Raw genomic sequence first — 91,970 nt, forward strand, 5'->3', positions numbered from 1 at the left:
CTCCCGGGTGAGGGCTGCCAGCTCCCCGTTCAGGGTCACCCGGTCCTTGGTGATGGCCTCCTTGAGGCGCACCAGCTCGGCGAGATCGCCGGCCAGAACCTCGGCCTCCTGACGCAGCTCCGGAAGGACCGCGCCGAGCATGATCGAGGCGCGGACCGCCTCCAGCATATCCTCAGGCCGGACCAGGACGGCCGGGGGAGGGCGGCGGCCCATGCGCTGGAGGGCGGCGAAGACTTCTATGATGACGCCGCGCCGGCTCTGGAGGGAGCGGCGAATGGCCGCTTCGCTGGAGCCGAGGGTCTGGAGCCTCTGCTCCAGCTCGCGGATCCTGTCCTCGGTGCCGCGCACGCGCTCGGCCGTCTCGATCAGGGCCCCGTTGAGCTTGGCCCGGTCGGCCTTGATGGCATTGATTTCGGCATCGAGGCGCTTGCGGGCCTCCGCATTGGCCGTGATGGCCTCTTCCAGCACCTTCAGGTCCTGCTCGCGCCGCGCCTTTTCCTCGGGAGCTCCGCCAGGCCTGGCCTGTGCGGCGGGCGCGGCAGGAGTCTGCTGGGCCCAGGCGGGGCTCAGGCTGGCAGCAACCATCCATGCGGCAAAGCCGAGGGCTTTGTAAGGAAATGAGGACTTGATGCGGGTCATCCGTCAGGAATCATCGTGGCCGGCGCGATGATAAGGGTGTCCGGCTATGATTGTCAGGGCCCTATAAAGCTGTTCGGCGACGAGCGCCCGCACGATCTGGTGCGGCATCGTGAGCGCCCCGAAGGAAACGACGAGGTCGGCACGCTGGCGCAGCGCGGGATCGAGCCCGTCGGGCCCGCCGATCACACAGGCCACTCCGGAGCGGCCTTCGTCGCGCCAGTGCCTGATTTTCTCGGAGAAAACTTCGCTGGAAGGGCTTTTGCCACGCTCGTCGAAGACGATCAGCACGGACGAGCCGGCTTTGTCGAGAAGCGCGGCGGCCTCTTCCGCGCGCCGGTCGTCCTCGCGGCGCGCCCGGCTCTCGGGCAGTTCGACGATGTCGAACCCCGCAAGGCCCAAGGCACGGCCCATGCCTTCGACCCGCTGCTTGTAGCGTTCGACGAGCTCCCTCTCGGGGCCGCTCTTGAGACGGCCCACGGCCAGCAAGCTCAGTCGCACGATCCTGGCCTTATCATTTCAGTGCCGCATGATCCTGTTCGGGCAACCGGTTCCCACTTGCCCGGATCATGCTTCAGCTGACGCGGTCCTGCGGACGGTCGGCGCCCCACATCTTCTCGAGGTTGTAGAAGCCACGGACCTCGGGACGGAAAACGTGGATGAGCACGTCGCCGGCATCGATCAGCACCCAGTCGCAGGCGGGCAGGCCCTCGACGCGCGCGTTTCCGAACCCCTTGTCCTTGAGGTCCTTGACCACGCGTTCGGCGATCGCACCCACATGGCGATCGGAACGACCCGATGTCACGATCATGGTGTCGGCGAGCGAGGTCTTTCCGGCCAGGTCGATCTCGACCGTGTTCTCGGCCTTCATGTCCTCGAGGGAAGCCAGGGCAACGGCCCGGATGTCCTCATCGTGCGGAGCGTTCGCTCCGGAGAGAGGCGGAAGCGGGTTCTTGTCCGCTTCGGCGGAAGATAGTCGGTTCAGGTTCAGACCCTTTCTCAACGGCACGCGATGGTGCCGATCCATAAGATAATGTGGGAAGGCCCCATTTTTCAACGTCCTCGGAGAGAGGAAGTTCGTCTCAACTGGCGCAGCTGGGTGGACGAAAGGTGCGAGCGGGGCCCATGCAGGAAGACCCAGGCCGGCGGCGGAAGCCCTGCCAGGGCAGGGGCCTCGGTCTCGCTGATCCGGCTGGAAGACAGGGCCGTGGCGCTTCGGGAACGGGTGGCTTTCAGGGTCCAGCCCGGCCGGTCGATCACCGCCATGGGCATCATCCCGGCGATGCGCCGCCAGCCGCGCCAGCGATGGAAGCTCGCCAGATTGTCCGCCCCCATGATCCAGACGAAGCGAACGCCCGGATAGCGGCGCTTGAGATAAGCCAGGGTGTCCACCGTGTAGCGGGCCCCGATCTCTTCCTCGAATGCGGTCACGTCGATGCGGGGATCGTCGGAAACCTGCCGAGCCTCCTCCACGCGCATGGCGGTCGTCGCCAGTTCGCCGGTATCTTTCAGGGGATTGCCCGGGGTGACGATCCACCAGACCCGGTCGAGCCCGAGCCGCTTCAGGGCCATGCGGCTCACGTGGCGGTGGCCGGCATGGGCCGGGTTGAACGAACCCCCGTACAATCCGACCCGCATGCCGGGGGCGATCCGCGGCAGACGGGGCAGGCCCGAGGGCCTTATACGGAAGCGGGACAGGCTCAGTTTCACGGACGGGTCTGGCCCGTGCCGCGAATGCGGTACTTGAACGACGTCAGCTGCTCCACACCGACCGGGCCGCGGGCATGCATGCGGCCCGTGGCGATGCCGATCTCGGCGCCGAACCCGAACTCGCCGCCATCGGCGAACTGGGTCGAAGCATTGTGGAGCACGATGGCCGAATCGACCTCGGCCAGGAAGCGCTCGGCGGCTTCCTCGTCGTCCGTGACGATGGAATCCGTGTGATGGGAGCCGTAGGTCTCGATATGCGCGAGCGCGGCATCGAGATCCTCCACGACCCGGGCCGAGATGATGGCGTCGAGATATTCGGTGCGCCAATCCTCCTCGCTGGCCGGAGCGGCACGCGAATCGGCCGCCTGGACGGACTCGTCGCCGCGCACGGCGCAGCCTGCGTCGAGCAGCATGGACACGAGGGGCTCGAGATGCGTGCCCGCGCAGGCCCGGTCCACCAGCAGGGTTTCGGCGGAGCCGCAGACGCCCGTGCGGCGCATCTTGGCGTTCAGCACGATCGTCTTGGCCATGTCCAGATCGGCGGCGCCATGCACGTAAACGTGGTTGAGCCCTTCGAGATGGGCGAAGACCGGCACCCGCGCTTCTTCCTGGACCCGTGCCACGAGGCTCTTGCCGCCGCGGGGCACGATCACGTCGAGATTGCCGTCAAGGCCCGAGAGCATGGCGCCCACGGCGGCCCGGTCCCGGGTCGGCACGAGACGGATCGCATCGGCGGGCAGGCCCGCCACTTCCAGCCCTTCGCCCATGGCCTCCGCAATGGCGGAGGAGGTGCGGAAGCTCTCCGAACCGGCCCGCAAGATCGCGGCATTGCCGGCCTTGAGGCACAGCGCCCCCGCATCGGCCGTCACGTTGGGGCGGCTCTCGAAGATCACGCCGATCACCCCGAGCGGCGTCGCCACCCGCTCGATCTCCAGGCCGTTGGGCCGCTCGAACCGGGCGAGCACGCGACCCACCGGATCGGGCAGGTCCGCGATGCTCTCGACGGCCTGTGCGATCGCTTCGAGCCGCTCCGGGTCGAGGATGAGGCGATCGATGAAGGCGGAGGTCTGGCCCTTGGCCTTCGCATCCGCCAGATCCTCTGCATTAGCGGCCAGGATTGCGTCGGTGCGGGACCGGATGCGGGCCGCCATGGCCCGCAGGGCCGCGTTCTTGTCCTCGGTGCCGGCCAGCGCCACCCGCCGGGACGCCTTGCGGGCGCGGCGGCCGAGATCGCCCATGAGAACCTGGATGGCTCCGCCTTCGGTCATCGTGAGATCGTCCATGATCCGTCTGCTTCCTTACGCTCCCCCGCGCATGTCATCGGGCGTCGTCGCCGATCGCCAGAGCCATGTCGTCCCGGTGAATCATCTCGGTCCGGCCGGGATAGCCGAGGATTCCCTCGATCTCGCGGCTCGGGCGCCCAATGATGCGCGCCGCATCCTCCGCGTCGTAGGCCACGAGGCCCCGGCCGAGCACGCGGCTTTCGCTGCGGATCGTCACCGCATCGCCGCGACGGAAGGCACCCTCGATCCGGCGCACGCCCACCGGCAGCAGGCTCGCGCCGCCCTGGAGCGCGCGCTCCGCGCCCTCGTCCACGTAGAGCGTGCCGCGCGGCTCGAGCGCTCCAGCGATCCAGGTCTTGCGCGCGGTGGCGGGATTGGACGGGGTGAGGAACCACGTGCAGCGCCCGCCCTCGGCCACGCGCTTCAGAGGGTTCTTGGCGCGCCCGTCGGCGATGATCATGTGCGTGCCGCCGGCCGTGGCGATCTTGCCCGCCTCGACCTTGGTGCGCATGCCGCCCCGCGACAGCTCGGAGGCGGCCCCGCCGGCCATGGCCTCGATGGCGGGCGTGATGCGCTCGACCACCGGAATGTGCTCGGCCTTCGGGTCGGATGCGGGCGGCGCCGTGTAGAGTCCGTCGATGTCGGAGAAAAGGACCAGAAGGTCGGCGCCGATCATGGTGGCGACGCGCGCGGCCAGGCGGTCGTTGTCGCCGTAGCGGATCTCGGAGGTCGCGACCGTGTCGTTCTCGTTGATCACGGGCACGGCCCGCATCTCGAGCAGCTTCAGGGTCGTGGCCCGGGCGTTGAGGTAGCGGCGGCGCTGCTCCGTATCGGCGAGCGTCACCAGGATCTGGCCCGCCGTGATGCCGTGATGCGCCAGCACCTCCGACCAGGTGCGCGCGAGCGCGATCTGCCCCACGGCGGCGGCGGCCTGACTTTCCTCCAGCCGCAGCGGCCCGGAGGGAAGCCCCAGCACGGTCCGTCCCATGGCGATGGCGCCCGAGGAGACGACGAGAACGTCGGCGCCCTGCGCATGAAGGTCGGCGATATCCTCTGCCAGCGCCGCCAGCCAGGCGTGGTTCAGCCGTCCCCGGGCCCGGTCGACCAGCAGCGCGGAGCCGACCTTGAGGACCACACGGCGGAATTGGCGAAGATCGGGGCTCACGGATGCCACTCTTCCTGGGGGCTGGCAGGCTCGTCCTCGGTCTTGGCCTGGTCGATCACGGTGAGGAGCGCCTGAAGCACCTCCTGCACGCCCTGGCCCGACGCGGAGGAGATCACGTAAGGTGTCTGCTTGGAGGCCTTCTTGAGCTTCTTCAGCTGGTCTTTGAGCGTGTCCTCGTCGAGGGCGTCGGCCTTGGAGAGGGCGACGATCTCGGGCTTGTCGGACAGCCCATGGCCGTAGGCCTCGATCTCATGGCGGACGGTCCTGTAGGCCTCGCCCGCATCCTCGCTGGTGCCTTCCACCAGATGCAGCAGCACCCGGCAGCGCTCCACGTGGCTCAGGAACTTGTCGCCGAGGCCCACGCCCTCGGAGGCGCCTTCGATCAGGCCCGGAATGTCCGCCAGCACGAATTCGCGGCCATAGGCGCGCACGACCCCGAGACCCGGATGGAGCGTTGTGAAGGGATAATCGGCGATCTTCGGCTTCGCCGCGGTGGTCGTCGCCAGGAAGGTCGACTTGCCCGCATTGGGAAGCCCGACGAGGCCGGCATCGGCGATCAGCTTGAGCCGCAGGATGAGCGTGCGCTCCTCACCCTCCTGGCCCGGATTGGCCCGGCGCGGTGCGCGGTTGGTCGAGGTGGTGAAATAGGCGTTGCCGAAGCCGCCGTTGCCGCCCTTCGCCAGAAGCACCTTCTGCCCCACATGGGTCATATCGGCGATGACGGTCTCGCCGTCCTCCTCCAGGATTTCGGTGCCGGCCGGGACCTTGAGGACCGCATCGGCCCCCTTGGCGCCGGCCCGGTTCTTGCCCATGCCGTGGCCGCCGGTCTTGGCCTTGAAATGCTGCTGGTAGCGATAGTCGATCAGGGTGTTCAGCCCCTCGACGCATTCCGCCCACACGTCGCCGCCGCGGCCGCCGTCGCCGCCGTCCGGCCCGCCGAACTCGATGAACTTTTCTCGGCGAAACGACACGGCGCCGCCGCCGCCATTGCCGGAGCGAATATAGATCTTGGCTTGGTCGAGAAATTTCATAACCCGCATCCTTTACGGGACTGGAGCATTTTTCGCAAAAGCCGATCGGCCCTGCGGTTAAAAAATGCTCCCGTCCATAGGATGGCGCGGGAGCAGCGCAGACAAGCGGGAAGCGCTCCTCAGATGGCGGAAGCGCTTCCCTGTTTTTCAGCTCGCGAGAGACATCTCCCGGTCCACCTCGACCTCGACCGAGATGGGCTCGCGGACGAAGCCGGTGTGGCTCCAGCTCTTGAGGCTCTCCCAGGCCCGCCGGTCGAGGCGGAAATGGTCGGCCGGGTAAAGTCCGCCCCGGGCCGGCAGCTCGACGAGACCCGCGCCCTGATAGGCGAAGCCGCATTTCTCCAGAACCCGCCGGGAGGCCGGGTTGATGACCCGGGCCGATGCGGTGAGCTCGTCCCCCTCGCCATAGGCGAAGAAGGCGTCAATCAGCGCACGGGCTGCCTCGGTGGCGTAGCCCTTGCCCCAGTAGGGCGTGCCGAGCCAGTAGCCCAGCTCGGGCTTGCCCGTGTCCGGACCTGGACCGATGCCGACCATGCCGATGAGGCTGTTGGGCTTGCCCTTGGGCGTGATGGCGAGCTGCAGGCCCTGGCCGTCCGCATTGGACCGCCGGGACATGAAGATAAATCGCTCGGCATCGTCCGGGTGATACGGATGCGGAATTCGCGCCGTCATCTCCGCGACCGATTTCTCACCGGCGAGGCGTACGATGGCTTGGGCGTCCGCGAGGCGAGCCCAGCGCAGCCACAGGCCGCGGGTCTCGAGGCGGAAAACATCGTCACGGGTGAGGTCGGGAAACATCGTCTTGCTCCGATCCGTTGGGCCCTCCCTGGGCCCGAGAAATGACGAAGGGGAGGTGGACATCCCACCTCCCCTGTCGATTTCGGATCGGAGCTTGGCCTTTTAGGGCCTGTCTGGAGCTCTGAACCCGCCGGGTCGGTGTGATGCCGGCAGGAGCTCCTTCGTTTCGCTCTTGCCGTTTACTCTGCGGCCTCTTGGGCCGGTACAACCGATACGAAAGCTCGGCCTTGACGCGTAAGGAATCGGACTCGGCCATTGGCCGTGGCAAAGAGGGTGTGGTCTTTGCCCATGCCGACATTGGCGCCGGCATGCCATTTCGTGCCACGCTGACGAATAATGATGTTGCCGGCGACAACCTGCTGATCGCCGAACTTCTTGACGCCCAGACGACGGCCTGCGGAGTCGCGGCCGTTGCGAGACGAACCGCCTGCTTTTTTGTGAGCCATGGGTTACTCCCGTGTTCCTGTGTGATGCCTGCGCTTATTCAGCGGTGGCCGGCGCAGCTTCGTCAGCCGCAGCCTTGGTGGTCTTCTTGGCCGCAGCCTTCTTGGGCTTCGCGCCGCCGGCGAGGATCTCGGTGATCCGCACCACGGTGTAATCCTGGCGATGCCCGCGCTTGCGGCGCGAATTCTGGCGACGGCGCTTCTTGAAGGAGATGACCTTCTCGCCGCGGGTATGTTCCACCACCTCGCCCGCCACGGTCACGCCCTCGACGAGGGGGGCGCCCACCTGGGTCGAGCCGTCGTTCGTGACCATGAGAACCTGGTCGAAGGTGACGGCGGTGCCAGGCTCGCCTGCGAGCGTGGCGACGGTGATGACGTCGTTGGCGGCAACGCGATACTGCTTGCCGCCGGTCTTGATCACTGCGAACATCTTGATCCTCGTGTTCAAACCCAATTCTCAGCGGGGAGAGCCCCGTTGGATTGGCTTTTTGGCAGTTTCCGGCTTCGGTTCACGGCAGCCTGCGCTGCCGCATGGATATGAGCAGGCACTCGTGCCCGTTCATAGAGGACGCCTACCTACGGGCCGTCCTTGCATTTGTCAATCAAAAACCTTGCTTTTGGTGCTTGAAGACCCGCCAAGCCCGTGATATCCACCCGGCCTCAACCAGCGGGCCCGACGGCCTTCGCACCCCGGAGAGGTGGCAGAGTGGTTGAATGCACCGCACTCGAAATGCGGCATACGGGCAACCGTATCGGGAGTTCGAATCTCCCCCTCTCCGCCAACATCCCCTAGAAAGCCTTTGTTTACGCCAAGTTGAAGCCCGGCTTGGGTTTGCGGCTGCCATCCTGGTACAAAAGGGTGGTACAAAGGTCATGCGCGTGGCAAGCCCCTGGAAGCATCCCGACACTGGCATCTACTACTTCCGCCGCGGCGTTCCCGAAGCGCTGCGTCCGCTCGTCGGCAAGCGCGAGGAGAAGGTCAGCCTGGAGACCCGCGACTGGCGCGAGGCCGGTCCGCGGCACGCCGTGGTGGCCGCCGAAGTCTCAGCCCGGTGGGAGCGCCTCAGACAGGCGGCGGCGCCAAAGCCGCTCGTCAGGCTCACCCACAAGGAGGTCGTAGCCCTTGCAGGCGAGGTCTACCGCCGCCGGGTCGCGGCGCACGAGGCAGATCCCGGCGGCCCCGACCGCTGGCGGGACGAGTTGCTCATGGATGGCCTCTCTCATTCGCCCAAGGCACGGCCCGTCGATCGCTTTCTGGCCCGGCAGTTGCACCGTCCAGCGGTCGAGACCATCCTGGCCGAGCGCGGGATTGAGGTCGATGCAGCCGGTATGGCGACCCTCATCCGCTTGGCAGCCGAGGCTGTGGAGCAGGCGGACGAGCGCCTCCTGCGGGCAGCACAGGGCGACTATTCCCCTGACCCTCGCGAGGCGCGCTTCCCGCCTTTAGGCGCTCCTCAGGCCAGTCTGGTCTCATCCTGTGTGCCGTTCGAGTCGGCCTGGGAGGCTTACCTCGCCGAGAGAAAACCTGCTGCGGGGACAGCGAAGAGCTACCGCGGCGCGATGCGCAACCTGCTAGCCTTTGTTGGCACCGACGATATCGCTCGAGTGACCGAAGCCGACGTGCGACGCTGGAAGGCTCACCTGATCGAGCGCGGCCTCGATCCCAAGACGATCAAGGAGTCGAAGCTCGCCGCCGTCAAATCCTTCTACGGCTGGGCTGTGCATGAGAAGAAGGTCGAGGCGAACCCTGCGGCTGACGTCCGGATGAAGGTTCCCAAGAAGCCGAAGCTCCGCGAGCGCGAGTTCAACGAGCAGGAGCAGAAGCTGATTCTCTCAGCGACCTTTGCCCAGCCTAGCCGACTGATCTCGCCCGAGCACGCAGCCGCCCGCCGCTGGGTGCCGTGGCTGTGCGCCTATGGTGGAGCGCGCGTCAACGAGATGACCCAGCTCAGGGGTCAGGACATCTATGAGGAGGACGGCGTCTGGGTGATGCGGATCACGCCGGAGGCCGGCACCGTGAAGACGGGGGTCGCCCGCATCGTGCCGCTCCACCCGCACCTCATCGAGCAGGGCTTTCTCACGTTCGTCCGATCCCGGGGCAAGGGGCCGCTGTTCTACTCCCCGGCGCGCCAGCGGGGCGGCTCGGCCGAGAACCCAACCTATGTGCGCATGGGCCAGAAGCTGGCCGAGTGGGTGCGAGGGCTCGGCGTGGACGATCCCAACGTTGATCCGAACCATGGCTGGCGACACCTGTTCAAGACGCGCGGCCGGGCAGCCGGCATTGCGTCGGACAAGCTCGATGCGCTGCAGGGGCATGCCGCCGGCAGCGTGGGCGCCAAGTACGGCTCCTATCCCGCGAAGGTGCTGATGCAGGAGATCGCCAAGCTGCCCCGCTTCGACGTGACGCCCACCCAATCCACTGATCGGCGCCGCAGCGGAGTGAGGGGCGTCGTGCAGGCTGCATCGCAAGAGACAGCATGAACGTTGGCGTGACTTAACTCTTTGTTAACCTTGTCCGACAGTTCCCACCATCCTTCGTGGCGGTAGGGCTAGCTTGACGGACAAGGGCACCCTATCCTTACAGCATCCGGGGCACCCGCCTCGGTGGTGATCGGATGCCGCAAGCGGCTGCCAGCAGGGAATTGCAGTCCCCGCCAGCAGCCTGGCCATCCCGGTCCCCTGCTCGTGACAGGAGAATCAAGATGGTTACCTCCATCTCTAGCGGAGTCGTGCTCGCACGCAACTCCCAACCCATCCCCGCATCGCTCGTAATCGGCGACACCGTCGCCCCCGTCCTGCCCGAGCTCCGCCCGGCAGGTGACCTCGACATCGCGCCCCAGCCCGGCTTCGCGCTCGCCGCGGACCCGCAGGTCTCCCCCGCCGTTGCCGCCTTTGTGCTGGCCATCCTCGCCGAGGTCGAGCACGCCTCGCTCGATGAGCTGTGCGCCTGCCTGCCCTGGCACCCGCAGCCCGCCGCCGTCATCCTGGCGCTCGTGCGCGCCGGCCACTTGCGGCTCGACCTGACGCGGCCCCTCTCGGGCACAACCCAGGTCTGGCACGCGGCAGCGTAAAACCCTCTCCCCTCCTTGCGCCTGAACTGCCGGCGGGCTGCGCCCGTCGGTCACCCTCCGCCTTTGTCCTTGTCCTGCCCGCCGTGCGCTGTGCGCCGGCGTACCCTGGAGCTTGCCCATGCGCCTCAACCGCTTCGAGGTCACCTTCCCCGTGCCCAACGCCTGCATCGCCGTCTTCACCAGCAAGGTCTGCCGCGTCGAGGTCATCCGCGCCCGCTGGTCCGACCTGCCCCTGCTCCTGCGCCACCCCTTGCTCAAGCAGGCCGCGACCTACCTGTTGGGCGGCATCGACCCGCTCACGGGCGAGTTCCGCCTCTACAATGGCGAAGGCGGCAAGCTCCCGTGCCGCCTGCCCGACCACCGCCGCAACCCTGAGCGCGCCTTTGTCGAGACCATCTACATCCTCACCAGCGACGCCTTCGACAAAACGGATGTCGTCTACCTGCAGGAGCGCCTCAGCACTCTGATCCGCCAGGCCGGCACCGCCCGCCTCGTCCAGGGCTGCGGGCCAACCTCGCAGCCGATCAGTGCCGCCAAGGCAGAAGAACTCGACATGGTGCTCCACTTCGGCCTGCAGTTGCTCGAGCACGCCGGCTGCCGCGGCCTGGAGGCGCTGCCCTGCGTCCTGCCGCGCCTGCGGGTCGCCTGACGCCTGCCAGGGCAGCGGGAGCCCGGCTCCCCTCTGCCTGCCCTGCCCTCCAATCTTGCACGCAGTGAGATCACGCCGTGGCTAAACACCCCTATGCTAAAGTGACAGGCGCCGCACGCCCGCCAAGCCGTCTGGAGGCGCTGCGCCGGCCGCCCACGCACGACGAGGAGATTGCGCTTGAAGACCTTGCGGGCGCGGTGACGCCGTGCGGCAAGGCCCCGGCAACCCTGCCGCGCCTGCTCGAGCTCGTGCTCACCCCAGATCTCGAGCCGTATGTGATGAAGCCGGAGATCGCCAGGATGATCTCGCAGGGTGTGCCGGCACTCGCCGAGGCGGCCCAGGAGTGGGCCGGTGGCGGCGGTGACGGCGAGAGCCTGTCGCAGCTACTCTCCGAGCGGGCGGTGGAGCGGGATGCACCGGGACTGGCACGCCTATCGGACGAGGTGGCATTCCTGACGCTGGCCACGACGCGTGAGCGCGGCGCCTCCGCTTTCTCCCGCACCATGGTGAGCCGGATCGGCGAGGCCTGTGAGCGGCTCGACCCGCTCTCAGTCGATCCGCTCATGCTGGAGCGACTGCGCCGGGTGGTGCTGTGCTGGCAGGCCTGGGCCGGCGGCGCGGGCGGGCTGCATGCCGCGTTCGTGGATGCGCACCGCATCGTATGCGATCTGGCGGCGGGGCTTGAGCCCGAGCCGCAGGCGCAGAGCGAGAACCCGGACGAGGCGCCCTCGCCCGTGCCGGAGACCAGGGAGGAGCCTGCCGTCACTCCAGCTGATCCCAGGCTATCGCGCATCGTGCTGCCGGCGCTGCCGCTGGCCGGCTCGCGCGAGGCAAGGCAGGCGCTCGATGCTTTCGAGGCGATCGAGGCGCTACCCCTGCCGCTGGCGCCGGTGCCGGATCTCGCCGCCGTCAGAGCCCGCCTGCTGCGGCAGCTGCCGCACTGGGAGAGCATCATCGATGCCGTTCTGCGCCAGGTGGGCACGCGACCCTATGCCCAGCTGCGGCTGCTGCTCGTCGGCCCGCCCGGAGTGGCCAAGACCTATGGCGCGAGTGTTCTAATGGATACGCTGGGCATCCCGCATCGGGTGGTCGACTGCGGCTCGCTCTCGGATGCAATGGTCATGGGCTCGTCCAGAAAATGGTCGAACGGGGCGCCGGGCAGCCTTTGGGATCTCGTCCTGGCGCATCGGGTGGCCAACCCGGGGCTGGTGTTCGATGAGATCGAGAAGGCGGGCGGCTCGAACCGGAACGGTGACATCAGGAGGTCCCTGCTGGGCCTGCTCGAGCCTCAACGGGCAGCAGCCCTGCTCGATCCCTACCTGGAGGTGCCGGTCGACCTCTCCGGGGTGAGCGTGATCCTGACGGCGAACTCTCTCCATGGCTTGTCGCGCCCGCTGCTCGACCGGTTGCAGGTGGTCGCGGTGCAAACGCCCGGACCGGAGCACCTGGAGCCTCTGGCCTCGTCGCTGCTGCGCACGGTCTACCGGGAGTGCACGGGCGATGAGCGTTGGGCTGACCCGCTCACAGGAGGTGAGATCGACCTGCTGCGCCGCTACTGGCGTGCCGGCTCGATCCGCAGCCTGCGCTGCCTCGTCGAGCAGGTGATCAGCACGCGCGAGACGTTCATGACCCGGCACTGATGCGATCTCGGATCGCCAGACCAACACGCTCCACGGCAGCCATCACGGCTGCTGTGGTTCAAGGAGCGCCTTGAGCTTGATCTGAGCATCAGTACTCATGGCGAACGACGAACCTCGGATCTGTTGTCAATGCCGTTTGAATCGTCCCCAGAAGCGCCGAAGTAAATTTCCCCACTTGTGCCGGCTACGTCCCCAGGGGCATCGGACCACTTTTCGGAGGTCGGCCTCGCCGGCGCAGCACCGGCGCCGGATCGGGCGGCGTAATCAGCGCCTTCGAGCGTACATGCTCGGGCATCAATTCGGCGTGCTGCCGCAGGCGGTAACTTGAGCCCTCGATCTGGATCACCACCGCATGATGCAGAAGCCGATCCAGCAGGGCCGTGGCTACCACAGGATCGCCAAACACCTCGCCCCATTCCGCAAATCCGCGGTTCGAGGTCAGGATCATCGCCCCGCGCTCGTAGCGGGCATTGACCAGCTGGAAGAACAGGTTGCCGCCCCCAGACACCACCGGCAGATAGCCGATCTCGTCCACAATCAGCAGCGCGGGCCGGCAGAAGAACCGGATCCGCTCCGCCAGACGCCCCTCGCGCTCGGCACGCGCGAGCAGGCCGATCAGATCCGCCAGCGTACAGAAGTACACGCTCCGGCCGGCCTTGACCGCCTCCACTCCCAGCGCCGTGGCCAGGTGGCTGTCCCGACGCAACGGGCATGACACCATAGTCCTGCGTGCCATCCTACTACTTCGTGGCTGGCGATGGGGCATTGGTCTGCCCCCCTCGACCCTATACAATCGGTTGCGGCACGGACCCGCGGCATCTCGGGGCTAGGTGCCAACAGACGGCGGAGGGCGGACGCCCCCGCATCCGATCGGGGGCGTCCGGCGAGGAAGAGCGGCCCATGACCGACCCGCAGACCGACACTTACTTCCTGGCAGGAATCCTGCTGCGCTTTCTCGTCCGTGACCCGGCTGCCGGGTACTGCCTGGTCGAGGGGCTGGTCGCGCCAGGGGCCGGCCCGCCGCCTAACCGGCACCCCGGCGACGACGAGGCCTTCTACGTCCTCGACGGCACGTTCGAGTTCGGCATCGGCGGCGAGACCCGCGTCGCCACGGCAGGCGACTTCGTCAGGATCCCGCGGGGCGAGGTGCACACCTTCCGCAACGTCGGCCCGGCTCCGGCGCGGACGCTGATCCTCAATGCACCGGGCACCGCCCACGTCGGGTTCTTCTCGCAGGCCGGGCAGCCCATGCCGCCGGGAACCAGCGATCTGCCGTCTCCGTCAGGGCCGCCGGACGTCGCCCGCCTGCTCGAGATCGGGCGGCGGAACGGCATCGAGTTCCTGGTGCCGCAGCACTGATGCCGAAGAGATCCCGCCGCGACCGGGCGGCCTGATCCAGGGCGGAGCGCCAGTGGCCCGTTGCGTTCCCGGGAACCGCGGGTCAAGGGGACCGCCCGTCATGAGGCCTCCTGCCTCCGCCCGTCCGCACTCCGCCTCGCGCGCCGCCGGGCCGGACGGCGCGTGGCGCCGGTCCCTTGTCAAGGCAAAGGCCCGGCCATAGTTATGCGCCGGATTCGTCCATCGGGTTCCCACTGCGAATGCCATCAGTTCAGACCGTCTCCCCGCCGGACAGGGCGGACGCGACCGATTTCGAGTTCCTGGGCGACAGCGAGATGGGCCGGCGAACGCTGGGCCATGACTGGTCGCGCACGCCGCTCGGGCCGATCGCCACATGGCCCCTGAGCCTGAAGACCACGGTCGGCATCGTCCTGCGCTCGCCGGTGCCCATCGTCCTGCTCTGGGGACCTGACGGCGTCATGATCTACAACGATGCCTACTCGGGCTTCGCCGGCGGTCGTCACCCGCTCCTGTTTGGTTCGAAGGTGCGCGAGGGCTGGCCCGAGGTCGCCGACTTCAACGACAACGTGATGAAGGTGGGCTTGAGCGGCGGTACCCTGTCCTACCGCGACCAGGAACTCACACTCCACCGCAAGGGGGTTCCCGAGCAGGTCTGGATGAACCTCGACTACAGCCCGGTCCTGGATGAGAGCGGCCGGCCGGCGGGCGTGCTCGCGGTGGTGGTGGAGACCACGGAACGGGTGCTGGCCCAGCGGGCGCTGGCAAGGACCCAGGAGCGCCTGTCCCATGCGCTGAATGCTGCGGGCATGGTGGGCATCTACGACTGGCACATCCAGACCGACACCTTCTACTCGGACGCACGCTTCGCGGCGCTGTTCTCGGTCGATCCCGATAAGGGTGAGATAGGTGCCCCGATCGCCGAGTACTTCGGGGGGATCCACCCCGACGACCGGGAGAGGATCGGCGAGGCGGTCAATCAGACGATCGCAACCGGCTGCAAGTACGTGCAGGAGTACCGCCTGCTCCAACGGGACGGCACCACCCGCTGGATCGATGCGCGCGGGGAGTGCCTGTACGATGGCGACGGCAAGCCGTGGCGCTTCATCGGCACCGTGGTCGACATCACCGAGCGCAAGCGGGTCGAGGACCGGCTCGCCGAGACCTCGCGGCGGCTCGACGCGATCCTGAACAACACCAAGATGGCGGTGTTCATGATGGATGAGCGCCAGCAGTGCGTCTACATGAACAAGTCCGCCGAGGACCTGACCGGCTACACGCTCGCCGAGACCCGGGGCCGCCCCCTTCACGACGTCGTCCACCACACCCGTCCCGACGGCTCGCCCTATCCCCTGTGCGAATGCCCGATCGACCAGGCGCTCCCGGAGAACAACCAGGAGCAGGGCGAGGAGATCTTCGTCCACAAGGACGGCAGCTTCTATCCCGTGGCGTTCACCGCCAGCCCGATCCGGGACGAGGCCGGGCGGCCCATCGGCACCGTGATCGAGGCGCGCAACATCGAGGAGGAGCTGCGCGCCAGGGCCGCGCTCGAGGCGTTCAACGCGACCCTGGAGCAGCGCGTGACGGATGCCATCGCCGAACGGGAAAAGGTCGAATCCCTGCTGCGTCAGTCACAGAGGATGGAGGCGCTGGGCCAACTCACGGGCGGCGTTGCCCATGACTTCAACAACCTGCTCCAGGTGATCAGCGGCAACCTGCAACTGCTGACGAAGGACGTCGCCGGCAACGAGCGCGCCGAGGCGCGGGTGCAGAACGCGCTCGCCGGCGTCTCACGCGGCTCCAAGCTCGCCTCCCAGCTTCTGGCGTTCGGACGGCGCCAACCACTGGAGCCCAAGGTCGTCAATGTCGGTCGCTTCATCAAGGGCATGGACGACATGCTCCGGCGTGCGCTCGGCGAGGAGATCGAGGTCGAGACCGTGGTCTCGGGGGGTTGTGGAACACGCAGATCGATCCGGGCCAGATCGAGAACGCCATCCTGAATCTGGCCATCAATGCCCGGGACGCCATGGACGGCCGCGGCCGCCTGACCATCGAGGCGGGCAACGCCCTGCTCGACGACCGCTATGCCCTCCAGCATGATGTGGCGGCGGGCCAGTACGTCATGCTAGCCGTGACCGACACCGGCAGCGGCATCCCGCCCGAGATCCTGGAGCGGGTCTTCGATCCCTTCTTCAGCACCAAGCCGGAGGGCAAGGGCACGGGTCTAGGCCTGTCGATGGTCTACGGCTTCGTCAAGCAGTCCGGCGGCCACATCAAGATCTACAGCGAGGTCGGCCAGGGCACGACGGTCAAAATCTACTTGCCGCGGGTGCACGAGCAGGAGGATGTCCTGACCGACCTGCGCGCCGCGCCGGTGCGGGGCGGAACCGAGACGATCCTGGTGGTGGAGGATGACGACGAGGTCCGCGAGACCGCGGTCGCGCTCCTGTCGGACCTCGGCTACCGCGTGCTCAAGGCGCGCGATGCCACGAGCGCCTTGAGCATCATCGAGAGCGGGCTGGAGATCGACCTTCTGTTCACCGACGTGGTCATGCCGGGCCCGTTGCGCAGCCCTGAACTGGCCCGCAAGGCGCGGCTGCGCCTGCCGCACATCGCGGTGCTGTTCACCTCCGGGTACACCGAGAACGCCATCGTGCACGGCGGCCGCCTCGATCCTGGCGTCGAGCTTCTGCCGAAGCCGTATTCGCGCGAGGACCTGGCGCGCAAGATTCGCCATGTCCTGGCCAACCAGCAGCAGCGCAACCGCGCCGCATCCGCGCCTGCCACCCATGCCGAGGCGGCAACGACGAAGGTCGCGAACATCGCGCACTGGACGGTGCTGCTGGTGGAGGACGACGACCTCATTCGGGGCAGCACGGCCGAGATGCTGGCGGAACTCGGCCATACGGTTCTGGAGGCCGGGGATGCGGCATCGGCCCTGAGGCTGCTCGAAACCAAGTCCGTCGAACTCCTGGTTGCCGATGTCGGGCTTCCCGATGTTTCGGGAACCGAACTGGCACGGCGCGCCCTAAGGATGCGGCCGGGTTTGGGCGTCGTCTTCGCCACCGGGGACGAGGCCGTATCGGCCGAGCCGGATCTGGCGACCGCGGTCGTCTTGGTCAAACCCTACGCCGGGGAGGACCTTGCGCAGGCCCTGGCTTCCGCCGTCGCAAAAGCGAAGCTGGACGCGGCGGAGTGATCCGCTGCCATCGCCAAGCAGGGTCGGCCATTCCGCAGCCGGCAGTCATGATGCCCCACGAGGCCGCATCCGGGTCGGACGGAGTTGTTGGATGTCCGTGCTGAGTGGGTTGCGCCTCCTCCTGGTGGAAGACGAGAGCCATGTGGCCATGCTGGTCGAGGACATGCTGGCCGGCACGGGCTGCCAGGTCGTGGCGGGCGCGGCCAGGGGTCTCCGAGACCTTGGAGCTGATCGAGGCGACGGACCTCGATGCAGCCGTGCTCGACGTCAACGTCGCCGGCGAGAAGGTCTTCGCCGTTGCGGAGTGGCTGCGGAATCGAAAGTTCCCTTTCGTGTTCGCGACGGGGTATGGGGCCGAGGGGGTGCGCGAGGACCTGCGTGCCCATGCGGTGATCCCCAAGCCGTTCCCGCAGCCGCAGCCCCAAAAGGCCTTGATCAGGGCGACCGGCCGTTCATGATGGGCGCCGAACGGCTCGCGCAGGCACCCTCCGGCCCCTTGCATCACGCCGGCATTCCGAGAGGACTGAGCCGATGGTGTGCCACAGGGAATGGGGTTGCTCCAGCACGGCCATGTTCTAGGTATCCGGGCGCTCTGCCATCGACGCCGGAACGGGCGTGCACTTCGGCTGACAAATGCGGGACATGACACGTGGAGACTCCGAGCATCCTCGCCTCTCGAGGTGACGACACTGCCGAAAGGAACACCCCGTAATGTACGGCAGGCCCGACCATGACGCAGCCCTGGAGTTTGTCTCGGGCGGCGGGCGCCTGGGAGCGTTGATCCGCGCCCATGACTGGGCGGCCACCCCGCTTGGCCCGCCCCAGGCCTGGTCGCAGACGCTCAGGACGCTGGTCAGCGTCATGCTCGGCTCCTCCCAGCCGATGTTCATCGCCTGGGGGCCCGAGCGCACCCTGCTCTACAATGACGCGTACGCCGAGATCCTGGCCAACAAGCATCCGGGTGCGCTCGGCCGCGATTTCCTGGAGGTCTGGTCCGAGATCCGCGACGATCTCGTCCCCATCGTCGAGCAGGCCTATGCCGGCGAGCCCGTCCACATGGACGACATCACCCTGTTCATGATGCGACGCGGCTTCCGCGAGGAGGCCCACTTCGCCTTCTCCTATACGCCCATTCGGGACGAGACCGGCGCGGTGGCCGGCATCCTCTGCCCCTGCATCGAGACCACGGCCCAGGTGATGGCCGAGCGGCGCCAGGCAGCCGAGAAGGCGCGCCAGCAGCGCCTGTTCGAGCAGGCGCCTGGCTTCATCACCGTCCTCACCGGACCCGACCACGTGTTCGAGTTCGTCAACCAGGCCTATGCGCGGCTGTTCGGGGACCGGGACTATGTCGGCAGGACCGTGCGCGAGGTGTTCCCGGAGCTCGAGGGCCAGGGCTTCTTCGAGTGGCTGGACCAAGTCTATGAGACCGGGCAGCGGTTCGTGGCCAACCATGTCCCGGCCCGCCTGAAAGCCTCGCCCGAAGCACCCGCACGGGAACTCGTTCTCGACTTCATCTATGAACCGGTGATCGACGAGACTGGCATCATCGGCATCTTCTGCGAGGGTCACGACGTCACCGAGACCCACCTTGCCCAGCAGGCGCTTGCCCGGGAGAAGGAGCGCCTGGAGATCCTCAACCGCATCGGCTCGCAGCTTGCCTCGGAACTCGACCTCGACACCCTGGTCCAGGCCGCCACCGATGCCGGCGTGGCCCTGACCGGGGCGCAGTTCGGCGCGTTCTTCTACAACGTCGTGAACCACCAGGGAGAGAGCTACATGCTCTATTCCCTCTCAGGGGTGGCGCGCGAGGCCTTCTCCCGGTTCCCGATGCCGCGCAACACGGCCGTGTTCCACCCGACCTTCGCGGGCGAAGGCATGATCCGGTCGGACGACATCCTGAAGGATCCGCGCTACGGCAGGAACGATCCTCATTACGGCATGCCCAAGGGTCACCTCCCCGTTCGCAGCTATCTCGCCGTACCGGTCATCTCCCGCTCCGGAGAGGTTCTGGGTGGCCTCTTCTTCGGCCATGAGAGGCCGGGCGTGTTCACGGACGAGCACGAGAACCTGCTGGCCGGCATTGCCGGGCAGGCGGCGATCGCCATCGACAACGCCCGACTGTTCCGGGCCTCGCAGCACGAGATCGCGGAGCGCACGCGGGCCGAGGAGGCGTTGCGGGATCTCAACCAGTCGCTGGAGGCCCGCGTGGCGGAGCGCACCGCCGAGCGTGACCGGGTCTGGAGGAACTCGCGCGACCTTCTCGTCGTCATCGGCGCCGACGGGATCTTCCGGGCCGTGAACCCCGCCTGGACCGAAATCCTCGGGCACGCTCCGGGGGAGGTGGTCGGGCGTTCGTTCCTCGACTTCATCTGGCCCGAGGATGCCGCCCGCAGCCAGGGCGCGCTCGATGACGCGGCGGCCAGCCGGGACCTGACGAACTTCGAGGATCGCTACACGCACAAGGATGGCACGCCGCGCTGGATCTCCTGGCGCACGTCAGCCGAAGGCGGTCTCGTCTACGCCTATGGCCGCGACGTCACGGCCGAGAGGCGGCAAACGGAGACGTTGCGGCAGACCGAGGAGGCGCTGCGGCAGGCGCAGAAGATGGAGGCCGTGGGCCAGCTCACCGGCGGCATCGCCCACGACTTCAACAACCTGCTCACCGGCATCGTCGGCTCGCTCGACCTGATGCAGACCCGCATTGCCCAAGGGCGCACGGAGGCGGTGGAGCGCTACGCCAAGGCGGCCATGAGCTCGGCCCAGCGGGCGGCCGCCCTCACGCACCGCCTGCTCGCCTTCGCGCGCCGGCAGCCGCTGGCGCCCAAAGCGGTCGATACGAACAAGCTCGTGGTCTCGATGGAGGACCTGCTCCGCCGCACCCTCGGCGAAGCCATCCGGATCGAGTTCGTCACGGCCGGCGGGCTCTGGCTGACGCGCTGCGACCCCCACCAGCTCGAGAGCGCCATCCTCAACCTTGCCATCAATGCGCGTGATGCCATGCCGGATGGCGGCAGGCTCACCATCGAGACCTGCAACACCCACCTCGACCGCGCCTACGCGGCTCTGCACCCGGGGGTGCGCCCCGGCCAGTACGTCTGCGTCGCGGTCACCGACACGGGCACCGGCATGCCGCCCGACGTGATCGAGCGCGCCTTCGAGCCGTTCTTCACCACCAAGCCGCTCGGCCAGGGAACCGGGCTCGGCCTGTCGATGATTTACGGCTTCGCGCAGCAGTCGGAGGGTCATGCCCGGATCTATTCGGAGGTGGGCCGGGGCACCACGGTCAAGATCTACCTGCCGCGCTTCAACGGGGCGGTGGAGGACGAGGCGGGACCGGCCGGGCTGGCGGACGCGCCGCGGTCGGAAGCGGGCGAGACGGTGCTCGTCGTCGAGGACGAGCCGGTGGTGCGCGATCTCATCGTCGACGTGCTCAAGGATCTCGGGTATCGGGCCCTGGAGGCTGTCGACGGACCGTCGGGCCTCAAGCTGCTGGAATCCTCGCGGCGGATCGACCTTCTCGTGACGGATGTCGGGCTCCCGGGGATCAACGGACGCCAGCTCGCGGATAGGGCCCGCGAGCAACGTCCCGATCTCAAGATCCTGTTCATCACCGGCTACGCGGAGAACGCGGCCGTGGCGAGCGGTTTCCTTGCCCCGGGCATGGAGATGATCACCAAGCCCTTTGCCGTGGAAGCGCTCGCGATCCGCATCCGCGAGATCATCGAGCGGTGAGGCAACCGGCCGATCCCGGTGCGTCACTGCCGGAAAGGGACCGCCAGGCTGCCGTCGGGCCGCCATGCACTCCTCCGGTAGCGCTGCGGATCACCCTCCGTCGAGCATCCGACGCACCTTGGCGGCCAAGTCGGCATAGGTGAAGGGCTTGCCGATCAGGTGCATCCCCGGATCGAGCCGGCCGTGGTGGACAATGGCATTGGCCGTGTAGCCGGTCGTGTAGAGCACCGGGAGATCCGGCTTGCGCCGTTTGACCTCGTCGGCCAGCGCCCGTCCGTTCATCCCGCCGGCCAGAACCACGTCGGTGAACAGCAATGCGATCTCGGGATGCCGCTCGGCGGCTGCCAGGGCCTCCCGCCCATTGGCCGCCTCGAGCACGCGGTAGCCAAGGTCGCGCAGCGCCTCGACCGCATAGGCCCGCAGGGCGGGTTCGTCCTCGACCACCAGGATGGTCTCGCCGGAGCCCTTCGTCATCGCCGGGCGCTTCGCGGGCACCTCGGCCGGCTCCTCGTCGGAGCCGATCAGGCGCGGCAGGTAGATCTTAATCGTCGTGCCCTCGCCCAGCTCGCTGTAGATCCTGACGTAGCCATTGGACTGGCGCACGAAGCCATAGACCTGGCTCAAACCCAGGCCCGTGCCCTTGCCCACTTCCTTGGTGGTGAAGAACGGCTCGAACACCCTCTCCATCGTGGCCTCGTCCATGCCGGTCCCGGTATCGGAGACCGACACCTGTACGTACTGCCCCGGCGGCACGGGTTCGGCCAAGGCCTCCACATACGCCTCGTCCAGGCGGGCGTTGGCCGTCTCGATGGTGAGCTTGCCGCCATCCGGCATGGCGTCGCGCGCGTTCACCGCCAGATTGAGGATGGCGTTCTCCAGCTGGTTCGGATCCGCCTGCGACCGCCAGAGGCCGCCGGCGAGAACCGTCTCCAGCATGACCGTCTCGCCCAAGGTCCGCCGCAGCAGCTCGGACATGCCGGCCACCAGCTTGTTGGCGTCGATGGGCTTGGGATCGAGCGGCTGGCGCCGCGAGAAGGCAAGGAGCCGCTGCGTGAGGGTTGCGGCCCGTCGTGTCGCTTCCATGGCGTGATCGGCCGCTCTCTCGAGCCGCTCATTCCCCTCGGGCAGACGACGCTGGATCAACTCGATGTTGCCGACGATGATCGTCAGCAGGTTGTTGAAGTCGTGGGCGATGCCGCCGGTGAGCTGGCCCACGGCTTCCATCTTCTGCGCCTGCCGCAGCGCCTCCTCGGCCTTCAGGCGCTCGGCCACCTCCTCGACGACCCGCTGTTCGAGGGTCTCGTTCAACCGCTTGACCTGCTCGGTCGCTTCCTCGGCCTTACGGCGGGCGAGCAGCAATTCCCGCTCGTAGGTTCGCCTGTCGGTGGCATTGAACAGGGTGATGCGATGCACCATCGGGCGCCCGGCCGCGTCCAGCTTCTGGACCGTGTTTGCCAGGACGGGCAGGTGCCGGCCGTCCGCGCAGGCGAGATCGAAGGCGATCTCGTTCACGTATCCCTGCATCCGCAGCAGCGGGCCGAAGTGCGTATCGTAGAAGATCCTGCCGCCGATGCTCAGGAGGTCTTGGAAGCACTTGTGACCGACGAGGTCCTGCCGGTCCATTCTGATCCAGGTGAGGAAGGTCTGGTTGGCCCGAATGATCGTGCCGTCGGGCAGGGTCGAGAGATAGCCGCAGGGGGCGCTCTCATAAAGTTCCTCGGCCGTCTCGATCAGCGAGCCCGGATCCATGGTCACGAAGCAGCCACCTGTTCGGGGGCTGGGGCGCGCAGGAAGGCTTCCATAGCCTCAATCGTCTCCTCGGGCGCACTCAGGTTCGGGCAGTGCCCGGTCGCCTGCATCAAGATGAATTCGCTGTCCGGAAGGTTCTGCTGGATGTAGCGCCCGACGGCCTCGGGAGCGATTACGTCCTGGGAGCACTGAAGGATGAGCGCCTTGGTCCTGACCTTCGGCAGGTCAGCCCGGTTGTCCGACAGGAAGGTCACGCGGGCGAAGTGCTTGGCGATCTCCGGGTTGGTGCGGCAGAAGCTATTGGTGAGCTCTTCGCCAAGCTCGGGCCGATCCGGATTGCCCATGATGACGGGTGCCATGGTGCTCGACCAGCCGAGATGGTTGCTGTCGAGGAAGTCGAGCAGGCCCTCGATGTCCTCTCGCTTGAACCCGCCGACATAGTCGTCGTCGTCGATGTAGCGCGGCGAGGGGCCGATCAGGACCAGACGCTCGAACCGCTCCGGCTCCTGGATAGCGGCGAGAACCCCGATCATGGCGCTGACGGAATGGCCGACGAAGATCACGTCCTCCAAGCCCAACTCGCGGCAGATCGCCAGCACGTCGTCGGCGTAGCCCTGGAGGGAGCCATATCGGGACTGATCGAAGGCGGCCGCGTCCGACTGGCCATGGCCGACATGGTCGAAGAGGACGATCCTGTAACGGTCCTCGAAGGCGGGAGTGATGAAACGCCACATGTTCTGGTCGCAACCGTAGCCATGGGCAAACAGCATGGGCTGCTCGCCGCGGCCGAAAACCTTGACGTTATGGCGTGCGAGAACGGCAGACATGGGCGCTCCGTGCAATCCAAGGACTGATGAGGGCGCTTGCTTCAGGCGATGAATGCAAGCTGTGCAGTTCAGGAGGCCGATGTAGGTCTCCCTATCCTTGTTTCAACACCGCTGGAGCTTGTCAAATATCCGGTGACGTCACAAGCGGAGCATCGACCGTACAGATGACCCCTTCCGGAGTGAAGCTGATGTCGGCCTGGCCGTTCAGGTCGCTCGCCAGGCTGCGCTCGATCAGACGCGTACCGAAGCCACGGCGACGGGGTGCCTGAACCGGCGGCCCGCCCTCCTCCGACCACACCAGATGCAGGCGTGGAGTGTCCGTCCCGATAACCTGCCACCGGATGCCTAATGTCCCGGTGGGGTTGGAGAGGGCTCCGTACTTGACCGCATTGGTTGCCAGTTCCTGCAATGCCATGGCAGTGGCCAGCGCCATGCGCGGGGCAAGCCTCACAGGCGGCCCCTGCACATTCACCCGGTTCTCCCGCTCGTGGCGGTAGGGCGCCATCGCCTCACGGACGATGTCCCGCAGGTTCGCGCTCTCCCAGTTCTCACGGGTGAGCACGTCATGAGCCCGGGACAAGGCGAAGAGGCGCGACTCCATGGCGAAACGGGCCTCGTCCATCGTGCTCGCATTGCGCAGCGTCTGGGAAGCAATCGACTGCACGGTGGCGAGCGTGTTCTTCACCCGGTGGTTCAGCTCGTTGATCAGGAGCACCTGATGCTCCTCCCAACGCTTGCGATCCGTAATGTCCTGATGAATGCCGACCACCCGTTGCGGAGTGCCGGATCTGTCACGATGCACGATCGCCTGCGAGCTGACCCAGCGCTCCCTGTCGTCCTTTGCCCGAACTCGGAATTCGGTCCGGTAAGGCTCCTTGCCCTGCAAGGCGGCATCAAAGGCGGTATTGAGCCGCGCCCGGTCATCGGGATGGATCACGGCCTGCCATGCCTCGCGCTCGAGGAGTTCGTCGGCCGGAACTCCGAAGATCTCCGCTGACCGGGGCGACAGCAGGCGGCGCTTGGAGGCGATGTCCAACTCCCAGGTGCCGAGCTTGCCGGCCTCCAGGGCCAGGCGCAGTCTTTCCTCGCTCTCCCGCAGCCCCTCCTCCGCCCGGTGCCGCTCCTCCAGTTCACGCTGAGCTTCTCGGCTCTTCTCGTCAGCAGCCGAGCGCGCCGTGATCTGGGCCCAGAGCACGCCGGAGACCAGGACCGTGGCCATTAGGCCTCCGCCGAAGAAAAGGGAGATGAGCGACCGGGGTGACCTCTGTTTGCGTATTCCAGGGATGGTGATCGGTGGTTCCACACGATCATGATCACTCGTTCTGGTGATCGTGATCACCGTCAGCGTTCACTTGGTGGTTCGCTGAGCGGGGATGAAGCGGCCAGTACCGCTGGCAGTTGTAAGGTGGTCTGGAAACAGCCTTCAGGTCAAGCCCGCCGCCGCAGGCTGTCGCCCTTGAGTTCAATCCGATGTGCATTGTGAATGACGCGATCCAGGATCGCATCGCCGAGAGTGGGATCGGCAATCACATCGTGCCAGTGTGATACGGGAACCTGGCTGGTGATCAGCAGCGAGCCCTTGTCGTAGCGGTCGTCAACGATCTCCAGAAGATCCCGGCGCTGCTCGGCGGTGAGCGGCTCCGGGCCCCAGTCGTCGATGATGATCAAATCCGTGCGCTCCAGGGCACTCATCAGACGCGCCAGACGGCCTTCGCCGCGAGCCTGGACCAGATCGGCAAACAGGCGCGGCGCCCGGCGATACAGAACCGAGAAGCCGTCGCGACAGGCCTTGTGGCCGAGCGCACAGGCCAGCCAGCTCTTCCCCGTCCCGGTCGGGCCGACAATCGCCAGGTGATTGTGATCGCGCACCCACTGGCTGGTGGCCAGCGACTGGAACAAGGCCCGGTCGAGACCGCGCGAGCTGCGGTAGTCAACATTCTCTATGGTGGCGCTCTGGCGCAGTTTGGCCGCGCTGAGGCGGCGCGCCAGACGACGGTTGTCGCGGAACGTCACTTCCCGATCGACCAGAAGACCAAGCCAGTCGGCATGGGGCATCGCCGCGGCATCGGGGTTGGTCTGCAACTCGATCAGCGTGTCGGCCATGGCGCTCAAGCCAAGAGCCCGCAGGCGTTCGACAGTGGGGTGAAGCAGCATGAGGATCTCCTGTTCAGTGGTAGTAGCCGGGGCCACGGATGTTGGCATGGACGAGCACCGGCGCGTCCTGCGCCGGCTGGGAGGCCTTGGGCATGCCGCTCTTCAGAATGGCGGCAACCGAGGTGTAGGACCGGGTGTTGATCGCCAGAGCCTGCGCGCAGGCGGCATCGACCCCCTCCGCCCCATAGCGCTTGACCAGTCCGAGAATGCCGATTGCCGAGCGGAAGCCCTGCTCAGGATGCGGCCGGGAGCGCAGGATGACGTCGATCAAGGTGGCGGCGTCTGGTCCGACCTTGCCCGCCTCGCGGCGGATGCGCTCATGCGTCCAGTCGCGGTAGCGCCGATGCGAACTCGGCATGTGCTCGGACACCGTGGTTGGCCGATGCGGACGATGGGACCGCATATGCGAGGCCACGCGCTTGCCGCGCCAGAAGACTTCGACGGTTGCGGCCGTGATCCGCGCCTCGACCTCCTGACGCACCAGGCTGTGCGGCACGCTGTAGTAATGCTTGGCGATCTCGATGTGGTAATCGAGACCGACCCGGCAGCGCTTCCACTCGGCATACTCGTACGGTTCGGCCGGCAGCGGCAGGAGCGCCGGGCGGTCGAGCGCCTCGAACAGCTCGCGCCGGCTGCGGCCCCAGCCACGCAGGGGCCGGTCATTCAAGTCATGCAGCAGATCCTGGATGGCCGCGTTGAGCGCCGACAGCGAGAAGAAACGGCGGTTGCGCAGGCGGGCCAGGATCCAGCGCCCGACCACCTGAACGCCCACCTCGACCTTCGCCTTGTCGCGCGGCTTGTAGGGCCGGGCCGGCACGATGGCGGTGCCGTAGTGACGCGCCGCGTCGGCATAGGTGCGGTTAACCATCGGCTCGTGGAAGCAGGCCTTGGTGATCCCGGCCTTGAGATTGTCGCTGACCGTCTGGCGGGTGGCGCCGCCCAGGAAGGCGAAGGTGCGCACATGCGATCCAATCCAATCCGGCAGACTCTGGGTGAAGGTGGCCTCGGCATAGGTGTAGTTCGAGGCCCCGAGCACGGCGACGAAGATCTGGACCGGGCGGACCTCGCCGGTGAGCCCGTCGATCACCTCCATGGTGTGGCCGGAATAGTCGACGAAGAGCCTCTCGCCGGCAACATGGACCTGGCGCAGCGTGGGCTTGAGCCGGCCCGCCCAGTCCTTGTAGTGCTCGCAGAACCAGGAATAGCTGAAGGCCTCGGGCGTGCTGTCGCAGTATTCCTCCCACAGGAGCATCAGAGTCACGCCCGGCCGGCGCAGTTCGCGATGGACCAGCGTCCAATCGGGCTGGCTGCGTTGCTCGGTGGGCAGATCGGAGGGCGGTGGATAGAGCCGGCTCTCCAGCAGGACATCATCATCAAGCTCGGGCGGCAGGGGCCAGGTCAGGCCGGCGCGCCGGGCACGATTGATGTATTTGCTGACGGTGCCCTGGGCCAGGCCCAGGCTGGTTGCGGTGGCGCGCTGGGAAAGCCCGACAGCGTGGTGCAGGCGTAAGACTTCACGGATGTGGCGCATCGACAGTCTCTCGGTGGGCATCTTGGTCCTCGGCTGGAAAGCAAAAGCCAAGATTACCGTAGGTTGCGGACTGCCCGCGGACAGCACCTCTTCCCGGTCTCGGAGACTGATCACGATCGCTGGAACGAGTGATCACGGCCCTCTGGAAACCATGATCACGATGCCCTGGAACGGATGATCACGATCATCTGGAATCCGTGATCACGATCGTCTGGAACGCGCACTCTGTTCCAGTTGCGGGCTGCTGAGATAGGCAATCGTCCACTGGCGACCGGCGACGTCGAGCGTGCGAGTGTCGGTGTGACGGGCCGCCCTTTCGCCTGAACCGTCAGGCTGAAGGCCGGATCGGTGCAGGAGGTTCTGGGGGGAAGGCGGGCCGTCATAGACCCGCAATTCCAGTCCCGGGTTGCGCATGCCCAGGAAGATGGCGGTGAAAAGATCATCCGCTCGGAAGGGGCTGTAGACGAACCCGGCCAGCCCGTCCTGCCGCTCCGAAGTCGTCTTGGGCGTGGCGCCACCGCGGTACACCGGCACATAGATCAGGAACCCGGCCTGCTTGGCCTCATCGATCTCCTGGACCAGCTCGACCCTGCCGCTTGCCGCCGGCTGCCCCGTGTCCCGAGCCTGCTCCATGGCTGCCCTGCGGATCGGCTCCGAGAACATGTCAAAGCCGATGGCGGCCTCGTTGCGCCGATCCTGCGGCTCAAGATAGATGATGGAGTGGAACTCCGGACCAGGATGATCGGGCCAGGTCCTGAACGACGGACGGCCCTGCTGTCGCTGAACCGTGACGAAGGCCTCGCGTTCATCGGGCTGCACGCGGGCGGTGTACCCAATGCCCTGAATGCCCGGGTAATCCTTGTTCAAGCGCAGTCCGGCCGCGAAGGCCCGAAATGCCTCCCTGTCGATGTCGAGATGGTTGGCGTTGAACAGGCCGACACCGGCCCGCAGCAGGGTGACGTACGTGTCGAGACGGTCCCGGATCGCGTCCTGGGCCTGGTCCACCCGGCGCTCGAAGCTGAGGCGGTCACGTGCGTCGACGACGTCCAATAGGCTCACCGCCACGAGCACCGACGCCGTCAGCCCACCCAGCAGGGTCGCAAGAGGAATGAACATACGCCAGCGGCGTGGCTGTTGGAGCATTAGCGGTCCGAGGTGATCGCAGGCGGCACAGGAGGAGGAATGATCCGCTCCGGTGTCCGGCAAGAGCACAAGGATTAGGAGAGCCGTCAATATAGGTGGCGGTGCCGGCCGTGAACAGGGCGGCGCCTCGGTTCAGAGGACGCACGTTTGTGAAACGGCACTGCCGTCATGGATCGGAGATCATCCTTCGTGCCGCGGTCCCCGCCCCTGAACTGAGGCTGGGGCCTGTCGCTCGCGGCCCCTGTTGTCGAGGGCAGCGCGCACCCGATCCGCCAACTCCGATCGCCGGTACGGCTTTCCGATAACGTCGGCTCCGGCCGAGGCCTTTCCCTTCGTCAGAAGATCGTCGTTGTAGCCGGTCGTCAGGAGGATCCCGGTGCCCGGCGCCCGCTCCCGCACGACATCGGCCAGCGCCAGCCCGTTCATGCTGCCCGGCATCACCAGATCGGTGAACAGCAGGTCGATCCCGACTTTGGCCTTGTCGAACACGACGAGGGCCTCGTCGGCATCGCGGGCAGTGAGTACGGTGTACCCGAGAGAGGTCAGGTGCTCGCACGCGAGGGCGAGGACATCGCTGCTGTCCTCGACTACGAGGATCGTCTCGGACTTGCCTCGCGGTTCAGTTTGCGCCGGATTCCGGCTCGGCTGACGGGGCACCGCAGCCTGTGCGTCGGCGGCTGGAAAGAGCATTCGCAGCGTCGTTCCCTTGCCCTGCTCACTGTCGATCTCCAGCCGCCCGAGGGACTGCTGCACGAAGCCGTGCACCATCGCCAGGCCGAGTCCGGTTCCCTTGCCCTGGCCCTTGGTGGTGAAGAACGGCTCAGTCGCCCGCTCCAGCACGTGCGGCGGCATGCCCTCGCCCTCATCGCTGATCGTCAGCGCCACATAGTCGCCCGGCGGCAGGTGATGGGCGGCTGCATCCCCGTTCAGATGCACCTTGGAGGTGCCGATGGTGACGATTCCACCCTTCGGCATCGCATCGCGGGCATTGATCAGCACGTTGAGCACCGCCATCTCCAGGTGCACCGGATCAACCAGAGCCGAGGGCACCCGGGGGCGCAGGTTGAGCTGGACCTCGATCTGCGGACCGACCGAGTTCTCCAGCATCTCGCCGAACTCAATAATCAGGTTGTTCAGGTTTGTGGGCTTGGCCTCGAGGCGCGTCTTGCGGGCAAAGGCCAGGAGCTGCTTGGTCAGCCTGGCACCGCGCTCGGCGGCCCGGCTGGCGTTCTCCAGCGGACGGCGCAGGGACTCGTCGTCTGTGCGCGAGAGCGCCAGCTCCAGGTTGCCCGAGACCACCTGGAGAAGATTGTTGAAGTCGTGCGCCAGTCCGGCCGTGAGCTGACCTATGCTTTCCATCTTCTGCGCCTGGCGGAAGGCCTGCTCCGAGGTGCGCCGCCGCGTCACGTCGAGCTGGGAGGCGAAGAAGTAGAGGAGCCTGTCTGTGATTCAGCATCGAATATGTCCCCTTGAGCCGACTGCCGTTACGTACATGACATTGATGGAGAATTTGTCGCGTCAGCGGGGTCATCATCGGCGCCAATTGTGACCCCACCAAATTCCCATTTTGCGTCGCTGAACCCAGGCGTTGCGCTCCGCTCGAGAGGGGTTAGTTCTTCGGTGCCGATTCACAACCTGCTCGCCGATGAGGCCGAAAGGCACGGAGTAGAAGAAGCCTTCCACCTCGATGTGATAGTCCAGCCCGACGCGGGCGAACTGCCATTGCGCGAACTCGTAGTCTTCCGCCGGCAGGGCCGCGAGGGTGGGTCTCTCGATGCTCTCGAAGAGCTCACGCCGGCTGGTTCCAAGACGGCGCATAAGCGAGGCGTTCATGCGCTCCACCGCTTGTGCGATGGCGGCATTGGCCTCGGCGAGCGAGAAGAAGGTGCGGTTGCGCAGACGGCCGAGAATGTAGAACTGGGCAAAGCGCACGCCCACCTCCACCTTGCTCTTGTCCCGAGGCTTGCGGCTGCGGGTGGGCAGGACGCCGACGTCGTAATGGGCCGCGAGCTTGCCATAGCTGCGATTGAGCTCGGGATCGTAGAAGGACGCCTTGTGCACGCCGCTCTTGAGGTTGTCCGGCACGATGAGCTTTGGCACGCCGCCAAAGAAGCGGAACATCCGCACATGGGCCTCGATCCAGTCCGGCAATTGCTGCGTCCAGGTCGCCTCGGCGTAGGTGAAGTTGGAGGCGCCGAGCACCGCTACGAAGATCTCGGCATGGCGCACCTCGCCGGTGGCAGGATCGACGATGGGCAGCTTCTTGCCCGAGTAATCAACAAACACCTTGTCGCCGGCCACGTGGTTCTGGCGCATGGTCGGCGACAGGCGGCGCTCGAACTCGCGCATCAGGTCGCAGAAGCGCGAGTAGCCGTAGCCATCGGGGTAGGCTGCCCTGTACTCCTCATGCAGGATGGTCATCGTGACGCCCGGGCGCTTCATCTCCCTGGCAAGAGCAGCCCAGTCCGGTTCGGGTCGCCGGCGCAAGCCTGTCTTGACGCCGCTCCTGGCGAACAGACGCTGCTCGAGGAGGGTGTCGGTGAGATCGGCGGGCAAGGGCCAGGTCAGCCCGGCGGCCTTGGCCCGTTTGAGGGTGTCTTGCACGGTAGAACGGGCGGCTCCGACGGATCGTCCGATCGACCGGTCGCTCGCGCCGCTGGCGTGCAGGCGCAGGATATGACGTATGGCTCTCATGGTCAGCCTTCTCTTTGCCGGCATGGCCGCTCCTTGTTTGCAACAATGGAGCCTTCATGCCTGATCGGCGGACCCTGGGAATACCTCTTGACGCTGTCTCAGCCCCTGGCCGGACAATGATCGGAATGGTGGCCGGATTGATCTCGGAACGGCGGCCGGAGATTGATCGGAATCGTGGCCGACTTCATCTCGGAATCTCTGGCCGGATGAAATCGGAATCTGCACCAGATGACGCTGCCGCGCGGGCGGGCTCATCCCAACGGCAAGCACGGTCATGTGGTCGATTACCGGCACGTGATCCACTCGCTGCGGCGCAAGCCCATGGCCCTGATGGGGCTGGTTTACCGTGACCAGCTCTTCCCCCGGCAAGCCTATGCCCGGGCCTTCGAGGCGATGATCAGGAAACTGCCGGCCCGAACCGCCTGCCGTACCATGGTCGATCTGCTCGCCTTAGCGCACGAGCGCGCCTGCGAGGCCGAACTCGCCGCGCGCCTCGACGAGGATCTCGCGTCCGGGCGGCTGCCGGATCTCAAGAGCTTGCGCGTGCTCTTCAGTCCGGATGCCGGTGCCGTGCCTGATATTGTGGTCTCTCATGTGCCGCTCAGTGCCTACGAGGAGCTTGCCCGCGTGCATCAGGGAGAGGTCGCATGACGAGCCCCGATGCCATCGATGTCGGTCGCCTGACCCTGGCTTTGAGTGATCTGCGGCTGCCCGCCATCAAGACGATCTGGCCGGACTTCGCCGCCCGTGCCGACAAGGAGGGCTGGCCGGCGGCCCGCTTCCTGGCGGCCCTGGCCGAGCACGAGATGGCCGAGCGTGCCAGCCGGCGCATCCAGCGCCATCTCGACGAGGCGCGGCTGCCACCCGGCAAGACCCTCGACAGCTTTGACTTCGAGGCGGTGCCAATGGTCAGCAAGGCGCAGGTGATGGCGCTGGCGGCCGGCGACAGCTGGCTGGAGAAAGGGGCCAATTTGCTGATGTTCGGCCCACCCGGCGGCGGCAAGTCGCACCTGGCGGCCGCTCTGGGCCTGGCCCTGGTGGAGAACGGCTGGCGGGTGCTGTTCACCCGCACGACCGATCTGGTGCAGAAGCTGCAGAGCGCGCGGCGGGATCTGCAGTTGGAGGCGGCGATTGCCAAACTCGACAAGTACCACCTGCTGATCCTCGATGACCTTGCCTATGTCAGCAAGGATCAGGCAGAGACCAGCGTCATCTTTGAACTCATCGGCGCCCGGTACGAGCGTCGCTCGCTCTTGATCACGGCCAATCAGCCCTTCGGCGAATGGGGGAAGATCTTTCCGGACCAAGCGATGACGCTCGCCGCGGTGGATCGTTTGGTGCACCACGCCACCATCTTCGAGATGAATGTCGAGAGCTATCGCCGCAGAGCCGCCATTGAGCGTAAACGCGGTCCAGGCCGTCCGCCGACCCGCGCGACAATCAAAACCTCATCCTGATTGACGCTCGCAACGACAATCAAGAAAGCGCTTGCATCTCTGTCGCGGCGCGACAATCATCGTCCTGCCGCGACAGCCAATCACCCGATCCTGATCGTCGCGCTCTCCATCCAGATTGTCGCGCTATACCTATAACCTGAAGCGGATCATCAACATCCTGGGTGTCGGGCCTCTGCTAAGGGCGCTGGCAGCCTGAACCCTCTTGCCGCCGCCGACCACGCCCAACCAGCGGCCATCGCACGTCGCTCGAAATCGCGTTTCCACACAACCTCGGTCGAGCTGGTTTGGAAACCCTGAGCAACGCACGACCAAGCTCCAACGTCAGAAATGCCATCGGTCATCCAAGTCGCCTGTGTAATCAATACTCTGGCACTAGGCGGTCCTCGATGAGGGGGATTTCCATGTGGCAGGATAGGCCCTCAGGATCATAGGCGATGCTGATCGTTGCATGGCATTGATGGGTCAGTACCCGATGCAGCAGGGTTGATCCAAAGCCCTTGCGCCGTGGCTGTTCCACCGGCGGACCGCCCCGCTCTATCCATTCGATGGCAAGGCTGCGCCCTGCGGCCCCGTCGTGCATCGTCCAAGCCACAGTGATCTGCCCGCCCGGAACCGAGAGAGCCCCGTGCTTGGCCGCATTCGTGGTCAGCTCATGCACGGCCATCCCGACTGGCACGGCCAGATCAGCCGACAGCTCCACGGGCGGCCCGTCAAGGGTGATCCGCCGCGCCCCGCCGTCGTCGTAATGGGCCAGCTCGTTCCTGAGCATCTCGATTAACGGCGCCGTCTGCCAATAGTCCTCGGTCAGGAGGTTATGGGTGTTGGCCAGCGAGACGATCCGATCCGCAAACGAGCGGTAAAACTCGTCAACGGAATGCGTCGAGCGGGCGGTGGCCCCGAGGAGCCCCTGGACCGTCGCAAGGGTATTCTTCACCCGGTGATGCAGCTCGCGGATGAGCAGGGCCTGGCGCTCATGCGTCTGTTGTCGTTCCTGGAGGTGCGCCGCCACCTCCCGTTGCCGCAGCCTTGCGCGAAGAGCGGAGCGTACGCCGTTCACGAGAACGGAGGGGTGGAACGGTCGCTCCAATACTGTGACATTGCCGAGTAGTTCGGTCAGGTGCTCGACAGGCTCGCCACCACGGTGGGTCAGCAGAATGAAGGGAAGGTCGGACCAGGGCGGCTGCACCTTGATCCACTCGGCAAGCTCCCGCCGGTCGGCGCTGAGAAGCGCCTCCTCTGTGATCACCGCGCAGGCCGACCCATCCAACCCTGTGACAAGGGCCTCAAGGCTGAGACATATCGTGGCTTTGATCCCAACCTCGCCAAGAATAGCCGCTGCCACCGTGCCATCCCGCCCGTGGGGGGCGAGGATCAGTACGGACACCTCATCGGCCTGCGTCATTGTCGGTCTCACGCTCCTCGAGAAGCGAGGCGCGCTGGCCCTCGAACGTTGGTACGCCTGTCAACACGCCCCTGAACTGCTCCAGCGGCGGACCAACGCGCAAACCCTGGCTGTCGATCCGGAACTCCCGGATCGTGTCCTCGTGCGAGCCCGTGCGCCGCTTCACCACCGACAGCGCCCGCCGGATGCGGCCGTTCGCCTCGAAGAAACGCAGCAGCACAACCGCGTCGCTGAGGTAGGTCAGATCAATGGGGGAGACCATCTGGCCGACCATTCCGTGCTGAGCCAGGATCAGGATCGTGACCACGCCCTGCTGGTTCAGGTAGGTCAGGAGTTCGTGCATCTGGAGCACGATGAACGGCTGCTCCGGCATGGCGTTCAGGTACCCGGTCAGGCTGTCGATGACGACGACCTTCGCACCGCCTTTCTCGACGGCTTCCCGCACGCGGCCGGCGAACTCGCCGGGCGAGACGTTGGCTGGGTCGATCTGTTCGACGCGAAGCCGCCCGGCTTCGACGTGAGGCGCCAGGTCGAAGCCGACCCCTTTGGCTCGTTGCAGCAGAATACCGATGGTCTCGTCGAAGCTGATCATCAGGGCAGGCTCCCCGCGCTCCAGGGCGGCCCAGAGATAGCCCAACGCCAACGTGGACTTGCCCGCCCCCGACGGGCCAACCACAAGGGTGCTCGTGCCGCGGCTCAGGCCGCCGCCAAGGATGGTGTCGAGTTCACCGATGCCGCTGGGGATCGCATCAAAGGCAAACTCTCTGTGATGATCGGCAGCCGTGAGGCGCGGAAAGATCCGCAACCCGCCACGCTCGATGATGAGATCGTGGTAGCCGCCCCGGAAGGCCGTGCCGCGCATCTTCGTCACCGTGATCCGGCGCCGTTCCGAGCCGTATGCCGGTACGATCTGGTCGAGGCGGATCACCGCATGGCTGATGGAGTGCAGGTTGAGGTCGTCCTGCTCGGACGTGAGGTCGTCGAGCATGAGGACAGTCGCATCGTTGAGCAGGAAGTAGCTCTTGAGAGCCAGAACCTGCCGCCGGTAGCGCAGGGAGCCTTGCGACAGAAGCCGGATCTCGGACAGCGAGTCGAACACAACTCGCTTGGGCTTCACCCGTTCGATCTCCGCGAGGGCCATCTGCACGGTCTCGCCGAGCTCCAGATCGGAGGAGTAGACCAGGCTCTGCTGCTGCTTGGGATCGAGGCTCAGCTCCGGCGGGACAAGCTCGAAGATCTCGATGCCTTCAAGCGACCAGCCATGGCGGGAGGCGACGGACAGCAGCTCGCGCTTGCTCTCGGATAGGGTGATGTAGAGGCAGGTCTCCCCCAGCCTGGCACCGGCCATGAGGAATTGCATACCCAGCGTTGTCTTGCCGGAGCCGGGCCGTCCCTCGATCAGGTGGGCGCGGTTGGCGGCATAGCCACCCGCCAGGATGTCATCAAGGCCTGGAACCCCCGTCGGAATTGGAGCGGCATCGGAAGGCGACGAAAGCGTCATGGACAGTCTCAACAGGTAAGCGATTTCGATTGGGCCGGCGGTCGAACCGCGATGCTGCGCATCAGGTCCGAGTCCGTCGCACAGGCCGGTAGATCGTCGTTTGAAGCGCACTTGCGTGTCCTTGTAGACAGGAACTTGTGATCTGTCTGTCCACATGTGCACACTTGGTCAACGTTATGTTCACAATTGAACGTAAGTTGCCTTAGGACGTTGGACGTACCGAAGTGGTGGAGAAATGACGCCTAATGCATCTTCCAATGATCCCGTCACGGCTGAGGGAGAGGATTGCCAGCAACAACTTGCTGAGCGCTCTCAAACCGGAAGACCTCGCCATCGTGGCGCCGTCGCTTCAGGAATGGGAGGGCGAGGCTGGAGCCAGGCTGTACCAACCAGGGGACGAGGTCAGATTCGTCTACTTCCCTTGCGGCCCAAGCCTGGTGTCCTTCGTGGTTGAGCTTGAGGATGGACTGACCGTTGAGACGGCCCTGATCGGACGTGAGGGGGCAGTTGGCGGGATCGTGAGCCAAGGGCGTCTGCCAGCTTTTGCCCGCTCCGAGATCCAGTTCCCGGGTCCCTTCCTGCGCCTGTCCACAGCCGACCTGGAGGAGTTCGAGACCCGATCCACGAGCCTGCGCCATCTCTTCGCGCGCTACGCGGACTGCATGCTGGCGCAGGTGTTTCAGTCAGTGGCATGCAACGCGGTCCATACGATCGAGCAGCGAACGGTGAAGTGGCTGCTGGCTGCCATCGATCGGACGGGCGATCACGACATCCCGCTGACGCAGGAGCAGTTGGCCAGCATGATGGGTGTTGGCAGAAGCTATGTCAGCCGGGTCATCCAGTCCCTGAAGCGCCGACACCTGCTGGAGACCCGCAGGGGTGGGGTTCGGGTCCGCGATCTGGACGCTCTGGATACCCTGTCATGCGGCTGCAACACCGCGCTACGCCGGCATTTCGACCAGGTGCTTGCGGGCGTGTATCCAACGGTCGAAGCGAGTTCGGCTCAGAAGGCGGAGGCGGGCGGCAAGCGCCCTGGATCCAGGATGAAAGACTGACAACGGCGTTGCACCGAAAAGCTGCACGCTCCTCATAAGGCCGTCGTCGACCAAAAAGCGAGGCGTGGCCTTCTGTAGGACATCCGGCCCAATCGCGTTTGAGCACTCCAGGAGGAGAGGTCGGCGACGCCACACTCCGACCCCTCTCCGCCCGGTCCCGAACACCAAGGGATTTGCCGCATCTCCAAGGCATGCAAACCATAGCCGCCTTCGAGCATCTTGGCATCAGGACGATTCCCCTAATCCGAGGATGTCAGCCGTTGCGCCACTGCCTTTCCTGCTCGGCCTGTCATGAGATCAAGTCCGGCAACGGATTTGTCTCCTCTACCCCAGATGGAGCAGGAACCTGGAGAGCTAGGCTACGTTGCTCCTCATCAAGGGAGGCGGGAATGTCAAAGCCCCGAAGCCAGTTCGTGTTATCAGCGAGATCATGCAGCGTGCTGGCCGCGGCCCTGATTCTCCCGTTCGCGATCGGCGCCGTTCCTGCCCAGGCGCAGGGTATCTTCGGGCTGTTCAGGGCCTTTTCCCAGCCGGCAGCCCCGGCCCCACCACCCCCATCATTCGGGTATCAACCCGATCCGGAAGTCGAGAGGCCCCGGCGCAAGGCCCGGCCTCGGCCGAAGCCCGTGGCCGTCGAGCAGCCGGAGGTCAGGAAGCCGATCGAGCCGAAACCCATGGGCGAGATCGACAACCCCGTTCCGGCGCTTCTGGCCGACAGCACGTTGCGCCGGGGCGACATGGTGATGTTTCCCGATGGGTTGCGGGTCTTTGCAGGACGCACTGGCGGGCCACACAAGCTTACCGACTTCAAGCCCGTGGCGCAGGCCGGCAAGCTCCTCTCGCGCGAGACACGAAAGCTGGTCAAGCATCTGCTCCCGGCAGAAAACATTGCGTGGAGCACGGATGCGGTCAGGTCCGGCGGTAAGCTTGCCGTCAACGATGATGTCGCGACGACCGGAAGCGTCAATCCTCCCAAGACCCGAAAGGTGTCACGGTCCCGCTGATTGCCGCGGGGCATGTCGGACAGGAGCGGATCGCCACTGGCTTCGCCGAGGATGTCAGGCTGCGAGTGAGTTCAACGGCTTGATCAGCGATTGTGGGACGGCACTGCCGTCATGGATGGGTGATCACCCTTCATGGCGCGGTCCTGGCGCTTGGATGGAGGCCGGGACCTGTCGCTCCCGGCCCCTGTTGTCGAGGGCAGCGCGCACCCGATCCGCCAACTCCAATCGCCGGTACGGCTTTCCGATGACGTCGGCTCCGGCCGAGGCCTTTCCCTTCGTCAGCAGGTCGTCGTTGTAGCCGGTCGTCAGGAGGATGCCGATACAAGGCTCCCGCTCCCGAACGACATCCGCCAGCGCCAGCCCGTTCATGCTGCCAGGCATGACCAGATCGGTGAACAGCAGGTCTATCTTGCCTTCAGCCCTGTCGAACACAATAAGGGCCTCATCGGCGTCCCGGGCGGTGAGCACCGTATAGCCAAGCGCGGTCAGGTGCTCGCGCGCGAGGGCGAGGACGTCACTGCTGTCCTCGACCACGAGGATCGTCTCGGATTTTCCTCGTGGTTCAGTGTGCGCCGGATCCCGGCTCGGCTGACGAGGTGCCTCTGCCCGCTGGGAAACAGCCGCCGGAAAGAGCATACGGATGGTCGTACCCTTGCCCTGTTCGCTGTCGATCTCCAGCCGGCCCAGCGACTGCTGGACGAAGCCATGCACCATGGCCAGCCCAAGTCCGGTGCCCTTGCCCTGGCTCTTGGTGGTGAAGAACGGCTCGGTCGCCCGCTCCAGCACGTGCGGCGGCATCCCCTCGCCCTCGTCACTGATGGAGAGCGCCACATAGTCGCCTGGCGGCAGGTGGTGAGCCGCCGCATTCCCATTAAGGTGCACCTTGGAGGTGCTGATCGTGACGGTGCCTCCCTTAGGCATCGCGTCGCGGGCGTTGATGAGCACGTTGAGCACTGCCATTTCCAAGTGCACCGGATCGACCAAAGCCGAGGGCACCCGCGGCCGCAGGTTGAGCTGAACTTCGATCTGGGGACCGACTGAGTTCTCCAGCATCTCGCCGAACTCGGCGATCAGGGTATTCAGGTTCGTCGGCTTGGACTCAAGCCGGGTCTTGCGGGCAAAGGCCAGGAGCTGCTTGGTCAGCTTGGCACCGCGCTCGGCCGCCCGGCTGGCGTTCTCGAGCGGCCGCCGCATGGCCTCGTCGTCCGTGCGCGAGAGCGCCAGCTCCAGGTTGCCCGAGACCACTTGGAGCAGGTTGTTGAAGTCGTGCGCCAGCCCGGCCGTGAGCTGGCCGATGCTCTCCATCTTCTGCGCCTGGCGGAAGGCCTGCTCCGAGGTCCGCCGCCGGGTGACGTCGAGTTGGGAAGCGAAGAAGTAGAGAAGCCTGTCCTCCTTGTCGAACACGGGTGCGATGAAGCATGCATTCCAGAACGGGGTTCCGTCGCGCTTGTAGTTCAGAAGCTCGACCGAGACGGCCCGCTGCTCGTGGACTGCTTCGCGAAGCTCGGCCACAGACTCGCGATCTGTATTGGCTCCCTGGAGGAAGCGGCAGTTGCGTCCAAGCACCTCCTCCTCGGTGTAGCCGGTGAGGTCCTGGAAGGCGCGGTTGGCGAAGACGATCGGGTTGTCCGGCAGATTGGGATCCGTGAGGATCATCGGCATCCGGGTCATCTCGATAGCGGCAAAGAACACGCTGCCCCGTTCATCGAGACCCGGCCTGGAGATCGTCGCCTCCTGCCAGTGGTGGATGCCCGGACCGCCCGTGGGGTTGTAGGAGACGTGCTCGTGCTCGCCCGCTGCTGGCACACCAGCGCTCTGCCCGTCGCCCTGCACATCGAGAGGCGGATGACTGGCTTCATGCCTCGGGTCTTCGTTACGTTTCATGGAAAGCCTATTGCGCCGCAAGGCAGCGATACCGGGTGAGCCGTCAGTGATGCGGCGTACGAAGGGCGGTAGCTATCGCAGGCCGCCAAGGTGTCAATTCCGACGTGGGGCATCTCGGACGAGGCGACCACGGCGGCGGGATGCGGGGTTCCCAACGGGCGCATCCGACGATGGTTTCGCCGGAGGGATCCCGCCCCCCGCTTCGACTAACGCGGCGGGAGCGCTGCGCTGATCCGGACCCGAAGGCCGTCTGGCGCAAACGTCGTCTCGACCTCGCCGCCCAATTGCCATCCGAGCGCCCGCTGCAACAGCACCGAGCCAAAGCCCTGTCGGGTCGGCACCTCGACGGCCGGCCCACCCTGCTCCTGCCAGTTCAACGTCAGCTTGCGCCCATCAGCTCGCGCCTCGAGGTTCCAGGCCACCTCGATGCGGCCACTGGGCAGGGAGAACGCGCCGTACTTGGCAGCGTTGGTGGTCAGCTCATGCACCGCCATGCCGAATGCCACCGCGATCTCGGACGGCAGCGGAACATCGGGACCAGCGAGCCTTACCCTGCGGCCCGTGCCGTCGTCGTACGGCGCCAGTTCGGAGGCCAGGATGTCCTGGATCGAGGCCCCGTCCTGCTCCTTCTCGATCAGCAGCGTGTGGGTTTTCGCCAGCGAGGTAATGCGCTCGGTCACGGCCTGCTGGAACTCAGCAGTGGTATGGGCGCGCCGCCCCGTCGAGGCCACCACCGCCTGGACCGTCGCCAAGGTGTTCTTGACCCGGTGATGGAGCTCGCGGTTGACCAGCAGAAGTTGCTCCTCCAGGCGCTTTCGCTCGGTGATGTCGCGGGCGATCTTCGAGGCGCCGATGATCCGGCCGTGGCTGTCCTTGACCGGAGACACCGTCAGCGAGATTTCGACCGGAGTGCCGTCCTTGCGGCGGCGGACGGTCTCGTAATGATTGACGCGCTCCCCGCGGCGGATCCGTTCGAGGATCTTGGGCTCCTCGTTCTGGCGGTCCTCCGGGATGAGGATCAGGATGGGCTTACCAATCACCTCATCGGCGCGGTAGCCGAACAGCCGTTCCGCCCCACCATTCCAGCTTGTGATGATGCCGTCGAGGTTCTTGCTGATGATGGCGTCGTCGGACGACTCGATGATCGCGGCAAGCCGCTGCTCGGCCTCTTCGGCGTTCTTGCGGGCGCTGGTGTCGATGGCGAACTCGACGATGGTCCCGTCGCCCAGGTCCCGGCCGGCGAACAGCATCCAGGAGCGGGTGCCATCCTTGCGCAGGTCCTCCTTCTCGTACGGGCCGAGATGACCCGTCCGCCGCAGCGCGGCCATCTGGGCCTCGCTGGCGGCAACCCACTCGGGCGGGGTCATCCGGCGCCAGTCGAGAGTGCCGCTGCCGATGTCCTCGCGCGACCAGCCGGTCTTCCTCAGGAAGACCTCGTTGGCGTCGATGAGCGTGCCCTCGTGGTTGAACAGCAGGATGCCCACCGCGTCGGTCTCGAGCACCCGCCGCAGCCGCTCCTCGCTTGCTTGCAGCGCTCCTGCTGCCTCATCGCGCTGGCGCTGGGCCACGTGCCGGGCCGTGGTCTCGAAGAGAGTGACGAGCACGCCGGCGATGACGCCGTCCTCGTCCCGCAGCGGGCTGTAGGACAAGGTGAGCCAGACGTCCTCGAGAACACCGTTGCGGGCCAGCGGATAAAGGGCATCGTCGAACGTGACGGTCTCGCCGGCCCGGACGCGCTCGTAGATCGGCTCGTTGATGTGCCACACCTCGGGCCAGCACTCGCGGGTGGGCTGGCCCAGTCCGGCCGGATGCTTGAGACCCATGATGCGGGCATAGCCCTCGTTGTAGACCTGGATGAGCTGCGGTCCCCAGAGGATGATCATGGGAAAGCCGTTGGGAAGGATCAGGTCTACGGCGCTCCTCAGGCTCTGCGGCCACGTTTCCAGCGCCCCGAGCGGCGTGGCCTCCCAGTCATGGGTGCGGATGCGCCCAGCCATTTCGTCGTTGCCGGAGGGCCATTCTCTTGCTCTTGCGTCCATGGCAGCCAAGGTTTTCGTGGGGGTTTCGTTCAAGGGGTGGCACCATGTCCTGCAATACACAGTCCATCGTCAGGATTGCAAGGAAGGAGGCATCCGCCGACCGTCCCCGACCCGCCGGACCGGCGCAACCTCCCAAGACGGCAGATAAAGCTCCCCCTCCGGATTGATCGATGGCGCTGGGCGGGTCGCTCGAAGGCTCTCCGGTTGCCCGTCAAGCGGACTACGTACTGACGAAGGCCCGCCTGAAAGCGGGTCTTCGGATCTTCTTGCCGCAGGGACGGGTCAGGGACAGAGATAGCCGCGGTTTCCATCCGAGACGCACCGTGCCCCATTCGGGAGGATGATCCCGCCCGTGCCGTCAGGCGGCACGACCACCCCGTTCGACAGCGTGAACCCTCCACCCGGCTGCGCAGCCACGGCCGTGCCGTCGGGCAGGGTGTACCTGCCGTCGCCGTAGGTCACCCGCCTCGTGTACCTGGGCGCGGATGTCGGCGCCGGGGCGGCGGATGGCATCGATTGCGTCGCCCCCAGGTTTGCAGGCGGCACGGGCTGCCCTGCCTGCTGGCCTGACGAGACGCACGCTGACACTGCAAGAGATATCAAAACCACGGACGGCAGGCGCATGAAAGGTCTCCAGGTTGGAACAGGACCGCGGTATGTCCGTTCGGTGGTGCCGCGGCCAGGAAAGAAGAGACATTTGGAAGCTCAGCCTGTCCCCGCAGCGGAGCCCGGGCCGCCGAACATCGACAGCATCCCGAAATGCTCGGCCAACAGATAGTAGAGGGTGACACTGTTCTTCGTCCGGTCGCCCTTCATCCTCTCGCCGACAGCCATGATCGACTTGTCGAGATCAGCATCGGGATCGGTCAGACCAAGCTTCTTTTTCAGGAAACTCTCCCGCACCCGGGTGACCTCCTCCCTGTCACTCAGCGAAACCAGGGACGAATCCCGCTTTTGCAACGAGATGCCGCAGTAGCGGACTATCCCATTGATCGCATTCCGATCCGCGTTTGGGGAGTATTTCTGAACGTCCAGGCCCCAGTCTTCAGTCATTATTCTATCCCGCACCTCTCAAGTGGACCTGTATGGTCCCATGACACCATCCTCGCATGCCCGATCAGGAACGCGGCAGGTCCGTCGTGTCGGGAAGGCGCCCGTCTGGGGTGACCTTGTCCACGGTTTCCGGCAGCATCGTCGTGAGCCGCGACAGGAGTTCCTCCCGCGACAGCCCGGTCTGCTGGGTGAGGGTCGCGAGCACCTCAGGACCGATGGCCTGTTCGAGCTGATCGGGAGCGATGGGCTTGTTCGGTCCGGTGCCGACCCAGGACTCGGCGACGTCGCCTTGACCCTGCTGCCTGAAGCTCTCCATCAACTCACCCAGGCCGCCGCCGAGCAGGCCTCCGAGCCCGCCGCTCCCCAGGCTTCCGAGAAGGCCGCCAAGGCCAGCCTGGCCCGGAGTTCCGGCACCGCCGCCCAGGTTGCCGAGGAGACCGCCCAGGCCACCCTGCTGATCATCCTGGTCCGGAATGCCATGGGCGCTCGAACCGGCTCCCCTCAGCATCTCGGCGATCTTGTCCCGGTTCTGGAAGCCTGCCACGGCCAGCAGGCCCAGCAGGGCCGTCATCGATGGAAATCCGCGGCTCATGTCGATGCTCCTTGGGTTGGTTGGCGCGGGAGGATCTTCAACAGGGTTCAGGCCACTCCCGCTTTCGAGCCCGAACCGCCCCAGATGGCACCATGCCTCACGTTGCCGGTCGGATCGGCGGACGGCCGCCTGTGGGTTCAATTCCCGTAACCTGGGCCGAGGGCTCCTCGCTGAGCCAGCGGTACAGGATGCCGCCGAGCACTCCACCGATCAGCGGCGCGACCCAGAACATCCAGAGTTGGGCCAGGGCCCAGCCGCCGACGAACAGCGCCGGACCGGTGCTGCGGGCGGGATTGACCGACGTGTTGGTGATCGGGATGCCGACAAGGTGAATCAGCGTCAGCCCGAGGCCGATGGCAATGGGGGCAAAGCCGACCGGTGCCTTGCCGTGGGTCGATCCCATGATGATGAACAGGAACATCATGGTGAGCACGATCTCGGCCAGTAGTCCCGAGAACAGGGTGTACTTGCCCGGCGAGTGATCGCCGTAGCCATTGGCGGCAAAGCCCTTGGCGAGGTCGAAGCCGGGTGCCCCGCTGGCGATGGCGTAGAGGACCGCGGCAGCAATCACCGCGCCGATGACCTGCGCCACCACGTAGGGAACGACGTCCTTCGCCGGGAAGCGCCCGCCTGCCGCGAGTCCGACCGTCACCGCCGGGTTGAGATGGCAGCCGGAAACATGACCGATGGCGTAGGCCATGGTGAGCACGCTCAGGCCGAAGGCAAGCGAGACGCCGAGCAGGCCGATGCCGACCTCCGGGAAGGCGGCGGCGATCACGGCGCTGCCGCAGCCGCCGAAGGTGAGCCAGAAGGTGCCGATCGCCTCGGCGACGCACTTGCGAAGGTCCATGCTTGTTCTCCCCTCAGAGGAATTCCGGAATGTCTTGCGCACGGTCGGCCCCTCATCTGCGGGACCGGCGCTCTCACGGGCCCCTCACCGGCTTGATGCCGGCACCGCCTGCGGCCTGACCCGTCGCGAGGAGGTCCCTGATCTCCGACAGCAGCTTCACGTCGGCCGGGATTTCCGGAGCCTGGGGCACGTCGGTCTTCGCGTCCTCCTGACGCTTCAGCTTGTTCATCCCCCGGATCACGAAGAACAGCACCCAGGCGACGAGCAGGAAGTTCAGGGCCACCGTGATGAACTGGCCGTAGCCGACCACCGCCCCCTGCTTCTTGGCGTCGGCGTAGGAGGCCCCGTCCTGCACGGCCGAGGACAGCGGCAGGTAGTAGTTCGAGAAGTCCAGACCGCCCGTGGCCGCTCCGATGATCGGCATGATGATGTCCTCGACCAGCGAGGTCACGATGGCGCCGAACGCCACGCCGATGATCACGCCGACCGCAAGGTCGACGACATTGCCCCGCAAGGCGAACTTCTTGAACTCCTCAAGCATAAGTCAGACTCCGTTGGTCGTGGTTCACGATCGGCTTCGGGATTTGGTTTCCGGCGGACGCGAAATGCCCTTTCGACGGTGTTCGCGTTGCGCCTCCTGCGTCGTTCGCGTGAGCGGCTCCCATCAGGAGCACCCCGAGGCAGGTGGCGATCAGCAGGACGAGAAGCGCGCGTGGGTCTAGTGTCATGAACGTGTCCTTGCCCTTCGCCTGTGGGGATCGGGGAACGTTCAGGCGTCTTCCCGTCGGGGTACCTTGCCCTTGGCCGAATGCGGCCTCGCCGGGCGGCGCGGGCGACGTGTCTTTCGGGCGGGCGGCGTCCCGTGTCCGGAGGATGGCCGTGGCCCGGTCCACGGCGTCATCGACGCGCTTGGCGAAGCCGTGAACGGGTACCCTCAGCACCTTCCCGGTCTTGGCTGGCATCGCGTCCCTCCTCTAGGGCGCCAGGGAATCTCCTGCGCCGCATGGATGCCCTAGTGCAGATTATGTACCCGTTGCCATGCGCGGGCTATGAGCGTCACTGCCCGCGCCAGCTCGGCCGCGTCGAGTTCGGCACATTCGCAACTGTCGACGACGGCGTGCCTGGCGTGGGAATAGAGATCGAGCCGCACCCCTGGGGGATCGGGAAGCCGATGCGTCTCCTGAATTCCGGTCAGCCACGCCTCCAGCATGCCGAACCGGAGAACGGTGAAGGTGCGGGAGCCGGCCGTCTCCGGCGACCAGGCGAGATGGATATAGGCCCGTATGATGCGCCGTTCGATCTCGTCAGGGCTCATGCCGGTCCTGGCAAGGCTCAAGGCCGTTCCTGTCATCCCAAGCATTGCGTGTCCTCAACCGTCGCGCCGCGATGGCCGCGCGTCCTACGCCCCGGCTTTCGGCTCCGGTCGCGGATGCGATGATCGCCTCGTCGATCCTTGCTCCTGCCGTCCGCCACACGGAAACGAGACGCCTCCAAACCCTCACCACGATACCTCGGCCTCATTCCCATGGGCGGGACGTCGCCTCCCGTCCCGAAGCGCCATCTCCATTCATAAAGGCGCATCAGGGCCGGGATTGGAATCAGGTCAGGACCGGAGGAGAAGGTCAGGATTACCCTACCATCCGGCTCACCCCAGCCTCTCGACGGTCAGGACAATGCTCAGGTTCAGCCGGGACCGGCCCTGTTCATCGCGGACTCTGACCCGAACCAACCGCGCGGATGACAGCCAGGCCTGTCCGAGCTCAATCGCCGTCTGCGTCGCCTGCCGCTCGGCAGCCTCCAGGCTGTCGGTCTCGAAGCCGTCTGGATCCGGGATGAGTTCCGGTCCCTTATGGATGTCGAAATAGAAGCGCGGCATGTCCGTCCCCACCCGGTTCATGACTCGGCGGGGAGACCTTGGGCCATGCAGACCCCGCCGAGCACCGCCACCCAGGGGAAACCGGCAGCACCTGGATTGGGATCGGGGCACGACCGGAGGAGCGGCTCGGGATTGCCCTGATGCCGGAAACGGCAGGGTCAGGGCTCGACCAGCTTGTTGCGGACGGCATAGAGGGCGAGCTCCACGCCCGATCGCAGGTTCAGCTTCTTCATCGCCGCGGTACGGTGGCTCTCGACGGTCTTGATGCTCACCTGCCAGCGCTCGGCGATGTCGCGGTTGTTCCGCCCCTCCGCCACGAGCTGGATCACCTCCCGCTCGCGCGAGGTCAGGGTCTGCGACGCCACCACCTTGTCGCTGGTCAGGAAGGTGTCGAGCAGGGTCTCGGACACCTTCGGCGAGAAGTAGGGTTGCTTGCGCAGCAGGGCGTGCACCGCCCTGACGACCTCGGCATCGTCCTCCGTCTTGAGCAGGTAGCCGCGGGCCCCGGCTCGCAGCACGTCGCGGATCACGTCCTCGTTGTTGTGCATGGTGTAGATCAGCACCTCGGTGCCCGGGCTGGCGAGGCGGATGTGGCGGGTGGCCTCAAGGCCGTTCATCCCTGGCAGGGAATAGTCGAGGATGGCCACGTCCGGCCGGTGCTGGGTCGCCAGATCGACCGCCACCTGCCCGTTCTCGGCAGTGGCACAGACCTGCCAATCCGGCTCGGCCTCCAGCAGGGCTTGCAAGCCGCGGCGAACGATGGCGTGGTCGTCGGCGACGAGGAGCTTTCTATTCATGGCACCCCTTTGGACTCCGGCAATCCTTATCCCCGATGCCGCTTCGGTCCTATCGGGTCTGGACCCGAACCATGGCTCGGGATTTCCCTGAGAGCAGCTTCAGGCTGAGTGTGCAATTCACCGGATCGAGCCGTCTCGGACCCGGAACGTCCGTCGACCTGTTCGTCAGGCATCATGACAGGGAACAGGAGGCGTACTATCGTGCCGCGACCCTCGCGACTCTCCAGCTCCACGTCCCCGGCACTCTGCTGGACGAAGCCCAGAACCTGACTGAGACCCAGGCCGTTGCCCTGGCCCTTGGTCGTGAAGAAGGGATCGAACGCGCGCTCCAGCACCGCCGGGGGCATTCCGATGCCCGTATCCGTCACCGTGATCTGAACCCACCGCCGGTCGGCGTTGTAGGCGCGACGTCCTCCCGGATCGGACGGGCGGTCGATGCCTGTCGTCTCCACGGTGATGGTGCCGCCGTCCGGCATGGCATCGCGGGCGTTCAGGACCAGGTTGAGCAGCGTCGCCTCGAGTTGAACAGGATCGAGCCGAGCGGCGTGACCCATGGCGGAGAGCCTGAGATCGAGGGCGATCCTGGGGCCCGCCGCCTGCCTCAGGATGGAAGCAAAGCCCTCGATCCGCCCGTCGATGACCGTGATCTCCGGCCGGAGTTCCTGCCGTCGCGCGAAGGCGAGCAGGCGTTCGATCATCGCCGTTGCGCCCTTGAGGGTTTGGTCGGCATCCTTGACCAGGGACAGTGCGTCCGGGCGGTCAGCCAGGGAGGGACGCAGGAGCCGGAACGTGGAATGCATGATCCGGATGGTGTTGCCGAGATCGTGCGCGATGCCGCCGGCGATCCGCCCCAGTCCTTCGAGCCGCTGCGCCCGGCTGAGCCGGGCCTGCTCCGCTTGCTCGCGCCGGCGGCTTTTCTGGACGAGGGCGATCAGGGCGCCCGTCAGGCCCAGCAGGATGGCCGCGGAGATGGACACCACGATCGCATGCTCCCGCCAGGGCCGGAGGACCGTCTGCCGCGCCAGCCCCACGTTGACGACGGCCGGCACGGTATCAAGGGCACGATACCCGATGACACGGGTCATGCCGTCGATCGGGCTGGCGCCCCAGAAGATGCCTTGAGGGCTTCGTGACAGGTGGGTGTTGAGCGGCTCCACGGCGGCGAAGGACTTGCCGATCGCCTCCTCCGACGCCGGGCTGCGGGCCAGGAGGGTACCGTTGCGCAGCAGGAGTGCGATGAAGCCGTCCTCCCCGACCGAGAGCCCGCCATAGAACCGCTCGAAGTAGCGCGGCTCGACGGCTGCGACGACAATCCCGCCGAAGCTGCCGTCGGGGCGGTTGATCCTGCGGCTGAAGCTGACGAACCAGACCCCCACCGATCGGCTGCGCAGCGGCTGCTCGACGTGCATGCCAAGGGCGGGATCCTGCTGGTGAGCCTTGAAGTAGGGCCGGTCGGCCAGGCTGACCCGCGGTGTCGAGGGATAATCGGTATCATGCGCGATGAACCCGTCCGGACCGATGACGTAGAGGGCGCGAACATACGGCAGGGCCTTGAGCCGCTCCTTTAGCGTCTCGCGGAAGCGGTCATCGTTCTCGGGCATGCTAGTGGCAGCCGTCAGAGCATCCCGAATGCCCAGGAGGGTAAAGTCGACTGCCTGAAAGGTCCGCTCCGTCTGCTCAGCCAGCACGTCAGCGAGGTTCCTGGCGTTCTCCTCGCCGCGACCCGCCGCCTCCTTGTAGCTTTGCAGAAGTTCCAGCGTTCCCAGCAGCAGGATGCCAAGTGCGAGAACCACGGCCGTAGCAAGCGGCAGCGCGAATCTCGTGGGCCTGGGCCTCATGCAATGGATCCCTCAAGGCAGGGCGGAAGTGAAGCAAAGGTTACTCTAGCAGGCCTGACGCAGCCAGCCATCAGGAACGCATCGGCCCTTTCGGGTGGGGCAGGTCTCCGAGGCTGCCTGGCGACGGCTCCATCGGGGACAAGCCGCTGAGGTCCCGTTCGTTGGGCGGTGTGCCGCCGGCGATCCCTCAGGGTGCCGCGGAGCCAACCGTCAACTCGAAGGAGACATGCGGAACGGGAATTCGCTTGGGCCAGGACTTGATGAAATGGGCGTCACGCTCAAGGATGCCAGAGGGACCGGGATCGGCACCGCAGTGCATCTCTGCCTCAGAGGTGCCGCTGGAACGCGGCACTGAGCGAGCCTGAGCGCCGAGCGTCCTCAAGAGCAATACCGCAGAGGGAAGCCTTCGCGCTCGCAGCGCCACTGCGGGTCCAAGGGTGCATATGCTGCCTCTGCTCGGTGACGAGGGCCTGTTCCGGCAGCATACGCTGGCTGGGGTGAAACCGCTGCGCTCCTAGCTTCGAAGGTCGTCGGGAACCTTGCCGCCGCTCGCCGCGAGCTTGGCCATGACCTGCTTGTGCAGCCAGATGTTCATGGAGGCGGAGTCGGAGGTGTCTCCGGTGTAGTTCAGCTCCTTGGCGAGTTCCTTGCGCGCATCGAGGCTGCTGTCGAGGTCGAGCAGCTTCATCAGGTCGACGATCGACTTGCGCCAGTCGAGTTTCTGACCCTTCTTCGCGGCGAGGCCGGTCAGCACGGCCTCGACGTCGACCTGGGACATCGGCGCGCTGCCCGATGCCGGCGTGCTCGCTGTCCCTTGCGTGGTCGAAGCGGTCGTTCCGGCAGGGGCTGCGCCAGCTCCCTGAGTGGGCTGTGCCGGGGCGGATGGCGCCTGAGGCGCTTCCTGCGCCGTCGCGGATCCGAAGATGGCGTCCTTGATCCTGCTGAAGATGCTCATCGTATCCTTCCGTTGAACTGCGTTCCCACAGGCTGCCCTGTGGCCAAGGAAGTAGAGCCGATCTCGGCCAGGGCAACGGCCGCCGTCCAGGCGCGGTTTCGACAGACCTTCCGATCAGCCAATGCTGCCGGACAGCGCAGGCGGACCCCGTCACCGCCGTGGCTGGCGATTGAGCCAGACCGTGGCCTGCATGCTCGTCCAGGCCGACAGGACCAGGAACTCGTACCACTGGCCGTCGGGCGCCAGGAGCCGTCGCACGTCATAGTCAGCGGATGCTTCCCTTGACGGGGTCGAAGCCCTGTCCGCCGGAGACATGGCAACGGCGTCCTTCGGCGCGGACAGGCGAATTCGCCTCTCGTCGATCGTGGTGTGGAGCATGCCGTCGCATGGGCCTCCCACGCATCGGTAGGTTCGCTCCCGCGTCGCCATCGCGAACCGCACTCACTCGGCCGGGGTGGCAGGCGCGATGCCGGTGACCTGCGCGGAGGGTTCCTCACTGAGCCAGCGGTAGAGGATGCCGCCCAAGGCCCCGCCGATCAGCGGCGCGATCCAGAACATCCAGAGTTGCGCCAGTGCCCATCCGCCGACGAACAGCGCCGGGCCGGTGCTGCGGGCCGGGTTCACGGAGGTGTTGGTGATCGGAATGCCGACGAGGTGGATCAGCGTCAGGCCCAGGCCGATGGCGATAGGGGCGAAGCCGACCGGCGCCTTGCCGTGTGTGGACCCCATGATGATGAACAGGAACATCATGGTCAGCACCACCTCGGCGACGAAGCCCGAGATCAGGCTGTACTGGCCCGGCGAGTGCGCGCCGTAGCCGTTGGCGGCAAAGCCCTTGGCAAGGTCGAACATGGGCGAGCCGACGGCGATGGCAAAGAGTGTCGCCGCGGCGATGACGGCGCCCACCACCTGCGAGGCCACGTAGGGTCCGATGCAGTTGGCCGGGAAGCGGCCGCCGGCCCAGAGACCCACCGTGACGGCGGGGTTGAGGTGGCACCCCGAGATGTGGCCGATGGCGTAGGCCATGGTCAGCACCGTCAGGCCGAAGGCGAGCGACACGCCGAGCAGGCCGATGCCGACGTCGGGGAATCCCGCCGCGATGACCGCGCTGCCGCAGCCGGCAAAGGTGAGCCAGAATGTGCCGATGGTCTCGGCGGCGCATTTGTGCATGGTGCTGCTGTGCATGGGCTCCTCCCGTGGGTCACGCAAACCAACTCGGGGACTGGAGCGACGTCGACAGAGGTGCCGATCAAAGCAGGCTCATCGCGAGCCTAGGTCCAACGCAGGAACGCTTCTTCGTTTGGACGCGAGGATACCTCGCCTCGGTTGCGGTCGTCGAGAAGGATTTCCGGCCGATGCCGCAGGCGGGTCGGGACGCCTCGCGCGCCGCCCCCTGACACACCTGCGGCGCCCACCGGCTCACAACGGGCTTGAGCTTGCTCACCGACGTTGAGATGATGGAAGCTGGTTCATGCCAGAGATGTGGTTTCCGATCATCGGCTTCATTAGAGCCAGAACCAGACCGAGACCGGTCGCGGCGGCTGGTTCGCTCGAAAGCTGCCCTATCGATTTTCCAGCCTTGAAGCTGAGGTGTACACTGGGCCAATCAACTTCTTGGGAATGGAGGCGGCGATGGCCCGCTTCACCGCAAAGGTTCTCGGACTGCTCGCGTGGCTGCCGGTGTTCCTTTGCGCTGCTCCTGTCCATGCGGACCCGTTCTTCGTCCGGGTCTATGGCAGGACGTACAAGATTGACCCTCGATATCCGACCAGCGAGCCCAAAGGTCCAAAGCCGCAGGAGGCCATGAAAGCCCTTCCTTCTGACCTCGCGAAAGGTCCTGGCTTCAAGCCGTCGCACGAGCAGGTGCTCGCTGAAGTCGAGGAACGGGTCTGGATCGCGCGCACCCAACTCGATGAAGCATCAGAGAAGACCACCCCCTCACGAGGCGCAGGGACGAACGCCACGGAGGTGACACGATCCCTTGCGGCCAGAGTAGAGCAGAGTCGTTCACCGGAGGTGCAGAAGCTCTCCGATCGCCACAGGGCTCTGAACCTCCTCGTGCAGGAGTTGCGCAGGTCTATGGATCTGCCGGTGAGGACACCAGAGGCTGGGTTCTCCCGGCCAAAGCTGTCACCTGAGATTGAGGCCGATTTCCGCAGCCTGAACTTTGATCCCCTGGAGGCCTACTACAGCTTCAGGCGCGTCAAGGCGGCTTTTCGATCCAACGACATCCAACTTCTCGCCAGGGTGATCCACTATCCTCTATTGGTGACGGGAAAGATTAGACGAAGCATTCGCAATCGTGATCAGCTCATGGCGGCGAAGGAAACTGTTCTGAACCCGCGCATTCGAGAGGTCGCTGCGAAATCCACCTTTGAGACAGTCTTCGTTCGGGACAAGGGGATGATGCTTGGCGAGGGAGAGGTCTGGATTACTCACGATAAGGCGGGCTTCGGTTTAGGAGCGATCAACGTGGAATAGCACTTAACGCACCTGCGCCTTGGTCCTGCTGGCAGCTTCCCCACCGCCGGAAAGGGCACAATGTGACGGGCGCGAAAGCCAGTCGTCGCACCTCATCTCAGTGTGAAAGGATGTACGAATGTTCGTGGCCCGGCAATCTAAGATCATCGCGTTCGTAGCCTTGGCGTCACTCGTGGAAATAGCCAACACGGCAGACGCAGCGCAGTGCGGCAGTACGGCGACTGGCTTTGAGGCTTGGAAGCAGCAGTTTGCCACTGAAGCAAGAGGAAGAGGCGCCAGCACCACGGCTATCGCAGCTCTCATGGGCGCTACCTATGCGACAGCGACCATCGCGGCTGATCGAGGCCAGAGGAGCTTCCGTCTGTCGCTTGATCAGTTTCTTGCAAAGCGGGGCGGCGTGATGATCACCGCTCGAGGGCGTGCACTCAAGCAGTCTCAGGCGGCGCTCTTTGCCTCTCTTGAACAGCGCTATGGCGTCCCGCCAGGGCCGCTCTTGGCGATCTGGGGCATGGAGACGGCATTCGGGACCCAACGTGGCAACCAGAACACTCTGTCGGCTGTGGCAACGCTCGCCTACGACTGTCGACGGTCAGCCTTCTTCACCGACCAGCTCTACGCCACCCTGACCCTGATCGACCGTGGCATTCTCTCGGCGGGCACGCGCGGCTCCATGCACGGCGAGATCGGCCAGACCCAGTTCCTGCCCAAGAGCATCCTGAACTACGGCACTGGCGGCGATCTCAACAATGCTGCTGACGCACTCGCCTCGACGGCCAATTTCCTCAAGGCCCATGGCTGGCGTGCCGGTGCGGGCTACCAGCCCGGGGAGCCCAATTTCCGTGCGATCCAAGCTTGGAATGCCGCTTCCGTCTACCAGCGCGCCATCGCACTGATTGGCCAAGAGATTGATGAGCGAGAGCGCCCGTCGGCCAGGCGCTAGCGGTTCTACGAGTGACCTTCGGCTGGCTGCGCATCCATGTGTCAGAACCAAGCACGATCAACCAATCACCCTATCTGAATTCCATGCCGGTGCCGAAGCCGATATAGATCCAGGCTCTGTGTCGTTGATTTCTTTGTAACCTCCGGGCTTCTGATCAGTCCCAACCTGAAGGGCAGCTTCGGGTCAGGCAAGGTCCTCAAGGGTGGCCGTGTGACGGTCCGCTCACCCTGCAACGGCGGCTTTCGCTCATGGCAGCACCTGACAGTAAGGGAGATCCGAGCAGTCATGGTAGCTTCTGCTACCCGCCTTTCGCAGCCATCATTGGCAGTCGTGCAATAACTCTGGCGCAACGAAGGCATTCTTTCCGCACGGTCGAGTACATGCTGCCTATTGCCAAGCTTAAGAACCGACACATTTCGTGATTGGTTCGCTTCCGTTCATCTCAGGTACGCTACAAGACATGCGATTCAGTGCTTTGAGCGACCAACCCACGAGGATGGATTCCGCTTTGACGTTCCGACCACGCTGCATGCGCCGGATCCACGGCTGAGTCGCGGGCCCGAGAGGACAGCATGGCACACTGGTGGCGACACACCCTCATCGCAATAGCAGGCCTTGCGGCTGCCTTCCCCCTGCGCATCCAGATCGATCTCGGCCACGGATCCAGCATGCCCCTCTTCGACGGATCAGCACTCGCCAAAGGCGGCGATGGTGGTGGCAATGGCGGGGGGAACGGAAACGGTGGTGGAAACGGGAATGGTGGCGGCAATGGAGGTGGCAGAGGCGACGGTGGCGGGAACGGCAACGGGAACGGCGGCAATGGTGGAGGCAACGCTGGCGGTGGGAACAGCGGTGGCTCGGCCGGAGGAGGCGCAGGAAACGGCAACGGCGGGGATAACGGCAAATCTGACGGTGGCGGGAACGGAAACAGTGGTGGCAAAGGCGGCGGCGGTGGCAATCAGGGGAATGCTGGCGGCAACGGCAACAACGGAGGTAAGGGCGGCAACGGAAACGCTGGTGGGAAGAGCAATGGTGCGGCCGGCGGTGGAGCAGGAAACGGGAAGGGCAATGGCGGCGGCAAAGGCAATTCCAACGCCGGCGGCATAGGCGGCGGGGCTGGCAGCGCCGGTGTGGGGAAGGGTAACAACAATGCCGCTGGCAACAGCGGCAAGGCCAGCCCTGGCAATAGTGGGAAAGTCAATTCCAGCAAGGCCGCGAGTGCAGGTGCAGGTCAACGCAGCAGCAAGGGCAGTTTGAAAGCCGGCACACCGGGTGCCGTGGCCGCATCGAGCGGCAAAAGCCAACGAGCTAATGACAAGGCCCAAGCGAGCAGCGGCAAGACTTCAACGAGCCGGAGCAAGGCTGCGGCATCTACCCCTCAGCCAGCCAGCCGAGCCAAAGCGGCCGCCCAGGTGCAGGCGGCGAAGCCTGCACCTGCGGTCACGGCTCAACCGACCCGTGCCGTGCCTGTCGTCGAAGAGATCGACCGCCGCCCCAAGCCGCGGCGATCCACGCGCTCCATTGTGGCCTCTGGCTTGTCTCCGGCGGACCTGGCCCGACTGACGGCGCAAGGGTTCAGGATCGAGACCCGGACCCAGGGTAGCATCGCGACCGAGGTGATCAGGCTTCAGGTCCCACGTGGCGTCTCGGTGGCGCAGGCCCGGCAGCGGGTCCGCCTCGTCGATGCGCGGGCCTCGGTCGACTTCGACCAGTTCTACTACCTTGATGAGAGCACCCCCGCCTGCATGGGCGCCGAGTGCCTGTCCAACTCACTTGTGGACTGGGCCTCTCTCGTGCAGTGGTCAGGGTCGAACGCTTCGCAATGCGGCCCCGCTCCCCTCATCGGGGTGATCGACACCGGCATCAACGTCGAGCATGACGCTCTGAAGGACCAAGCCATCCAGATCATGGCTCAGCCCGCCCGCCGCGCCACGCCCTCGTTGCAGGATCACGGCACAGCCATTGCGGCTCTCCTCGTCGGTCGGCCAGGAAGTCAAAACCCCGGGCTTCTGCCGGACGCGAAGCTCGTTGCCGTGGATGCCTTCTATCGCGACGGCGGCACGGCTGATCGCACGGACGTGACGTCCCTGGTCTCGGCGATCGAGGCCTTGGCCGAGCGCGGGGTGCGGGTGATCAACATGAGCTTGTCCGGCCCTGCGAACGAGGTCCTCCAGAAGGCTATTGCCGCGGCTCAGGCCAAGGGCATCGTGATCATCGCGGCGGCCGGCAACAATGGGGCCGGTGCCGAGCCATCCTATCCGGCCGCCTATCCGGACGTCTTCGCCGTCACGGCTGTTGATCATGAGCTGAAGGTGTACCGGCGCGCTACCCAGGGCTCCTATGTCGACCTGTCCGCCCCTGGGGTGAATGTCTGGACGGCCTCGGCCCAGGGGACCGGCTCTCTCAAGTCAGGCACATCCTATGCAGTTCCCTTCGTCTCGGCCGCCGCAGGGATGCTACTCGCCTCCAATCCGGCATTGGACGCCAAAGCCCTTCAGACCCGCCTGGAAGCGTACACCCGTGACCTTGGCAGGCCTGGGCGGGATCCCACGTTCGGGTTCGGCCTGATCCAGATGGCAGGCCTGTGTGAGCCGCCGGCAGACGCTCCGGCGATCGCAACGGTTTCTGATCAACCGAATGCGCTGGCTGGCAAGGGGCAGACCGTGGACATCCCCTGATCCGTGAGAAGCACCGAAGCAGAATAGGCTGGATTGGTGGCACACCGCCAGAGGACGCTAGACCGCAAAGCTTTCCCCAGCCACCAAGGTAATTCGGGCGTCCTCACTGAATAATCAACTATGTGCCTCGACCATCCCAGCGTCGTGGACCGCAGACCCACTGCAAAGTCACGGCTCGAGCAAGCAGGCGATGCCAGAGGCGCCAGAGGAGCTACAGGCAGCCGAGGACTAGGCCCGCTCGGCCCGACCCGGAGTGTGGAGGCGCGGACATAGAGTCCGCACTCTTATCCAGGTCCCGCTGCTTTGACGGCGGCTCATTTTCGCCGCGAATCGCCGATAGCACGATCAAGTAATGAGAGAAGTTCTTCCAAAGATAACCAATGCATCTGGGAGGAGACGGTATGCCTAAGTATTCCAATAATGCATACGACTCTTATAATCCCGCGCTGTTTGATGTCATCAGGGAAGTTCTTCACAGAATTGGCGACATCGACTCTCAGCATGATGCTGAACTCGGCAAGGTGGACGCCGCCTCAACCGACGGAGAGCTGAAGGGTTACATCAAGCAAAGGATTCGGGCAGCCCACCAGAAAAGGCGCCAGCCCTATGTTGATCTGCTGACCATCCTCCGGTCGAAGCAGCAGGGCTGACGAAATCGCTTCCGGTGCGATGTGGCTACGCTCTATGGGAAACCGTGTCCCAGGACGGGCCAGAAGCGCTCGGCCGGGCCGAGTGCCCCGCCCACTTCCTGGGCAAAGGCCGTCACAGCGCCGCGGAAGTCCTGGGTGAAGCGGAAGATCACCGGCACCTGACTGGCATAGCAGGCAATCGCCTCCAGCCGCTGCTCCAGCGTCTCGGCAATTGGCACCAGCACCGGCTTGCCTACCTTGCCCTCCAAGGCGGCCAAGCGGACGCGTTGGCCTTCAGGCGTATGGATGGCATACGGGCAGTCCTCGTAGGCATAGACCTCCACTCCTTGTGCAGCGAGGCAGCGGCCGGCCTCGAACACGAGCTGGTGGTCCACATGTGAGCCGATCCCTAACGGCACGAACACGCGGTTGCCCTCCCGCCACTCCGGCAGGTGGCGGATCTCCTCGGCCAGGTGAGAGGCCAGCTCTCGTTCCTCGGCAGGCAAAGGACCGAACAGCTCCTGGTCCGAGGTGTAGCGGTCGCGGTAGATCGCATCCGGCAGCCCGAGCCAGCGCACGCTGCATCCCAGCGCGTGCGCTGCGGCAGCGTCCTCAGCTCGCCTAGCCTCCAGCACTTGGTCAGGATCGGTGAGCTTCCAGCGCTCGTGTTTCCAGGCCGCGAACTCGCCGACCATCTGCGGCAGCAGCTCGCTGGCAAAAACCGTCACCATGTGCGGCTCGTGTCTGTTCCTTGCGAGCAAGGCCACCGTGCCGCCGCAGGAGAGCGGGACGTCATCGTAGTGCGGCTGGATGAAAAGGGCGGAGCCGGAGGTGAGTTTAGGCATAGAGCCGTTCTAGGGCACTACCTCGGAAGAGGCAAAGCTGACCTACATATGTGGAGCCATAGCCGAAGGAGAGCTTCGATGCGACTACGTGCCGAGGTAACCTAACCTCAAGGGCCTCTCATGGCCTGGTCTGATGGGCCGAGTTGATCGCGAGGCCCCGACACCGGCCGATCAGAGGACGCTTGAGCCCGTTCGTGCCGGCGTCGCCCCTTGGCTGTGAGGAATTACTTCAAACTTCGTTGGAGGCGGCAAGCTGTGCATCCCCTGGGTCAGGACCAAGCGGCCGAGTACCGCCGGCAGGCACAGGAGATCCGGCTGATCGCCCAGAGGATCTCGATCAACGAGGCTCGCGAGCAACTCCTTGAGTCGGCCGAACGCCTCGAACGGCTCGCCGAAGCGGAGGAGCGCAAAGACAATCCCAAGGGTTTCATGCCAGAGCTTAACTCACAGGAGCGATGACCGCGTTCCCCGCCAAGCCACAGCTCAGTGACGCTCCTGGCCCCGCAAACTGCCTCTCATCTCCTTGGTTCCCAAGACACGGCGGCAGGGAAGCGGTTCCTAACTCCACGATAGTGAACGTCGTTGCGGCACGATGATCCGGATCGTAGAATTAAGGGTGCCTGACGGGCGGGGTTGCTGCGATCATGGAGGATGCCATGGGACGCAAATTCATCGACTGCCGTGCCTTTCCGAGCGAGATGAACTGCTCGATCACCATCATCGCCGACACCGAAGCCGAACTGCTGGACGCGGCTGCTCAGCATGCGGTGGCCGTGCACGGGCACCAGGATACGCCCGAGCTGCGCGACCAGCTCCGGGGCGCCATCCATGACGGCATGCCGTCCGAGGCAGCGCCGTCCCGCGCCGCCTGACGGGCCTCGCGCCGCCGATCGCGTCACTACCACCTTCGGACAGGTTGCGTCGGGCTGCGCCTGATCCCACGTCGCGGCCAGAGCCGGCTGCCGTCGGAGGAAGACCGTGTCCATCGCACCTGGACAATCTTCTCGTTCGGCCATGGGGAGCATTCCCCACGTGTACCCGCCCGAGATCCAGCCCCTGCTGCAATCGATCCTCGCCGCCTTGGCCGACATCGATCTCGTGCATGAGAGCGAGGTCGCCATCATCAGGGACAGCGATGCGGACGAGTGACTCAAGCAGAGCGTGATCCGCCGGCTGGAGGAGCGCCACCGCGAGCGACGGGCGCAGCATGTCCGGCAGCTCGAGGCCGTGCAGGAGCGCATCCGGGCGCTCGCGGCCTGACTGAACCAGACGGCATCCGCAGAGGCCATCGCGGCGCAGGTCTCACCCGGTTCAAGCCGCCTGCTGTCCTGCCGATCCGAGCGGAATAGCAATGGTGCAGCACACGCCCTCACGCTCGTACCGGATGTCGAGCTGTCCGGCGAGTTCGCGGGTGATCGTCTGTCGCAGCAGGCGCGAGCCGAAGCCTGAGTTGGGTTCGGTTTCGAGCACAGGCCCACCCAATTCGCACCAGTCAATGGTCAGGATGGTATCTCGGCCCGTTTCATTGATCGTCCAGTCCACCTGCACCCGACCCGAGGGTGCTGACAGGGCGCCGTACTTGGCTGCATTCGTGGTGAGCTTATGGATAGCTGATCGAAACGCCGTTGAGCCTTCGGGCTTCTGTACGGGTGCGGGGCTGGTCACAAGCAATCTTTGCCTTCGTGCGGGCCCCAGGCCGCACCTGAGCGCACAAGTCGGTAGCAATCGATGCGAGCTTGCGCACCCGCGCGGAGCGCCAGCCTTTGCGCCCTGAAGCATAGTGGGATCCATTTGTGTCGGCGCTGGCGTGGCCCATGCGCACAGCGATCTCCTCGCGGCGGACCCCAGCGGCCGCGAGGTTGGCCCGGTATTGATGACGGCTTGTATAGAGGCAAATCCGATTGCGCTTACCCTTCCCGCGGACCTTGCGGAGCACGGCTTGCATGCGACGAAGCGCAAGCTCCGGACTCCCTGCCTTCTTGACTACCTGCCCTACCGTCTCAAGCAGATCAATCAGGAGGCGGATGTCTCCCTCATCGTAGTCGTCGAGGGGGACATCCCGAGTGGCGGCCAGTGCCCGACCGTTTTCGGGTGAAAATTTTGCACTCCGACAGCGCAGCACGTTTCCGATGATCTTAGCCTCTGGCCATTCTGACGGCCTCAGACCAAGGTAGCAGCCGTGCTTCAGGATTCCAGCGGCCGCCCGAGCTTCGTCGGATCCTTCGCTATACAAAGCATGGACGATGCTCTCTAGGCGTCTTTCAGGCAGGTGACGTGCTCGCCCCGCCGACGTGCGCCAGCGCCTCCTACCTTTCGAGCCTATCGCGGCCTCGTCAGGTCGCTCGATCCTGCGCAGCTTCGCCTCGAGTTCCTCGATCCGCTCTCTCGGGATCGAGCCCCCGTCCCACATGTCGCGCAGCTCCTGCAGGATGGCTGCGCGGTACTGGCGGAAGCTCGCGGGTTTCAGGTCGTGCGCACGAGCGACGACATCGTCGATGACGTCATCGATTGACACGGTTGGGCAACCCAGCTCTCGGCTCAGACGCCGGACCATGCCTGCATAGCGGATGCGATACTGGTCCTCAGTCTTCGACGAGCGGGCCTGCACCCTGCCGCCAGCATCCGGGCGGGACAGGCAATCAGGATAGGGAGAAGGTTTCAGCATTCTCAAGTCCTGGGCTACGTTACAGTCCCAAGAGACTACGCCTTTGCGATGAAAGTATCCCGCTCGGCTGGAATGGTGGCTCTGCCCCGCAAGGGAGCAGGTGAATCAGGAGGTTACACGGCTCAGCCGTCGGTGAGTCTGCGTGAAATTCGGCGCATCCGTCACCCGAAATCATCCTGCGCCAGGGGCCCTGAAAAGAGGATTCGGTGATGAAGTGCGCCTGATCTGAGGGCTCAGAGAGGTAGTCTGGTGGAGCCAAACTGATTTCCATTTCGCTCCCCGCTGCCAAGAGCAAGGATCTGGTCAGGCATATCGCTCGGGTATCAGACTGCCGACCCTATTCGCGAGGTCCACTGAAATTGGCGTGAGTTGCGGTGGACCTATTGTAACTCGGGGCGATGCGTTTGGCTTCGCCGAACTTACGTTCGTATTCGTCGGACTAGTGTTAGTGTTCACCGTTGGTGCGTTTGTATTGACCAGAAGCGCGTTTGGAATCACCGGAAAAGCGTTACATACGGTACATCTCGGGATCTAAAGTGGGTCATTCAGAATGGACTGAGCTTCTTCTCCCCCTCAAGAGGATCCTGTGAACTTTTCCGCGAAGTGCAGGCGCTACGCGAGCGCATGTAAGAACCTCTCTAATCCCCCCTTGCGAGCCAATTGGCAGGTGATCGGGGGAGGCGCATCTATTGGCGGTGAATATAGGCACAGATAATTCCATCAATGTTTATCGACAAAGTTATATTCGAGCAGATGCACCTCTACACAATGGCCAAATTACGCTAAGGCACTTTCGGACAACTTCTTGCCCCTTGCTTGTTTTGGCAGCTTTCTTTTACGTTCTGTAACAGTAATGAGCATTTCTTTGGCTCCCGATGAATTCCATTACAAACGCCTGTCTTCGGGGATCCCACGCAGCCGCCGCTCTAAAGCAGACCCAGATTGATCTCGGGGACTTTGGACGCGGGAAAAAGTTGTGATATCCGGCGGGTCTCCATTGCGGGTCGGCCGCTGCCGTCCTTCACTGGACCTTACCTGCCCCCTCATGGATCAGACTATTCCCCCATGGCCTCTTGGATGCCCCCTCACCAGCGCTGGTACTGGCAGGCCCTACTGGAGCGACCCTGCGGCGGCTGCACGGCGACGCCTTCCAAGGCTTCTTCTCCGACGTCATGTCCGAGCTGCACGGCGACGACTTCGTGCCGGTGGGCGCGTTCGGACGCCGCGGAGACAAGGGGTGCGACGGGTATCTCTTCCAGTCGGGACAGCTCTTCCAGTGCTACGACAAGCTGCACGATGCGGGGCTGGACGTCGACGGGATGGTCGGCAAGATGGAGAAGGACTACGGCAAGGCCGCCGCTGGCCTCTCCGTGATCATGAAGGAGTGGCACTTCGTCCACGACCTGTTCGACGGCTTTCCGGTGGAGGCCATCCTCAAGCTGAAGGAGCTCGAGGCCGCAAACAGCCAGCACAAATTCGGGTTCATCGGACCACAGGGGTTCGAGGACCGGGTGCTCCGGCTAGACGAGGAACACGTGGTCGCCCTGCTCGGCCCGGCGGCGACCGCCGCGGACACCCAGAACATGCGCATGGAGGAGGTCAGTGATCTGATCAAGGCGGTCATGGCGAGCGTCGACGCCGACCAGCCGGACACAGGCCCCATCACCGTTGTGCCCTACGACAAGCTTGAGACCAACAAGATCACCGGATGCTGGCATCACCTGCTGGTGGCCGGGTTCAGCAACGCCCCGCATGTCCGCCACTACATCGACCGTCACCCCGACCCGGAACTCGGAACGCACCTGGCCAGGGTGTTCAAGGCCCGCTACGAGAACCTGAAGCTGCAAGGACTGAAGCCGAACGCGATCCTTGCCTCGCTCTACGAAGGCATCACCGGCGTCGGAAGCGTGTCGCCGGAGCGCCAGGTCGCCGCACATGCCCTGCTCGCCTACCTGTTTGAGGCTTGCGACATCTTCGAGGATCATCCCTCCAAGGTGAACGCATGATTCTTCCCGGCAAACATCTCTCTCCCCACCGCGCCCTTATCGGCGTCGGCGCGGAGATCCTTGCCCAGTTGGACCGCCCCCGCGCGGTGTCCGACCTGTGGGATCGCGTGCGTGCGGCACGGGGTGGCCGCCAGGCCGCGGCACCCCTCTCCTTTGACTGGTTCGTGCTTGCCCTGACGTTCCTGTACACGATCTATGCGGTGGAGGACGCGGACGGACTGGTGCGGCCCGGGCAGGGTGCGCCATGATCGTCTCCATCAGCAGCAGCCTGCTGACATTCAAGACCGTGAGGTTCCACGGGGGCCTCAACGTCGTCCTGTCGACGAAAGCTCCGGGCTCCAACGACAGGCAGACCCGCAACAGCGCTGGCAAGACCAGCCTGATCGAGATCATCCACTTCCTGCTGGGAGGGAAGGCCGATCCCGACAGCCTCCCCCGCCACAAGGCTCTGGCCGCCCATACCTTCAACGGCCGGTTCGTCATCGGCGGTCGGGAGGTGGACGTCGCACGCAGCGGCGCCAAGGCGTCGCGGGTGTTCATCGACGAGGGCAGCGCGAAGCATTTCGGGCTGGCCACGAAGAAGGACAAGGAGACCGGCGCAGAGTTCGTGTCGAACGAGGCCTGGAAGGACTTCCTGGCCCACCGGTTCTTCGACTTCCCCGCGGTGGTGGAGGGCTCGCCCTTCGAGGAGAGCTACACCCCGTCGTTCCGCGCCCTGTTCGCGTACTTCGCGCGGCGCTACGGATCGGGCGCGTTCCTGCACCCGAAGAAGCAGGCCGAGGCGCAGCAGCGCTGGGACTGGCAAGTGAACCTTTCGTACCTGCTCGGGCTCGACTGGCGCATCCCCCGCGATCTGCACATGGTGCGGCAGCGGGAGGGCCAGCTGGAGGAGCTCAAGAGGGCGGCAAAGGGCGGAGCGCTCGGCCACCTAATCGGAACCGTGGCGGAGCTCCGCCCAGCCCTGGTCCTCGCCGAGGCCAGGGCGACCAAGCTGCGCGAGCAGCTCGGCCGGTTCCAGGTCCATGAGTCCTACCGGGAGATGATGGACCGGGCCGCCCGCGCCAAGACGGAGATGCAGGCTCTCACCCGCCGGGCCGTCTCGCTTCGCGAGACCCTTGCCCATCTTCAGGAGGCACTGAAGCGCGAGCGCCAGCCTGAACGGGATGACGTCAATCGTCTCTATCAGGCGGTCGGAATCGAGCTGCCCGAGAGTGCGAAGCGGCGGTTCGAGGATGTCGAGCGTTTTCATCAGTCTGTGGTGGAGAACCGCAGGCTGCGCCTCCAAGAGGAGATCGAGGGCATCGAACGTGAGCTCGCTACTGGCGAGATCAGGTCGGCGGATCTGGATGTCGAGCGCAGCGAGATCCTCCGGATGCTGGAGGGACGAGGTGCCCTGGAGGATTTTACCGCACTGCAGAAGCGGCTTGCCGACGCCGACGCGGAAGCCGCCTCCCTGCGCGAGCGGTTCAAGGCGGCAGAGGCCCTTGAGAGCGAGACCACACAGCTCGGCATTGACCGGAAGAGCATCAAGCGTCGGCTGCAGGAAGACCATCAGCTGCGACGGGACAGGCTGGACGAGGCGATCCTGCTGATCGGCGAAGCCATCGGTCATCTCTACGAGGAACGGCAGGGCAAGTTCGAGGTGGAGGCCACCGAGAACGGGCCGGAGTTCCGCATCTCGATCCAGGGTGACCGGGGCGGCGGGATCTCCAACATGGAGATCTTCTGCCTGGATCATGCCCTGTTCGCAATCTGGTCAGGTCGCAAGAAGGGGCCAGGCCTCCTCATCCACGACAGCCATCTCTTCGACGGAGTCGACGCACGCCAGGTCGCGAACGCGCTCGACCTCGGAGCTGTCACCGCCACGCGGTTCGGCGCCCAATACATAGTGGCTCTCAACTCGGACATCTTCGACAACCTGCCCCTGCCGGACACCATCGACCGCGACGCCATCGTGGTGCCGACCCGTCTCTGGGACGAGAGCGAGACGGGCGGCCTGTTCGGTTTCCAGTTCGACTGACGAGCACAAGCGCTTGGTCCGAATGAGGTTCGGTCATATTCCATATGCGGTGCCACGACAGCGCCATCGGCTTGAGGGTCACCGTTGTAGACGATGGTTTCAAATCTGACCTACTAACATCCAGCCCGAACGTTGCATCAAGGGCTAACCACCTTCTGGATCGGCGCTGGAGATCCGAATCCCATTGTATTCTACATCACCCCTTGAGCAGGTAGTCATCCTACTCGAAGCAGTCCACCATGCGGCGTTGATGAGGATGTAACGCGGCGTACACTGCACCATAGTAGCAGCCTATTGGCCTCCTCCAGCTTCGACTGGGGGCATTGACTACGATAATCGGCTGTATTCTGACATATTATGAGGTCATGGGGAGTTCAGCGCGTGTTCACGGTGCAAGTGTCAACCCCTGAAACACATAGAACGCAAAGTGCACTCACTTTGTCACCAGTATCGGCAGCCATCACGGATTGTTAGAAGCAGGGAGTGCGTATACGGGCTTTCTCCTGAACTACGAGTTATGTCTGCGAAACAAACAATTCGCGGACTGCCCTCCAGTTGAAATCCTATCCGACAAGATTTATACTACCAGCCGTACATATATGTATGAGGCCTCGTTATGCGGCTTACGCCGCGCCCTGGCACAGGAAGCCAATTGGTCGCGGCGCACCACAGAGGTAGGAGTGCTCGATGCTGCGGATCGTGAAGCCTGCCCTGTCTAGGAGCTTTTGAACGGGTGGGTCAGATTGCATCGCACGGCCAGCCTGCACCAGATCGGTTGAGTTGCTGCTGCCAAGTGACCACGCCAGCTTCGCATGACTTGCCGTGCTCCAGGAACAGGACGCGTCCACCCAGCCGCAGCACGCGCAAGACCTTAACCGGATCCTCCACCAAGCACGGAGTGTAGGTGGTGACCGCCGTGTCGACGGAGGCATCCGCCACAGACAGCGCCGTGACCGACACCTGTGATCTTCAGCGGGACCGGCGAGCGGCCCCGCTTCATTAAGTCCGCTCGGGATCGACACTGATCACGAGTGTGACGCGGAAGGATCGTACAGCGGCTGGTTCAGCCCCAGCCCAATCCCGATCTCAAGCACCATGCCAGAGACCCTCGGGCAACTTTCGGACGTTTATTGGCGCTTGCCTCCATTGAGCAGATACAGTTGACGAGCCGCGGATGGATAAAATGCGTATAGAAGCCGATGACGGAACTCTCCCGGGCTGCGACAGAGAATGGATACGCTGTTGGCCACATGCTTGCGAGATCGCGGTACGCCGTGACCCAGCACACGTTGCGCAGTCAGTTGTTTAGTTCCCAAGCATGGGCAGGCTGGGCAAGATGAACTCAAGCGGTCTTTGTCCATGAGGGTGGACGAAGGTACAAAGGGCTGGTACAAAGGCTATACATCACGGCAGCCAAAAAACCTTGTTCAGCAACGGTTTTCGCGAAGCCGGCGGAGAATCTCCCCCTCTCCGCCATTTAACTTCCTGAAATAGCAGCTTTTCACAGGGTTACCGGTCGGGGTATCGAACCTTCGAGCGATTATTGCCCTGCGCACAGGATCGAAGCCGTCCGCGTTGCGGCGGGTCTCAGATTTTGCGGATGTGCGATTGCGATCAGGATGGGTTGGCAACCGTGTCGATTCCCGCAGCCGCGGTCTTGCCGGAAGGCTCAGGAGGGAAGTGTTCCAGGCCTTCTCGTCATCGGACATGGGGTAGGGCCGCAGGACCGGCAGAGGGGCGGGTGTCCCGCCCTTAAACTCTTGAGTTGGCCTTCAGCGGGTCGGAACCGGCTTCTCGCCGCGATAATCGTAGAACCCGCGCTTGGTCTTCCGTCCGAGCCAGCCGGCTTCGACGTATTTCACTAGGAGCGGGCAGGGGCGGTACTTGGAATCGGCCAGGCCCTCGTGCAGCACCTGCATGATCGACAGGCAGGTATCCAGGCCGATGAAATCGGCCAGCTGCAGCGGGCCCATGGGATGGTTGGCGCCGAGCCGCATGGCCGTGTCGATGGCTTCGACCGAGCCCACGCCCTCGTAAAGGGTGTAGATCGCCTCGTTGATCATCGGCAGCAGGATGCGGTTGACGATGAAGGCTGGGAAATCCTCGGACACGGTCGAGGTCTTGCCGAGCTTCGCGATGAATTCCTTGGCGGATTCGTAAGTATGGTCCTCGGTGGCGATGCCGCGGATGAGCTCGACGAGCTGCATGACCGGGACCGGGTTCATGAAATGGATGCCGATGAACCGCTCCGGCCGGTCGGTCGCGGCCGCGAGGCGCGTGATCGAGATCGACGACGTGTTGGTGGCGAGCAGCGCGTCGGGGCGCAGCGAAGGGCTGAGATTGGTGAAGATCTTGCGCTTCACCTCCTCGTTCTCGGTCGCGGCCTCGATGACGATATCGCAGACCGCCAAGTCGTCGTAGGTGCGGGCCGGTTTGATCCGCTCGAGCGCGGCCTGCCGGTCGGCATCGGTGATGACGCCCTTTGAGACCTGGCGCGCCATGTTGCCGTTGATCGTGGCGAGCCCGGCATTGATCCGATCTTCCGAGAGATCGTTCAGCCGGACGTTCAACCCCGCGAGCGAGCAGACATGGGCGATGCCGCTGCCCATCTGTCCCGAGCCGACAACGCCAACCGTTTTGATCTCTATGCCCATCTGACCTTCTGCCTGCATCCAATCGCCACATGCGGGCCGGGCGGAGAGCCGCCCGGTCCGTCGCTATTCCTGACCTTATTGACCAGCTTTGGTCAACTCCTCCTTCAGCTCCGGGAGGATCTGGAAGAGGTCGCCGACGAGGCCGTAATCGGCCACCTGGAAGATCGGGGCCTCCTCGTCCTTGTTGATCGCCACGATCACTTTGGAATCCTTCATGCCGGCCAGATGCTGAATAGCCCCTGAAATACCCACCGCGATGTAGAGATCGGGCGCCACCACCTTGCCGGTCTGGCCCACCTGCCAGTCGTTGGGAGCATAACCCGCATCGACGGCCGCGCGCGAGGCGCCCATGGCCGCACCGAGCTTGTCGGCGATCGGTTCGATGTACTGCTTGAAGGCATCCGCCGAGCCGAGCGAGCGCCCGCCCGAGATGATGATCTTGGCCGAGGTCAGCTCGGGCCGGTCGGTCTGGGCGATCTCCTCGCCCTTGAACGACGACACGCCCGGATCGTCGGCAGAGCCGACAGCCTCAATTGAAGCAGAGCCGCCTTCGCCCGCAGCCTGGAAGGCGGCGGTCCGAACCGTGATGACCTTCTTGGCATCGGTCGCCTGCACGGTCTGGATGGCGTTGCCGGCATAGATCGGCCGCTCGAAGGTGTCGGGCGACACGACCTTGATGATGTCGGAGACCTGCATCACGTCGAGCAGGGCGGCGACGCGCGGCATCACGTTCTTGCCCTTGCTGGTGGCGGGCGCCACCAGGGCGTCGTAGGAACCGGCCAGCGACATGATGAGGGCTGCGGTCGGCTCGGCGAGCTGGTGCTCGTAAGCCGGAGCATCGGCGAGCAGCACCTTCTCCACACCTTCGAGCTTGGATGCAGCCTCGGCCGCCGCCTTGGCGTTCGAGCCGGCGACCAGAACATGCACCGGAGCCCCCAGGGCCTTGGCCGCCGAGAGCGCCTTGTGGGTGGCGTCCTTCAGGTGAGCGTTGTCGTGCTCGGCGATCAGAAGAGTGGTCATCGTTCTTGTTCTCCTTAGAGCACGCCGGCTTCGACTTTGAGCTTCTGGACCAGTTCGGCCACGGAGCCGACCTTCACGCCCGCCTTGCGGCCTCCGGGCTCGGCGGTCTTCACGACCTTCAGGCGCGGGGCGACATCGACGCCGAGCGTCTCAGGGCTCGTCTCGTCGAGCGGCTTCTTCTTGGCCTTCATGATGTTGGGCAACGACGCATAGCGCGGCTCGTTGAGGCGCAGGTCCGTGGTGACGATGGCCGGCAGCTTGAGGCCCACCGTCTGCAGGCCGCCATCGACCTCGCGGGTGACGTCGATGGAGCCTTCGCCGACATTGACCTTGAACGCGAAGGTGCCCTGCGGCCAGCCCAGCAGGGCGGCGAGCATCTGGCCGGTCTGGTTGGAATCGTCGTCGATCGCCTGCTTGCCCATGATGACGAGATCGGGCTTTTCCTGCTCGACCACCTTGGCCAGGATCTTGGCGACGGCGAGCGGCTCGACAGGGGCGTCGGTCTTGACCAGGATGCCGCGGTCGGCGCCCATGGCCAGCGCGGTGCGGATGGTCTCGCCAGCCTGCTGCGGACCGATGGAGACGGCGACGATCTCGGTGGCCTTGCCCTGCTCCTTCAGGCGCACGGCTTCCTCGACGGCGATCTCGTCGAAGGGGTTCATGGACATCTTGATGTTGGCCAGTTCCACGCCCGACCCGTCCGGCTTCACCCGGATCTTCACGTTGTAGTCCACTACCCGCTTCACGCACACCAGAAGCTTCATTCGTTTGTCCTCACCAAAGGTCGGATCCGGATATGGCCGAAAGCCAGCTCTCCGGACATATAGGAAAAAGGCGGATGGGAACCTAGAGCATCGGGCCGAAAAGTGGAAACCACTTTTCGGCGCCATCCGCTGCGGCGGCCGTTCCGGTCGTCAGCGCGGCGCCTGGAGTTCCTGCGCCTGGGCGCGGGCGAGCACGGGGTCGTACCGGCGGCGCATGAGGGGGATGAGCATGGCGCCCACAAGGAAGCCGCCGAGATGGGCGAACCAGCCCACGCTCTCGTCTCCGCCCAGAAAGGCCGAGGCGAGCTGCAGGGCGAACCAGAGGCCGATAGTCCAATAGGCCGGAAGGTGAAGGGGAATGCCCTTCAGGAACAGGCCCCAGATCTTCACACGCGGATAGAGGATGAGATAGGCGGCCACCACGCCCGATACGCCGCCGGAGGCTCCGATCAGGGGCCTGTGAGGCTCTGTGGTGATGAAGGCATGGGCCAGGCTCGCGGCCATCCCGCAGAGCAGGAAGAAGACGATGAAGCGGACATGCCCCATCGCGTCCTCCACGTTGTCGCCGAACACCCAGAGGAACAGCATGTTGCCGATCAGGTGGAACAGCGAGCCGTGCAGGAAGATGTTGGTGGCGAGCGTCATCTCGGCCGGGACGAAGGGATAGCCTTCCGGCAGGACCTCGGTTCCGAACAGGACCGACGGGATGAATCCGAGACCGCCCACCACCGCGTCCTCGCCGAGAGGCCCATAGAAGGTGAAGAGATAAGCGACCACGCAGATGCCGATCAGAAACCGCGTCGCGAGCGGCGTCTTCATGTTCTTGAGCGGGACGCCATCGTGAAGCGGTAGAAACATGGGTCCGATCCTAGCGCATCGTGCGGAAAAGTGGACCCGGTTTTCCGCTCCGAACGATGCGATCTTCAAGGGCGCATCGTGCGGAAAAGTGGACCCGGTTATGGGTTCGGTTCTCTAACGGTTCTGTCCGGGCACCCAGAGGACGTCGAGCGCGCCCTTGTCATTGACGTATCGGGACGCAACGAAAAGGAAGTCCGACAGACGGTTCAGGTACTTCACGGTTTCCGGAGACACCGTCTCGTCCGGCTTTTCCATGAGTTCCACCACAAGGCGCTCCGCGCGCCGGCAGACTGTGCGGGCGAGGTGGAGGGCCGCTGCGGCGGGAGTGCCGCCCGGGAGGATGAAGGAGCGCAGAACCGACAGTTCCGCGTTGAGCCGGTCGATCTCCTGTTCGAGTCGATCGACCTGCCCCTGCGTGATACGCAGCGGCTCATAGGGAAGGGGCTTGTCCGTCTCGATGGTGGCGAGATCGGCGCCGAGATCGAACAGATCGTTCTGGATGCGGCCGAGCATCGCGTCGATCTCGTGGCCTGCCGTGTGCAGGCGAACCAAGCCGATGCAGGCATTGGTCTCGTCGACCGTGCCGTAGGCCTCGATGCGCAAATCGAATTTCGGGCGACGTCCGCCGGCGGCGAGGGCCGTGGTGCCCTTGTCGCCGGTGCGGGTGTAGATGCGGTTGAGAACGACCATGCGAAACCCGAAGGTTGGACTTCAATCAGAACGAATACCCAACCCGCGCGCCGACATTCGTCAAGCCTCTATTCTCGTCGGAGCAGACGCCGCCATTGGAGAGATGTTCGACGGTCGCCATCACGCTCCAGTTGGCCGAGAGCCGAACGCCGACTGAACCCGATTCGCGGAAGAGGGGCGAACACCCGAGTTCCTGGCGGTGGGCCAGCGGATGATCCTTGCCGCTGTGAAAGGCACCGCCGATGCTGCCCTCGACGAAGATGTCGGGCGTGACGTCGACGGTCCAGGACAGGCCCGCATAGGCGAAGCTGGTCCGACCGTCGAAATTCAGGCTGCCGCCCACATGCGGACGGGGGATGAAATAGCTGGTGAAAAGGTCCGAAGCAGTGAACGGTTTCGAAAAAAGGATTTCGCCGGTGATGTTGGCGGAGCCGTCTTTTCCTTCCGGACCCCACGGATCCTGCGCGGAGAATCCAAAACGGAACTCCGACAGCAGGCTCGGCTGGGCTGAGGCCTGGGAGGAACTCGTTTGCCGCTTTTCGGAGCCTAGGACGCCCGACGTCCCCATGAAGAGGACGAGAAGGCTCATGCCTATGGCTGGGCTGATGCGCATCAAGAGATCCGTAACTGAATAAAAAATGAGGCCAACAGGCTATGCCGTTATGGCTAACGTTCTCTTAATACAAACCGTGGCGAAAAAGTGTCAATACGAAGGTGACGGGCGCCTCATGTGGCCGACAGGCACAGGTTTTTGCACCTCTCCAAACGTCATGTCGGAGCGTCATGCAGCGCGCCACCAGATCACGCCCATGATCACGATGATCGCCACGAACTGAAGCAGGACGCGCAGGCGCATGAGGTGCTGCGACCGATTGGCATTGCCGCCGCGCAGCATGTTGATCAGGCCCAGAAGCAGCACGAAGGCGACGGCCACCACGGCAATCGGCACAAGCAAGTCCACAAAACTCGTCATCTTGATTCCATCGAGAAGTTCGGGCGACCGTGGCCTGAACCCAGAGGAGAGGCAAGAGGGCCGTTTGCCCTCCTGTCAATTCCGCCGCAGCAGCCGCTCGAAATAATCGAGTTCTTCCTGCGGTCGGCTCGGATCGCCCAGCTTGCGCCGCAATTCTTCCAAGATCCGCTGCGCCCTTTGGGCGGGCGACTGGTTGGCGCTGGGAACGTCGACGCGGCCGTCGGAATAGTCCCGGTTCCGAGTGGGCCGTCCGAGAGGATCGGTGTCGCGCTGGCCCGCCTGCTGGTTGCCTTGCGGATTGCCCTGGCCGGGCTGGTCGCCGGCCTGTTCGTTCCCCTGGCCGTCGCCCTGCTGCATCTGTTGCATCTGCTGGGCCATGCCCTGCATGCCGCGCCGGAGATTTTCCAGTGCCCGGCCCTGGGCGTCCACCGCCGGGCCGTCCTGGCCCTGGCCCAGGGCGCCTTCGGCCTCGCGCATGGCCTGCTCGGCATCGCCCAGGCCCTGCTCGTTCTGCATGCCCATGCCCTGCATCCGGCGCTGCAGTTCTTCCAGCCTTTCCCGCAGAGCCTGCTGCCTCTGCCGCAAGCCTAAGGGATCCTGGTCCTGACCGCCCTGGCCGTTCTCGGCCTGATCCTGATCTTCGCCCTGCTGACCCTGCTGACCTTGCTGGCGCTGTCCCTGCTGACGCTGGCCCTGACGTTGCCCCTGGCGAGGGCGGTCGCCCTGCTGCATCCGGCGGTTCTGGCCGTCGCGGAAGGTCTCGTCGCGCAGGTTCTGCTGCTCGCGCGCCATGTCCTCCATGTCCTGCATGGCTTGGTTCATCTCGCGTCCGAGCGGATCGGTCATGCGGCTGTTGGGCTGGGCCGTCTGCAGATTCTCCAGGATGTTGCGCAGCTGCTCGAGCAGGCGCTGGGCCTCGGCCACGTCGCCCCGGCGCATGGCATCCTCCATCTGGCGCAGCATGCGGTTGAGGTCGTCCTGCGAGATCATCCGGTCCGGCGGCGTGCGCTGGTTCTGATCCTGGGATTGCTGGTTCTGCTGCATGCGCTGGGCGAATTCGCGCAGGAACTTGTCCATGGCCTGCCGCAGCTCGTCCGTCAGGCGGCGGATCTCCTCGTCCGGCGCATTCCGGTCCATGGCCTCCTTCAGGCGCTCCTGGGCGGCGCGCAGGTCCCGCTCGGCATCGGACAGGTTGCCGTCCTCGATCTGGAGCGCCATGGCCCAGAGCCAATCGGCCACATCGAGCAGCTCCTGGTCGGTCCTGGCGACGCGCAGGCGCTCCGCACCGGTCCGCAGGCCCATGAACACGCCCCATTGCGGCGTGTATTCCTCCGGGGCGATCAGCAGTGCGTCGAGCGCCACCTGCACGCGCTTGCGGTCGTCGGGTGCGAGCACGAGATTGCGCCGCTGTTCGACAAGCGCTTTGGCGAGAGGGTTGGTGAAGGGGCGCTGCGGCAGGGTGAAGGTGATCTTCTCGCTGAGCGCCTCCTGGCCGGCTTCGTCCTTGGCCTTGAGCTGGATCGTCACCGGCGCGCCGGCCCAGGCGTGGTTCGTGAGGTCGACCGGCGACTTGGTGTCCGGCGCGTTCTCCTCATGGCTTGGGAGGGCCAGGGTGAGCTGGGGAGCGGGGACGAGGGAGCGCCCCTTGCTGTTGTCGGCCTTCTCCACGATGCCGTCGAGCGCCACGATGCCGTAATCGTCCTTGCCCTTGTAGCTCAAGGTGAAGGTGCCGCGCGCATTGACCTCGGGCGGCGTGGTGAAGGCGATCTCGGGCAGCCGGTCGGGAATGGCCTCGATGGCGAGCGTCACGCTGTGCGCGAAGCCCGTGCTGACCGTCAGCTCGCTCGATCCGTCGAGGACATAGCGCTCCTCGCGCATGTCGGCGCGTTGGTTGGCCTTGGCCGGGAGGGGCGTCAGGCCCTTGCCCGGCGTGACCTCGGCGCTGCCCTCGCCGGCGATCCGGATCACCACGGTCGAGTGGATCGGGGCGCGCAGGTTCTGTCCCCGCGCCAGGTCGATCATCAGCGGCGGCGTGCGGGTATAAAGGGGCGGGTCGATCCAGCCATCGATGCGGAAGGACGGGGAGGCGGTCTCGATCTTCCGCCAGTCGAAGGCCGCGGCGAGCCGCGAGCCGATCTCCGGTCCCGCCACGAAGGCGCTCGCCACCAGGGCGAGAAGCCCTGCGGCTCGAAAGGCATAACGGTCGCGCTGCGGCATGTCGGGCCGGGGCAGGCCGACGCGCATGCGGCTGACGGCATCCTCCGCGCGCTTACGATGAAGGGCCCAGAGCGCTTTGGTGCCGGGATCGGCCGCGCCGAGGGCCAGCGTATCGTCGAGGACGCGGGCCGGGCCGTGACTCAGGCCCGTGTCGCGGTCGAGCCGGTCGAGTGCACGCGTCCGGCTGGGCATGCGCAGGCGAAGAAGCGGCCAGAGCGACAGGAGGAAGGCCAAAGCGAAGAGGCCCAGGCCGATGGAGCGCCAGAAGGGCGTGAGATCGAGCCAGAGCCCGAGCCAGGAGAGGGTAAAGAACAGGAGCACGATGGCGAAAGGCAGCCAGAGCCGAGGCCAGGCTTCCTCCCACCAGAGGGACCAACGCGCATGAGCGACCAGGCGCCCGAACCGCTGGTTCAGGGGGCTGCGTCCCGGCGACGGGTTCGGGCCTTCGCTCATGCCAAACATCTCCCGCTGCACGGAATGTGCAGTGACCCCCGGTTGAAAAAGCTAGCACGCGAGACCCGGATGACCAGCGGTCAATTGCGCGCGGAGCTTCAACAAGAGGTGAGCGGTCAAACCCTCAATCGTTCAGATGGCGCGTTGTTCGAGGCAAATCGGAGATTCGCGCGAGCGAAAGACCGCGTGTCGGTTCCGAAATGGTGGCTCTCAAGCCAGCCAGTCCGGGACCCGGTCGAGCCCGATCAGCTCTTCGTAGGTCGGGCGCGGGCGCACCACGGCGTGGTCCTCGCCGCGGACGAGCACCTCGGGCACGAGACGCCGGGTGTTGTAGGTGCTGGCCTGGACCGCCCCGTAGGCGCCGGCGGTCATGATGGCGATGAGGTCGCCGGCCTTGACCTCCGGCATGTCCCGGGAGAGGGCGAGATAGTCGCCGGTCTCGCAGACGGGGCCGACCACGTCGGCGACGATGCGCGGCGTATCGGGCGTGGCCTCTGCGACCGGCTTGATGTCGTGATGGGCTTCGTAGAGCGTCGGACGGATGAGGTCGTTCATGGCGGCATCGACGATCACGAAGGGCTTGTCGGCACCCTGCTTGACGTAGATGACACGGGCGACGAGCACGCCCGCATTGCCGGCGATCAGGCGGCCCATCTCGAAGACGAGCTTGAGGCCGAGATCCTTGGTGTGGCGCTTGATGATCGCCGCATAGGCCTGCGGATCGGGCGGCGGTTCGTTGTTCTCGCGATAGGGGATGCCGAGGCCGCCGCCGAGATCGATATGGTGGAGCTTGTGCCCGTCGGCCATCAGGTCCCGGGCCAGCTCGGCCAGAAGGGCGGTCGCGTTGTCGTAAGGGGCCAGATCGGTGATCTGGCTGCCGATATGCATGTCGACGCCGGTGACAGCGATCCCCTTGAGCGCCGCCGCCCTCGCATAGACCTCCCGGGCCCGGGCGATGGGGATGCCGAACTTGTTCTCGGACTTGCCGGTCGAGATCTTGGCGTGGGTCTTGGCGTCCACGTCCGGGTTGATTCGGATCGACACGGGCGCGCGCGCGCCCTTGGAGAGCGCGACCTCGGACAGCGCCTCGAGTTCCGGCTCGGATTCCACGTTGAAGCAGAGGATGCCACTGTCGAGGGCGAAGGCCATCTCGGACCGGGTCTTGCCGACGCCCGAGAACACGATCCGCTCGCCCGGGACGCCGGCGGCCAGCGCGCGGCGCAGCTCGCCCTCGGACACGATGTCCATGCCGGCCCCGAGGCGGCCGAGCGTCCTGAGCACCGCCTGGTTGGAATTGGCCTTCATGGCATAGCAGACCAGGGCGTCCGTCTCGGCGAAAGCCTCGGCGAAGACCCGGTAGTGCCGCTCCAGGGTGGCCGAGGAATAGCAATAGAACGGGGTTCCTACCTCGTCCGCGAGGCGGCGCAGATCGACGCCCTCCGCGTGGAGGACGCCGTCACGATAGGCAAAGTGGTGCATCGCAAAGCCTAGAGCAGCGGGTCGAGGATAAACGGCTTGTCCGGGATCGTGTAGCCCCGGTTGGCTTTGGAGCGTGGGGTGCCGACCGGGGAGGGCAGGGCCGTATCGCTCGCCGGCACCTGGGTCTGGGTCTCGGCCGCCTGGGCGGAGGCATCCGGCGGCGGCTCAAGGGCGCCGCGTCGGCCGCAGGCGGTCAGACCGAGGACGAGAAGGCCCGCAACCACAACCGCGCGGGGAAAAGTCAGGCTGGACGACATTACAAGCTCCGAAACGTGGCCGCACCATAGCGGGAAGCGTTTGAGGATGCGAGAGGCAAGGTGTGAGAGACAACAGGCCCCTTGCTCAACGCTTTCGTGATGGGTCAACGGTCGCGTTTTGGACGCAAGGGCTTGAGGCCCGCGCGAAAAAGCGCCACATCAACGGCCATGTCGAACGCAGTGAATTCCCGGAAAAGCTGGCTTCTCGGTCTCGGTGCTCTTGCCGTTGCCGCAGGCGCGGGGGCGGCCTGGTATGGCCTTGCGCCCCGTGATCCCATGGCGGCCGGCGTCGCCGAATGCCGTGCGTCGCAGCCCACGGCCGAGCGCCTGAAGCCGCTCGCCAAGGGTGAGGTGGCAGCCGTCGGGGTGAGCCATGCCCCGAAGCCTCCGCCCGTCATCGCCTTCAACGGCCCCGAGGGGCAGCCGATGAGCCTGTCGGACTTCAAGGGCAAGACGATCCTGGTCAATCTCTGGGCGACCTGGTGCGTGCCGTGCCGCCAGGAAATGCCCGCCCTCGACAAGCTCCAGACGGAGCTGGGCGGCCCCGATTTTCAGGTCGTCGCCATAAACGTAGACACCCGCAACCGCGAGAAGCCGAAGGCCTGGCTGCAGGAGAACGGCATCCGGAACCTGGCCTATCACGCGGATCCCGAAGGCAAGCTGCTGCAGGTGCTGCAGAAATCCGGCCATGTGGTCGGCCTGCCGACCACCTTCGTGATCGATGCGGCGGGCTGTGAGGTCGCCCTGCTGAAGGGACCGGCCGAATGGGCTTCGCCCGATGCCGTCGCGTTCATGAAAGCGGCCCTGAATCGCTCCAGATCGTCAGGCCGCGTAAAGCTGGACGGGAGCCTCGAAGCCTTTCAGGCGATACTCCCGCCCTTCGCCTTTGACCGTGTCGCGCCCGGCCCTGTCGTAAACAGCCTGAGTGACTAGGATTTCACCCGTTGCCGCCGCGGCCTGGGCGCGGGCGGCCGTGTTCACCACGGGGCCGATCGCGGTCAGGTCGCGATGCGAACGGCCGAATTCCCCGAAACTCGTCACCCCCGAGTCGATCCCGATCCCGACTCCGAGATCGGTGTCGCCAAGGGCCGCATGGTCTGAGAGCAAAGTCTTGCGGCGGATCTCGCAGCGGCGCAGGATCTCGCGCCCGGCCCGAACCGCCTGCTCGGCATGGTTCGGCTGCTGGATGGGGAAATTGAACAGCGCCATGACGGAGTCGCCGATGGTCTTGTTGAGCAGGCCATCATATTCCCAGATCGCCTCCGCGCATTCGTCGTAGAAGGCATCGAGCAGAGATGAGACCGCGTCGGGCGGGAGCGACCGAGACAGGGTCGTATAGCCCCTGAGGTCCGCGAAAAGGACGGAGACGTCGACGGGAATCTTGCGGGCCTTCATGATCCGCGTGAACATGAGCTCGCAGACCGTGCAGGTATTCGGGTTCATCCGGCTTGGGCGAATGCCGAAGATGCGGAAAGGCACGGAAGCCGGCCCCCGGAGAGGCACGGGAATGTGCAGCTGCTGCCAGCAACCCTTGCAGATCCTGGAATGGACGGGCGCCATGGGTGAGCCCTTCAAGATCGCAGCGGAACCGACCCGACGGGCGGAGTGATCCGGCTGCCCGTCGCCGCATGAGGATGTCGGCCCCATAGGGTACCACCGCCCACGGGAGCGGCCAACAGTCAGGCGGGAAAGGCCCCGCCGCCGTCGGGAAGTCCGATCTCGCCGGAAAAAGCCGGTTTCGAGAGGCGCCAGGGGCGGTCCATGGCGGTGCGGGCCTCGCCGCGCCGGAGCCGACGCGGGGTGCCGTCCGCCAGGATCTCCTCGATCACCAGGAAGCCGAGGGCCTGGAGCATGACGGCGGCCGCCTTCGTGGCCCGGTCGTCCGACCGGACCGAGAGCGATCCCGCGGCATAGATCCGCTCCATCAGGCTCCTGGGATGATGAGCCACGGCCTTGCGCGGCTTGAAGGCGACGACATTCGTCTCGGGTTCGACCATGGAAAAAGCCCCTTCTCGCCGCTCCTTTTTATTCTGTGACGAGCGGCTCTTCTGTTGCGTTCAGCACAGTTATTGTGCCGGAAGCTGAGCCGGTTGAGGAATGCGACATAACACGCCCCCTTCCCCGCAAGGGCGCAAACGAAAAGGCGGGGCCATGCCCCGCCTCGGTTCGGACGAAGCAATCGCCGTCAGGCGCTCTGCTGAACCTGGATGCCCTTGTCGGCGAAGAGCTGCTGCAGCTCGCCGGCCTGGAACATCTCGCGGGTGATGTCGCAGCCGCCGACGAACTCGCCCTTCACGTAGAGCTGGGGAATGGTCGGCCAGTTGGAATAATCCTTGATGCCCTGGCGGATGGTCTCGTCCTCGAGGACGTTGACGCCCTTGTAGGGCACGCCGAGGTAGTTGAGGATCTGGACCACCTGACCCGAGAACCCGCACATGGGGAATTGCGGCGTGCCCTTCATGAACAGCACGACGTCGTTGGACTTCACTTCGTTGTCGATGATCTGGTTGGCGTCAGCCATGGATGTCTCCTTCGTCCGGGCGGTCAAGGCGCCGGGCTTGTCTCAATTGTCGGGTGCCACGGTCGTCAATGCAAGGGCGTGAAGCACGCCCCCCATGCGTCCTTGCAGCGCTGCATAGACCATCTGGTGCTGCTGGACCCGCGACTTCCCCTTGAAGGCCGAGGAGGTGACGGTGGCGGCATAGTGATCGCCGTCGCCGGCGAGGTCCTTGATCTCGACCACCGCGTCGGGCAGCGCGGCCTTGATCATGCTTTCGATTTCACGGGAATCCATCGGCATGGATCAAACTCCTTATGACTTGCCGGTCATGTATTCCGGCAGCCAGGCTTCGTGCGCTGCCTTCAATTGCTTCACGGATATGGCCTGCTGGCCTGGCAGAATCAACGCGTCGCCCCCCGTGACGCCCAGGGTCACGGCCGGAATGCCGACGGCGCCGGCCGCGTAGAGGATGTCGGCGGCCGCGTCCTCGTCGACGGCGACGAGGTAGCGGGCCTGATCCTCGCCGAAGAGGAAGGCATGGAGGGGCAGGCCCTCGGGAACGGCCGTGATCTCGGCGCCCACATTGCCGGCGATGGCCATTTCGGCGAGCGCAAGGGCGATGCCGCCGTCCGAGACGTCGTGGACGGTCTTGACCTGACCGGAGCGGATGAGCTGGCGCACGAAGTCGCCGTTGCGCTTCTCCTGGGCCAGATCCACCGGCGGCGGAGCGCCTTCCTCCCGGCCGCAGACGTCGCGCAGGTAGATCGACTGGCCGAGCCAGCCCTGGGTCGCGCCGATGAGGATGATGGCCTCGCCCTCCTGCCTGAAGGCGATGGAGGCGTTGACCGTCACGTCGTCGAGGAGTCCGACGCCGCCGATGGCCGGGGTGGGCAGGATGCCCTGGCCGTTGGTCTCGTTGTAGAGCGAGACGTTGCCGGACACGACCGGGAAGTCGAGCGCCTTGCAGGCCTCGCCGATGCCCCGGACGCAGCCGACGAACTGGCCCATGGATTCGGGACGCTCGGGGCTGGCGAAGTTGAGGTTGTCGGTGAGGGCGAGCGGCAAGCCGCCGACCGCCGTGATGTTGCGCCAGGCTTCCGCCACCGCCTGCTTGCCGCCCTCGAAGGGATCGGCCTCGCAATAGCGCGGCGTCACGTCGGTCGTCAGGGCCAGGCCCTTCGGGCCGTCCTCGACGCGCACGATGGCGGCGTCGCCGCCGGGCGTCTGGACCGTGTTGCCGAGGATCAGGTGGTCGTACTGCTCCCAGACCCAGCGCTTGGAGCACTGGTCCGGCGAGCCGACGAGCTTCAGGAGCGCCTCGGCTTCCGACATCGGGGCCTTCACGCTGTCGGGCGCGATCACCGGCTGCCGGGGGCTCTCGACCCAGGGACGGTCATAGAGCGGAGCCTCGTCGCCGAGTTCCTTGATCGGGAGATCCGCCTTCACCTCGCCCTGGTGCTTGATGACGAAGCGGAGCGTATCGGTGGTCTTGCCGATGACGGCGAAATCCAGGCCCCATTTGTGGAAGATGGCCTCGGCCTCCTTCTCCATGCCGGGCTTGAGCACCATGAGCATGCGCTCCTGGCTCTCCGACAGCATCATCTCGTAGGCGGTCATGCCCTCCTCGCGGCAGGGCACCTTGTCGAGGTCGAGCTCGATGCCGAGATTGCCCTTCGCGCCCATCTCGACCGCCGAGCTTGTGAGGCCGGCCGCGCCCATGTCCTGGATGGCGATCACCGCGCCGGACTTCATGAGTTCGAGGCAGGCTTCGAGCAGGAGCTTTTCCGCGAAGGGGTCGCCGACCTGGACCGTCGGGCGCTTCTCCTCGGACGCGTCGTCGAATTCGGCCGACGCCATGGTGGCGCCGTGGATGCCGTCGCGGCCGGTCTTGGAGCCGAGATAGACGATCGGGTTTCCGACTCCGGTGGCTTTCGCGTAGAAGATCTCGTCCGTGCGGGCGAGGCCGACCGCCATGGCGTTGACCAGGATGTTGCCGTTGTAGCGCTTGTCGAAGCCCACAGAGCCGCCGACGGTCGGCACACCGAAGGAATTGCCGTAGCCGCCGATGCCCGCCACCACGCCCGAGACGAGGTGAGGGGTTTTGGGATGATCCGGCTCGCCGAAACGCAGGAAGTTCAGCGACGCGATGGGGCGCGCCCCCATGGTGAACACGTCGCGCAGGATGCCGCCGACGCCCGTCGCCGCGCCCTGGTAGGGCTCGATGAAGGACGGGTGGTTGTGGCTCTCCATCTTGAAGATGCAGGCCAGCCCATCGCCGATATCGATCACGCCCGCGTTCTCGCCTGGACCCTGAATGACCCAGGGAGCCTTCGTGGGCAGGCCGCGCAGGTGGATGCGGGAGGACTTGTACGAGCAATGCTCGTTCCACATGGCCGAGACGATGCCGAGCTCGGTCATGGTCGGCTCGCGGCCGATCAGGTTCACGAAGCGCTCGTATTCATCGGGTTTCAGCCCGTGCTCCTTGACCAGCTCCGGGGTGATGGCGACGTCGTTGCGGATCATCGGGGTCTCGCGATTGGTAAGGATCAGGCGGCGCGGGGGAAGGACGACACGAGGCTCTCGAACAGGCCGCGCCCGTCGGTGCCGCCCACGAGGTCTTCGATCAGGTTCTCCGGATGAGGCATCATGCCGAGCACATTGAGCTTCTCCGAATAGATGCCCGCGATCGCGTTCATGGAGCCGTTGCGGTTGGAATCCGCCGTGATGTGCCCCTGCGCGTCGGAATAGCGGAAGGCCACCAGACCTTCGCCCTCGAGGCGCTTCAGGGTTTCCTCGTCGGCCGTGTAGTTGCCTTCGCCATGCGCCACGCAGACATCGATCGCCTGACCCTTGGCATAGGCCCGGGTGAAGGCGGTGTCGTTGCGCTCGACGCGCAGGAACTGCCGGTGGCAGATGAACTTCAGGTTGGCGTTGCGCATCAGGATCCCGGGGAGAAGCCCGGACTCGCACAGGATCTGAAACCCGTTGCAGATGCCGAGCACGAGGCCGCCCCGGGCCGCGTGCGCCCGGACCGCATCCATCACGGTGGCGCGGCCGGCGATGGCGCCGCAGCGCAGGTAGTCGCCGTAGGAGAAGCCGCCCGGCAGGACCACGAGATCCGTGCCCTTCGGCAGCTCGGTCTCGGCGTGCCAGACCTTCTCCGCCTGGGACCCGGCCGATGTGAGCGCCCGCAGCACATCGCCTTCGCGATTGGAGCCGGGGAAGACGATGACGGCAGATTTCATCAGTTCATCCTTCTAACGTCATGGCCGGGCTCGTCCCGGCCATCCACGCCTGACGGCGCGGCAAAAACGTGGATGCCCGGAACGGGTCCGGGCATGACGGTCAGGTCAGTTCGACGCGGTAATTTTCGATAACGGTATTCGCCAGCAGCTTCTCGCAGGCGGCCTTGAGCTGGGCTTCGGCCTGGGCCCTGTCGGAGGTTCCGAGCTCGATGTCGAAGACCTTGCCCTGGCGGACCCCGTCGATGCCTTCGACCCCAAGGGATTTGAGGGCGCCTTCGATGGCCTTGCCTTGGGGGTCGAGAACGCCGTTCTTGAGGGTCACGGTGACACGCGCTTTCATAGGGGCCTCGGGCTGTTGAGATTTGGCCAAGGCCATAAAGAATTTAGCCGCAAGAGACAACGGGCTTGAAGCACGATCCGGTGAAGTGGATGCCGGTTCAGCGAAAGATCGTGCGGCCGGCTCGATCAGCCTAACTCTATGAGCCTAATTCGCGGGCGGCGACTTCCTTGGCCCTTTCGCGCACGGCATCGGGGGCTTCGCCGATCGCCAGGACGACCTCCAGGTCGCTTCCGGACCGCCGCCCGAGGGCTGCTCCATAGGCCGGCCGCTTGCCGCCGTCGGACGGGGCGAGTTCGATGGCGAAGCCGGGATAGGGAGAATCCTTGAGACGCTCGACGCTGATCCGGGTCTTCACCGGCTTCTCCCGGCCTGCGGGCGAGCGCAGCGCCCGGGCGAGGCGTTCAGGGTCCTTCAGGACGGCGTCCGTGATGTCCGCGTCCTTGCCCGTGAGGCGAATGACGCTCACGGCAAGGCCCGGGCTGCATTCCGGCGGAGCGCAGAAGGCCAGCGCGATGGGCTCGGCCCGGTCCTCGGCCAGCCACTTCCGTAAAGGCAGGGCATCCCAAGGAGGACCCGAGGGCAGGCCCGCGACCTGACGGGGAAGATAGCCGCAGCTCGCGACCGCCAGGCCGAAGGTCAGGACGAGCAGGCTGGAACGCAACAGGCGAAATGGCATGGCCCATCTATGCGCGAAACCTGTCCGGAGGGAAATGGGCAGAAGTCGGAATCTCCATGTCCTTCCTCCGCGCTTCGCGGCCTTCCGGACATGAGACCCTCCACGTCATCATTGGCTCGTGGCGCTCTTCCAATCGGGATGGCCGGTACGAGGCCGGCCATGACGGGCGGTGCTGATCCGTTCGTGTCAAAGAGCCAGCACCTTGGGGCCCGCAGCTTGCGCTGCGAGCCTTTCAGGGTTCGAGGGTGGCGCGTCGGGCAGCCCGGCTCGCTCGTGTGTGTTGATGGAAGAGCCGGACGGCCGCTTCGCGCACGGTTCTTTTCAGGTGGACCAGCTGGGGAGCCCCCAAGGTCGACCTCCCGCGACCACAGGCGTGCGAGGCCTGCGGCGGGACCGTGCCTGCTCTCACTCTTGCGACGCCTCGCGAGCGCGCCCCTCGTCAGAGCAGATCTAGGGCAACGATATAGCCAAGGTTACTCGCCCTGTCAAGAACAAAGTAAGAACATAACATCGCCTCGCACCCGGAGCCCTCCTCCTGAGGAGCCGCGCAGCGGCGTCTCGAAGGATCGTCCAGGGCGCCTCCAGTACTCTCCAGCCCCTCCTTCGCGACGCCACGGCGTGGCGCCTCAGGATGAGGCCGGAGGGTGTTGGCCCGGCAGGACGGGGATGGCCGCAACACGTGCGGCCATGACGGAGAGCTTCCCCTGGCCGTCATCTCGGGTCGCTTCAGCGGAACCCGCATGATCCAGCAAAAAGCCCGGCGCTGAGGCCGGGCTTTCGGGTCGTTAAAGGGCAGGCCGCTTACTGCACGAGGCGCGGACCGCCCGTGACCGGGTTCTCGTTCTCGGCCAGGATGCCGAGGCGCCGGGCGACCTCGGAATAGGCCTCGACCAGCCCGCCCATGTCTCGGCGGAACCGGTCCTTGTCGAGCTTGTCCTTGGACTTGATGTCCCAGAGGCGGCAGGAATCCGGGGAGATCTCGTCGGCGACGACGATGCGCATCAGCTCGCCTTCCCAGAGACGGCCCGTCTCCAGCTTGAAGTCGACGAGACGGATGCCGACGCCGAGGAAGAGGCCGGACAGGAAGTCGTTGACCCGGATGGCGAGCGCCATGATGTCGTCGATCTCCTGGGGCGAGGCCCAGCCGAAGGCGGTGATGTGCTCTTCCGACACCATCGGGTCGTTGAGAGCGTCGTTCTTGTAATAGAATTCGATGATCGACCGCGGCAGCTGCGTGCCCTCTTCGATGCCCAGGCGGGTGGCCAGCGAGCCCGCCGCCACGTTCCGCACCACGACCTCGAGGGGGATGATCTCCACTTCGCGAATCAGCTGCTCGCGCATGTTCAGGCGCCGGATGAAGTGGGTCGGGATGCCGATGTCGTTCAGATGCTGGAACAGGTATTCCGAGATCCGGTTGTTGAGCACGCCCTTGCCGTCGATCACTTCATGCTTCTTGGCATTGAAGGCGGTCGCATCATCCTTGAAGTGCTGGATGAGCGTACCGGGTTCCGGGCCCTCATAGAGGACCTTCGCCTTGCCCTCATAGATGCGACGGCGACGATTCATAGGGGTGTACCGTGGTTTGAGAAAATCCATTTGCCGTGGCTCCTGGGGATGTTCATTTTTTAGATCCGCGGCTGGCGTTTAAGCGCGGCTGTTGACCGGCGCTCCGCTTGAAGGGGCAACCTATCCGATCCCTCGGGCAAGCACAACGCGGGGAGAATGGGCTGCAATTCTGCAACCTGCCGAAAGCACCATTTGAAAGATGGGGGGTGTCTGGCATCCTCGCGAGTGCGCCCTTATATCGCATGAAGCACAGCCAAGGAGAACAGGGCCGATGACCACATTCGACGACCGCAGGGACGCCTTCGAGAAGCAGTTCGCCCATGACGAGGAGTTGCGATTCAAGGCGACGGCGCGCCGCAACAAGCTGTTCGGCCTCTGGGTCGCCGAGCGCCTGGGCAAGACGGGCGCGGACGCGGAAGCCTATGCCAAGAGCGTCGTTCTCGCCGATTTCGAAGAGGCGGGCGATGCGGATGTCCTGCGCAAGGTCAGCCAGGATCTCGAAGGTGCCGGGCTGTCCATGGCCGAGCCCGAGCTGAGGGCCAAGCTCATCCAGTTCACCGAACGAGCCGTCGAGGACATCAAAGCGGGCCGGTAACGGCCCGCCTTCAGCCGCAAGTCTTCTGAATTTCCAAGAACAGCCTGCCGAAAGGGCATCATGCCGACCCATCCATCGTTTTCCGAGCGGCTGAAAGCCGGTTCTCCCGTCCTGACGGCCTGGTGCGGCATGCCGGACCCTTCCGTAGCCGGGCTCCTGGCCCAGGAGGCCTTCGATGCCGTCGTCATGGACCTGCAGCACGGCTCCATCGACTTCGCGGCCGCGCTTCAGGCGGTGCCGTTGATCGCGGCCGCGGGAAAACCGGCCCTCGTCCGCGTCCCGGTAGGCGATTTCGCTTCCGCGTCGCGCTTCCTGGATGCGGGCGTGTCGGGCGTGATCGCGCCCATGATCAACACGATCGAGGATGCCAGGCGCTTCGCCGCCTTCACGAAATTCCCGCCCATCGGGGAGCGCAGCTGGGGTGCCTACGGGGCCTTGTCCCTGACCCGGCTGGAGCCCGGCGCGTATCTGCAGCAGGCCAATGACCTGACCGTCTCCTTCGCCATGGTGGAGACCCGGGAGGCGCTGGCCATCATCGACGACATCCTGGCGGTGCCGGGGATCGACGGCGTCTTCATCGGCCCGTCGGACCTCTCGATCGCCCTCTCGGGAGGGAGGAGCGTCAATCCCACCGGCACCGAGGTCGAGAAGGCGCTCGACCACGCGCTCGCTCGCGTGAGGGCTGCCGGCAAGGTCGCGGCCATCTATGCCGGGTCGGGCGTGCGGGCGGCGGAATTGTCGGCCAAAGGCTTCCACATGGTGTCCATCGGCAGCGACATCTCGATGCTCATGGCCGGAGCCCATGCGGCTCTTTCAGCCGCCCGAGATTAGAACCGTTCGGGGCGCAAGGGCATCATACGGGAGCGCCCTCGCGGGATTTGCCCTTGCGGTAATAGGCCCAGAGCATCTTGGCCGCGACGCCCCGCCAGGGGCGCCAGGTCTCGGCCAGGGCGGCGAGCGTCCTGGTGTCCGGCCGCTCCTCCAGCCCGTAGGCGAGGCGGGCCGCCTCCTGCACGGCCAGATCGCCGCCCGGAAAAGCGTCCGGGTGCCCGAGGCAGAACAGCAGGTAGACGTCGGCCGTCCAGGGGCCGATCCCCTTCACCCGGGTGAGGAAATCGTGGGCCTCCTCGGCCGGGCGGTTCTGCAGCTCGTCGAGGGGAAGCCTGCCCTCGGCGATGTCCGTCGCCAGGCCACGCAGGGTCCTGACCTTGCCGGCGGACAGCCCGGCCGCCCGCAGGGTCTCATCGGAAAGCCGCAGAAAGACGTCAGGCGTCGGAGGTTCGAGGACCTGCCGCAGGCGGTTCCAGATGGCGGTCGCGCTGGCGGTGGAAACCTGCTGGCCCACGACGATCCAGGCGAGCCCCTCGAAACCGGGCGGCCGCCTGCGCAATTGCGGCGTGATCCCGCTCTCGGCCAGCCTCGCCATCACCGGGTCCGCCAGAGCCAGCTCGCTCAAGCCCCTCTTGAGAACCGCGTCCGTTTCGAGGAGGGTGGCCATTCCTTCGCATCCCTTGTTCGCAGGCTCCCGTGACGAAGCCGGTTTTTCGATTCGCTCCCAGTCCCAACGGACGGCTTCACCTGGGCCATGCCTATTCCGCCCTGCTCAACGCCGACTTCGCCCGCCGCTTCGACGGTCGCTTCCTCCTGCGCATCGAGGATATCGATATCACACGGTGCCGGCCCGAATTCGAGGCCGCCATCTACGACGATCTCGCCTGGCTCGGCCTGCGTTGGGAAGAGCCGGTCCGCCGGCAATCGGACCATTTCGCCGATTATCGCGCCGCCTTCCAGAGGCTGAAGGGCCGGGGAGCGGTCTATCCGTGCTTCTGCACCCGCAGGGATATCGCCGAGACGATCGCCTGCCGGGAGGCGGAGAGCGGCGAGACGTGGCCCCGCGATCCCGACGGCGCGCCGCTTTATCCGGGCACCTGCCGGGCCATGCCGGCCGGCGAGGCCGGGCGCCGGATCGCGGCCGGCGCGCCCCATGCCTGGCGCCTCGATGGGGCGGCGTCGGACAGGCTCGCGCCGGGACCGCTCCGCTTCCGTCGCTTCGAGCGGGACGGCCGTGAGGATGCGGTCACTGCGCAACCCCGGCGCTGGGGCGATGCGGTGATCGTCCGCAAGGAGATCCCGACGAGCTATCATCTCTCCGTCGTCGTGGACGATGCGCTCCAGGGCATCACCCATGTGGTCCGCGGCCAAGATCTCGAAGCCGCGACCGACCTCCACGTGCTGCTCCAGTCCCTGCTGGATCTGCCGACGCCCCGCTACCATCACCATGGCCTCCTGCTCGATCCGGAGGGCGACAAGCTGGCGAAGAGCCGCCGGTCGAAGTCCCTGGCGGAGCTGCGCGAGGAGGGGGCGACGCCGGAGGCCATCCGGCGGCGGCTCGGATTTTAGAGCATCGGACGTGACTTCGAAGCCGCGTCCGATGCTCTCAGTTTTTGCTTTCCCGCATCTTTCCACGCAAAACCGGTTCCCACTTTTGCGCCCGATGCTTTAGCCGACGCCCAGCACGGAGAGCCAGGCCAGGGTCGTGCCCAGGGCGAGGAAGGTGGACAGGGTGATGGCGCTCGAGGCGAGGGCCACGCCCTCTCCATATCGCTCGGCGAACAGATAGGCGTTGATGCCCGAAGGGCAGGAGGCGAAGAGCACCGCGACGCCGGCCCAGACCGGCGGCACGTGGAAGACCTGCGTGGCAAGCAGCAGAACCAGCAGGGGATGCACGACGAGCTTGAGGAACGAGATCACGGTCGGCAGCTTCCAGCCCGTCTGCAGCCCGTAGCGGCGGAGCGCGATTCCCATGGAGATCAGCGCGCAGGGAACCGCGGCGCTCGCCAGGAGATCCATGACCTGCCAGGCCGGGGCAGGCACATGGGCGGCAATGGGGCGGCAGGCCGATCCGGCCAGGATGCCGACGACGATGGGATGGGTGAGGAGGCGGCGCAGGATCAGCAGGGGAGAGGCCTGGCGTCCCTCGGCCAGGATCGTCGCCAGGGTCATCGTGACGGGGAGATGAACCGCGATCAGGAGAAAGAGCGGAACGGCGCCCTCGTCTCCATAGGCCTTGAGGATCATCGGGACGCCGACGAAGACGGTGTTCGCCTGTCCGGCCGAGAAGCCGGCGACGACGCCGGATACGCCCTTGATGCCGAAGAAGCGCCGGCCGATCATGGTGGCCAGGAGCCAGACGACGCCCACGCCGACGAAATACGAAATCCAATATCCCCAGGGCTGGACCGCCGGGATCTCGGCCCGCACGAGGGTGCGGAAGATCAGGCAGGGGAGGGACAGGGTGAAGACGAATTCCGACAGGCCTTCGCCGGCCCGTTCGGAAATGAACCCTGTCTGGCGCGCGACATAGCCGATGCCGATCAAGCCGAAGACCGGCAGCACGATCGCGAAAAGCTCAAGCATAGGCTCTATCGCAACTCGGCTCGCTGGGAGAGCGCCGCGGAGGCGACGCTGTGGGCCATCAGTTCGTCGACCTGCTCGCGCTGGCGCTTGAAGTCCACCAGCCCACGGCCTTCGAGCTCCCGTCCGCGCGGCAGGCGGATCTTGAGGGGATCGACGAAGCTGCCGTTGATGAGCACCTCATAGTGGAGATGAGGACCGGTCGACAGACCCGTGCTGCCCAGATAGCCGATGACCTGACCCTGCCGGACCCTGATGCCCTGGGCCATGTTCTTGGCGAAGCCCGACATGTGGGAATAGGTCGTCACATAGCCGTTGGCGTGCTGGATCTCGATATGGCGTCCGTAGCCCGATTTCCAGTCGGCAAAGCGGATGGTGCCGTTGCCTGCGGCAAGGATCGGGGTGCCGACCTTGTTGGCCCAGTCGATGCCCGTATGCGGCCGCGAATAGCCGAGGATCGGATGGAAACGCGACCCGAATCCCGAGCGCAGGATGCCGTCCGAGATAGGTTTGCGGATCAGGAATTTCTTGAGGGAGCGTCCCGCTTCGTCGAAAAAGTCGATCGTGCCGTCCTCGCCCTGGTAGCGGTAGACGCGGCGCGCCTCTCCTCCCACGGTGAGCGAAGCATAAAGGATCTCGGGCGCTCCGCTCTCGTCGTCGGAGCCGTAGAAGACTTCGAAGGAATCGCCCTGCGCGACGCGGCGCTGGAAATCGACGTCGTAGCCGAAGATCCGCACCAGCTCGTCCACGCTCTCCCGGGGGAGCTCGTTCTTGAGCGCCGTCTCGTAGAGGCTCTCGTAGAGCCGCGCGCCGCCGCGCCCGTCATCTTCCTCCTCGTCCTCGGAAGCTTCGGCCATCTGCCGGTTCCGCTCGTCGGCCGGGGGCGTCACCGACACGAAGACGCCGCGATCGTTGGTGGCGGCGATCCCCTCGATGCCCCGTTCCCCGAGCGTGATCACGCGTACGATCTGCCTGGGATCCCCGAGACGGGGGCCGGGCGCGATGAGGATGCGCAGCCTCTGGCCTTCGCCCATTCCGTCGACCTTGATGCGGGCGGCCAGGGCCGATGTGATGGCGGCGATCTGCTCGGGAGTGCCCCCGTAGCTGCGCAGAACGGTCTCGAGGGTTTCGCCCTTCTTGAGAACGACCTCACGCTCTTCGAAGAGGGGCGCCATGGCCCGCTGCTCGACCTTGGGAAGGTCGGTCACGTTCTCGGGAACGACCCGGACCTCGATCGTGCTGAAGGGAGCGTCGACGACACGGGCATAGCCGAGAGCATCGCCCAGGCCATCCGGCTGGCGCAGGGTTCGGGACAGCATCTGCTGGGCGGGGATCGGCACGGACGTCCGGCGCCCGGCCTCGTTGAAGACCCGCCGCTCCTCTTCCAGGATCGCCAGCACGTCGCCATCCGTCAGGGAGGGGGCGCTCGCCGCGATGGACACCAGGGCAAGGTCGCGCCTGAGGACCGACACGTCCGCGTCGGCGACCTCCGGGGGCGGCTCGACGCGCTGCTCGTCCATTCCCTCGGCGAAGAGGCGCATGGGGTTGAAGGGCGGAATGTCCGACGCATAGGTGCCGGCGGTCAGGGATAGGTTCGTGGCGACGCGCACGAAGTTGCGGACCTTGATCGCCTCGCGATCGCCGATGCGCATCGTCATCGGGGCCTTGAAGCTCTGCCGGGCGGAGGACGTCAGCTCCGTCATGTTGAGCCGGTCGGCCTTGCGGGCCACGTTCGAGGACCGTTCCTCGTCGGGCGCGAAGGTGGACCGGGACCCGAGGGCGGCACGTTCCGGGGGGAGGGCCGAAATGGCCGCGCCCTGGAGGGCGACATGAATGGAAGCCCCGATCAGGACCGCACCCGTGACGCCGGTCAGGACGCTCGCGCCGAGCCAGCGCAGGTTCACCTCCCTCTTGTCGACCTCCGGGGCCGCGCTTCCGCTGGTGTTGAGCGGCGGCTCATGTCCGAGATCGATGCCGGACGACAGGCGCGAGGCTTCCCTGCGGAAACCCTTGGCACGGCTGTCATCGGGAGGAAGCTGACTCATATGTCTCTGTCTGATGTCGATCGGGGTGGGTTGCTGTCACAGACACCAGAGGCCATCTAGCACACGAGACGACAACCGCACATATCCATAGATAAGCTTGGTCGGCGCGCCAACTCTCCGGCAAAGGAGGTTCGGGGAAAAGAGCGCCTTCGCGGCCCTGCTTCATGCCGCACTGTGACCGCAGTGAGGCAGGTCGGAAAATACCTGTGCGGCAGGGGGACGGCGGTCGAAAATCGACCGGCTGTCAAAAAAGTTTCACAAGCACGTTGACAGGCGAAACGGGTTCGGCCTATATACCGCCCATCGACGCCGCCGCTGACGCGAACGGCGCCCAGATCTTCCACAGAAACCGGGCTGTTGGGCCCGACTTCGGTCGGGAACAAGCACTGTTCTGCGGAAGTCTGTTTTTATCGGTGGCATCGAAAGATGTCTTGTTCTTTGACATTGTTGAGAGGGAAGAGAAGCGTAGGCGGCGGTGTCCTTGCGCCGGACCTTTTGGTTCGGGTGAATAGACATCGACCCGTTCTATGCTTTGATTGGTGAGTACACCGCTTCAGGGCGACCTGGAGTGAGATGGACTCTGTCAATTTGCGTAGTGACGACAGTCGAGATCAAATTCTTCAACTTGAGAGTTTGATCCTGGCTCAGAACGAACGCTGGCGGCAGGCTTAACACATGCAAGTCGAACGGGCCCTTCGGGGTCAGTGGCAGACGGGTGAGTAACGCGTGGGAACGTGCCCTTCAGTTTGGAATAACCCAGGGAAACTTGGGCTAATACCGGATACGCCCTTTGGGGGAAAGATTTATCGCTGAAGGATCGGCCCGCGTCTGATTAGCTGGTTGGTGAGGTAATGGCTCACCAAGGCGACGATCAGTAGCTGGTCTGAGAGGATGATCAGCCACATTGGGACTGAGACACGGCCCAAACTCCTACGGGAGGCAGCAGTGGGGAATATTGGACAATGGGCGCAAGCCTGATCCAGCCATGCCGCGTGAGTGATGACGGCCTTAGGGTTGTAAAGCTCTTTCGCACGCGACGATAATGACGGTAGCGTGAGAAGAAGCCCCGGCTAACTTCGTGCCAGCAGCCGCGGTAATACGAAGGGGGCTAGCGTTGTTCGGAATCACTGGGCGTAAAGGGCGCGTAGGCGGCTTTGTAAGTCGGGGGTGAAAGCCTGTGGCTCAACCACAGAATTGCCTTCGATACTGCGAGGCTTGAGACCGGAAGAGGTTAGTGGAACTGCGAGTGTAGAGGTGAAATTCGTAGATATTCGCAAGAACACCAGTGGCGAAGGCGGCTGACTGGTCCGGATCTGACGCTGAGGCGCGAAAGCGTGGGGAGCAAACAGGATTAGATACCCTGGTAGTCCACGCCGTAAACGATGAATGCCAGCCGTTGGCGAGCTTGCTCGTCAGTGGCGCAGCTAACGCTTTAAGCATTCCGCCTGGGGAGTACGGTCGCAAGATTAAAACTCAAAGGAATTGACGGGGGCCCGCACAAGCGGTGGAGCATGTGGTTTAATTCGAAGCAACGCGCAGAACCTTACCAGCCTTTGACATGTCCCGTATGAGGAGTGGAGACACACCTCTTCAGTTCGGCTGGCGGGAACACAGGTGCTGCATGGCTGTCGTCAGCTCGTGTCGTGAGATGTTGGGTTAAGTCCCGCAACGAGCGCAACCCTCGCCCCTAGTTGCCAGCATTTAAGGTGGGCACTCTAGGGGGACTGCCGGTGATAAGCCGCGAGGAAGGTGGGGATGACGTCAAGTCCTCATGGCCCTTACGGGCTGGGCTACACACGTGCTACAATGGCGGTGACAAAGGGCAGCGAACCCGCGAGGGGGAGCTAATCCTCAAAAGCCGTCTCAGTTCGGATTGCACTCTGCAACTCGAGTGCATGAAGGCGGAATCGCTAGTAATCGTGGATCAGAACGCCACGGTGAATACGTTCCCGGGCCTTGTACACACCGCCCGTCACACCATGGGAGTTGGTCTTACCCGACGGCGCTGCGCCAACCGCAAGGAGGCAGGCGACCACGGTAGGGTCAGCGACTGGGGTGAAGTCGTAACAAGGTAGCCGTAGGGGAACCTGCGGCTGGATCACCTCCTTTCTAAGGACGATCTCTTATGAGAAGGCTTCTCGCCTGCTCTATCGGATCGCTTGGAACAAAGAGCTTCAGTCAGAAGCTCATTCTGCGGGACGCTGCCGTCTTCGCTTCTCTTCTCAATTCCGGAACACATCGGTCGGGGTTGGCGCGGATGCCGCGCCTTGCTTCGATTGGGGCCTGTAGCTCAGGTGGTTAGAGCGCACCCCTGATAAGGGTGAGGTCGGACGTTCGAGTCGTCCCAGGCCCACCATTTTGGGGAAGCCTCAAGCGCCGGCAGGGACGTCCGTCCCTTTGGCTGTCCGCCGAAACGTCGGCGGCGCCCGGTCGGGCTTGCGACGCTCGCGCGTCGGTCCTGGCGCCAGCTCTTGCGAAGGCCGACCGGCCGCCGCGCCCCATGGCGCGGGAAGCCAAGAAAGCGGACGCTTTCGCCGGCGTCTGAGGCCAAAGCCAAAACGGGGCCTTAGCTCAGCTGGGAGAGCGGTAGCTTTGCAAGCTTCAGGTCGTCGGTTCGATCCCGACAGGCTCCACCATTTTTTGTGTTCTGGAAGTCCATAGGCCATGACCTTGTTCATGGCCGTGGATCGTCAAAGGAATTCGTGCCCTCCCCTTGGGGGTGAGCGGCGCGGATGTTTGAAATCGTAAAGAGGCAGCATCTTCGACCAGCGGACGACCTAGTTCCGCGCACCAGCCCCGGCCCGCAGCCGGGAGCGTCGGAGATGCTTGGCAAGCAAAATCGTCTT

Annotated in this window: 85 protein-coding genes, 3 tRNA genes, 1 rRNA gene and 4 pseudogenes (1 of these 93 only partly in view); 31 read left to right on the plus strand and 62 right to left on the minus strand. The window is 65.1% G+C overall.

Annotated features, from left to right (window positions below; all coding sequences use genetic code 11):
* The 10 genes from H0S73_RS05820 to rplU form a co-directional block, all read right to left on the minus strand.
* On the minus strand, nt 1-639 hold the 5' end (the start) of the coding sequence (locus tag H0S73_RS05820) for a murein hydrolase activator EnvC family protein (protein WP_181051275.1). 714 nt of this gene lie to the left of the window's left edge; the window shows 639 of its 1,353 coding nt (coding positions 1-639); the start codon lies at nt 637-639; its stop codon lies beyond the left edge, outside the window.
* 3 nt (nt 640-642) lie between these two features.
* On the minus strand, nt 643-1,137 hold the full coding sequence (rlmH, locus tag H0S73_RS05825) for a 23S rRNA (pseudouridine(1915)-N(3))-methyltransferase RlmH (protein WP_181051276.1): 495 nt from the start codon (nt 1,135-1,137) through the stop codon (nt 643-645).
* Between the two features lie 73 nt (nt 1,138-1,210).
* Complete coding sequence (gene rsfS, locus H0S73_RS05830) at nt 1,211-1,693, minus strand: ribosome silencing factor (protein WP_181051277.1); 483 nt, start codon at nt 1,691-1,693, stop codon at nt 1,211-1,213.
* Nucleotides 1,690-2,346, minus strand: coding sequence for a nicotinate-nucleotide adenylyltransferase (locus tag H0S73_RS05835; RefSeq protein ID WP_181051278.1), 657 nt, complete (start codon nt 2,344-2,346; stop codon nt 1,690-1,692). Before H0S73_RS05835 ends, rsfS begins: the two co-directional genes overlap by 4 nt.
* A complete protein-coding gene (locus H0S73_RS05840) occupies nt 2,343-3,629 on the minus strand; it encodes a glutamate-5-semialdehyde dehydrogenase (RefSeq protein ID WP_181051279.1) in 1,287 nt (428 codons plus the stop codon). Before H0S73_RS05840 ends, H0S73_RS05835 begins: the two co-directional genes overlap by 4 nt.
* Before the next feature lie 34 nt (nt 3,630-3,663).
* Nucleotides 3,664-4,794 (minus strand): glutamate 5-kinase, encoded by a 1,131-nt coding sequence (gene proB, locus H0S73_RS05845; protein ID WP_181051280.1) that lies wholly within the window; start codon nt 4,792-4,794, stop codon nt 3,664-3,666.
* A complete protein-coding gene (obgE, locus tag H0S73_RS05850; protein WP_181051281.1) occupies nt 4,791-5,825 on the minus strand; it encodes a GTPase ObgE in 1,035 nt (344 codons plus the stop codon). The genes proB and obgE overlap by 4 nt, the downstream gene beginning before the upstream one ends.
* Before the next feature lie 147 nt (nt 5,826-5,972).
* Nucleotides 5,973-6,623: a GNAT family N-acetyltransferase gene (locus H0S73_RS05855; protein WP_181051282.1), complete on the minus strand. Its 651-nt coding sequence runs from the start codon at nt 6,621-6,623 to the stop codon at nt 5,973-5,975.
* 179 nt (nt 6,624-6,802) lie between these two features.
* Nucleotides 6,803-7,069, minus strand: coding sequence for a 50S ribosomal protein L27 (gene rpmA, locus H0S73_RS05860; protein ID WP_181051283.1), 267 nt, complete (start codon nt 7,067-7,069; stop codon nt 6,803-6,805).
* A 34-nt stretch (nt 7,070-7,103) separates the two neighbouring features.
* Nucleotides 7,104-7,496 (minus strand): 50S ribosomal protein L21, encoded by a 393-nt coding sequence (rplU, locus tag H0S73_RS05865; protein ID WP_009763278.1) that lies wholly within the window; start codon nt 7,494-7,496, stop codon nt 7,104-7,106.
* A gap of 262 nt (nt 7,497-7,758) precedes the next feature.
* Between rplU and H0S73_RS05870 the strand changes: the two genes are divergently transcribed.
* The 5 genes from H0S73_RS05870 to H0S73_RS26060 all read left to right on the plus strand — a co-directional run bounded on the left by H0S73_RS05870 (nt 7,759) and on the right by H0S73_RS26060 (nt 12,426).
* Nucleotides 7,759-7,848: transfer RNA gene (locus H0S73_RS05870), tRNA-Ser, on the plus strand.
* A 97-nt stretch (nt 7,849-7,945) separates the two neighbouring features.
* On the plus strand, nt 7,946-9,547 hold the full coding sequence (locus H0S73_RS05875; RefSeq protein ID WP_181051284.1) for a DUF6538 domain-containing protein: 1,602 nt from the start codon (nt 7,946-7,948) through the stop codon (nt 9,545-9,547).
* A gap of 221 nt (nt 9,548-9,768) precedes the next feature.
* The gene (locus H0S73_RS05880) at nt 9,769-10,137 is read left to right on the plus strand and encodes a hypothetical protein (protein WP_181051285.1); all 369 of its coding nucleotides are present in this window, start codon (nt 9,769-9,771) and stop codon (nt 10,135-10,137) included.
* A 118-nt stretch (nt 10,138-10,255) separates the two neighbouring features.
* A complete protein-coding gene (locus H0S73_RS05885) occupies nt 10,256-10,786 on the plus strand; it encodes a GIY-YIG nuclease family protein (protein ID WP_181051286.1) in 531 nt (176 codons plus the stop codon).
* Between the two features lie 197 nt (nt 10,787-10,983).
* Nucleotides 10,984-12,426: an AAA family ATPase gene (locus tag H0S73_RS26060; protein ID WP_181051287.1), complete on the plus strand. Its 1,443-nt coding sequence runs from the start codon at nt 10,984-10,986 to the stop codon at nt 12,424-12,426.
* Between the two features lie 184 nt (nt 12,427-12,610).
* On the opposite strand, the pseudogene H0S73_RS05895 reads toward H0S73_RS26060, so the two are convergent.
* Nucleotides 12,611-13,120: pseudogene (locus H0S73_RS05895) on the minus strand (ATP-binding protein); the annotation flags it as partial.
* A 206-nt stretch (nt 13,121-13,326) separates the two neighbouring features.
* On the opposite strand from H0S73_RS05895, the gene H0S73_RS05900 reads away from it, so the two are divergent.
* The 5 genes and pseudogenes from H0S73_RS05900 (at nt 13,327) to H0S73_RS05915 (ending at nt 20,713) form a co-directional block, all read left to right on the plus strand.
* The gene (locus tag H0S73_RS05900; protein ID WP_181051288.1) at nt 13,327-13,785 is read left to right on the plus strand and encodes a cupin domain-containing protein; all 459 of its coding nucleotides are present in this window, start codon (nt 13,327-13,329) and stop codon (nt 13,783-13,785) included.
* A gap of 458 nt (nt 13,786-14,243) precedes the next feature.
* Nucleotides 14,244-14,903: pseudogene (locus H0S73_RS26320) on the plus strand (PAS domain-containing protein); the annotation flags it as partial.
* Between the two features lie 81 nt (nt 14,904-14,984).
* Nucleotides 14,985-16,981, plus strand: a pseudogene (locus tag H0S73_RS26325) (response regulator).
* A gap of 221 nt (nt 16,982-17,202) precedes the next feature.
* Nucleotides 17,203-17,439, plus strand: coding sequence for a response regulator (locus tag H0S73_RS25505; protein ID WP_202049777.1), 237 nt, complete (start codon nt 17,203-17,205; stop codon nt 17,437-17,439).
* A gap of 253 nt (nt 17,440-17,692) precedes the next feature.
* Entirely contained in the window at nt 17,693-20,713 is a 3,021-nt protein-coding gene (locus H0S73_RS05915) for a PAS domain-containing protein (RefSeq protein WP_181051289.1), read from the plus strand.
* A 90-nt stretch (nt 20,714-20,803) separates the two neighbouring features.
* Here H0S73_RS05915 and H0S73_RS05920 read toward each other — a convergent pair whose 3' ends face one another.
* The 8 genes from H0S73_RS05920 to istA (H0S73_RS05955) form a co-directional block, all read right to left on the minus strand.
* A complete protein-coding gene (locus H0S73_RS05920; protein WP_202049909.1) occupies nt 20,804-22,462 on the minus strand; it encodes an ATP-binding protein in 1,659 nt (552 codons plus the stop codon).
* A gap of 2 nt (nt 22,463-22,464) precedes the next feature.
* On the minus strand, nt 22,465-23,289 hold the full coding sequence (locus tag H0S73_RS05925) for an alpha/beta fold hydrolase (RefSeq protein WP_181051291.1): 825 nt from the start codon (nt 23,287-23,289) through the stop codon (nt 22,465-22,467).
* A gap of 121 nt (nt 23,290-23,410) precedes the next feature.
* Nucleotides 23,411-24,508, minus strand: coding sequence for a sensor histidine kinase (locus tag H0S73_RS05930; protein WP_181051292.1), 1,098 nt, complete (start codon nt 24,506-24,508; stop codon nt 23,411-23,413).
* 209 nt (nt 24,509-24,717) lie between these two features.
* Nucleotides 24,718-25,443 (minus strand): IS21-like element helper ATPase IstB, encoded by a 726-nt coding sequence (gene istB, locus H0S73_RS05935; RefSeq protein WP_161726995.1) that lies wholly within the window; start codon nt 25,441-25,443, stop codon nt 24,718-24,720.
* Between the two features lie 13 nt (nt 25,444-25,456).
* Nucleotides 25,457-26,995, minus strand: a complete 1,539-nt coding sequence (gene istA, locus H0S73_RS05940; protein WP_425487143.1) for an IS21 family transposase — start codon at nt 26,993-26,995, stop codon at nt 25,457-25,459.
* A gap of 180 nt (nt 26,996-27,175) precedes the next feature.
* The gene (locus H0S73_RS05945; protein WP_181051293.1) at nt 27,176-28,090 is read right to left on the minus strand and encodes a CHASE domain-containing protein; all 915 of its coding nucleotides are present in this window, start codon (nt 28,088-28,090) and stop codon (nt 27,176-27,178) included.
* A gap of 207 nt (nt 28,091-28,297) precedes the next feature.
* Complete coding sequence (locus H0S73_RS05950; RefSeq protein ID WP_246388748.1) at nt 28,298-29,476, minus strand: ATP-binding protein; 1,179 nt, start codon at nt 29,474-29,476, stop codon at nt 28,298-28,300.
* Nucleotides 29,477-29,647: 171 nt separating this feature from the next.
* Nucleotides 29,648-30,811 (minus strand): IS21 family transposase, encoded by a 1,164-nt coding sequence (istA, locus tag H0S73_RS05955; protein ID WP_246388749.1) that lies wholly within the window; start codon nt 30,809-30,811, stop codon nt 29,648-29,650.
* Between the two features lie 222 nt (nt 30,812-31,033).
* On the opposite strand from istA (H0S73_RS05955), the pseudogene H0S73_RS05960 reads away from it, so the two are divergent.
* Nucleotides 31,034-31,462, plus strand: a pseudogene (locus tag H0S73_RS05960) (IS21 family transposase); the annotation flags it as partial.
* On the plus strand, nt 31,459-32,268 hold the full coding sequence (gene istB / locus H0S73_RS05965; RefSeq protein WP_181051295.1) for an IS21-like element helper ATPase IstB: 810 nt from the start codon (nt 31,459-31,461) through the stop codon (nt 32,266-32,268). The pseudogene H0S73_RS05960 and the gene istB (H0S73_RS05965), both read left to right, overlap by 4 nt.
* Before the next feature lie 358 nt (nt 32,269-32,626).
* Here the strand turns inward: istB (H0S73_RS05965) and H0S73_RS05970 are convergent, their stop codons facing one another.
* Both H0S73_RS05970 and H0S73_RS05975 read right to left on the minus strand, forming a co-directional pair.
* A complete protein-coding gene (locus H0S73_RS05970) occupies nt 32,627-33,670 on the minus strand; it encodes a sensor histidine kinase (RefSeq protein ID WP_181051296.1) in 1,044 nt (347 codons plus the stop codon).
* Nucleotides 33,654-35,171 (minus strand): ATPase domain-containing protein, encoded by a 1,518-nt coding sequence (locus H0S73_RS05975; RefSeq protein ID WP_181051297.1) that lies wholly within the window; start codon nt 35,169-35,171, stop codon nt 33,654-33,656. Before H0S73_RS05975 ends, H0S73_RS05970 begins: the two co-directional genes overlap by 17 nt.
* Before the next feature lie 299 nt (nt 35,172-35,470).
* Between H0S73_RS05975 and H0S73_RS05980 the strand changes: the two genes are divergently transcribed.
* Nucleotides 35,471-36,226, plus strand: coding sequence for a Crp/Fnr family transcriptional regulator (locus H0S73_RS05980; protein ID WP_343058248.1), 756 nt, complete (start codon nt 35,471-35,473; stop codon nt 36,224-36,226).
* Nucleotides 36,227-36,615: 389 nt separating this feature from the next.
* The gene (locus H0S73_RS05985; protein WP_181051298.1) at nt 36,616-37,230 is read left to right on the plus strand and encodes a hypothetical protein; all 615 of its coding nucleotides are present in this window, start codon (nt 36,616-36,618) and stop codon (nt 37,228-37,230) included.
* A 123-nt stretch (nt 37,231-37,353) separates the two neighbouring features.
* Here the strand turns inward: H0S73_RS05985 and H0S73_RS05990 are convergent, their stop codons facing one another.
* From H0S73_RS05990 to aqpZ (H0S73_RS06060), 15 genes are all read right to left on the minus strand, one after another.
* Nucleotides 37,354-39,114 carry a histidine kinase famiy protein gene (locus H0S73_RS05990; RefSeq protein WP_181051299.1) on the minus strand — a complete coding sequence of 587 codons (1,761 nt, stop codon included), beginning with the start codon at nt 39,112-39,114 and terminating at the stop codon, nt 37,354-37,356.
* A gap of 206 nt (nt 39,115-39,320) precedes the next feature.
* Complete coding sequence (locus H0S73_RS05995) at nt 39,321-41,186, minus strand: PAS domain S-box protein (RefSeq protein ID WP_181051300.1); 1,866 nt, start codon at nt 41,184-41,186, stop codon at nt 39,321-39,323.
* A 249-nt stretch (nt 41,187-41,435) separates the two neighbouring features.
* Complete coding sequence (locus H0S73_RS06000) at nt 41,436-41,615, minus strand: hypothetical protein (protein WP_181051301.1); 180 nt, start codon at nt 41,613-41,615, stop codon at nt 41,436-41,438.
* A gap of 243 nt (nt 41,616-41,858) precedes the next feature.
* Nucleotides 41,859-42,206, minus strand: a complete 348-nt coding sequence (locus tag H0S73_RS06005) for a DUF2853 family protein (protein WP_181051302.1) — start codon at nt 42,204-42,206, stop codon at nt 41,859-41,861.
* 64 nt (nt 42,207-42,270) lie between these two features.
* On the minus strand, nt 42,271-42,798 hold the full coding sequence (locus tag H0S73_RS06010; protein ID WP_181051303.1) for a YidB family protein: 528 nt from the start codon (nt 42,796-42,798) through the stop codon (nt 42,271-42,273).
* A gap of 97 nt (nt 42,799-42,895) precedes the next feature.
* Nucleotides 42,896-43,648 (minus strand): aquaporin Z, encoded by a 753-nt coding sequence (aqpZ, locus tag H0S73_RS06015; protein ID WP_181051304.1) that lies wholly within the window; start codon nt 43,646-43,648, stop codon nt 42,896-42,898.
* Nucleotides 43,649-43,721: 73 nt separating this feature from the next.
* Nucleotides 43,722-44,189, minus strand: coding sequence for a large conductance mechanosensitive channel protein MscL (gene mscL, locus H0S73_RS06020; RefSeq protein ID WP_181051305.1), 468 nt, complete (start codon nt 44,187-44,189; stop codon nt 43,722-43,724).
* Nucleotides 44,182-44,610 carry a hypothetical protein gene (locus tag H0S73_RS06025; RefSeq protein ID WP_181051306.1) on the minus strand — a complete coding sequence of 143 codons (429 nt, stop codon included), beginning with the start codon at nt 44,608-44,610 and terminating at the stop codon, nt 44,182-44,184. The genes mscL and H0S73_RS06025 overlap by 8 nt, the downstream gene beginning before the upstream one ends.
* 50 nt (nt 44,611-44,660) lie before the next feature.
* The gene (locus H0S73_RS06030) at nt 44,661-45,008 is read right to left on the minus strand and encodes a hypothetical protein (RefSeq protein WP_181051307.1); all 348 of its coding nucleotides are present in this window, start codon (nt 45,006-45,008) and stop codon (nt 44,661-44,663) included.
* Nucleotides 45,009-45,293: 285 nt separating this feature from the next.
* Nucleotides 45,294-45,524: a DUF6894 family protein gene (locus H0S73_RS06035; protein WP_181051308.1), complete on the minus strand. Its 231-nt coding sequence runs from the start codon at nt 45,522-45,524 to the stop codon at nt 45,294-45,296.
* Nucleotides 45,525-45,682: 158 nt separating this feature from the next.
* The gene (locus H0S73_RS06040; protein ID WP_181051309.1) at nt 45,683-46,321 is read right to left on the minus strand and encodes a response regulator; all 639 of its coding nucleotides are present in this window, start codon (nt 46,319-46,321) and stop codon (nt 45,683-45,685) included.
* A 26-nt stretch (nt 46,322-46,347) separates the two neighbouring features.
* Entirely contained in the window at nt 46,348-48,159 is a 1,812-nt protein-coding gene (locus H0S73_RS06045) for a hybrid sensor histidine kinase/response regulator (RefSeq protein ID WP_181051310.1), read from the minus strand.
* A gap of 514 nt (nt 48,160-48,673) precedes the next feature.
* Nucleotides 48,674-49,114 carry a DUF3597 domain-containing protein gene (locus H0S73_RS06050; RefSeq protein ID WP_181051311.1) on the minus strand — a complete coding sequence of 147 codons (441 nt, stop codon included), beginning with the start codon at nt 49,112-49,114 and terminating at the stop codon, nt 48,674-48,676.
* Nucleotides 49,115-49,264: 150 nt separating this feature from the next.
* Nucleotides 49,265-49,492 carry a hypothetical protein gene (locus H0S73_RS06055; protein ID WP_181051312.1) on the minus strand — a complete coding sequence of 76 codons (228 nt, stop codon included), beginning with the start codon at nt 49,490-49,492 and terminating at the stop codon, nt 49,265-49,267.
* A 63-nt stretch (nt 49,493-49,555) separates the two neighbouring features.
* Nucleotides 49,556-50,299, minus strand: a complete 744-nt coding sequence (gene aqpZ, locus H0S73_RS06060; RefSeq protein ID WP_246388750.1) for an aquaporin Z — start codon at nt 50,297-50,299, stop codon at nt 49,556-49,558.
* A 447-nt stretch (nt 50,300-50,746) separates the two neighbouring features.
* Between aqpZ (H0S73_RS06060) and H0S73_RS06065 the strand changes: the two genes are divergently transcribed.
* Together H0S73_RS06065 and H0S73_RS06070 are read left to right on the plus strand one after the other, a co-directional pair.
* Nucleotides 50,747-51,595 (plus strand): hypothetical protein, encoded by an 849-nt coding sequence (locus H0S73_RS06065; protein WP_181051313.1) that lies wholly within the window; start codon nt 50,747-50,749, stop codon nt 51,593-51,595.
* 118 nt (nt 51,596-51,713) lie between these two features.
* Nucleotides 51,714-52,535 carry a lytic murein transglycosylase gene (locus H0S73_RS06070; protein ID WP_181051314.1) on the plus strand — a complete coding sequence of 274 codons (822 nt, stop codon included), beginning with the start codon at nt 51,714-51,716 and terminating at the stop codon, nt 52,533-52,535.
* 686 nt (nt 52,536-53,221) lie between these two features.
* On the opposite strand, the gene H0S73_RS06075 is transcribed toward H0S73_RS06070, so the two are convergent.
* Complete coding sequence (locus H0S73_RS06075) at nt 53,222-53,860, minus strand: hypothetical protein (protein ID WP_181051315.1); 639 nt, start codon at nt 53,858-53,860, stop codon at nt 53,222-53,224.
* 138 nt (nt 53,861-53,998) lie between these two features.
* Here H0S73_RS06075 and H0S73_RS06080 point away from each other — a divergent pair, with 138 nt between their 5' ends.
* Together H0S73_RS06080 and H0S73_RS06085 are read left to right on the plus strand one after the other, a co-directional pair.
* A complete protein-coding gene (locus H0S73_RS06080) occupies nt 53,999-55,213 on the plus strand; it encodes a S8 family serine peptidase (RefSeq protein ID WP_181051316.1) in 1,215 nt (404 codons plus the stop codon).
* A 401-nt stretch (nt 55,214-55,614) separates the two neighbouring features.
* A complete protein-coding gene (locus tag H0S73_RS06085) occupies nt 55,615-55,863 on the plus strand; it encodes a hypothetical protein (protein ID WP_181051317.1) in 249 nt (82 codons plus the stop codon).
* A gap of 32 nt (nt 55,864-55,895) precedes the next feature.
* On the opposite strand, the gene H0S73_RS06090 is transcribed toward H0S73_RS06085, so the two are convergent.
* The gene (locus H0S73_RS06090) at nt 55,896-56,687 is read right to left on the minus strand and encodes a PIG-L deacetylase family protein (protein ID WP_181051318.1); all 792 of its coding nucleotides are present in this window, start codon (nt 56,685-56,687) and stop codon (nt 55,896-55,898) included.
* 255 nt (nt 56,688-56,942) lie between these two features.
* Here H0S73_RS06090 and H0S73_RS06095 point away from each other — a divergent pair, with 255 nt between their 5' ends.
* The 3 genes from H0S73_RS06095 (at nt 56,943) to H0S73_RS06105 (ending at nt 57,836) form a co-directional block, all read left to right on the plus strand.
* Nucleotides 56,943-57,146 carry a hypothetical protein gene (locus tag H0S73_RS06095; protein WP_181051319.1) on the plus strand — a complete coding sequence of 68 codons (204 nt, stop codon included), beginning with the start codon at nt 56,943-56,945 and terminating at the stop codon, nt 57,144-57,146.
* Between the two features lie 197 nt (nt 57,147-57,343).
* On the plus strand, nt 57,344-57,559 hold the full coding sequence (locus H0S73_RS06100) for a DUF1059 domain-containing protein (RefSeq protein ID WP_181051320.1): 216 nt from the start codon (nt 57,344-57,346) through the stop codon (nt 57,557-57,559).
* A gap of 106 nt (nt 57,560-57,665) precedes the next feature.
* A complete protein-coding gene (locus H0S73_RS06105) occupies nt 57,666-57,836 on the plus strand; it encodes a hypothetical protein (RefSeq protein ID WP_181051321.1) in 171 nt (56 codons plus the stop codon).
* A gap of 162 nt (nt 57,837-57,998) precedes the next feature.
* Here H0S73_RS06105 and H0S73_RS06110 read toward each other — a convergent pair whose 3' ends face one another.
* Both H0S73_RS06110 and H0S73_RS06115 read right to left on the minus strand, forming a co-directional pair.
* A complete protein-coding gene (locus H0S73_RS06110; RefSeq protein ID WP_181051322.1) occupies nt 57,999-58,157 on the minus strand; it encodes a hypothetical protein in 159 nt (52 codons plus the stop codon).
* A 130-nt stretch (nt 58,158-58,287) separates the two neighbouring features.
* Nucleotides 58,288-59,352 carry a site-specific integrase gene (locus H0S73_RS06115; protein WP_181051323.1) on the minus strand — a complete coding sequence of 355 codons (1,065 nt, stop codon included), beginning with the start codon at nt 59,350-59,352 and terminating at the stop codon, nt 58,288-58,290.
* 1,073 nt (nt 59,353-60,425) lie between these two features.
* On the opposite strand from H0S73_RS06115, the gene H0S73_RS06120 reads away from it, so the two are divergent.
* The 3 genes from H0S73_RS06120 to H0S73_RS06130 are packed head-to-tail and all read left to right on the plus strand — an operon-like array spanning nt 60,426 to nt 63,378.
* Nucleotides 60,426-61,358 carry an ABC-three component system protein gene (locus H0S73_RS06120; protein ID WP_181051324.1) on the plus strand — a complete coding sequence of 311 codons (933 nt, stop codon included), beginning with the start codon at nt 60,426-60,428 and terminating at the stop codon, nt 61,356-61,358.
* Entirely contained in the window at nt 61,355-61,606 is a 252-nt protein-coding gene (locus H0S73_RS06125; RefSeq protein WP_181051325.1) for an ABC-three component system middle component 6, read from the plus strand. Before H0S73_RS06120 ends, H0S73_RS06125 begins: the two co-directional genes overlap by 4 nt.
* On the plus strand, nt 61,603-63,378 hold the full coding sequence (locus H0S73_RS06130; RefSeq protein ID WP_181051326.1) for an ABC-three component system protein: 1,776 nt from the start codon (nt 61,603-61,605) through the stop codon (nt 63,376-63,378). Before H0S73_RS06125 ends, H0S73_RS06130 begins: the two co-directional genes overlap by 4 nt.
* A 1,772-nt stretch (nt 63,379-65,150) precedes the next feature.
* Here the strand turns inward: H0S73_RS06130 and H0S73_RS06135 are convergent.
* From H0S73_RS06135 to lptM, 10 genes are all read right to left on the minus strand, one after another.
* On the minus strand, nt 65,151-66,032 hold the full coding sequence (locus H0S73_RS06135) for a 3-hydroxybutyryl-CoA dehydrogenase (RefSeq protein ID WP_009763296.1): 882 nt from the start codon (nt 66,030-66,032) through the stop codon (nt 65,151-65,153).
* Between the two features lie 75 nt (nt 66,033-66,107).
* Nucleotides 66,108-67,052 (minus strand): electron transfer flavoprotein subunit alpha/FixB family protein, encoded by a 945-nt coding sequence (locus tag H0S73_RS06140; RefSeq protein WP_181051327.1) that lies wholly within the window; start codon nt 67,050-67,052, stop codon nt 66,108-66,110.
* A gap of 14 nt (nt 67,053-67,066) precedes the next feature.
* Nucleotides 67,067-67,816, minus strand: coding sequence for an electron transfer flavoprotein subunit beta/FixA family protein (locus H0S73_RS06145; protein WP_181051328.1), 750 nt, complete (start codon nt 67,814-67,816; stop codon nt 67,067-67,069).
* A gap of 150 nt (nt 67,817-67,966) precedes the next feature.
* Nucleotides 67,967-68,674, minus strand: coding sequence for a rhomboid family intramembrane serine protease (locus tag H0S73_RS06150; RefSeq protein WP_181051329.1), 708 nt, complete (start codon nt 68,672-68,674; stop codon nt 67,967-67,969).
* A gap of 114 nt (nt 68,675-68,788) precedes the next feature.
* Nucleotides 68,789-69,364 carry a cob(I)yrinic acid a,c-diamide adenosyltransferase gene (locus H0S73_RS06155; RefSeq protein ID WP_181051330.1) on the minus strand — a complete coding sequence of 192 codons (576 nt, stop codon included), beginning with the start codon at nt 69,362-69,364 and terminating at the stop codon, nt 68,789-68,791.
* A 25-nt stretch (nt 69,365-69,389) separates the two neighbouring features.
* Nucleotides 69,390-69,977 carry an acyloxyacyl hydrolase gene (locus H0S73_RS06160; protein WP_181051331.1) on the minus strand — a complete coding sequence of 196 codons (588 nt, stop codon included), beginning with the start codon at nt 69,975-69,977 and terminating at the stop codon, nt 69,390-69,392.
* A 168-nt stretch (nt 69,978-70,145) separates the two neighbouring features.
* Nucleotides 70,146-70,337 carry a twin transmembrane helix small protein gene (locus tag H0S73_RS06165; RefSeq protein ID WP_009763302.1) on the minus strand — a complete coding sequence of 64 codons (192 nt, stop codon included), beginning with the start codon at nt 70,335-70,337 and terminating at the stop codon, nt 70,146-70,148.
* Nucleotides 70,338-70,412: 75 nt separating this feature from the next.
* Nucleotides 70,413-73,007: a TIGR02302 family protein gene (locus H0S73_RS06170; protein ID WP_181051332.1), complete on the minus strand. Its 2,595-nt coding sequence runs from the start codon at nt 73,005-73,007 to the stop codon at nt 70,413-70,415.
* Between the two features lie 210 nt (nt 73,008-73,217).
* Nucleotides 73,218-74,486 (minus strand): diaminopimelate decarboxylase, encoded by a 1,269-nt coding sequence (gene lysA, locus H0S73_RS06175; protein ID WP_181051333.1) that lies wholly within the window; start codon nt 74,484-74,486, stop codon nt 73,218-73,220.
* Between the two features lie 8 nt (nt 74,487-74,494).
* The gene (lptM, locus tag H0S73_RS06180) at nt 74,495-74,743 is read right to left on the minus strand and encodes an LPS translocon maturation chaperone LptM (RefSeq protein ID WP_181051334.1); all 249 of its coding nucleotides are present in this window, start codon (nt 74,741-74,743) and stop codon (nt 74,495-74,497) included.
* 168 nt (nt 74,744-74,911) lie between these two features.
* Here lptM and tlpA point away from each other — a divergent pair, with 168 nt between their 5' ends.
* Nucleotides 74,912-75,676, plus strand: a complete 765-nt coding sequence (gene tlpA / locus H0S73_RS06185; protein WP_181051335.1) for a thiol:disulfide interchange protein TlpA — start codon at nt 74,912-74,914, stop codon at nt 75,674-75,676.
* Here tlpA and H0S73_RS06190 read toward each other — a convergent pair.
* The 9 genes from H0S73_RS06190 to purC all read right to left on the minus strand — a co-directional run bounded on the left by H0S73_RS06190 (nt 75,566) and on the right by purC (nt 83,100).
* Complete coding sequence (locus H0S73_RS06190) at nt 75,566-76,303, minus strand: adenylate/guanylate cyclase domain-containing protein (protein WP_181051336.1); 738 nt, start codon at nt 76,301-76,303, stop codon at nt 75,566-75,568. The two genes, tlpA and H0S73_RS06190, sit on opposite strands and share 111 nt — an antisense overlap.
* A 119-nt stretch (nt 76,304-76,422) precedes the next feature.
* Complete coding sequence (locus tag H0S73_RS06195) at nt 76,423-76,740, minus strand: hypothetical protein (protein WP_181051337.1); 318 nt, start codon at nt 76,738-76,740, stop codon at nt 76,423-76,425.
* A gap of 188 nt (nt 76,741-76,928) precedes the next feature.
* On the minus strand, nt 76,929-77,264 hold the full coding sequence (gene grxD / locus H0S73_RS06200; RefSeq protein WP_009763309.1) for a Grx4 family monothiol glutaredoxin: 336 nt from the start codon (nt 77,262-77,264) through the stop codon (nt 76,929-76,931).
* 42 nt (nt 77,265-77,306) lie between these two features.
* Nucleotides 77,307-77,543 carry a BolA family protein gene (locus H0S73_RS06205; RefSeq protein WP_009763310.1) on the minus strand — a complete coding sequence of 79 codons (237 nt, stop codon included), beginning with the start codon at nt 77,541-77,543 and terminating at the stop codon, nt 77,307-77,309.
* A gap of 12 nt (nt 77,544-77,555) precedes the next feature.
* Complete coding sequence (gene purL, locus H0S73_RS06210; protein ID WP_181051338.1) at nt 77,556-79,766, minus strand: phosphoribosylformylglycinamidine synthase subunit PurL; 2,211 nt, start codon at nt 79,764-79,766, stop codon at nt 77,556-77,558.
* 23 nt (nt 79,767-79,789) lie between these two features.
* Nucleotides 79,790-80,488 (minus strand): phosphoribosylformylglycinamidine synthase subunit PurQ, encoded by a 699-nt coding sequence (purQ, locus tag H0S73_RS06215; RefSeq protein ID WP_181051339.1) that lies wholly within the window; start codon nt 80,486-80,488, stop codon nt 79,790-79,792.
* 100 nt (nt 80,489-80,588) lie between these two features.
* Nucleotides 80,589-80,828 (minus strand): phosphoribosylformylglycinamidine synthase subunit PurS, encoded by a 240-nt coding sequence (purS, locus tag H0S73_RS06220; protein WP_181051340.1) that lies wholly within the window; start codon nt 80,826-80,828, stop codon nt 80,589-80,591.
* Nucleotides 80,829-80,964: 136 nt separating this feature from the next.
* Nucleotides 80,965-81,504: a hypothetical protein gene (locus H0S73_RS06225; RefSeq protein ID WP_181051341.1), complete on the minus strand. Its 540-nt coding sequence runs from the start codon at nt 81,502-81,504 to the stop codon at nt 80,965-80,967.
* 801 nt (nt 81,505-82,305) lie between these two features.
* Nucleotides 82,306-83,100 carry a phosphoribosylaminoimidazolesuccinocarboxamide synthase gene (gene purC / locus H0S73_RS06230; RefSeq protein ID WP_009763315.1) on the minus strand — a complete coding sequence of 265 codons (795 nt, stop codon included), beginning with the start codon at nt 83,098-83,100 and terminating at the stop codon, nt 82,306-82,308.
* Nucleotides 83,101-83,341: 241 nt separating this feature from the next.
* Here purC and H0S73_RS06235 point away from each other — a divergent pair, with 241 nt between their 5' ends.
* Nucleotides 83,342-83,665, plus strand: coding sequence for a DUF1476 domain-containing protein (locus H0S73_RS06235; RefSeq protein WP_181051342.1), 324 nt, complete (start codon nt 83,342-83,344; stop codon nt 83,663-83,665).
* 60 nt (nt 83,666-83,725) lie between these two features.
* Nucleotides 83,726-84,496: an HpcH/HpaI aldolase family protein gene (locus H0S73_RS06240; protein ID WP_181051343.1), complete on the plus strand. Its 771-nt coding sequence runs from the start codon at nt 83,726-83,728 to the stop codon at nt 84,494-84,496.
* 22 nt (nt 84,497-84,518) lie between these two features.
* Here H0S73_RS06240 and H0S73_RS06245 read toward each other — a convergent pair whose 3' ends face one another.
* The gene (locus H0S73_RS06245) at nt 84,519-85,163 is read right to left on the minus strand and encodes a DNA-3-methyladenine glycosylase family protein (protein ID WP_181051344.1); all 645 of its coding nucleotides are present in this window, start codon (nt 85,161-85,163) and stop codon (nt 84,519-84,521) included.
* 29 nt (nt 85,164-85,192) lie between these two features.
* Here H0S73_RS06245 and gluQRS point away from each other — a divergent pair, with 29 nt between their 5' ends.
* Nucleotides 85,193-86,065, plus strand: a complete 873-nt coding sequence (gene gluQRS, locus H0S73_RS06250; RefSeq protein WP_181051345.1) for a tRNA glutamyl-Q(34) synthetase GluQRS — start codon at nt 85,193-85,195, stop codon at nt 86,063-86,065.
* A gap of 99 nt (nt 86,066-86,164) precedes the next feature.
* Here gluQRS and H0S73_RS06255 read toward each other — a convergent pair whose 3' ends face one another.
* Both H0S73_RS06255 and H0S73_RS06260 read right to left on the minus strand, forming a co-directional pair.
* Nucleotides 86,165-87,082, minus strand: coding sequence for an AEC family transporter (locus H0S73_RS06255; protein WP_181051346.1), 918 nt, complete (start codon nt 87,080-87,082; stop codon nt 86,165-86,167).
* Between the two features lie 5 nt (nt 87,083-87,087).
* Nucleotides 87,088-89,124, minus strand: a complete 2,037-nt coding sequence (locus tag H0S73_RS06260) for a M23 family metallopeptidase (RefSeq protein WP_181051347.1) — start codon at nt 89,122-89,124, stop codon at nt 87,088-87,090.
* A 621-nt stretch (nt 89,125-89,745) separates the two neighbouring features.
* Here H0S73_RS06260 and H0S73_RS06265 point away from each other — a divergent pair.
* From H0S73_RS06265 to H0S73_RS06275, 3 genes are all read left to right on the plus strand, one after another.
* Nucleotides 89,746-91,233 (plus strand): 16S ribosomal RNA (locus H0S73_RS06265).
* Between the two features lie 170 nt (nt 91,234-91,403).
* Nucleotides 91,404-91,480 (plus strand) — tRNA-Ile (locus H0S73_RS06270).
* Between the two features lie 204 nt (nt 91,481-91,684).
* A tRNA-Ala gene (locus tag H0S73_RS06275) sits at nt 91,685-91,760 on the plus strand.
* Nucleotides 91,761-91,970 lie beyond the last annotated feature (210 nt).

Origin of the sequence: Microvirga mediterraneensis (genome assembly GCF_013520865.1) — a bacterium.
Lineage (GTDB): Bacteria > Pseudomonadota > Alphaproteobacteria > Rhizobiales > Beijerinckiaceae > Microvirga > Microvirga mediterraneensis.

Excerpts from the sequence above, each read along its gene's own strand:
- H0S73_RS06030 (WP_181051307.1), bottom strand. The coding sequence starts at position 45,008 with ATGCTTGGGATGACAGGAACGGCCTTGAGCCTTGCCAGGACCGGCATG.
- H0S73_RS06135 (WP_009763296.1), bottom strand. The coding sequence starts at position 66,032 with ATGGGCATAGAGATCAAAACGGTTGGCGTTGTCGGCTCGGGACAGATG.
- H0S73_RS06090 (WP_181051318.1), bottom strand. The coding sequence starts at position 56,687 with ATGCCTAAACTCACCTCCGGCTCCGCCCTTTTCATCCAGCCGCACTAC.
- H0S73_RS05925 (WP_181051291.1), bottom strand. The coding sequence starts at position 23,289 with ATGTCTGCCGTTCTCGCACGCCATAACGTCAAGGTTTTCGGCCGCGGC.
- rplU (WP_009763278.1), bottom strand. The coding sequence starts at position 7,496 with ATGTTCGCAGTGATCAAGACCGGCGGCAAGCAGTATCGCGTTGCCGCC.
- H0S73_RS05880 (WP_181051285.1), top strand. The coding sequence starts at position 9,769 with ATGGTTACCTCCATCTCTAGCGGAGTCGTGCTCGCACGCAACTCCCAA.
- H0S73_RS06245 (WP_181051344.1), bottom strand. The coding sequence starts at position 85,163 with ATGGCCACCCTCCTCGAAACGGACGCGGTTCTCAAGAGGGGCTTGAGC.
- H0S73_RS06170 (WP_181051332.1), bottom strand. The coding sequence starts at position 73,007 with ATGAGCGAAGGCCCGAACCCGTCGCCGGGACGCAGCCCCCTGAACCAG.
- H0S73_RS06085 (WP_181051317.1), top strand. The coding sequence starts at position 55,615 with ATGCCTAAGTATTCCAATAATGCATACGACTCTTATAATCCCGCGCTG.
- H0S73_RS06005 (WP_181051302.1), bottom strand. The coding sequence starts at position 42,206 with ATGACTGAAGACTGGGGCCTGGACGTTCAGAAATACTCCCCAAACGCG.
- H0S73_RS05975 (WP_181051297.1), bottom strand. The coding sequence starts at position 35,171 with ATGACGCTTTCGTCGCCTTCCGATGCCGCTCCAATTCCGACGGGGGTT.
- H0S73_RS05885 (WP_181051286.1), top strand. The coding sequence starts at position 10,256 with ATGCGCCTCAACCGCTTCGAGGTCACCTTCCCCGTGCCCAACGCCTGC.
- H0S73_RS05990 (WP_181051299.1), bottom strand. The coding sequence starts at position 39,114 with ATGAAACGTAACGAAGACCCGAGGCATGAAGCCAGTCATCCGCCTCTC.
- H0S73_RS06125 (WP_181051325.1), top strand. The coding sequence starts at position 61,355 with ATGATTCTTCCCGGCAAACATCTCTCTCCCCACCGCGCCCTTATCGGC.
- H0S73_RS05945 (WP_181051293.1), bottom strand. The coding sequence starts at position 28,090 with ATGTTCATTCCTCTTGCGACCCTGCTGGGTGGGCTGACGGCGTCGGTG.
- istB (WP_181051295.1), top strand. The coding sequence starts at position 31,459 with ATGACGAGCCCCGATGCCATCGATGTCGGTCGCCTGACCCTGGCTTTG.
- H0S73_RS05840 (WP_181051279.1), bottom strand. The coding sequence starts at position 3,629 with ATGGACGATCTCACGATGACCGAAGGCGGAGCCATCCAGGTTCTCATG.
- H0S73_RS06065 (WP_181051313.1), top strand. The coding sequence starts at position 50,747 with ATGGCCCGCTTCACCGCAAAGGTTCTCGGACTGCTCGCGTGGCTGCCG.
- H0S73_RS06225 (WP_181051341.1), bottom strand. The coding sequence starts at position 81,504 with ATGCCATTTCGCCTGTTGCGTTCCAGCCTGCTCGTCCTGACCTTCGGC.
- H0S73_RS06010 (WP_181051303.1), bottom strand. The coding sequence starts at position 42,798 with ATGAGCCGCGGATTTCCATCGATGACGGCCCTGCTGGGCCTGCTGGCC.
- H0S73_RS06195 (WP_181051337.1), bottom strand. The coding sequence starts at position 76,740 with ATGGTCGAACCCGAGACGAATGTCGTCGCCTTCAAGCCGCGCAAGGCC.
- H0S73_RS06070 (WP_181051314.1), top strand. The coding sequence starts at position 51,714 with ATGTTCGTGGCCCGGCAATCTAAGATCATCGCGTTCGTAGCCTTGGCG.
- H0S73_RS06165 (WP_009763302.1), bottom strand. The coding sequence starts at position 70,337 with ATGACGAGTTTTGTGGACTTGCTTGTGCCGATTGCCGTGGTGGCCGTC.
- H0S73_RS06050 (WP_181051311.1), bottom strand. The coding sequence starts at position 49,114 with ATGAGCATCTTCAGCAGGATCAAGGACGCCATCTTCGGATCCGCGACG.
- istA (WP_425487143.1), bottom strand. The coding sequence starts at position 26,995 with ATGCCCACCGAGAGACTGTCGATGCGCCACATCCGTGAAGTCTTACGC.
- istB (WP_161726995.1), bottom strand. The coding sequence starts at position 25,443 with ATGCTGCTTCACCCCACTGTCGAACGCCTGCGGGCTCTTGGCTTGAGC.
- H0S73_RS06155 (WP_181051330.1), bottom strand. The coding sequence starts at position 69,364 with ATGGTCGTTCTCAACCGCATCTACACCCGCACCGGCGACAAGGGCACC.
- H0S73_RS05930 (WP_181051292.1), bottom strand. The coding sequence starts at position 24,508 with ATGGCCACGGTCCTGGTCTCCGGCGTGCTCTGGGCCCAGATCACGGCG.
- H0S73_RS06190 (WP_181051336.1), bottom strand. The coding sequence starts at position 76,303 with ATGGCGCCCGTCCATTCCAGGATCTGCAAGGGTTGCTGGCAGCAGCTG.
- H0S73_RS06160 (WP_181051331.1), bottom strand. The coding sequence starts at position 69,977 with ATGCGCATCAGCCCAGCCATAGGCATGAGCCTTCTCGTCCTCTTCATG.
- H0S73_RS05900 (WP_181051288.1), top strand. The coding sequence starts at position 13,327 with ATGACCGACCCGCAGACCGACACTTACTTCCTGGCAGGAATCCTGCTG.
- H0S73_RS05915 (WP_181051289.1), top strand. The coding sequence starts at position 17,693 with ATGTACGGCAGGCCCGACCATGACGCAGCCCTGGAGTTTGTCTCGGGC.
- H0S73_RS06115 (WP_181051323.1), bottom strand. The coding sequence starts at position 59,352 with ATGCTGAAACCTTCTCCCTATCCTGATTGCCTGTCCCGCCCGGATGCT.
- tlpA (WP_181051335.1), top strand. The coding sequence starts at position 74,912 with ATGTCGAACGCAGTGAATTCCCGGAAAAGCTGGCTTCTCGGTCTCGGT.
- aqpZ (WP_246388750.1), bottom strand. The coding sequence starts at position 50,299 with ATGCACAGCAGCACCATGCACAAATGCGCCGCCGAGACCATCGGCACA.
- lysA (WP_181051333.1), bottom strand. The coding sequence starts at position 74,486 with ATGCACCACTTTGCCTATCGTGACGGCGTCCTCCACGCGGAGGGCGTC.
- H0S73_RS06145 (WP_181051328.1), bottom strand. The coding sequence starts at position 67,816 with ATGAAGCTTCTGGTGTGCGTGAAGCGGGTAGTGGACTACAACGTGAAG.
- purQ (WP_181051339.1), bottom strand. The coding sequence starts at position 80,488 with ATGAAATCTGCCGTCATCGTCTTCCCCGGCTCCAATCGCGAAGGCGAT.
- H0S73_RS06235 (WP_181051342.1), top strand. The coding sequence starts at position 83,342 with ATGACCACATTCGACGACCGCAGGGACGCCTTCGAGAAGCAGTTCGCC.
- H0S73_RS06205 (WP_009763310.1), bottom strand. The coding sequence starts at position 77,543 with ATGCCGATGGATTCCCGTGAAATCGAAAGCATGATCAAGGCCGCGCTG.
- H0S73_RS06255 (WP_181051346.1), bottom strand. The coding sequence starts at position 87,082 with ATGCTTGAGCTTTTCGCGATCGTGCTGCCGGTCTTCGGCTTGATCGGC.
- H0S73_RS06045 (WP_181051310.1), bottom strand. The coding sequence starts at position 48,159 with ATGAGGCCCAGGCCCACGAGATTCGCGCTGCCGCTTGCTACGGCCGTG.
- grxD (WP_009763309.1), bottom strand. The coding sequence starts at position 77,264 with ATGGCTGACGCCAACCAGATCATCGACAACGAAGTGAAGTCCAACGAC.
- rpmA (WP_181051283.1), bottom strand. The coding sequence starts at position 7,069 with ATGGCTCACAAAAAAGCAGGCGGTTCGTCTCGCAACGGCCGCGACTCC.
- purC (WP_009763315.1), bottom strand. The coding sequence starts at position 83,100 with ATGGATTTTCTCAAACCACGGTACACCCCTATGAATCGTCGCCGTCGC.
- H0S73_RS06140 (WP_181051327.1), bottom strand. The coding sequence starts at position 67,052 with ATGACCACTCTTCTGATCGCCGAGCACGACAACGCTCACCTGAAGGAC.
- H0S73_RS05855 (WP_181051282.1), bottom strand. The coding sequence starts at position 6,623 with ATGTTTCCCGACCTCACCCGTGACGATGTTTTCCGCCTCGAGACCCGC.
- aqpZ (WP_181051304.1), bottom strand. The coding sequence starts at position 43,648 with ATGGACCTTCGCAAGTGCGTCGCCGAGGCGATCGGCACCTTCTGGCTC.
- H0S73_RS06100 (WP_181051320.1), top strand. The coding sequence starts at position 57,344 with ATGGGACGCAAATTCATCGACTGCCGTGCCTTTCCGAGCGAGATGAAC.
- H0S73_RS06025 (WP_181051306.1), bottom strand. The coding sequence starts at position 44,610 with ATGCCAGCCAAGACCGGGAAGGTGCTGAGGGTACCCGTTCACGGCTTC.
- H0S73_RS06150 (WP_181051329.1), bottom strand. The coding sequence starts at position 68,674 with ATGTTTCTACCGCTTCACGATGGCGTCCCGCTCAAGAACATGAAGACG.
- lptM (WP_181051334.1), bottom strand. The coding sequence starts at position 74,743 with ATGTCGTCCAGCCTGACTTTTCCCCGCGCGGTTGTGGTTGCGGGCCTT.
- H0S73_RS06130 (WP_181051326.1), top strand. The coding sequence starts at position 61,603 with ATGATCGTCTCCATCAGCAGCAGCCTGCTGACATTCAAGACCGTGAGG.
- H0S73_RS06035 (WP_181051308.1), bottom strand. The coding sequence starts at position 45,524 with ATGCCGCGCTTCTATTTCGACATCCATAAGGGACCGGAACTCATCCCG.
- purL (WP_181051338.1), bottom strand. The coding sequence starts at position 79,766 with ATGATCCGCAACGACGTCGCCATCACCCCGGAGCTGGTCAAGGAGCAC.
- H0S73_RS06055 (WP_181051312.1), bottom strand. The coding sequence starts at position 49,492 with ATGCTCCACACCACGATCGACGAGAGGCGAATTCGCCTGTCCGCGCCG.
- H0S73_RS05970 (WP_181051296.1), bottom strand. The coding sequence starts at position 33,670 with ATGACGCAGGCCGATGAGGTGTCCGTACTGATCCTCGCCCCCCACGGG.
- H0S73_RS06260 (WP_181051347.1), bottom strand. The coding sequence starts at position 89,124 with ATGAGTCAGCTTCCTCCCGATGACAGCCGTGCCAAGGGTTTCCGCAGG.
- mscL (WP_181051305.1), bottom strand. The coding sequence starts at position 44,189 with ATGCTTGAGGAGTTCAAGAAGTTCGCCTTGCGGGGCAATGTCGTCGAC.
- istA (WP_246388749.1), bottom strand. The coding sequence starts at position 30,811 with ATGAGAGCCATACGTCATATCCTGCGCCTGCACGCCAGCGGCGCGAGC.
- H0S73_RS06040 (WP_181051309.1), bottom strand. The coding sequence starts at position 46,321 with ATGAATAGAAAGCTCCTCGTCGCCGACGACCACGCCATCGTTCGCCGC.
- H0S73_RS05985 (WP_181051298.1), top strand. The coding sequence starts at position 36,616 with ATGTCAAAGCCCCGAAGCCAGTTCGTGTTATCAGCGAGATCATGCAGC.
- H0S73_RS05950 (WP_246388748.1), bottom strand. The coding sequence starts at position 29,476 with ATGGAAAGCATAGGTCAGCTCACGGCCGGACTGGCGCACGACTTCAAC.
- H0S73_RS05920 (WP_202049909.1), bottom strand. The coding sequence starts at position 22,462 with ATGGATCCGGGCTCGCTGATCGAGACGGCCGAGGAACTTTATGAGAGC.
- H0S73_RS06240 (WP_181051343.1), top strand. The coding sequence starts at position 83,726 with ATGCCGACCCATCCATCGTTTTCCGAGCGGCTGAAAGCCGGTTCTCCC.
- purS (WP_181051340.1), bottom strand. The coding sequence starts at position 80,828 with ATGAAAGCGCGTGTCACCGTGACCCTCAAGAACGGCGTTCTCGACCCC.
- obgE (WP_181051281.1), bottom strand. The coding sequence starts at position 5,825 with ATGAAATTTCTCGACCAAGCCAAGATCTATATTCGCTCCGGCAATGGC.